At 67.7% G+C, this 115,343-nt stretch carries 94 protein-coding genes and 3 tRNA genes (2 of these 97 cut by a window edge); 58 read left to right on the top strand and 39 right to left on the bottom strand.

The window, feature by feature from the left end; genetic code table 11:
- The 11 genes from nuoI to TMO_RS09855 all read left to right on the top strand — a co-directional run.
- Positions 1 to 288 carry the 3' portion of an NADH-quinone oxidoreductase subunit NuoI gene (nuoI, locus tag TMO_RS09905; RefSeq protein WP_014745486.1) on the top strand. It extends 201 nt beyond the left edge of the window, so 288 of the gene's 489 nt are visible here — the last part of the coding sequence; its start codon lies beyond the left edge, outside the window; it ends in the stop codon at positions 286 to 288.
- Positions 289 to 395: 107 nt separating this feature from the next.
- Positions 396 to 1,010, top strand: coding sequence for an NADH-quinone oxidoreductase subunit J (locus TMO_RS09900; RefSeq protein WP_014745485.1), 615 nt, complete (start codon positions 396 to 398; stop codon positions 1,008 to 1,010).
- The gene (gene nuoK, locus TMO_RS09895; RefSeq protein ID WP_014745484.1) at positions 1,010 to 1,318 is read left to right on the top strand and encodes an NADH-quinone oxidoreductase subunit NuoK; all 309 of its coding nucleotides are present in this window, start codon (positions 1,010 to 1,012) and stop codon (positions 1,316 to 1,318) included. The genes TMO_RS09900 and nuoK overlap by 1 nt, the downstream gene beginning before the upstream one ends.
- Before the next feature lie 7 nt (positions 1,319 to 1,325).
- The gene (gene nuoL, locus TMO_RS09890) at positions 1,326 to 3,257 is read left to right on the top strand and encodes an NADH-quinone oxidoreductase subunit L (RefSeq protein ID WP_014745483.1); all 1,932 of its coding nucleotides are present in this window, start codon (positions 1,326 to 1,328) and stop codon (positions 3,255 to 3,257) included.
- Positions 3,257 to 4,780, top strand: a complete 1,524-nt coding sequence (locus TMO_RS09885) for an NADH-quinone oxidoreductase subunit M (protein ID WP_014745482.1) — start codon at positions 3,257 to 3,259, stop codon at positions 4,778 to 4,780. Before nuoL ends, TMO_RS09885 begins: the two co-directional genes overlap by 1 nt.
- Positions 4,781 to 4,801: 21 nt before the next feature.
- Positions 4,802 to 6,247: an NADH-quinone oxidoreductase subunit NuoN gene (gene nuoN, locus TMO_RS09880; RefSeq protein WP_014745481.1), complete on the top strand. Its 1,446-nt coding sequence runs from the start codon at positions 4,802 to 4,804 to the stop codon at positions 6,245 to 6,247.
- Positions 6,244 to 7,056, top strand: coding sequence for a biotin--[acetyl-CoA-carboxylase] ligase (locus TMO_RS09875; protein ID WP_014745480.1), 813 nt, complete (start codon positions 6,244 to 6,246; stop codon positions 7,054 to 7,056). Before nuoN ends, TMO_RS09875 begins: the two co-directional genes overlap by 4 nt.
- 28 nt (positions 7,057 to 7,084) lie before the next feature.
- Positions 7,085 to 7,864 carry a type III pantothenate kinase gene (locus TMO_RS09870; RefSeq protein ID WP_014745479.1) on the top strand — a complete coding sequence of 260 codons (780 nt, stop codon included), beginning with the start codon at positions 7,085 to 7,087 and terminating at the stop codon, positions 7,862 to 7,864.
- Positions 7,861 to 9,561: a ribonuclease J gene (locus TMO_RS09865; protein ID WP_051045357.1), complete on the top strand. Its 1,701-nt coding sequence runs from the start codon at positions 7,861 to 7,863 to the stop codon at positions 9,559 to 9,561. Before TMO_RS09870 ends, TMO_RS09865 begins: the two co-directional genes overlap by 4 nt.
- A gap of 164 nt (positions 9,562 to 9,725) precedes the next feature.
- Entirely contained in the window at positions 9,726 to 10,130 is a 405-nt protein-coding gene (gene mce / locus TMO_RS09860; protein WP_014745477.1) for a methylmalonyl-CoA epimerase, read from the top strand.
- 104 nt (positions 10,131 to 10,234) lie between these two features.
- Positions 10,235 to 10,474 carry a DUF1467 family protein gene (locus TMO_RS09855; RefSeq protein ID WP_014745476.1) on the top strand — a complete coding sequence of 80 codons (240 nt, stop codon included), beginning with the start codon at positions 10,235 to 10,237 and terminating at the stop codon, positions 10,472 to 10,474.
- Between the two features lie 6 nt (positions 10,475 to 10,480).
- Here TMO_RS09855 and TMO_RS09850 read toward each other — a convergent pair whose 3' ends face one another.
- Entirely contained in the window at positions 10,481 to 11,140 is a 660-nt protein-coding gene (locus TMO_RS09850; RefSeq protein WP_014745475.1) for a LysE family translocator, read from the bottom strand.
- A gap of 71 nt (positions 11,141 to 11,211) precedes the next feature.
- Positions 11,212 to 12,093: a LysR substrate-binding domain-containing protein gene (locus TMO_RS09845; protein ID WP_014745474.1), complete on the bottom strand. Its 882-nt coding sequence runs from the start codon at positions 12,091 to 12,093 to the stop codon at positions 11,212 to 11,214.
- A 118-nt stretch (positions 12,094 to 12,211) separates the two neighbouring features.
- Here TMO_RS09845 and TMO_RS09840 point away from each other — a divergent pair, with 118 nt between their 5' ends.
- Complete coding sequence (locus TMO_RS09840; protein ID WP_014745473.1) at positions 12,212 to 13,225, top strand: zinc-dependent alcohol dehydrogenase family protein; 1,014 nt, start codon at positions 12,212 to 12,214, stop codon at positions 13,223 to 13,225.
- A gap of 27 nt (positions 13,226 to 13,252) precedes the next feature.
- On the opposite strand, the gene TMO_RS09835 is transcribed toward TMO_RS09840, so the two are convergent.
- Positions 13,253 to 14,440, bottom strand: coding sequence for an MFS transporter (locus tag TMO_RS09835; RefSeq protein ID WP_014745472.1), 1,188 nt, complete (start codon positions 14,438 to 14,440; stop codon positions 13,253 to 13,255).
- Positions 14,441 to 14,594: 154 nt separating this feature from the next.
- Between TMO_RS09835 and TMO_RS09830 the strand changes: the two genes are divergently transcribed.
- A complete protein-coding gene (locus tag TMO_RS09830; protein ID WP_014745471.1) occupies positions 14,595 to 15,383 on the top strand; it encodes an AraC family transcriptional regulator in 789 nt (262 codons plus the stop codon).
- 556 nt (positions 15,384 to 15,939) lie between these two features.
- Here the strand turns inward: TMO_RS09830 and TMO_RS09825 are convergent.
- On the bottom strand, positions 15,940 to 17,232 hold the full coding sequence (locus TMO_RS09825; protein WP_014745470.1) for an NCS2 family permease: 1,293 nt from the start codon (positions 17,230 to 17,232) through the stop codon (positions 15,940 to 15,942).
- A gap of 295 nt (positions 17,233 to 17,527) precedes the next feature.
- Here TMO_RS09825 and TMO_RS09820 point away from each other — a divergent pair, with 295 nt between their 5' ends.
- Entirely contained in the window at positions 17,528 to 17,893 is a 366-nt protein-coding gene (locus TMO_RS09820; protein WP_051045356.1) for a hypothetical protein, read from the top strand.
- A 13-nt stretch (positions 17,894 to 17,906) separates the two neighbouring features.
- Here the strand turns inward: TMO_RS09820 and TMO_RS29350 are convergent, their stop codons facing one another.
- The gene (locus TMO_RS29350) at positions 17,907 to 18,878 is read right to left on the bottom strand and encodes a protein-L-isoaspartate O-methyltransferase family protein (protein ID WP_228382311.1); all 972 of its coding nucleotides are present in this window, start codon (positions 18,876 to 18,878) and stop codon (positions 17,907 to 17,909) included.
- Here TMO_RS29350 and TMO_RS32150 point away from each other — a divergent pair.
- The 7 genes from TMO_RS32150 (at position 18,807) to TMO_RS09785 (ending at position 25,282) form a co-directional block, all read left to right on the top strand.
- The gene (locus TMO_RS32150; RefSeq protein WP_228382333.1) at positions 18,807 to 19,232 is read left to right on the top strand and encodes a hypothetical protein; all 426 of its coding nucleotides are present in this window, start codon (positions 18,807 to 18,809) and stop codon (positions 19,230 to 19,232) included. The genes TMO_RS29350 and TMO_RS32150 overlap by 72 nt on opposite strands.
- Before the next feature lie 94 nt (positions 19,233 to 19,326).
- The gene (locus tag TMO_RS09810) at positions 19,327 to 20,574 is read left to right on the top strand and encodes a lipoprotein-releasing ABC transporter permease subunit (protein ID WP_014745467.1); all 1,248 of its coding nucleotides are present in this window, start codon (positions 19,327 to 19,329) and stop codon (positions 20,572 to 20,574) included.
- Positions 20,567 to 21,250, top strand: a complete 684-nt coding sequence (locus tag TMO_RS09805) for an ABC transporter ATP-binding protein (RefSeq protein WP_014745466.1) — start codon at positions 20,567 to 20,569, stop codon at positions 21,248 to 21,250. The genes TMO_RS09810 and TMO_RS09805 overlap by 8 nt, the downstream gene beginning before the upstream one ends.
- 47 nt (positions 21,251 to 21,297) lie before the next feature.
- Positions 21,298 to 21,927: a gamma carbonic anhydrase family protein gene (locus TMO_RS09800; RefSeq protein WP_014745465.1), complete on the top strand. Its 630-nt coding sequence runs from the start codon at positions 21,298 to 21,300 to the stop codon at positions 21,925 to 21,927.
- Positions 21,928 to 22,064: 137 nt separating this feature from the next.
- On the top strand, positions 22,065 to 23,114 hold the full coding sequence (locus TMO_RS09795; RefSeq protein ID WP_014745464.1) for a YeiH family protein: 1,050 nt from the start codon (positions 22,065 to 22,067) through the stop codon (positions 23,112 to 23,114).
- Between the two features lie 66 nt (positions 23,115 to 23,180).
- Complete coding sequence (locus tag TMO_RS09790) at positions 23,181 to 24,407, top strand: multidrug effflux MFS transporter (protein WP_014745463.1); 1,227 nt, start codon at positions 23,181 to 23,183, stop codon at positions 24,405 to 24,407.
- Positions 24,404 to 25,282: a LysR family transcriptional regulator gene (locus TMO_RS09785; RefSeq protein WP_014745462.1), complete on the top strand. Its 879-nt coding sequence runs from the start codon at positions 24,404 to 24,406 to the stop codon at positions 25,280 to 25,282. Before TMO_RS09790 ends, TMO_RS09785 begins: the two co-directional genes overlap by 4 nt.
- A gap of 59 nt (positions 25,283 to 25,341) precedes the next feature.
- Here TMO_RS09785 and TMO_RS09780 read toward each other — a convergent pair whose 3' ends face one another.
- Positions 25,342 to 27,144, bottom strand: a complete 1,803-nt coding sequence (locus TMO_RS09780) for a PHA/PHB synthase family protein (protein ID WP_014745461.1) — start codon at positions 27,142 to 27,144, stop codon at positions 25,342 to 25,344.
- A 60-nt stretch (positions 27,145 to 27,204) separates the two neighbouring features.
- Between TMO_RS09780 and TMO_RS29345 the strand changes: the two genes are divergently transcribed.
- The 5 genes from TMO_RS29345 (at position 27,205) to recJ (ending at position 33,676) form a co-directional block, all read left to right on the top strand.
- Positions 27,205 to 27,870, top strand: a complete 666-nt coding sequence (locus tag TMO_RS29345) for a hypothetical protein (RefSeq protein ID WP_145978107.1) — start codon at positions 27,205 to 27,207, stop codon at positions 27,868 to 27,870.
- 172 nt (positions 27,871 to 28,042) lie between these two features.
- Entirely contained in the window at positions 28,043 to 29,269 is a 1,227-nt protein-coding gene (locus tag TMO_RS09775) for an LL-diaminopimelate aminotransferase (protein WP_014745460.1), read from the top strand.
- Positions 29,266 to 30,594, top strand: coding sequence for a homoserine dehydrogenase (locus TMO_RS09770; protein WP_014745459.1), 1,329 nt, complete (start codon positions 29,266 to 29,268; stop codon positions 30,592 to 30,594). Before TMO_RS09775 ends, TMO_RS09770 begins: the two co-directional genes overlap by 4 nt.
- Positions 30,595 to 30,855: 261 nt before the next feature.
- On the top strand, positions 30,856 to 31,833 hold the full coding sequence (gene glpX, locus TMO_RS09765; RefSeq protein WP_014745458.1) for a class II fructose-bisphosphatase: 978 nt from the start codon (positions 30,856 to 30,858) through the stop codon (positions 31,831 to 31,833).
- Positions 31,834 to 31,885: 52 nt separating this feature from the next.
- Positions 31,886 to 33,676, top strand: a complete 1,791-nt coding sequence (gene recJ / locus TMO_RS09760; RefSeq protein ID WP_014745457.1) for a single-stranded-DNA-specific exonuclease RecJ — start codon at positions 31,886 to 31,888, stop codon at positions 33,674 to 33,676.
- Positions 33,677 to 33,706: 30 nt separating this feature from the next.
- Here recJ and TMO_RS09755 read toward each other — a convergent pair whose 3' ends face one another.
- The 3 genes from TMO_RS09755 to TMO_RS09745 are packed head-to-tail and all read right to left on the bottom strand — an operon-like array spanning position 33,707 to position 36,434.
- Complete coding sequence (locus TMO_RS09755; protein ID WP_014745456.1) at positions 33,707 to 34,495, bottom strand: ABC transporter ATP-binding protein; 789 nt, start codon at positions 34,493 to 34,495, stop codon at positions 33,707 to 33,709.
- Positions 34,489 to 35,490 (bottom strand): FecCD family ABC transporter permease, encoded by a 1,002-nt coding sequence (locus TMO_RS09750; RefSeq protein WP_041605907.1) that lies wholly within the window; start codon positions 35,488 to 35,490, stop codon positions 34,489 to 34,491. The genes TMO_RS09755 and TMO_RS09750 overlap by 7 nt, the downstream gene beginning before the upstream one ends.
- Before the next feature lie 5 nt (positions 35,491 to 35,495).
- Positions 35,496 to 36,434, bottom strand: a complete 939-nt coding sequence (locus TMO_RS09745; protein WP_145978106.1) for an ABC transporter substrate-binding protein — start codon at positions 36,432 to 36,434, stop codon at positions 35,496 to 35,498.
- 206 nt (positions 36,435 to 36,640) lie between these two features.
- Here TMO_RS09745 and TMO_RS09740 point away from each other — a divergent pair.
- The 8 genes from TMO_RS09740 (at position 36,641) to TMO_RS29340 (ending at position 46,112) form a co-directional block, all read left to right on the top strand.
- Positions 36,641 to 36,715, top strand: a tRNA-Glu gene (locus TMO_RS09740).
- 335 nt (positions 36,716 to 37,050) lie between these two features.
- Positions 37,051 to 37,779: a hypothetical protein gene (locus TMO_RS09735; RefSeq protein ID WP_014745453.1), complete on the top strand. Its 729-nt coding sequence runs from the start codon at positions 37,051 to 37,053 to the stop codon at positions 37,777 to 37,779.
- 272 nt (positions 37,780 to 38,051) lie between these two features.
- Positions 38,052 to 38,423 (top strand): GNAT family N-acetyltransferase, encoded by a 372-nt coding sequence (locus TMO_RS09730; protein WP_014745452.1) that lies wholly within the window; start codon positions 38,052 to 38,054, stop codon positions 38,421 to 38,423.
- 138 nt (positions 38,424 to 38,561) lie between these two features.
- Positions 38,562 to 38,762: a SlyX family protein gene (locus tag TMO_RS09725; RefSeq protein ID WP_014745450.1), complete on the top strand. Its 201-nt coding sequence runs from the start codon at positions 38,562 to 38,564 to the stop codon at positions 38,760 to 38,762.
- Between the two features lie 428 nt (positions 38,763 to 39,190).
- Positions 39,191 to 41,122, top strand: coding sequence for a serine protein kinase (locus TMO_RS09720; protein ID WP_014745449.1), 1,932 nt, complete (start codon positions 39,191 to 39,193; stop codon positions 41,120 to 41,122).
- 97 nt (positions 41,123 to 41,219) lie between these two features.
- The gene (yhbH, locus tag TMO_RS09715) at positions 41,220 to 42,503 is read left to right on the top strand and encodes a sporulation protein YhbH (protein ID WP_014745448.1); all 1,284 of its coding nucleotides are present in this window, start codon (positions 41,220 to 41,222) and stop codon (positions 42,501 to 42,503) included.
- Positions 42,504 to 42,572: 69 nt separating this feature from the next.
- Positions 42,573 to 44,027 (top strand): SpoVR family protein, encoded by a 1,455-nt coding sequence (locus TMO_RS09710; RefSeq protein ID WP_014745447.1) that lies wholly within the window; start codon positions 42,573 to 42,575, stop codon positions 44,025 to 44,027.
- A 282-nt stretch (positions 44,028 to 44,309) separates the two neighbouring features.
- Entirely contained in the window at positions 44,310 to 46,112 is a 1,803-nt protein-coding gene (locus tag TMO_RS29340; RefSeq protein ID WP_014745446.1) for a PAS domain-containing hybrid sensor histidine kinase/response regulator, read from the top strand.
- An 18-nt stretch (positions 46,113 to 46,130) separates the two neighbouring features.
- Here TMO_RS29340 and TMO_RS09700 read toward each other — a convergent pair whose 3' ends face one another.
- The 4 genes from TMO_RS09700 to TMO_RS31645 all read right to left on the bottom strand — a co-directional run bounded on the left by TMO_RS09700 (position 46,131) and on the right by TMO_RS31645 (position 53,256).
- The gene (locus TMO_RS09700) at positions 46,131 to 46,718 is read right to left on the bottom strand and encodes a class I SAM-dependent methyltransferase (RefSeq protein ID WP_014745445.1); all 588 of its coding nucleotides are present in this window, start codon (positions 46,716 to 46,718) and stop codon (positions 46,131 to 46,133) included.
- A gap of 270 nt (positions 46,719 to 46,988) precedes the next feature.
- Positions 46,989 to 50,240 carry an error-prone DNA polymerase gene (locus tag TMO_RS09695; RefSeq protein WP_014745444.1) on the bottom strand — a complete coding sequence of 1,084 codons (3,252 nt, stop codon included), beginning with the start codon at positions 50,238 to 50,240 and terminating at the stop codon, positions 46,989 to 46,991.
- 53 nt (positions 50,241 to 50,293) lie between these two features.
- A complete protein-coding gene (locus TMO_RS09690; protein ID WP_014745443.1) occupies positions 50,294 to 52,027 on the bottom strand; it encodes a DNA polymerase Y family protein in 1,734 nt (577 codons plus the stop codon).
- Between the two features lie 74 nt (positions 52,028 to 52,101).
- Positions 52,102 to 53,256 carry an ImuA family protein gene (locus tag TMO_RS31645; RefSeq protein ID WP_014745442.1) on the bottom strand — a complete coding sequence of 385 codons (1,155 nt, stop codon included), beginning with the start codon at positions 53,254 to 53,256 and terminating at the stop codon, positions 52,102 to 52,104.
- 808 nt (positions 53,257 to 54,064) lie between these two features.
- Between TMO_RS31645 and TMO_RS09675 the strand changes: the two genes are divergently transcribed.
- Complete coding sequence (locus TMO_RS09675) at positions 54,065 to 56,191, top strand: elongation factor G (protein ID WP_014745441.1); 2,127 nt, start codon at positions 54,065 to 54,067, stop codon at positions 56,189 to 56,191.
- Positions 56,192 to 56,635: 444 nt separating this feature from the next.
- Complete coding sequence (locus tag TMO_RS29330; RefSeq protein WP_187297768.1) at positions 56,636 to 59,971, top strand: ATP-binding protein; 3,336 nt, start codon at positions 56,636 to 56,638, stop codon at positions 59,969 to 59,971.
- Between the two features lie 177 nt (positions 59,972 to 60,148).
- On the opposite strand, the gene TMO_RS09665 is transcribed toward TMO_RS29330, so the two are convergent.
- From TMO_RS09665 to TMO_RS09635, 7 genes are all read right to left on the bottom strand, one after another.
- Positions 60,149 to 60,901 carry a type II secretion system protein gene (locus TMO_RS09665; protein ID WP_228382310.1) on the bottom strand — a complete coding sequence of 251 codons (753 nt, stop codon included), beginning with the start codon at positions 60,899 to 60,901 and terminating at the stop codon, positions 60,149 to 60,151.
- Positions 60,901 to 62,673, bottom strand: coding sequence for a type II and III secretion system protein (locus TMO_RS09660; RefSeq protein WP_014745438.1), 1,773 nt, complete (start codon positions 62,671 to 62,673; stop codon positions 60,901 to 60,903). The genes TMO_RS09665 and TMO_RS09660 overlap by 1 nt, the downstream gene beginning before the upstream one ends.
- Positions 62,670 to 63,710 (bottom strand): hypothetical protein, encoded by a 1,041-nt coding sequence (locus TMO_RS09655; RefSeq protein WP_014745437.1) that lies wholly within the window; start codon positions 63,708 to 63,710, stop codon positions 62,670 to 62,672. The genes TMO_RS09660 and TMO_RS09655 overlap by 4 nt, the downstream gene beginning before the upstream one ends.
- Before the next feature lie 194 nt (positions 63,711 to 63,904).
- Positions 63,905 to 64,456, bottom strand: coding sequence for a hypothetical protein (locus TMO_RS09650; RefSeq protein ID WP_145978105.1), 552 nt, complete (start codon positions 64,454 to 64,456; stop codon positions 63,905 to 63,907).
- Between the two features lie 175 nt (positions 64,457 to 64,631).
- Complete coding sequence (locus tag TMO_RS09645; RefSeq protein ID WP_014745435.1) at positions 64,632 to 65,423, bottom strand: hypothetical protein; 792 nt, start codon at positions 65,421 to 65,423, stop codon at positions 64,632 to 64,634.
- Positions 65,420 to 66,715, bottom strand: a complete 1,296-nt coding sequence (locus tag TMO_RS09640; RefSeq protein ID WP_014745434.1) for a type II secretion system F family protein — start codon at positions 66,713 to 66,715, stop codon at positions 65,420 to 65,422. Before TMO_RS09640 ends, TMO_RS09645 begins: the two co-directional genes overlap by 4 nt.
- Positions 66,712 to 68,400, bottom strand: a complete 1,689-nt coding sequence (locus tag TMO_RS09635; RefSeq protein ID WP_014745433.1) for a GspE/PulE family protein — start codon at positions 68,398 to 68,400, stop codon at positions 66,712 to 66,714. Before TMO_RS09635 ends, TMO_RS09640 begins: the two co-directional genes overlap by 4 nt.
- Before the next feature lie 36 nt (positions 68,401 to 68,436).
- On the opposite strand from TMO_RS09635, the gene TMO_RS29325 reads away from it, so the two are divergent.
- Positions 68,437 to 69,222: a hypothetical protein gene (locus tag TMO_RS29325; protein WP_145978104.1), complete on the top strand. Its 786-nt coding sequence runs from the start codon at positions 68,437 to 68,439 to the stop codon at positions 69,220 to 69,222.
- On the opposite strand, the gene TMO_RS29320 is transcribed toward TMO_RS29325, so the two are convergent.
- A complete protein-coding gene (locus TMO_RS29320) occupies positions 69,223 to 71,814 on the bottom strand; it encodes a response regulator (protein WP_014745431.1) in 2,592 nt (863 codons plus the stop codon).
- Positions 71,815 to 72,121: 307 nt separating this feature from the next.
- Between TMO_RS29320 and TMO_RS09620 the strand changes: the two genes are divergently transcribed.
- Positions 72,122 to 72,415 (top strand): SCP2 sterol-binding domain-containing protein, encoded by a 294-nt coding sequence (locus TMO_RS09620; protein ID WP_014745430.1) that lies wholly within the window; start codon positions 72,122 to 72,124, stop codon positions 72,413 to 72,415.
- 232 nt (positions 72,416 to 72,647) lie between these two features.
- Here TMO_RS09620 and TMO_RS09615 read toward each other — a convergent pair whose 3' ends face one another.
- From TMO_RS09615 to TMO_RS09605, 3 genes are all read right to left on the bottom strand, one after another.
- Positions 72,648 to 74,282, bottom strand: coding sequence for a 3-(methylthio)propionyl-CoA ligase (locus TMO_RS09615; protein ID WP_014745429.1), 1,635 nt, complete (start codon positions 74,280 to 74,282; stop codon positions 72,648 to 72,650).
- A 396-nt stretch (positions 74,283 to 74,678) separates the two neighbouring features.
- A tRNA-Asn gene (locus tag TMO_RS09610) sits at positions 74,679 to 74,754 on the bottom strand.
- A gap of 164 nt (positions 74,755 to 74,918) precedes the next feature.
- A tRNA-Cys gene (locus TMO_RS09605) sits at positions 74,919 to 74,992 on the bottom strand.
- 350 nt (positions 74,993 to 75,342) lie between these two features.
- On the opposite strand from TMO_RS09605, the gene TMO_RS09600 reads away from it, so the two are divergent.
- The 5 genes from TMO_RS09600 (at position 75,343) to TMO_RS09580 (ending at position 82,025) form a co-directional block, all read left to right on the top strand.
- The gene (locus tag TMO_RS09600; protein ID WP_014745428.1) at positions 75,343 to 75,999 is read left to right on the top strand and encodes a protein-L-isoaspartate O-methyltransferase family protein; all 657 of its coding nucleotides are present in this window, start codon (positions 75,343 to 75,345) and stop codon (positions 75,997 to 75,999) included.
- 97 nt (positions 76,000 to 76,096) lie between these two features.
- Positions 76,097 to 77,443 carry a TolC family outer membrane protein gene (locus TMO_RS09595; protein ID WP_014745427.1) on the top strand — a complete coding sequence of 449 codons (1,347 nt, stop codon included), beginning with the start codon at positions 76,097 to 76,099 and terminating at the stop codon, positions 77,441 to 77,443.
- Positions 77,444 to 77,590: 147 nt separating this feature from the next.
- Complete coding sequence (locus tag TMO_RS32765) at positions 77,591 to 78,325, top strand: DUF2497 domain-containing protein (protein WP_041604897.1); 735 nt, start codon at positions 77,591 to 77,593, stop codon at positions 78,323 to 78,325.
- A 169-nt stretch (positions 78,326 to 78,494) separates the two neighbouring features.
- Entirely contained in the window at positions 78,495 to 81,164 is a 2,670-nt protein-coding gene (locus TMO_RS09585; protein WP_014745425.1) for a valine--tRNA ligase, read from the top strand.
- 96 nt (positions 81,165 to 81,260) lie between these two features.
- On the top strand, positions 81,261 to 82,025 hold the full coding sequence (locus TMO_RS09580) for a sulfite exporter TauE/SafE family protein (protein WP_014745424.1): 765 nt from the start codon (positions 81,261 to 81,263) through the stop codon (positions 82,023 to 82,025).
- Positions 82,026 to 82,035: 10 nt separating this feature from the next.
- On the opposite strand, the gene TMO_RS09575 is transcribed toward TMO_RS09580, so the two are convergent.
- From TMO_RS09575 to nadA, 6 genes are all read right to left on the bottom strand, one after another.
- Positions 82,036 to 83,082: an SMP-30/gluconolactonase/LRE family protein gene (locus TMO_RS09575; RefSeq protein ID WP_014745423.1), complete on the bottom strand. Its 1,047-nt coding sequence runs from the start codon at positions 83,080 to 83,082 to the stop codon at positions 82,036 to 82,038.
- 153 nt (positions 83,083 to 83,235) lie between these two features.
- The gene (locus TMO_RS32575) at positions 83,236 to 83,577 is read right to left on the bottom strand and encodes an HD-GYP domain-containing protein (protein ID WP_014745422.1); all 342 of its coding nucleotides are present in this window, start codon (positions 83,575 to 83,577) and stop codon (positions 83,236 to 83,238) included.
- The gene (locus TMO_RS32570; protein ID WP_014745421.1) at positions 83,574 to 84,338 is read right to left on the bottom strand and encodes a PAS domain-containing protein; all 765 of its coding nucleotides are present in this window, start codon (positions 84,336 to 84,338) and stop codon (positions 83,574 to 83,576) included. Before TMO_RS32570 ends, TMO_RS32575 begins: the two co-directional genes overlap by 4 nt.
- A 107-nt stretch (positions 84,339 to 84,445) precedes the next feature.
- Entirely contained in the window at positions 84,446 to 85,303 is an 858-nt protein-coding gene (nadC, locus tag TMO_RS09565) for a carboxylating nicotinate-nucleotide diphosphorylase (protein ID WP_014745420.1), read from the bottom strand.
- Positions 85,290 to 86,807, bottom strand: coding sequence for an L-aspartate oxidase (locus tag TMO_RS09560; RefSeq protein ID WP_014745419.1), 1,518 nt, complete (start codon positions 86,805 to 86,807; stop codon positions 85,290 to 85,292). Before TMO_RS09560 ends, nadC begins: the two co-directional genes overlap by 14 nt.
- Positions 86,808 to 86,812: 5 nt before the next feature.
- Positions 86,813 to 87,787, bottom strand: a complete 975-nt coding sequence (nadA, locus tag TMO_RS09555; RefSeq protein ID WP_014745418.1) for a quinolinate synthase NadA — start codon at positions 87,785 to 87,787, stop codon at positions 86,813 to 86,815.
- 212 nt (positions 87,788 to 87,999) lie between these two features.
- Here nadA and TMO_RS09550 point away from each other — a divergent pair, with 212 nt between their 5' ends.
- From TMO_RS09550 to alkB, 7 genes are all read left to right on the top strand, one after another.
- On the top strand, positions 88,000 to 90,417 hold the full coding sequence (locus TMO_RS09550) for a membrane-bound PQQ-dependent dehydrogenase, glucose/quinate/shikimate family (protein WP_014745417.1): 2,418 nt from the start codon (positions 88,000 to 88,002) through the stop codon (positions 90,415 to 90,417).
- Between the two features lie 11 nt (positions 90,418 to 90,428).
- Positions 90,429 to 91,391 (top strand): cation diffusion facilitator family transporter, encoded by a 963-nt coding sequence (locus TMO_RS09545; RefSeq protein WP_014745416.1) that lies wholly within the window; start codon positions 90,429 to 90,431, stop codon positions 91,389 to 91,391.
- A 32-nt stretch (positions 91,392 to 91,423) separates the two neighbouring features.
- Positions 91,424 to 92,653, top strand: a complete 1,230-nt coding sequence (locus TMO_RS09540; protein ID WP_014745415.1) for a putative DNA modification/repair radical SAM protein — start codon at positions 91,424 to 91,426, stop codon at positions 92,651 to 92,653.
- A 15-nt stretch (positions 92,654 to 92,668) separates the two neighbouring features.
- Positions 92,669 to 93,643 (top strand): TIGR03915 family putative DNA repair protein, encoded by a 975-nt coding sequence (locus TMO_RS09535; protein ID WP_014745414.1) that lies wholly within the window; start codon positions 92,669 to 92,671, stop codon positions 93,641 to 93,643.
- 2 nt (positions 93,644 to 93,645) lie between these two features.
- On the top strand, positions 93,646 to 95,067 hold the full coding sequence (pyk, locus tag TMO_RS09530; protein ID WP_041604894.1) for a pyruvate kinase: 1,422 nt from the start codon (positions 93,646 to 93,648) through the stop codon (positions 95,065 to 95,067).
- 90 nt (positions 95,068 to 95,157) lie between these two features.
- Entirely contained in the window at positions 95,158 to 95,871 is a 714-nt protein-coding gene (locus TMO_RS09525) for a 2OG-Fe(II) oxygenase (RefSeq protein WP_014745412.1), read from the top strand.
- A 17-nt stretch (positions 95,872 to 95,888) separates the two neighbouring features.
- Complete coding sequence (gene alkB / locus TMO_RS09520) at positions 95,889 to 96,539, top strand: DNA oxidative demethylase AlkB (protein WP_014745411.1); 651 nt, start codon at positions 95,889 to 95,891, stop codon at positions 96,537 to 96,539.
- Here the strand turns inward: alkB and TMO_RS09515 are convergent, their stop codons facing one another.
- Positions 96,540 to 96,833 carry a DUF2218 domain-containing protein gene (locus TMO_RS09515; RefSeq protein WP_014745410.1) on the bottom strand — a complete coding sequence of 98 codons (294 nt, stop codon included), beginning with the start codon at positions 96,831 to 96,833 and terminating at the stop codon, positions 96,540 to 96,542. It abuts the gene before it with no gap.
- Between the two features lie 31 nt (positions 96,834 to 96,864).
- Complete coding sequence (locus TMO_RS09510; RefSeq protein WP_014745409.1) at positions 96,865 to 99,000, bottom strand: TonB-dependent siderophore receptor; 2,136 nt, start codon at positions 98,998 to 99,000, stop codon at positions 96,865 to 96,867.
- 234 nt (positions 99,001 to 99,234) lie between these two features.
- Between TMO_RS09510 and TMO_RS09505 the strand changes: the two genes are divergently transcribed.
- Together TMO_RS09505 and TMO_RS09500 are read left to right on the top strand one after the other, a co-directional pair.
- Positions 99,235 to 100,134, top strand: coding sequence for a helix-turn-helix transcriptional regulator (locus tag TMO_RS09505; RefSeq protein WP_145978103.1), 900 nt, complete (start codon positions 99,235 to 99,237; stop codon positions 100,132 to 100,134).
- Positions 100,135 to 100,222: 88 nt separating this feature from the next.
- Complete coding sequence (locus TMO_RS09500) at positions 100,223 to 101,275, top strand: zinc-binding dehydrogenase (protein ID WP_014745407.1); 1,053 nt, start codon at positions 100,223 to 100,225, stop codon at positions 101,273 to 101,275.
- Between the two features lie 2 nt (positions 101,276 to 101,277).
- Here the strand turns inward: TMO_RS09500 and TMO_RS09495 are convergent, their stop codons facing one another.
- Both TMO_RS09495 and thpR read right to left on the bottom strand, forming a co-directional pair.
- The gene (locus tag TMO_RS09495) at positions 101,278 to 102,636 is read right to left on the bottom strand and encodes a hypothetical protein (RefSeq protein ID WP_041604893.1); all 1,359 of its coding nucleotides are present in this window, start codon (positions 102,634 to 102,636) and stop codon (positions 101,278 to 101,280) included.
- A gap of 114 nt (positions 102,637 to 102,750) precedes the next feature.
- The gene (thpR, locus tag TMO_RS09490) at positions 102,751 to 103,488 is read right to left on the bottom strand and encodes an RNA 2',3'-cyclic phosphodiesterase (RefSeq protein ID WP_014745405.1); all 738 of its coding nucleotides are present in this window, start codon (positions 103,486 to 103,488) and stop codon (positions 102,751 to 102,753) included.
- Positions 103,489 to 103,554: 66 nt separating this feature from the next.
- On the opposite strand from thpR, the gene TMO_RS30355 reads away from it, so the two are divergent.
- The 5 genes from TMO_RS30355 (at position 103,555) to TMO_RS09465 (ending at position 109,832) form a co-directional block, all read left to right on the top strand.
- Positions 103,555 to 104,874: a patatin-like phospholipase family protein gene (locus TMO_RS30355; RefSeq protein ID WP_145978102.1), complete on the top strand. Its 1,320-nt coding sequence runs from the start codon at positions 103,555 to 103,557 to the stop codon at positions 104,872 to 104,874.
- Positions 104,875 to 105,005: 131 nt separating this feature from the next.
- The gene (locus TMO_RS09480; protein WP_014745403.1) at positions 105,006 to 105,731 is read left to right on the top strand and encodes a tetratricopeptide repeat protein; all 726 of its coding nucleotides are present in this window, start codon (positions 105,006 to 105,008) and stop codon (positions 105,729 to 105,731) included.
- The gene (locus TMO_RS09475) at positions 105,728 to 107,104 is read left to right on the top strand and encodes a PQQ-binding-like beta-propeller repeat protein (RefSeq protein ID WP_014745402.1); all 1,377 of its coding nucleotides are present in this window, start codon (positions 105,728 to 105,730) and stop codon (positions 107,102 to 107,104) included. Before TMO_RS09480 ends, TMO_RS09475 begins: the two co-directional genes overlap by 4 nt.
- A 174-nt stretch (positions 107,105 to 107,278) precedes the next feature.
- Positions 107,279 to 108,838, top strand: coding sequence for a ribosome biogenesis GTPase Der (gene der, locus TMO_RS09470; protein WP_014745401.1), 1,560 nt, complete (start codon positions 107,279 to 107,281; stop codon positions 108,836 to 108,838).
- A gap of 4 nt (positions 108,839 to 108,842) precedes the next feature.
- A complete protein-coding gene (locus TMO_RS09465; protein WP_014745400.1) occupies positions 108,843 to 109,832 on the top strand; it encodes a threo-3-hydroxy-L-aspartate ammonia-lyase in 990 nt (329 codons plus the stop codon).
- A 260-nt stretch (positions 109,833 to 110,092) separates the two neighbouring features.
- Here the strand turns inward: TMO_RS09465 and TMO_RS09460 are convergent, their stop codons facing one another.
- Positions 110,093 to 110,548, bottom strand: coding sequence for a hypothetical protein (locus TMO_RS09460; protein WP_145978101.1), 456 nt, complete (start codon positions 110,546 to 110,548; stop codon positions 110,093 to 110,095).
- An 86-nt stretch (positions 110,549 to 110,634) separates the two neighbouring features.
- On the opposite strand from TMO_RS09460, the gene TMO_RS29305 reads away from it, so the two are divergent.
- The gene (locus TMO_RS29305; protein WP_014745398.1) at positions 110,635 to 111,303 is read left to right on the top strand and encodes a TetR family transcriptional regulator; all 669 of its coding nucleotides are present in this window, start codon (positions 110,635 to 110,637) and stop codon (positions 111,301 to 111,303) included.
- 69 nt (positions 111,304 to 111,372) lie between these two features.
- On the opposite strand, the gene TMO_RS09450 is transcribed toward TMO_RS29305, so the two are convergent.
- From TMO_RS09450 to radA, 4 genes are all read right to left on the bottom strand, one after another.
- Positions 111,373 to 112,197: an SDR family NAD(P)-dependent oxidoreductase gene (locus TMO_RS09450; RefSeq protein ID WP_014745397.1), complete on the bottom strand. Its 825-nt coding sequence runs from the start codon at positions 112,195 to 112,197 to the stop codon at positions 111,373 to 111,375.
- A 46-nt stretch (positions 112,198 to 112,243) separates the two neighbouring features.
- Positions 112,244 to 113,734 carry an amidophosphoribosyltransferase gene (purF, locus tag TMO_RS09445; protein ID WP_014745396.1) on the bottom strand — a complete coding sequence of 497 codons (1,491 nt, stop codon included), beginning with the start codon at positions 113,732 to 113,734 and terminating at the stop codon, positions 112,244 to 112,246.
- A 62-nt stretch (positions 113,735 to 113,796) separates the two neighbouring features.
- Complete coding sequence (locus tag TMO_RS09440) at positions 113,797 to 114,564, bottom strand: CvpA family protein (RefSeq protein WP_014745395.1); 768 nt, start codon at positions 114,562 to 114,564, stop codon at positions 113,797 to 113,799.
- 56 nt (positions 114,565 to 114,620) lie between these two features.
- Positions 114,621 to 115,343, bottom strand: the end of a protein-coding gene (radA, locus tag TMO_RS09435; RefSeq protein ID WP_014745394.1) for a DNA repair protein RadA. The gene runs 750 nt beyond the window's last position; 723 of the gene's 1,473 nt are visible here — the last part of the coding sequence; the start codon falls outside the window, past its right edge; it ends in the stop codon at positions 114,621 to 114,623.

Raw genomic sequence — 115,343 nt, 5'->3', positions numbered from 1 at the left:
CTGTGCGAGGCGATCTGCCCGGCTCTGGCCATCACGATCGAGGCGGAACCCCGCGCCGACGGCAGCCGGCGCACGACCCGCTACGACATCGACATGACCAAGTGCATCTATTGTGGCTTCTGCCAGGAGGCGTGCCCGGTGGATGCGATCGTCGAAGGTCCGAACTTCGAGTTCGCGACCGAGACGCGCGAGGAACTGTTCTACGACAAGGCCAGGCTCCTCGCGAACGGCGATCGGTGGGAACGGGAGATCGCGGCCAACCTGGCCGACGTTGCCCCCTACCGTTGACGGTAAGAGATCGCCGGCCCCGATGAGGGGCCGGCGGACGGTTTGAAGGGACCCGCCGCCGCAGCGGGTGCCATGCGACAAGAAACGAGATCGGACGAGGGCGGAGAATGGTTCTTCAGGCGCTGGCCTTCTACCTCTTCGCCGCGGTGACGGTGGCATCGGGCGTGATGGTGATCACCGCCCGAAACCCGGTTCACTCGGTGTTGTTCCTCATTCTGGCCTTCTTCAACTCGGCCGGCCTGTTCGTGCTGCTGGGTGCCGAATTCCTGGCGATGATCCTGGTCGTCGTCTATGTCGGCGCCGTGGCGGTGCTCTTCCTCTTCGTGGTGATGATGCTGGACATCAACTTCGTCCAGCTCCGCGAAGGCTTTCAGCGATATCTGCCGGTCGGCGCGCTGATCGGGCTGGTGCTGGCGGCGGAACTGGTGCTCATCGGCGGCAGCTACGGCCTCGCCGACGCGGCCCAGCCGCTCTTTGCCGCACCGGTGGGCGTGCCCGAGGGCGTCTCGAACGTCGAGGCGCTGGGGCAGCTCGTCTACACCAAGTACGTCTATCTCTTCCAGGCTGCCGGCCTCGTGCTGCTGGTCGCGATGATCGGTGCGATCGTCCTGACCCTGCGCACCCGTCCCGGCGTCGTCCGTCAGGACCCTGCCAAGCAGAGTGCGCGGACGATCGAGGAGTCGGTCGAGATCAAGAAGGTCCCAACGGGTAAGGGCATCTGATGAGCATCGGCGTCGAGCATTATCTGGTCCTGGCCGCGATCCTGTTCACCCTCGGGATCTTCGGGATCTTCCTGAACCGCAAGAACGTCATCACGATCCTGATGTCGATCGAACTGATGCTGCTTGCGGTCAACATCAACTTCGTCGCTTTCTCGACCCAGCTCCAGGATCTGGTGGGGCAGGTTTTCGCGATGTTCGTCCTTACCGTCGCTGCGGCCGAAGCAGCGATCGGCCTCGCCGTGCTCGTGGTCTACTTCCGGAACCGCGGCTCGATCGAGGTCGAGGACATCAACCTGATGAAGGGCTGAGGCCGCGATGTACGTCGCACTGATCCTGCTTCCGCTCGCGGCGGCGATCGTCGCCGGCTTCTTCGGCCGTGTGATCGGCGATCGGGGGTCGCAGCTCGTGACCACCGGCGCCGTCGGCCTGGCCGCGCTGCTCTCCGTCGTCGCCTTCTTCGATGTCGCCGTGGGCGGCAACGCGACCACCGTCAACCTCTTCACCTGGATCCGGTCGGGCGAACTCGCCTTCTCCTGGGCGCTCCGGATCGACTCGCTGACCGCCGTCATGCTGATCGTGGTCAACGGCGTCTCGTTCATGGTTCATATCTACTCGATCGGGTATATGAGCCATGATCCCCACAAGCCGCGCTTCATGGCCTATCTGTCGCTGTTCACCTTCGCGATGCTGACGCTGGTGACCGCCGACAACCTGGTCCAGATGTTCTTCGGCTGGGAAGGCGTAGGCCTGGCCTCGTATCTGCTGATCGGCTTCTGGTACAAGCGGCCGTCGGCGAACAAGGCGGCGATGAAGGCCTTCGTGGTCAACCGCGTCGGCGATTTCGGCTTCTCGCTGGGCATCTTCGCGCTGTTCTTCGTGACCGGCTCGGTCGGCTTCGATGCGATCTTCGCCGATCTCGGCACGGTGGCCGGCACCAGTATCGACTTCCTCGGCATGACCTTGCCCACGATCGAAGTCATCGCGGTGCTGCTGTTCATCGGCGCGATGGGCAAGTCGGCGCAGCTCGGCCTGCACACCTGGCTGCCAGATGCGATGGAAGGCCCGACCCCGGTCTCGGCCCTCATCCATGCCGCCACTATGGTGACCGCGGGCGTGTTCATGGTCGCGCGCCTGTCGCCGGTCTTCGAACTCACCAGCTTCACCAGCGACATGATCACGGTGATCGGCGCCTCGACCGCTTTCTTCGCGGCGACCGTCGGCCTCACCCAGACCGACATCAAGCGGGTCATCGCCTATTCGACCTGCTCGCAGCTCGGCTACATGTTCTTCGCGGCGGGTGTCGGGGCCTATCCGGCGGCGATCTTCCACCTGATGACCCATGCCTTCTTCAAGGCGCTGCTCTTCCTGGGGGCCGGTTCGGTCATCCATGCGATGTCCGATGAACAGGACATGCGCAAGATGGGCGGTATCTGGAAGCTCATCCCGGTCACCTACACCTTCATGTGGATCGGCTCTCTGGCGCTTGCCGGTCTGCCGCCCTTCGCCGGCTTCTTCTCGAAGGACATGATCCTCGAGACCGCCTATGCGGCCCATACCGGCGTCGGCGCCTATGCCTTCTGGCTCGGTATCGCCGCGGCGTTCATGACCGCCTTCTACAGCTGGCGCCTGCTGTTCATGACCTTTCATGGCAAGCCGCGTGCCGACAAGCACACCATGGATCATGTCCATGAAAGCCCGCTGGTCATGACCGCGCCGCTCTTCCCGCTGGCAGTGGGCGCGATCGTCGCCGGCTATATCGGCCTGCCGATGGTGGATCCGGAGCTGCACTTCTGGAATGGTGCCATCACCATGCTGGGTGAGCACAACATCCTGGAAGAGGCGCATCATGTGCCCGGCTGGGTGAAGCTGCTGCCGCTGGTGATGAGCGTGGGCGGTATTGCGCTGGCCTGGTTCCTCTACATCCGCCGGCCCGACCTGCCGGGCAAGATCGCCCGCGATTTCTCGGGTCTGCACAAGTTCCTGCTCAACAAGTGGTATTTCGACGAGCTCTACGATGCGATCTTCGTGCGCCCGTCGCTCTGGATCGGTCGTGTGCTCTGGCAGGCCGGTGATCGCAAGATCATCGACGGCCTCGGTCCCGACGGCATCGCCGCGGTGTCGGTCGATCTGGCACGGCGTGCCGGCCGCATGCAGTCCGGCTACGTCTACCACTACGCCTTTGCCATGCTCATCGGTCTCGCGCTGATCGTGTCCTACTTCTTCTTCGGTCTGGAGGCCGGCTGGTGATGACGGATTGGCCGCTTCTCTCAACGGTCGTCTTCCTGCCGCTGATCGGCGCAGGGTTCATCCTGCTGATCCGTGGTGACGAGGCGACCGTGGCCCGCAACGCCCGCAGCGTCGCGCTGTGGACGAGCGTCATCACTTTCCTGATCTCCCTGCTGCTGTGGACGGGCTTCGACAGCTCGACCGCCGCCTTCCAGTTCGTCGAGAAGGCGGAGTGGTTCCCGGGCTACGGGATCGACTACCATCTCGGCATCGACGGCATCTCGCTCTGGTTCGTCCTGCTCACCACCCTGCTGATCCCGATCTGCGTGCTGGCGAGCTGGGAGTCGATCACCAAGCGGGTGAAGGAATACATGATCGCGTTCCTGGCCATGGAAACGCTGATCATCGGCTCCTTCGTGGCGCTCGACTTCGTCCTCTTCTACTTCTTCTTCGAGGCGATGCTGATCCCGCTGTTCCTGATCATCGGCATCTGGGGCGGCAAACGACGGATCTACGCGTCCTTCAAGTTCTTCCTCTACACCATGCTCGGCTCGGTGCTGATGCTGGTGGCGCTGCTCTACATGTACTTCCAGGCCGGCACCACCGACATCCCGACCCTGATGGCGACCCCCTTCGGCCGCGAGGCGCAGATCTTCCTGTGGCTGGCGATGTTCGCCTCGTTCGCGGTGAAGATGCCGATGTGGCCGGTGCACACCTGGCTGCCCGACGCGCATGTCGAGGCGCCGACGGCCGGCTCGGTTCTGCTGGCGGGCATCCTGCTGAAGGTCGGTGGCTACGGCTTCCTGCGCTTCAGCCTGCCGATGCTGCCGGATGCGAGCCAGTACTTCGCGCCGCTGATCTTCGGCCTGTCGATGGTGGCGGTGGTCTACACCTCACTCGTGGCCCTGGTGCAGGGCGACATGAAAAAGCTGATCGCCTACAGCTCGGTCGCCCATATGGGCTTCGTGACCATCGGCATCTACACCTTCAACACCCAGGGCATCGAAGGCTCGATCATTCAGATGCTCAGCCACGGGCTCGTCTCCGGCGCGCTGTTCCTCTGCGTGGGCGTCGTCTACGACCGCATGCACACCCGCGATATCGACCGCTATGGCGGCCTGGTGAACCGGATGCCCGGCTACGCGCTGATCTTCCTGTTCTTCACCATGGCCTCGATCGGCCTGCCCGGCACCTCGGGGTTCGTGGGTGAGTTCCTGGTGCTGGTCGGCGCCTTCCAGGCCAACACCTGGGTCGCCTTCATCGCCGCCACCGGCGTGATCCTGGGCGCCTGCTACATGCTGTGGCTCTACCGTCGGGTGGTGTTCGGCGAGCTGGTCCGTGAGGATCTGAAGGGCATCCTCGACATGAACCGTCGTGAGGTCCTGGCCTTCGCGCCGCTGGTGGTGCTCACCCTCTGGATGGGCATCTATCCCGAGACCTTCCTCGAGCCGATCCGCGCCTCGGTCGCCAACCTGCTGACCCAGGTTCAGGTCGAGAAGGCCGCCATGGTGCTCGACACCGTGAACCAGCTCGCGCAGCGCTGACGAGAGGCATCGAGGCACAAGATGACGTCCTATCCTCTTCCCGATCTCGCCCCGGCGCTGCCCGAGCTCTGGCTCGCAGCGCTGGCCCTTGCCCTTGTCGTCGTCGGCGTCTTTGCGGGTAAGGACAAGGCCACCGGCCTGCTGTCCTGGCTGGCCGGCATCGGCTTCGCCATCGCCGCCGTGCTGATCGTGACCGGCCCCGAGGGGCGGGTCGTGACCTTCAACGGCATGTTCGTCACCGACAGCTTCGGCGCCTTCATGAAGGTGCTGGTGTTGATCGCGTCGATGTTCTCCCTCGTCATGGCCCGCGATTACCTCGCCCGCGAAGGCGTGGTGCGCTTCGAATATCCGCTGCTGATCGTGCTCGCCACGGTCGGCATGATGATGATGATCTCGTCGAACGACCTGATTGCGCTCTATATGGGCCTGGAGCTGCAGAGCCTGTCGCTCTACGTGCTCGCCGCCTTCAAGCGCGACAGCGTGCGGTCGACCGAGGCGGGTCTGAAGTACTTCGTCCTGGGGGCGCTGTCCTCGGGCATGCTGCTCTACGGGTGCAGCCTGGTCTACGGCTTCGCCGGCTCGACCAGCTTCGAGGCGCTCGCGCAGAGCCTGCAGGGTCAGCCCTCGCTCGGCGTTCTGGTCGGTCTGGTCTTCATCCTGGTCGGCCTGGCGTTCAAGATCTCGGCGGTGCCGTTCCACATGTGGACGCCCGACGTCTACGAAGGTGCGCCGACCAGCGTCTCGGCCTTCTTCGCCATGGCGCCCAAGATCGCAGCGATGGGCCTGCTGATCCGCGTGCTGGCCGAGCCCTTCGGTGGCCTCGTCCACAGCTGGCAGCAGATCACCTGGTTCATCTCGGTGGCCTCGATGGTTCTGGCGGCCTTCGCCGCGATCGGCCAGACCAACGTCAAGCGCCTGCTCGCCTACAGCTCGATCGGCCATGTCGGCTATGCCCTGGTCGGCCTCACCGCCGGTACGGCGGACGGCTTCCGCGGCGTGGCGGCCTATATGGCGATCTATCTGTTCATGACGCTCGGCACCTTCTCGATCGTGCTGGTCATGCGGCGCCAGGGCCGGATGGTCGAAGAGATCTCGGATCTCGCCGGCCTGTCGCGTTCGCGGCCCGTGCTCGCCTTCGTGATGGGGGCGATGATGTTCTCGCTCGCAGGTATTCCGCCGCTGGCAGGCTTCATCGGTAAGCTGTTCGTCTTCCGCGCCGCGGTCGATGCCGGGTTCATCGTTCTGGCGGTGATCGGTGTGGCGTCGAGCGTGGTCAGCGCCTTTTACTATCTGCGCGTCGTCAAGGTGATGTATTTCGACGAGCCGGCCGAGGCGCTGGATCGTGGTGTCAGCCCGGGTCTGACCGTGACGCTGGGGGTCAGCTTCGCCTTCACGATGCTGTACTTCATCTGGCCGGGCCTGCTGCTCGATTATGCCGGGCAGGCCGCAGCGGCGCTGATGCCGTGACCGCGGCCGCGGACGGCGCGCCGGAGCTGCCGCCGGCCTTCACGGTGGTGGCGCTGGAGGAGGTGGAAAGCACCAACCTCGAAGCGCGCCGCCTGGCCGAGGCCGGTGCGCCCGACGGCACCCTGGTCATCGCATCCCGGCAGACTGCGGGCCGCGGTCGCCAGGGCCGCCAATGGCTGTCGCCGGTCGGCAATCTCTATATGAGCCTTCTGCTGCGCCCGCAGGTTCCGATCGGACTTGCGGCGCAGCTTTCTCTCGTCTCAGGGCTGGCGATGGCCGACGCGGTTGCGGCAATCCTACCCGCGGGAAGTAGCGTACGGCCGGCGGTGAAATGGCCCAACGATCTGCTGCTGGCGGGCGAGGGGGACGTCGGTAAGCTGAGCGGCACGCTGCTGGAGAGTGGCGAGGATGCCCGCGGTCTCTATGTGATCGCGGGGATCGGCGCCAATGTCCGGGTGCATCCGGGGCCGACCGACGGGGTGTTTCCGCCGATCGTGCTGGCGGAACAGCCCGGCGCACACCATCTCATGGTTCGGGATCTGGTCGAGGCGTTCGGCCCTGCCTTCCTCAACCGCCGTTCGGCCTGGATGCGGGGCGGGCTGGCGGCCATCCGGGAAGACTGGTTGGCGGCAGCCTATGGTATCGGACAGACCGCGACCGTGCGCTATGGCGCGACGCCGGTGACCGGTCGGTTCGACAGCATCGATGATGACGGATCGCTGCTGCTCACACAGCCGGATGGCAGCGTCCGCCGGCTGGCGGCCGGCGAGGTGGTGTTTGCGAAACCGCCGGTAACGGGCGGCGCATGAACGAGATGAGACGGGAAGGAACACGCCCATGCTGCTCACCATCGATGTCGGCAACACCAATACGGTGTTTGCGGTTCATGACGGCGATGGCTGGCGCGGGCAATGGCGGGCGAGCACCGACGGCCGGCGCACGGCGGATGAATACGCCGTCTGGCTGCTGCAGCTGTTCGCGCTCGAGGGGCTGACCGTCGACGACGTCCATGCGGTGATCATTTCGTCGGTGGTGCCGCAGACCAAGTTTTCGCTTCGGCAGCTGTGCCTGAAGTATTTCCGCTCCGAGCCGATGATGATCGGCGATCCCGAGGTCAATCTCGGGCTTCGGATCGATATGGACCGCCCGCGTGAAGTGGGCGCCGACCGCCTGGTGAACGCCATCGCCGCCCACAAGATCTATGGCGGCGACCTGATCGTGATCGACTTCGGCACCGCGACCACCTTCGATGTGGTCGGCGCCGACGGCTCCTATCAGGGTGGCGTGATCGCACCGGGCATCAACCTGTCACTGGAGGCGCTGCACCGCGCCGCCGCGAAACTGCCGAGGATCGCCGTGGAACGCACGGAGAAGGTCATCGGCAAGGATACCGTGCCGGCAATGCAGGCCGGCGTCTTCTGGGGGTATGTCGGGCTGATCGAAGGTCTGGTGCGCCGGATCGTCGATGAATACGGCAAGCCGATGACGGTGATCGCCACCGGCGGACTCGCCCCCATCTTCTTCAACGCGACCGATGCGATCCAGCATGCCGACCCGGATATCACCCTGGTCGGCCTGCTGGAGATCCACCGGCTCAACATTTCCGAGAAGGCATGACACGACAGAAGGATGACGCGCTACCCCCGACCGTGAGGATCGAGCCGGGCGAGGAATTGCTGTTTCTGCCGCTGGGCGGGGCTAACGAGATCGGGATGAATCTCAATCTCTATGGCTGCCGCGGCAGTTGGGTTGTGGTCGATTTCGGCCTGGGCTTTGCCGATGACCGGCTGCCCGGTGTGGATGTCGTCCTGCCCGACATCGCATTCCTCGAAGCCCGGCGCGACGCGATCGCGGCAATCGTGCTGACCCACGCCCACGAGGACCATCTGGGCGCGGTTCCCTATCTCTGGCGGCGGCTGCGGCTGCCGATCTACGCCACGCCTTTTGCCGCCGCCGTGGTGCGCGCGAAGCTGAAGGAAAACGGCGTTTCTGAGCGCGAACTCGACATCACCGAAATTCCGCTCGGCGGCCGCCTGCAACTGGGGCCGTTCGACATGGAATTCGTGTCGCTGACCCATTCGATCCCCGAGCCGAATGCGATTGCGATCCGCACGCCCTTCGGCACGGTGATGCATACCGGCGACTGGAAGATCGACCCGGAACCCCTGGTCGGCGATGTGACCGACGAGGACCGGCTGCGTGAAATCGGCGAGGAAGGCGTCCTCGCCATGGTCTGCGACTCGACCAACGTATTCCGCGAAGCGGATGCAGGGTCGGAAGCCGATGTGCGCGCCAAGCTGGGCGATCTGGTCAAGGGGCGCAAGGGGCAGGTCTTCGTGGCCACCTTCGCGTCCAACATCGCCCGGGTCGAGACGGTGGTGAAGGCCGCGGCGGATGCCGGGCGTAAGGTGGTGGTTCTGGGCCGCGGCCTTGACCGGATGATCCGGGCGGCGACCGAGACCGGCTATCTGGATATCGCCGATCTTCTTGCCAGCGATCGCGAGGCAGACCGGCTGCCGGCCGAGCGTCTGCTCTATCTGGTGACGGGTTGCCAGGGGGAACCCAATGCGGCGCTTGCCCGCATCGCCCGGGGCGAGCATCCGGCGGCGGATCTGCGCGAGGGCGACACCGTTCTGCTGTCCTCGCGCCAGATCCCCGGCAATGAGCGCAAGATCGGCCGGTTGCTGAACCAGCTGGCCCGTCAGGGCGCCGAGGTGATCACCGAGCGTGATGCCGATATCCATGTCTCCGGCCATGGCGGCCGCGACGAGTTGGCCCGGATGTATCGCTGGGTGAAGCCGCGCATCGCCGTGCCGGTGCATGGCGAACCCCGCCATCTGATCGAGCATGTCGCGCTGGCCCGCAGCCTGCAGGTGCCCGAGGCGGTGACGGTGGAGAACGGTGCGCTGGTACGCCTGGCACCGGGGACGCCGGGGCGGATCGCGAAGATCGCCAGCGGCTATCTGATCGCCGACGGCACCGAGGTGTTGCCCGCCGATGGCGAGGTGATCCGCGCCCGCAAGCGCATGCTCTACGAGGGGGCCGCCTTCGCCACCGTGGTCGTCGACCAGTATGGCGAGTTGAAGGCGGATCCGCGGGTGGCGCTGCCGGGTGTATCCGACCCCGATGACGACGAGGACAGCCTGGCCGCCGATCTGGTCGAGGATCTGGCCGAGGCGATCGACGGGCTGGATGACGACGAGGTGCTGAAGGACGAGCGCATCCACGAGGTCGCCCGACTGGCCCTGCGTCGCCGGCTCAGGACCCGTCGTGGCAAGAAGCCCTTGATCGACGTGCATGTCGTGCGAATCTAGGTCATTATGTTGCGTTGCGGCCGGACAGGACGCAACGCAACAACGGCCTTCCGTCCGCCCCCGCGATATCCGCAGCCGGGGGCGGGCGAATACCGGGTGCAATCAATAGCAAGAACGGGTGCCGGCAAGCGGTTCCGGCCCCATCGTGAGGAGACACAGAGCCGATGATCGGACGCCTCAACCACGTGGCCATCGTCGTCCCCGATATCGAGGCGGCGGCGAACCTGTACCGGAACACTTTCGGCGCCACCGTTTCGGCCGCCAAGGATCAGCCGGCCCATGGCGTGACCACCGTCTTCGTGCGTCTCGACAACACCGCGATCGAACTGCTGCATCCGCTGGGCGAGGACAGCCCGGTGGCCAGGTTCCTGGAGCGCAACCCGTCCGGCGGCGTACACCATGTGTGCTACGAGGTCGAGGACATCTATGCCGCGCGCGACAAGCTGAAGGCCGACGGCATGCGGGTTCTGGGCGATGGCGAGCCGAAGATCGGCGCCCATGACAAGCCGATCCTGTTCCTGCACCCCAAGGACACCAACGGCACGCTGGTCGAGCTGGAGCAGGTCTGAGCGGTCGTCCGGTCAGATCCGGGTTTTGTGCGACGCCCGCCGGTCCGATGCGCCCGGCGGGCGTCGTGCATCATAATCCTTGCACATACGGGAGCCCTCGCCCGATGCAGAGCTGGTTCACCGCCGCCCTGGTCTATGTCATCGTCTGGTGGCTGTTGTTCTTCATGGTCCTGCCGATCGGCGTGCGCCACGACCGGAAGGATGAGCACGCCGAGGCATCGGGCGCACCGCGCAATCCGCGCATGTGGATCAAGGCGGGCGCCACCAGCCTGGTCGCCATTGCCGTCACCTATGGCATCGACCAGCTGATCCGGTCGGGCATGCTGGCCGGGCTGGTACAGTAGCCCGGCTCAGACGCTGCGCAGCAGCGCCAGCCGCAGCCCCAGCGCCATCAGTGCCCCGCCCGTCAGGCGGTCGATCCAGGGGCCAACCCTAAGCAGGCGGCGGCGGATGCCGGGGCTGCCGATGAAGCAGGCGACGCTGCCGAACCACAGAAGTTCCACCGCAACCATGGTCGCGCCATAGAGGATCTTCACCGGCTCGGGCGTTGCCGGGTCGATGATCTGGGTGAACAGCGCCAGAAAGAAGATCGAGACCTTGGGGTTGAGCAGATTGGTGGCGAGCCCGGCCATCATCGAGGCGCGGTAGCTGCGCGGCTCGACCGTGGTCTCGGCTGCCATGCCGGCGGCCACGATCGGCGAATGGCGCGAGAACAGGGCCTTGGCGCCGATCCAGATCAGGAAGGCGGCACCCGCCCAGCGCAGCACGTCATAGGCCCAGGGTGTGCTCGCGATCAGCACCGTGATGCCGACGAGGCCGAAGGTCGCGTGCACGGCATTGCCGCAGGCGAGGCCGGTTGCAACCGCAAAACCGTGGGCGCGGCCGCGGGTCAGCGTGGTGCGCATGGTGATGATCAGATTGGGCCCGGGCGACATCGCCCCCAGCATGCCGATGCCGAAAATCGCAGCCCAGGCCAGGAACAGGCCGTCGGGCAGGGTGTTGCTGACCATGGGAAGCGCTCATCCGTCGCGGAAATCGCCACACATGATCGGGCAGGGCGGGGGCCTGCGCAAGCCCCGGCCTAGGCCGCACATCGCCCGGGAAGCAGGGCGCGCAGCCGCTCGGCCACGAAGCCGGTGAAGGACTGGGCCAGAGCCGGCGGCGCCTTGGCCTCCCCGAAGACGGCGAGTTCCACCTCGCCCAGCGGCGGGAAGCCGTGTTCGTCGGTCAAGAGCCTGAGCCCGGCGGGCACGGTCGAGTCGCAGAGCACGCCGATGCCGAGGCCGGCCGTCACCGCGGCCGAGACGCCGGACACGCTTTCCGAGGTATAGACCACCCGCCAGCGCCGCAGCCGCTGGTCGAGGGCCTCGATCGCCCGGGCGCGAAAAATGCAAGGCGCGGGCAGGGTGCAGAGCGGCAGCGGTGCTTCGGCATCGATCCGGAAATCGGCGGCCGCCACCCAGCGCAGCGGCTCGGTCATCAGCACCCGGCCGCGGTCGACGCCGGCATCACGGTTGGCGATCACCAGATCCACCGTGCCCCGGTCCAGTGCCTCCATCAGGCTTGAGCCCATGGCGGCGCGAACCTCTACCCGCACCCGCGGATGGGCACGGGCGAAGGCCGAAAGCACCGCCGGCAGATGGCGGGGCACGAAGTATTCCGCAACCCCGATGCGCAGCTCCCCCTCCGCCTCGGGTTCCGAAAAGCGGCGCAGGGTTTCGTCGTGCAGCGCCAGCATGCGCCGGGCATAGCCCAGCAGCAATTCGCCATCGGCGGTCAGCGCCAGCGACCGGCTGGTGCGGGCAAAGACCCGCCGGCCCAGAATCTCTTCCAGCCGGCGGATCTTGACGCTGATCGCCGATTGCGTGCGGCCAAGCCGTTCACCAGCCGTGGTGAAACCGCCGGTCTCCGCCACCGCCAGAAAGCTGCGCAGCAGATCGACATCCAGATCGGGCTGGCTCATCACCCACCATCCATGAAGAAATGTGTTTCTTAGGATTGAGACTATTCATTTCCATCATGAATCGCGCCGCGCTTCAATGCGGTTCTACACAATGCCCCTCATTCCGGAGACCGACAGGATGACCACGATCCCGCGCGAAATGTCCGCCGCCGTGCTGCACGGCTTCGGCGATCCCGACAATCTGAAGCCCGGCCGGGTGCCGGTGCAGCCGCCGCGCCACGGCGAGGTGCTGGTGAAGATCCACGCCGCCAGCGTCAACCCGGTCGACTGGAAGATCCGCCGCAACGGTCCGCCGATGGCGCCGGCCCTGCCGGGCATCCAGGGCTGCGACATGGCCGGCGAAATCGTGGCGCTGGGTGAGGGCGTCACGGGCTTCGCGGTCGGTGACCGGGTGTTCGGTTCGCCGGGCGGTGTAAAGACCGTCGACGGCACCTATGCCGAATACATGCGTGCCGATGCCCGGCTGATCGCCCGCATGCCGGCCGGGTTGGGGTTCCGCGAGGCGGCCGCCCTGCCGCTGGTCTCCATCACCGCCTGGGAAGGGCTGATCGACCGGGCGCGGGTGCAGCCGGGCGAACGGGTGCTGATCCATGGCGGTGCCGGCGGTGTCGGGCATGTCGCGATCCAGATCGCCAAGGCGGCCGGCGCCCATGTCACCACCACGATCTCGTCGCCCGAGAAGGCCGCGATCGCCCGCGATCTGGGTGCCGACGAGACGGTGAACTATCGCGAGGAGAGCGTCGAGGCCTATGTCGGCCGGTTGACCGGCGGCCGCGGCTTCGACGTGGTCATGGATGCGACCGGGGGTAAGGATCTCGTGACGTCTTTCGCCGGTGCACGGATCAACGGCCGTGTGGTCACGATCGTGTCCCAGTTCCCGGCCGATCTGACCCTGATGCATCTGAAGGGGCTGGATCTGCATGTGGTGTTCATGATCATCCCCGTGCTGCACGATGTGGGGCGTGAACATCATGGCGAGATCATGCGCCGGATCGCGGCCCTGGTCGACAGCGGGCGGATGAGGCCGCTGCTCGATCCGGCGCGCTTCGATCTGGCCCATGCTGCCGATGCCCAGGCCCATCTGGAAGAAGGGCGGGCGACGGGCAAGGTGGTGATCGACGTGGCCGGCTGAGCCGCTGCACGGTCGACCGATGCGGGATCACTCGGCGGCGGCCATCGCCGGCTGCCGCCGGGGCCGGCCCGGGAAGACCAGGGCGCCGGCGAAGACCGCACCGCCGAAAGCGGCGAGCACCGGGAACAGCCCTGCAAAGCCCGAGCCGTGATCATGCATGAAGGCGACCAGCGGCACCGCGCAGGCGCTGGCCCCGAACGAGACCAGATAGCGCACGGCATAGGCCCGGGCCCGCCAGCGGTCGGCGGTATAATGGGCGACCATGCCGTCATTGATGGTCACCTGGCCAAAGATCGCGAACATCATCACCACCGCAAGCGGCAGCAGCACCCAGCCGCCGGTGGTGGCGGCCAGCAGCAGGCAGGGCGCCTGCAGGGCGGCGAGCGGCACGAAGACCGCCCGCAGGCTGTAGCGGTCGATCAGCCGGCCGACGATCAGCTGCGAGGTGGCGCCGAGCACGAATACCAGACAGGTAAGGGCACCCACGCCCAGCGGCGTGGAGACGAGATCGGCGAGCCGTTCGGTGAAGAGCTGCGGCATGACGATGGTGGTGGCGTTGAACACCAGCCCGCCGGCGATGGTGACCACGGCCAGAATGGCGAAGGCGCGGACCATCACACTGCGCGGAATCGGCCCGGCGGAGGCCTTGGTCTTGGGGGCCGGGGCCGGCCGGTCCGGCACCAGCAGCAGGAAGGCCACCCCCACCGCCATCACCAGAACGCCGGGAATGATGAACGCCGCACGCCACCCCAGATACTGGGTGATGCCGCCGGTGATCAGCGCCGCAAAGGCGACCCCCAGATTGCCGAACACGCCGTTGACGCCGATTTCATGGCCCAGCCGGTCGGCATGGGCGGTGAGCATCGCCGTGCCGACCGGGTGGTAGATGGCGGCGAACAGGCCAATCAGGGTCAACCCGGCGGCGATGCCCGTGGGGCCCGAGGCGAAGCCGGTCAGGATTGCCGCGGTCCCGATGCCGAAGAAGAACACCGCCATCATGTTGCGCCGGCTCCAGACATCGCCCAGCCAGCCGGCGGGGAGCGAGCCGGCGCCGAAGGCGATGAAGCCGCCGAGCGACAGGGTAAGCAGCTCGCCATAGGACATGTCGAAACTGGCGGTCATGCCGATCACCGCGGTCGGGAAGATCAGCATGAACATGTGGTCGACCACATGGGCGACGTTGATGAAACTGATGACGCGGCGGGCGTGGGTCATGGCGGCGGTCCGGCGGCGCGGGGTGGCAAGGGAGCAGGGATACCGGGCTTCCCGGCGATCTGGTTTCAGTCTAAGGTCGACCGATAGGCGATGTCTGGTCGAAGATCGTCGAGAATCGGACAGGACGCCATCGCCTGATAGGGAGGGCAGGGGCATGCGCAGCACCGACGCGGCCGACTATCAGCACGTCACCCGGCCGGTGGCGGCGATGGCCAAGGAACTGACGCCGGGCACGGTCATTCCGCCGCATATCCACCCGCGTGGCCAGCTGCTTCATGCTGCGGCCGGGGTTATGGAGATCACTGCGGCCGACGGCATCTGGCTGGTGCCGCCGATGCGCGGGCTGTGGGTCCCGCCCGGGGTGGAGCATTCGGTTCGGATGATCGGGCCGGTGTCGATGCGCACGGTCTATGTGGCGCCCGAGCCGGCGAAGCGGCTGCCCGCTGCCTGTACCGTGATCGAGGTCACGACCCTGCTGCGCGAGCTGATCCTGGCGGCCGTGGCCGAGCCCGTGGACTATGCAGATGGTAGTCGCGGCGAGGCGGTGGCGGCCCTGATTCTTCATGAATTGCAGGCGCCGCGCACCCTGCCGCTGCATCTGCCCTGGCCGCGCGATCCGCGGCTTCAACGCCTGTGCCGGCGGGTTCTGGACGATCCGGGGGAAGATGCGGGCTTTGAACGGCTGGCGGAAAGCGCCGGCGCCAGCACCCGGACGCTCGCCCGCGCCTTCGCGCGTGAGACCGGTATGGGCTTCCTGCGCTGGCGCCAGCAGGCACGGCTGGTCGAAGCGGTCTCGCTGCTGTCGCAGGGCATGCCGGTGGCCATGGTTGCAGCCCGTCTCGGCTATGACAGCCCGAGCGCGTTCACCGCCATGTTCCGGCGGATGCTGGGCACCACGCCCCAGCGATATGCGGCACGCGACAGCCGGTCCGAGGGCGACTGACGGGTGACCGCTCCTGCGCAAAAAAAAAGACCGTGCAAGCACGGCCTTGATCGAAGATTCCGCTTGGTGCTGATCACCACGTCCGATTCGACGGCAACCGATCGGCGTAGCTGATTGTTATCATTGTTGTTTTGTGGGCGGCCCGATCGTTGCTGCCGGGACGCCTGAACTCTTTACTCTCCTGGGATCGCCGTGGCTCCTGGCGCCGCGCATTCAACCCGGCGTGGTGGCATCGTGGCCACCGGATGCTCTTGCGGTCGATCCCTCCGGCTTGCGCCGGTTACACCCTCCCTAGACGTTGGGCCGGTTCTGTCTGCCGGTGCCCTTTACGTCGGCAAGGGGAGAGTACGCAGGAATGTGACGTCCGTCACCAGTTTTTTGCATGTGTGCGGTGCAAAAAACGCAAAAATCGTCAGGTCATTACAAAAACGGGGGAAATCGGGCAAGCTTCGAACCGTGCGGATCCGTGCGATGGTGCGGTGCACATTCGGGTTCCGACATATGAAAACGGCGACGCACCATGTGGAGCATCGCCGTTTTTAGTGTTATCAGAAGGTTATCCGATGAAGGCGAACTTCAGCACGAAGACCACGGCCAGCACCCAGACGGCGATCGAGACATCGCGGGCCCGGCCGGCCAGCAGCTTGATCGCGGCATAGGAGATGAAGCCGAGGGCGATGCCGTTGGCGATGGAGTAGGTGAGCGGCATGCTGATCGCCGCCAGCACACCCGGTGCCACCTCGGTCATGTCGTCCCAGTCGAGTTCGGCCAGGCCGCGCGCCATCAGCAGAGCCACGAAGAGCAGGGCGGGTGCGGTGGCATAGGCCGGCACCGAGCCCGCCAGCGGCGAGAAGAACAGGGCGACCAGGAACAGGATCGCGACCACCACCGCGGTCAGACCGCTGCGGCCGCCGGCATTGATGCCCGATGCGCTTTCGATATAGCTGGTGACGGTGGAGGTGCCGAAGACGGCGCCGACCATGGTGGCGCCGCTGTCGGCCAGCAGGGCCTTGCCGATGCGGGGCAGCTTGCCGTCCTTGTCGAGCAGGCCGCCGCGATGGGCGACACCGACCAGCGTGCCGGCGGTGTCGAACATGTCGACGAACAGGAAGGCGAAGATCACGCCGAACATACCGGCCTCGAAGGCCCCGGCGATGTCGAGTTCGAAGAAGGTGGGCGCGATCGACGGCGGCGCGCTGACGATGCCCTGCGCCTGGTTCAGGCCGAGCAGGATCGACAGGATGGTCACCAGCAGAATGCCGATGATGATGCTGCCGGTGATGTTGCGATAGTGCAGGGCGCAGATCACGAAGAAGCCGAGGGCTGCGAGCAGCACGGTGGGCTGGCCGATGTCACCCAGCGTCAGCAGGGTCGCCGGATGGTCGACGATGACCTTGGCGTTCTCGAGCGCGATGATCGCGAGGAACAGGCCGATACCTGCCGAGATCGACAGCTTCAGCGTCATCGGGATCGAGTTGATGATGTATTCCCGGACCTTGAGCAGGGCCAGGATGAAGAACACCGCGCCCGAGATGAACACCGCACCCAGGGCCTGGTTCCAGGTGTAGCCCATCTCCATCACGACCGTGAAGGTGAAGAAGGCGTTCAGACCCATGCCCGGTGCCAGAGCCACGGGATAGTTGGCATAAAGGCCCATGATCAGCGAGCCGACCGCCGCGGCCACGCAGGTGGCGACGAAAACCGAGCCCTGATCCATGCCGGTGTTGGCGAGGATCACCGGATTGACGAAGATGATATAGGCCATGGTCAGGAAGGTCGTCACGCCTGCGACGACTTCCCGGCGGACCGTGGTGCCGAGCTGATCGAGCTGGAAATAGGTTTTGAGCATTCCCGCAAGCTCCTGGACGGGTAAGGCAATGCCGATTGGGAAGACCGATCCGATGCTCCGGCGGCGGGGCTGCACACAAGCCGCACAGGGCCTGCGTCAGCGGCCCCGGGGGTCGCTTCGGTTTCTGTCGTTGTCGAGGGCGCCGCGACCGGAGGGACGTCACGGACCCGGTCGGCGGGCGACCGGACGTGCGGCGGGGATCGGCGCGATTGTCCTTCTCGGCTTATACACCGGCGCGGTGGCGGCTGGCGAGCATGCTACGGCACCGATCCGCATCGATGGCACGGGTCGTGGCGTGACCGTCACGGTCGACCGGGCCTTTTGCAACCGCCTGACCGTCCACAGGCCGGATGCCGACGTGACCTATCAGCCGGGCGTCGACGTCGATGGAAACCCCGTCGCACCTGCCGATCTGGACGGCGGCTACGGGGCGCGCGCGGCCGAACGCGCCCTCGGCCGCGGCATCACCATCGATCTGGGGCTGCCGCTCGAACGCTTCGGCTATTTCAAGGACCAGCCGCTGGGCGCGGCCGAGGTCGATCTCGGCCAGGTGACGATCGCGGCCGACGGCACGGTCACCTGGAATGGGGAGCGGCTGGACGATCCTGCCCAGAATGCGATTGCGGCGGCCTGCGCGCGGCTGGAGCGGGAGGGGCGATGAAAATGTCGGGTTACTACAGCCGTTCGGCGGGCGGGCGCAGCCACCACCAGAAATCGAGCGGGCCCCGGCGCTTGCGATAAGCGTGGTGTGAGACCGGAGACGTCCCTCGGGCGGCAGTGATGCCGAGGCCGAAAGCATAACCCGTCGGCCCGTCCTGTGCCGTCCATCGCGCCAGATGGTCGAAGAGCGCATCGCGTGTGCTCTCGTCGCCATAAGCGATCACCTGGCCTGCGCGCCAGAGGGTGGCGGATCCGGCGGACTTGTCCACCAGACCGAAACCATGCCTCTCCGGATCACCGAACAGGGATGGCGGCCCGTCACCCGGGCCGAGCCGCCAGGCGCGGAAGCGCGGCTCCAGCTTTGACATCCAGGCGGTAAAGGCGAGCGCCGGCGGCATCATTCGATCCGGTATCGGTTGGCCGAAGTCGAGCGATCGTGGCCGCCCGGTTTCGCCAAGCCGGGCGATGTCGGGGTCTGCGGTCAGGCGAGGCATGAGAAGATTTTCATCCGCGCCATCGCGACCGGTCAGCGGCACGAAACGGCAGAGGCGTGTCAGGCGCGACACCAGCGCCGGACCGCGCCGCTCCAAAACGTGAATCTCTTCTGACAAGCCTTTGTTACGAATTGGAAGAACGGCGAGCCCGTCTTCCGTGAGCAGGCTGAGAATCCTGGTCGGCAGCTGCCAGGCCGAGGCGGTCATGATGATGCGGTCGAAGGGGCCCGGGCCGGCGGCTGCGAGGCCGTCACCTGCGACGGCGATCGCATTGGTTGCTCCCGCCGCGGCAAGATTGCGGGCGGCCAGAGCCTGCAGAGCGGGGTTGATCTCCACGCCCACCACCGTTCCATCCGGCCCGGCGGCGTGCGCGAGGATCGCGAGCAGCCAGCCGGTGCCGCAGCCGATTTCCAGCACCCGATGACCGGGCCGGACGTCCAGCAACTCGGCCAGATGGAAAATGAAGCCCGGCTCGGAGCAGGAGGCAGGCAGGGAGATACCGTGCTCGTCGACGTAACAGAGCGGGCGGTCGTGATAGGCGCCCTCTGGAAAGCCGGCATCACCCGGGGCGCGTGCCGGCCCCTCAGGCTGATCCGCCGGGCGGTAGCGCGGCAGAAAGAGGTGGCGAGGATGGCGCCGGAACGCCTCGATCAGGGCCGGGCGCGGCGGTGCCGGCCGTCCGCGCACCGGCACATAGCTCTCTATTCTGTGCAGCAGCCCGTTCTGCAGGGCGTCAAGCCGAAGATCCTGTGGCATCGTCACCCGCTCCGCTCGCAGGGGATCCTGGAATCATGGACCGGTTTCCGGCCCCGATCCCGTGACGATGTCGTGATCCGCTCTGCATGACGGGGCATTTGGTTGCACCGTGGCCGGGCTGTGCCTAAAGTCGGCCCGCACGCATCCTTCCCATCCCCTCGATCCTCTGGCCAACGGAACCCGCATGTTCAGGACAGTCGAGCGTCTTCTCGCCTTCCGCTATCTCAGAGCCCGGCGGAAGGAAGGGTTCATCTCGGTCATCGCCGGCTTTTCGCTTCTGGGCATTGCGCTCGGCGTGGGCACGCTGATCGTGGTGCTGGCGGTGATGAAGGGCTTCCGCGACCAGCTGGTCGACCGGATCCTGGGCCTCAACGGTCATATGACCGTGTTCAGTGCCTCGGGGCGCGGCATCCAGGATTATGGCGGAATCGCTGCCGATCTGGAAAAGGCCCAGGTGGTCGTCCGCGCCCTGCCGATGGTCGAAGGCCAGGTGCTGGCGAGCGGGCCCGACGATGCCCGCGGCGCACTGGTGCGCGGCTTCACCCGCGAAAGCCTTGAGCGCAAGACCCTGATCGCGAACAACATCCGGGCCGGCAGCCTTGAGGATTTCCAGGGCAAGGGCGTGCTGATCGGCACCCGCATGGCCCAGCGCCTGGGGCTCCGGCTTGGCGACGAGCTGAACCTGATCTCGCCACGCACCGTGGCGACGCCGTTCGGCGGCATGCCCCGGCAGGTGAGTTTTCCGGTGGTCGGCCTCTTTGAAGTGGGCATGTTCGAATTCGACAGCTCGCTGGTCTTCATGCCCTTCGACACCGCTCAGGCCTTCTTCCAGACCGGGGATGCGGCGACCGCGATCGAGGTCGACGTCACCGACCCGCAGAACGTCAAGGCGATCCGGGGCGAGATCGGATCGATCATCGCCGACCGCGGCGTGGTGCTGACCGACTGGCAACAGACCAACTCGACCCTGGTCGGCGCGCTCGACGTCGAGCGCAATGTGATGTTCCTGATCCTGACCCTGATTATTCTGATCGCTGCCTTCAACATCATCTCGGGCATGGTGATGCTGGTGAAGGACAAGTCGCGGGACATCGCCATCCTGCGCACCATGGGGGCCACACGGGGCATGATCCTCAGGATCTTCATGATGACCGGCGCCTCGATCGGCATCGTCGGCACCTTCATCGGCTTCGTGCTGGGGCTTGCCTTCGCGACCAATATCGAAAGCATCCGCCAGGCGCTGCAGGCACTGACCGGCACGCAGCTGTTTTCGGCCGAGATCTACTTCCTGTCGAAACTGCCGGCGGATGTGGTCTGGTCGGATGTGGTGAGCGTGGTCGGCCTGTCGCTGGTGCTGTCTTTCCTGGCGACGCTTTATCCGGCGTGGCGCGCTGCCCGCCTCGATCCCGTGGAGGCGCTGCGCTATGAGTGAGCCCGTCCTGATCCTGGAACGCCTGGTCCGCCGTTTCGAACAGGGCGGCCAGGTGCTGGAGGTGCTGCGCGGCATCGATTTCCGCCTGCATCCGGGCGAGATGGTCGGTCTGATCGGCCCCTCGGGTGCCGGCAAGTCGACCCTGCTGCACGCCGCCGGCCTGCTGGAGCGGCCCGATGGCGGCCGGGTGGTGATCGACGGCACCGATGCCGGCCGTGCCGATGACGGCGTGCGCACCCGGCTGCGCCGCGCGACCATCGGCTTCGTCTATCAGTTCCATCATCTGCTGCCCGAGTTCTCGGCGATCGAGAATGTGATGATGCCGCAGCTGCTGGCGGGGCAGGGGCGGTCCAGGGCCCGTGCCCGCGCGGCTGAGCTGCTGGATCTGATGGGGCTGTCTGCCCGCGCCGATCATCGCCCGGCGCGGCTGTCGGGGGGCGAGCAGCAGCGGGTGGCGATCGCCCGCGCGCTGGCCAACCGGCCCCGCCTGCTGCTGGCCGACGAGCCGACCGGCAATCTGGATCCCGAAACGGCGGAACGGGTGTTCGGCCTGCTGGTTTCCGCTGCACGGGATCAGGGCGTGGCGGCGCTGATCGCCACCCACAATCCTGAACTCGCCGCCCGCATGGACCGTCGGGTGCGGCTGGATCAGGGGCGACTGGATCACGTCGCCTGAGGGTGATCCGCCAGCCTTTTTCAGAAGAAGAACAAGGGACTGACGTCATGTCTTCGACCGAACTCACCATCACCCCGCCGGCCGATCCGGTGCCGGCGGCGGAACTTGCCGCGCGCTTCCCCGGTGCGATCATCCTGCCCTTCGACGGCATCTGGCCCAAGATCGACGCCAGTTGTTACGTGGCGCCGGGTGCGGTGGTGGTGGGCCAGGTGGAGATCGGGCCCGAGAGCAGCATCTGGTATGGCTGCGTGCTGCGTGGCGATGTAAACCATATCCATATCGGCCGCGGCACCAATCTTCAGGACGGCACCATCGTCCATGTCAGCCGTCTGGCGCATCCGACGCTGATCGGCGACGACGTCACCATCGGCCATCGCGCGATGATCCATGCCTGCACCCTGATGAGCGGTGCCTTCGTAGGCATGAGCGCCACCGTGCTGGACGGTGCCGTAGTCGAAGGGGGCGCCATCGTCGGCGCGGGGGCGCTGGTCGGCAATGACAAGCGGGTCGTCACCGGCGAGCTTTGGGGCGGTGTACCGGCCAAGAAGCTGCGCGATCTGGGCGAGGAGGGCATGCCCCGGCTTGCGGCCACGGCCCGTCATTATTCGGGGCTTGCCGCGAGCCACCAGGAGATCGCCCGTGAGGTGCTGGGCGCCGCGGTGGTGCCGATATCCTGATCGTTCGCTAAAATCGATCAGAACAAGCTGTATAATTCATTGGAGCGAACGGTCGCCAACGGTCATCTTTCGGTCATGAACCACACCCCGGGAGGTGCAAAAATCACCCCCGGGCAGGACGGACCGGAGATCACGCCATGGCGAGCCTTCCCACCACTGAAACCGCAGGAGCCCTGCCACGGCTTGCGGCGAAACTGCCGGGGCTGGCGCTGGCCGGCGTGATCGGCGGCACGGCGATCCTGATGGTTCGCGCCTCGGGCATGCAGGCGGTGAGCCCGGTGCTGGTCGCGATCGGACTGGGGCTTGTCCTGCGCGCGGTGATCGGCCGGGCGCCTGCCGTGGCGGCCCCCGGTCTGGCGGTCGCCTCCAAGCCGCTGATGCGCCTTGGCGTGGCGCTGCTCGGGCTTCAGGTCACCGCCGGCGACATCCTGGGGCTTGGCCTCGACGGTATTCTGGCCGCGCTGGCGGCCCTGAGCGTGACGCTGTCGCTGGCCCGGCCGCTGGGCCGGCTGGTGGGCGTGGAGCCGCGACTGGCCACTGTGATCGGCGGCGGCACGGCGATCTGCGGTGCCTCGGCGGCGGCGGCCGTCGGCTCGGCCGTGCGGGCCCGCGATGACGAGATCGCCTATGCGGTGGGCGTGGTCACGCTGTTCGGGACGGCGGTGATGGCCCTCTGGCCGCTGCTCGGCACGGCGCTCGGCCTCGACGACCGCGCCTACGGCCTCTGGATCGGTGCCTCGGTGCACGAGGTGGCGCAGGTGGTGGCGGCCGGCTTCCAGCACGGCACGGCCGCCGGTGAAGTTTCGGTCATTGCCAAGCTCGCCCGTGTCGCCATGCTGGCCCCGGTGGTCGGCTTGCTGGTCTGGGCGGCAGACCGGGCCGCCCGCCGCGGTGACCACGCGATCGAGGATGCCGAGGCGGCCGCGGCCAAGGTGCCGGTTCCCTGGTTCGCGGTCGGCTTCGTGGCCCTTGCCGGGCTGAACAGCCTGGGCGTGGTGCCGGAAGAGGTCCGTCATGTGTCTGCGGCGGCGACCCCGATCATGCTGACGGTGGCGCTGGCGGCGATCGGCTTCGGCACCGATCTCGGCAAGGTGAAGGCCCGCGGCATCCGCCCGGTGATCCTGGGCCTGATGCTCACCCTGGTGGTCGGCGCCGTGCCGCTGGCCGTGGTCTCGGTGCTCGGCTGATCCGGCCGGCCATCCGACATGCCGAAGCCGTTGCCCCAGGAGGCGGCGTGGCGGCATGATGTCCGGATGACCCCAGCCGTGTCTCCCCCATCCGATCCGACGGCGGCGCCCCCACGGGCGCCGCTCTGGCTTTTGGCGCTGATCACCTTCAGCGGCACCCTCGCCATGCATATCTTCGTGCCAGCCCTCCCCGAGGCAGCGAAGGGACTTGATGCTGCAGCCGGCACGCTGCAACTGACGATCAGCCTGTACATCCTGGGGCTGGCGGTAGGCCAACTGTTTTATGGCCCGCTCTCGGACCGCTTCGGTCGCCGGCCGGTGCTGCTTGGCGGGCTCTGTCTCTATACGCTTTCGGGGATCGCAGCGGCGTTGGCGCCTGGCGCCGGCAGCCTGATCGCCGCCCGGCTGTTCCAGGCCTTCGGTGGCTGTGCGGGGCTCGTGCTGGGCCGTGCCATGGTCCGTGATACCTCGGCACCTGAGGACGCCGCCCGGCGACTTGCCCTCATGAACCTGATGGTAACGCTGGGGCCGGGCTTCGCGCCGCTGATCGGCGGCCTGCTGGTATCGGCCGCCGGCTGGCGATCGGTGCTCTATGCACTGGTCGTGATCGGGTTTGCCAATCTCGTCTGTGCCTGGCGACTGCTGCCCGAAACCGGCCGGCGGGCGGGGGCGGCCGCCGGAGGTTCGGTTCTCAGGCATTATCGCCGCCTCTTCGCCTCTCGGGCCTTCCTCGGCTACGCCATCGGCGGCGGCTGTGCCACCACGTCGATGTATGCATTCATTGCTGCGGCGCCCTTTATCATGACCGGCGAACTGCACCGGCCGCCACACGAGGTGGGAATCTATCTTGGCATTCTGATCTCGGGTGTCTGGCTTGGCAGCATGGCTGCCAGCCGACTGATCGGACGCGTGTCGATCGACCGGCTGATGGTGCGCGCCAATCTGTTGAGCGTGGCGGGCGCGCTGGTCTTTCTGGCGACGACGCTGTCGGGCATGATGAGCGTGACGGCGACGGTCGGGGCGATGTTCGTTTTTACCCTTGGGGTCGGCATGGCGGCACCGGCGGCATTGACCAAAGCAATCGGGGTCGATCCGAGGATCATCGGCTCGGCCTCCGGCCTCTACGGCTTCACCCAGATGGCGGTGGGGGCGCTCTGCACGTCTCTGGCCGGACTGGGCAGCCAGCCGGCACTTGCAGCGGCGCTGGTGCTGGCGGCAGCGGGGCTGGTCGGGCAGATCGCCTTCGCCATCGCACTTGGCCATGAACGCCGCCGGGCGGTGACGGCGCCATGACCCTCGAACAGCTTAGAATCTTCGTCGCGGTGGCCGAGCATGCCCATGTGACCCGGGCGGCGCGGGCGCTGAATCTGACCCAGTCGACGGTTTCGGCTGCAATTGCGGCGCTGGAGGCCCGTCACGGGGTGGCGTTGTTCCACCGGGTCGGGCGCGGCATCGAACTGGCGGAGACCGGCCGGATCTTCCTGGAAGAGGCCCGTGCAGTGCTTGCCCGGGCCGCGGCTGCCGAACAGGCCCTGGCCGATCTTGCCGGCAATCCGCGTGGCCGGCTGCGCATTCACGCCAGCCAGACGGTCGCCAATTACTGGCTGCCTGCGCGGCTGATCGGCTTCATGGCCGATTTCCCGGCGGTCGCCGTCGAGATCGCAATCGGTAACACTGCCGAGGTCGCGGCAGCGGTCAGGGCCGGAACCGCCGATCTGGGCTTCGTCGAGGGGCCGGTCGAGGATCCGTCGCTGTCGGAACGGCTTCTGCCCGGCGACCGGCTGATGCTGGTGGTGGGGGCAGGCCATCCCTGGGCGGCGCTGCCGCGTGTGGCCCCCGGCCAGTTGGCGGAAACCCCCTGGGTGCTGCGCGAACGGGGGTCCGGCACACGCGCCGAGTTCGAGGTGGCACTCGCCGGCCTGGGCGTGGATCCCGACACCCTGAATGTGGTGCTGGAGCTGCCCTCGAACGAATCGGTGCGGGCGGCGGTGGAGGCCGGGGCGGGGGCGACCGCGCTCTCCGCTCTGGTGGTCGCGGGCGGGCTGGCGCTCGGCAGCCTGCGCAGCCCCGTGCTCGACCTGCCGCAGCGGGCATTTCACCTGCTGTTGCATCGCGAGCGCTATCTGGGGCGGGCGGCCAGGGCCTTTCTGGAGACCGTCACCGCCTGAAACGGAACCGGCGGTTCCTCCTGGGGAGAAACCGCCGGGATCTTCGTCAGAGGCTCGGGTCAGTCACGCATCTTCACATAGCTGCCGGGGGCATCTTCGATCACTCCCAGAACCTCGCCCGGGGTGCGGGCCGGCACTTGCGCGCCGCCCAGGCGCTTGATCCATTTCGCCCAGTCGACCCACCACGAGCCGGCATGTTTCTCGGCGCCGGCGAACCAGGCCTCCGGATCGGCAGGCAGATCCTTGTTGGTCCAGTAGTTGTACTTGTTGGCCGCCGGCGGGTTGATCACGCCGGCGATATGGCCCGAGGCGCCCAGCACGAAGCGGGTGTTGCCCGAATAGAGCTGGGTGGCGCGATAGGTCGATTTCCACGGCGCGATATGGTCCTGCTGCGCCGACAGGATGTAGACCGGGATGTCGATCTGTCTGAGGTCGATGGGCACGCCGCGCATGGTGATGCCGCCCGGCTCCACCAGCTTGTTCTCGCGGTACATATGCCGCAGATAGAAGCTGTGCATCGCCGCCGGCATGCGGGTGGCGTCGCTGTTCCAGTAGAGCAGATCGAAGGGGAAGGGATCCTTGCCCAGCAGGTAGTTGTTGACCACGAAGCTCCAGATCAGGTCGTTGGACCGGAGCATGTTGAACGCGGTCGCCATCTTCCGGCCTTCGAGATAACCCTTCTTCGACATGACCTTTTCCAGGTTGCCGATCTGGGCCTCGTCGACGAAGACCTTGATGTCGCCGGCGTCACGGAAGTCGGTGAGGGTGGTGAAGAAGGTGGCGCTCTTGACCCGCTTGTCGCCCTGCGCCTTCAGATAGGACAGCGTGGTGGCGAGCAGCGTGCCGCCGATGCAGTAGCCGATGACGTTGACCTCGGCCACGCCGCTTTCTTCGGTCACCTTGTCGAGAGCGGTGATCAGACCTTCCACCATATAGTCTTCGAAGGTCTTCTTCGCCATCTCCTCGTCCGGGTTCACCCACGAGACCACGAAGACGGTGTGGCCCTGTTCGACCGCAAAGCGGATGAACGAGTTCTTGGGCTGAAGGTCGAGGATGTAGAACTTGTTGATCCATGGCGGCACGATCAGCAGCGGCCGCTTGTGCACGGTCTCGGTGGTGGGCGTGTACTGCAGGATCTGCATCAGCCCGTTCTGGAACACCACCTTGCCCGGTGCGGTCGCGACGTTGCGGCCCAGCTCGAAAGCCTTCTCGTCGGTCATGGAGATGCGCAGCTCGCCGCCGCCCTTCTCCATGTCGCGGATCATGTTGTTGAGGCCGCGGACCAGATTCTCGCCCTTGCTCTCGATCGTCGCCCGCAGCACTTCGGGGTTGGTGGTGACGAAATTCGACGGCGCCATCGCATCGACGAACTGACGGGTGTAGAAGTCGATCTTGCGGGCTTCGTCGGGGTCCATGCCCTGGACACCGTGCACGGTGTTCAGAATCCAGCGGGCGGTGAGCAGGTAGGACTGCTTGATGAAGTCGAAGAGCTGGTTCTCGCTCCAGTCCTTGTCCTTGAACCGCTTGTCGGACGGCTCGGGCGCAATGACCGGCTTCGCCTCGCCGCCGGCCATGCGGCTGGCGGTGGATTGCCAGAGATTGAGATAATCCTGCCAGAGCGCAGCCTGGGCCTCGACCAGACGGGCCGGGTTCTCCATCATGCGCTCGGTGAGATGGGTGAAAGCGGTGGTGAGGTTCAGGGGATCGGCGGGAGCGGACGTGTCCAGGCCTTCGTTCCGCGACAGAAAATCGCGGATGATCTGCTGGCTGCGCTCGGCAACCTCGCGCATGTTGCGTGCGAAGGCGTCGGCGTCGTCACGGCTGCCGGTGCTGCTTCCCCGGTCGGCTCCTTGCTCGGCCATCCTTACGTCCCTTATAGTTGCGCCGCCACAGTCGGCGATCGGTGGTACTGCGAGGTCGAGGTGAAGGCCATGATACGGGTGCAGGCGGCGGGGCTCAACGCTGCCTCGGTGGGGATGCGACGGAATTTCGCGGGACGCGCGGGCGGCGGCATGGCCGTGGCCGTCGTGTTCGCGCTCGCCCTCGGCGCCTGTGCCGAAGGGCCCGGCGCCGGCACCGATCCCGATATCCGGGCTGCCCGCGCGGAATTTGCGGCGGCGCCGTTCCCGACCCTGAATTCGGTGCCGGCCAAGGCACCGCCGGTGACCCCGCTTGCCGAACGGACCGAAATCCGCCAGGACCTGGCGAGTGACCAGGCCCGTGCCGGCCAGGCGATCGCCGAGGCTGCCGCCGCCGCTGCTGCGGTGGCGAACCGCCCCGAGGCGCCGCGGCCCGGGCTTTCGGTGGGCCGGATCGGTTTCGCCCCTGGTAGCGCCGCGATCGATGATGCCGCGGCGGCCGAACTGCGCGCCGCCTGGCGCATCGCCGCAGCCCGGGACGAAAGCCTGGCGCTCGTCGCCGGAACCGATCAGGGAACGGCGCTGGCCACCGCGCGGCTGGAGGCCGCATCCCGTCGTCTCGCCGAGATGGGGGCGCCCGCCACCCGGATCGCGCGGATCCAGGCGCCGGCAGGCTCGATGGCCCCGGATTTTGAAATTTTCATCGCACCCACCGGGGGCATCCGCTAAAAAGCGAAAATTTTCCCCTGTAGCGGACGACGGGCGCCGTGCGGGGGCGGCGCCCCGGCGCCGACGCATCCCGCGCCCGGAGACGTTCGAACCTCCCTTGCGGGCGACGGAAGTTCCGCCACCTGCTTCACCTGGTCTCCAAGCTGCGAGACGATCGACGGGAAGTGGTCCCATGGCAGACGAATTCGCGCGGATCCGGCGGCTGCCGCCGTATGTCTTCGCCGAAGTCAACCAGATGAAGGCCCGGCTGCGCGCAGCCGGCCGTGACATCATCGATCTCGGCATGGGCAATCCCGACACCCCGACGCCGGCCCATATCGTCGACAAGCTGGTCGAGGCAGTGCGCGATCCGAAGACGCATCGCTATTCCCAGTCGCGCGGCATTCCGGGCCTCCGCCGGGCGGCGTCGAGCTATTACCGCCGCCGCTTCGGGGTGGAGATCGACCCCGAGACCGAGGTGGTGGTGACCATCGGCTCGAAAGAGGGGCTCGCCAATCTCGCCTCGGCGATCACCACGCCGGGCGACGTGATCCTGGTCCCCAATCCGAGCTATCCGATCCATCCCTACGGCTTCGTGATCGCCGGCGCCAATATCCGCCATGTGCCCCATGGCCCCGGCTATGATTTCCTGGCCGAGCTGGAATATGCCGTGCGCCACACCTCGCCCAAGCCGGTGGCCATGGTGCTGAACTATCCGGGCAACCCGACCTCCGAGGTGATCGACGTCGCCCAGTATGAAAAGCTGGTCGCCTTCGCCCGCCGCCACGAGATGTACATCCTTTCGGACCTCGCCTATGCCGAGGTCTATTTCGACGGCGTGCCGCCGCCCTCGATCCTGTCGGTGCCGGGCGCGCGCGATCTGGCGGTGGAGTTCACCAGCCTCAGCAAGACCTACAACATGGCCGGCTGGCGCGTGGGCTTTGCCGCCGGCAACCGGCGTCTCATCCAGGCGCTGGCCAAGATCAAGTCCTATCTCGACTATGGCCAGTTCACCCCGGTTCAGGTGGCGGGTGCCGCGGCGCTGAACGGTCCGCAGGACTGCGTCGAGGAGATGCGGACGCTCTATCGCGAGCGTCGCGACGTGCTGGTCGAAGGCCTGCACGGCATCGGCTGGCCGGTGCCGACGCCGAAGGCTTCGATGTTCTGCTGGGCGCCGATCCCCGACGAGTTCAAGCATCTGGGCTCGCTCGAATTCTCCAAGCTGCTGCTCGCCCGCGCCGATGTCGCGGTGTCTCCGGGCATCGGCTTCGGTGAATATGGCGACGGCTATGTCCGCATCGCCATGGTCGAGAACAAGCACCGCATCCGTCAGGCGGTGCGCAACATCAAGCGGTTCTTCAAGGAATACCGTGAAGAACAGGCCCTGAAACCTGCCGAAGCACTCGAGGAAGTCCGATGAACGCCAGTCCCCTCTCCGCCGCCTCCGGGCATGCCGTGCCGCTCCGCGTGGGTGTGGCCGGCCTGGGTACCGTGGGCGTCGGGGTCATCGAGATCCTGCGCAACCAGGCGGCGCTGATCGCCGCCCGTGCCGGACGGCCGATCGAGGTGACCGCGGTCTCGGCGCGTGATCGCAGCCGGGATCGCGGCGTCGATCTGGCAGGCCTGGGCTGGGAAGATGACGCCGTGGCACTGGCCCGGCGCGATGACGTCGATGTGGTCGTCGAACTGATCGGCGGCGCAGAGGGGACGGCGCTGGATCTTGCCCGTGCCGCTTTCTCAGGCGGCAAGTCCTTCGTGACCGCCAACAAGGCCATGATCGCAGCCCATGGCCCCGAGCTTGCGGCAGCCGCCGAGGAAAGCGGTCTGGCGCTGGCCTTCGAGGCGGCGGTCGCCGGCGGTATTCCGATCCTGAAGGCACTGCGCGAAGGTCTGGCCGGCAATGCGGTCGGCCGGGTCTACGGCATCCTGAACGGCACCTGCAACTACATCCTGACCGAGATGCGGACCACCGGTCGCGACTTCTCGGACGTGCTGGCCCAGGCCCAGGCGCTGGGCTATGCCGAGGCCGATCCGACCTTCGACGTCGACGGCATCGACACCGCCCACAAGCTGGCGATCCTGGCGGCGCTGGCCTTCGGTGGCCGGCCCGATATCGATGCGATCCATGTCGAGGGCATCCGCCACGTCACCATCGACGACATCCGCTTTGCCGAGGAGCTGGGCTTCCGGATCAAGCTGCTGGGGGTGGCGCGGATGACCGGGCAGGGGCTTGAACAGCGGGTGCATCCCTGCATGGTGCCGCTGTCGGCGCCGATCGCCCATGTCGAAGGCGTGTTCAACGCCGTGGTCGCCGAAGGCGATGCCGTGGGCGGCACGATGTTCCAGGGTCGCGGTGCCGGCCGCGGCCCCACGGCCTCGGCGGTGGTGGCCGATCTGATCGACATTGCCCGCGGCCATGCAGGCCCAGCCTTCTCGGTGCCGGCCCTGGCGCTGGGTGCGCCGGCCGCGGCGCCGATCGATGCCCATGTCGGTGCCTTCTATATCCGTCTGATGGTGCTGGATCAGCCGGGGGTTCTGGCCGATGTGGCACGTGCCTTCGCCACCGAGCAGGTCTCGCTCGAAAGCCTGATCCAGCGCGGGCGCAGCGAGGTGGAGGCGGTGCCGGTGGTGCTGACCACCCATGCCACCTCCGAGGCGGCGCTGCGCCGGGCGCTCGACACCATCGCCGCCCTGCCGGCGGTGATCGAGCCGCCGCGGATGATCCGGATCGAAAACAGCCTCTGATCCAGGCGACGAGCGAGGAAACGGGTGGGACAGGCTGCATGTCCCGCCCGTTTTCCATCTTCGGGGTGTCCATCCCCCGATTCAGCCTCTGGCGCCGGAGGCGCTTCGGGCTTAGGGTATCGCCGGAGTGGGATGACATCCGTCGTCGGCGCGACCCGGCCGCAATCTGGCTGTCCGGAACCTTGATGATTCCGGGCGGTCGTTGCGTTATTTTCCCCCGCGGGTTTCAGACCGACGCTGAACGGCTACAAGACGAGAGCGATGATCACTTACAGCATGGATCGCAACCTGGCCCTCGAGGCCGTGCGTGTCACCGAATTCGCCGCGCTGGCCTGCGCCAAGATGATCGGCAAGGGTGACGAGAAGGCCGCCGATCAGGCCGCCGTGGACGCGATGCGCCGCGCGCTCAACAGCCTCGAAATCGATGGCACGGTTGTGATCGGTGAGGGCGAGCGCGACGAAGCCCCGATGCTGTACATCGGCGAGAAGGTCGGCACCGGCAAGGGGCCCAAGGTCGATATCGCCCTTGACCCGCTGGAAGGCACCACCATCTGCGCCACCGGCGGCCCCAACGCACTTGCGGTTCTGGCCATGGCCGAAGAGGGCAAGTTCCTGAACGCGCCCGACGTCTATATGGACAAGATCGCCGTCGGCGGCGGCCTGCCCGAGGGTGTGGTGAGCCTCGAGAACACGGTCGAAGAGAATCTGAAGAGCCTGGCCAAGGCCAAGGGCGTCGAGATTTCCGACCTGACCGCCTGCATCCTCAACCGTCCGCGCCATGCCGAACTGATTGCCAAGGTTCGCGAAGCGGGTGTGCGCATCCAGCTGATCGGCGATGGTGACGTGGCCGGCGTGATCGCGACCGCGCGTCCCGATACCGGCATCGACATCTATATGGGTTCGGGCGGTGCGCCGGAAGGCGTGCTGGCGGCGGCGGCGCTGCGCGCCATCGGCGGCCAGATGCAGGGCAAGCTGCTGTTCCGCAATGACGACGAGCGCGGCCGTGCCCATCGCCTGGGCATCACCGACCTCAACCGGATCTACAACCTGCTGGATCTGGCCTCGGGCGATGTGATCTTCTCGGCCACCGGTGTCACCGACGGCTCGATGCTGCGCGGCGTGCATCGCGTGGGCGTGAACCACTGGTCGACCCAGAGCCTGATCATGCGGTCCAAGACCGGCACCGTCCGGGTGATCTCGGCCGAGCATAATTTCGGCCGCAAGACCGCCTTCGACTGATCCGGCCGCTCTCTCCGAGCGACCCTCCTTCTCCGGAGTATCGAACCTGCCCATGGACGTTCTGCTCCGTGATGCCGCGGTTCTCGGCGTCGAACGCTCGCTTGGCGGACGACGTTGGGAAACGCGGCTCGCCGATCAGCGCCTGGGATTGGCCCTTGCCCAGCGCCTGGGCCTGCCCGAGATCGTCGGGCGGGTCCTGGCGGGGCGCGGGGTCGGCCTGGACGATGCCGACGATTTCCTGAACCCCAGCCTGCGTGTCGCACTGCCCGATCCGTCGCATCTGCGCGATATGGACCGGGCCGTCGATCGTCTGGCTGCGGCGATCGCCGCGCGTGAGCCGATCGCGGTCTTCGGCGATTACGATGTCGACGGCGCCACCTCCACCGCACTCGTCACCCGGTTTCTGCGCGGGATCGGCGTGCCGGTGGTGGTCTATATTCCCGACCGGATGACCGAGGGCTATGGCCCCAACGCCGCGGCCATGACCGCGCTCGCCGCCCGTGGCGTGCGGGTGGTGGTGACGGTCGACTGCGGCACCACGGCATTCGCCGCCCTCGAGGCCGCACGGGCCGCCCATCTCGATGTGGTGGTCGTCGATCATCATATCGGCGAGCCGGAACTGCCAGCGGCCCTCGCCGTGGTCAATCCCAACCGTTTCGACGAAACCAGCCCCCATGGCCAGATGGCCGCGGTGGGCGTCGCCTTTCTGCTGCTGGTGGGGCTCAACCGGGCCCTGCGTGACGGCGGCGTGTATGACAGACTGGGCGTCAAGCCGCCCGATCTGATGGGACTGCTGGATCTCGTGGCGCTGGGCACCGTCTGCGACGTCGTGCCGCTGACCGGTGTCAACCGGGCCTTCGTCGCTCAGGGCATCAAGGTCTTGGCCCGGCGCCGCAACACCGGGCTGGCGCGACTGGCCGACATCGCCCGTCTGGACGAGGCACCCGAAGCCTATCATCTGGGCTATGTGCTGGGGCCCCGGATCAATGCCGGCGGCCGTGTCGGTCAGGCCGATCTGGGCGCGCGCCTTCTCGGCACCGACGATCCCGACGAGGCTACCGGCATCGCCATGGAACTCGACCGGCTGAACACCGAACGCCGCGAGATCGAGGCGGCGGTCGAGGCCGAAGCGCTCGAGGCCGCCGAACGCCAGGCCGATGCACCCTTCATCCTGGTCGCGGGCGACGGCTGGCATCCGGGCGTGATCGGCATCGTCGCGGGGCGGATCAAGGAACGCTTCCATCGCCCGGTCTTCGTGGTCGCGGTCGATAGCACCACCGGCATCGGCAAGGGCTCCGGCCGATCTGTACCCGGCGTTGATCTGGGGTCCGCCGTGACGGCCGCGCGTCAGGCCGGGCTGCTGGTCAATGGCGGCGGCCATGCCATGGCGGCCGGGCTGACGGTCGAGGTGGCGCAGCTGGTCGATCTGCATGCCTTCCTGGCCGAACGCATCGTCGCCCAGACCGGCGGCGAGCCGCCGGCCCCGCGGCTGGGCCTGGATGGCGTGCTGGCGGTCGGCGGGGCCACCACCGATCTGGTCTCGGTGCTGGAGCGTATCGGCCCATTCGGGACCGGCAATGCCCAGCCGCGCTTCGCGTTGTCGGGCGTGCGGATCCTGAAGGCGGATGTCGTCGGCCAGGGGCATATCCGGGTGATCATGGGCGCCGAGGATGGCTCGCGGCTGAAGGGCATGGCCTTCCGTGCGGCCGACAATGCCATCGGCAGCGCGCTGCTTCAGGCGCGCGGTATGCCTTTGCATGTGGCGGGCGGCCTCAGGCGCGATCGCTGGCAGGGCCGCGACGACGTTCAGATGTTCATCGACGACGTGGCGGCCGCCCGCTGACGCCGCCGGCCTGTTGCGGCGTTCTGGCCGTCAGAGGCGGGCGGTCGGCAGCGGCACCCGCCGGCCGTCGATCTCCACCCGCGTGACCGAAACGCCATAGGCGCGGGCGAGGGCGGCATCGTCGAGCGCCGTCTCGGGCGGGCCATCGGCCAGGACCCGCCCCTCGCCCAGCAGGATCGCCCGGTCGGCGAAGCGGGCGGCAAGCGCCAGATCGTGCAGAACCACCACCACGACCCGTCCCTGGGCCGCGAGCTCCCGCAGCAGCGCCATGACCTCCAGCTGATGGGCCGGGTCGAGCCCGGCCAGCGGCTCGTCGGCAAGGATGACCCGCGGCTCGCCGGCGAGCACGCGGGCGAGATGGGCGCGCATCCGCTCTCCGCCCGACAGATGATCGATCCGCCGGTCGCGAAAGCCGGTCATGCCGGTGCGGGCGAGCGCGGCTTCGACCGCCGCTGCGTCGGCGCGCGGATCCAGGCTGCCGAAGGCGCCGCGATGGGGCAGGCGGCCGAGCCGGGCGAGGGCTGCGACGCTCAGCGGCCAATGGCATTCCGGCTGCTGTTCCAGATAGCCCATCACCCGCGCCCGGGCACGGTCGCCCAGACGGGCGAGGGGTTCGTCGTCCAGCCGGACCTCGCCCGTGGCCGGCGCAAGCAGCCCGGCCAGGATCGCGAGCAGGGTCGATTTGCCGGCCCCGTTCGGACCGACCAGGGCGATGAGGCCGCCGGCCGGCAAAGTGAGGGTAACCCGGTCCAGAATGGTCCGATCGCCCAGCACGGCGCGGACATCCGCAAGGTCGAGGGTCGGCATGGCACTCACCATGAGCCACGCTCCACCCGTGCCCGGGTCAGCAGGATGTGCAGGAAGACCGGTGCGCCGATCAGCGCGGTGGCGACGCCGACGCGGATTTCGGTGCCGTCGCCGATCAGCCGGCCGGCAAGATCGGCCAGCGGCAGCAGGACCGCGCCGCCCGCCATGCTTGCCGGCACCAGCCGGCCGGGGCGATGGCCGACGAAGGGCCTGAGGGCATGGGGCACGATCAGTCCGACGAAGCCGATGCCGCCGGCAACGGCGGTGGCCGATCCGACCCCGATCGCGGTCGCCGCCACCACCTGCAGGCGCAGCCGGCCAAGGCGCACGCCCATCGAACGGGCGGTGCGCTCTCCCAGCCCCAGGGCATCGAGCCCGGCGCCGCAGCCGGTGAGCAGCAGCAGAGAGACGGCCGCGAAGGGTGCGAGCAGTCCGGCATCGGCAAGCGTGCGATCGGCAACCGATCCGATCAGCCAGTCGACCATTTCCAGCGTCGCATAGGGGCTGGGGGCGAAAGTGAGGGCAAGCGAGACGAAGGCGGTGGCGAGGGCGCCGACGCCCACGCCCGCCAGGATCAGCGACAGCCCGCCGCCGCGGCCGAGCGCCAGCACCAGTGCCAGGCCGATGGCGGCGCCGGCAAGACCGGCTGCAGCCGGTGCCGGGCCGTCAAGGACGCCGGCATGGCCGAAATAGATCGCGGTCACGGCGCCCAGCGCCGCGGTCGACGAGGCGCCGAGGGTGGAGGGCTCTGCCAGCGGGTTGCGGGTCAGGCCCTGAAGTGCGGCCCCGCAGGCGCCCAGCACCGCGCCGATCATCATCGCGATCAGGGTGCGCGGCAGGCGCAGCTCCAGCATCACGATTTCGGAGGCGGTGGAGGGGGCATCGACGCCGAGCAGCACCCGCGGATCGGGGGCGATCCAACCCGACGGGCCATAACCGAGCGAGACCCAGCCCACGATCAGGGGCAGGACAATCAGCAGGATCCAGGTCACCCGGCGGATCGCCATGTCGCTCACGAGGCGTCTCCTTCGGGTGCGCCGCCGGCTTCCGGTGTAATTGGTGGTTTTGCCGACAGCCGCTCGGCTACGGGCAGCAGGGCTTCGGCGATGTCGAGGGCGTCGGGCAGCCCGCAGACCAGAAGATTGCCGGGCACGCGGATCATTTCGGGCGCCGTCTCGCCCAATGCCGCCAGACGGGCGAGGGCGGGGTGGCGGGGCAGGCGGTGGACCAGGGCCGGTGCGGCCCCGGGCATGCTCTCGATCAGGATCGCCTCGGGCCGGGCGCGGATCGCGGCTTCCAGCTCCACCCGCCAGTCACCACCACGGCGGGCACGCCCGGCCGGGTCGAACCGATGCTCAAGAATGTTGTCGAAACCGCCCATCACCAGCATGGCATGGGCAAGCCCGCCGGGACCCACCATGCTGCCATCCGCGCGCAGCATCAGCGCGCGGGGACGGCGGGGCAGCGTGGCTGCCCGTGCGGTCAGCATGGCGGCGCGCGCTTCCAGCCGGGCGACTTCTGCATCTGCACGGCTGCGGGCCTCGGGGCCCAGCAGGTCGCCGGCGCGCAGCAGGCCGTCTCGGATCATGTCGACGCTGGCGGCGGGGCGGAAGCGTTCGACCCGTGTCCCCAGCCGCTCCAGGGCGGCTGCTGCTGCCGTGGCGCCGAACCGGCCGGCCAGAACCAGATCGGGCTCCAGGGCATGCACCGTCTCGGCCGAGGCGGCCACCTGGGGAACGGTCGCCGCACGTGCGGCCTCGACCGACAGCTTCGGATCGCGCGACAGCGGGCCGACCCCGGCGATCTGGCCGGGGTCGGCCAGACGCAGCAGCAGCTGATCGGTGCAGAGATTGATCGACACCACCCGCATCGGCCCCTCCGCCGCATCCGCGGATGCGGTGAGCACCAGGAGCGCCAGCACGGCACCGGTCATGGCTCGGCGAAGGAACAAGGTCGGGCGCTGATCCGCTGGGGTGGAAGGTCGCGAATGGTGGCGCAAGCCCCGCCTGAGTGCAAGCCGGAGAGCGGCCGCGTACCCGCCTTGCGATCTCTCTTCGTAAAATGCTTGACGCAGCGCCCGACGCCGAATATGTGTACGCCCCGTGGACGGCAGCGGCGCCCTGAGGCACCGCAGACCGGCCACGAAGGCAAGGCTCAGCCCCTATCGTCTAGAGGTTAGGACACCGCTCTTTCAAGGCGGAGACACGGGTTCAATTCCCGTTGGGGGTGCCACTTTCCTGCATTCTGATGAATGTGTTTCCGTAGGTCGGTCCGGGTTCGGGCCGGCTTTTTTTGCGTTTTGCCTCATGGGGTCTCACGGCCGGGATCCGGACGTTGTCGCCTGCGGGCACCCGCTCATCCGCTCCTGATCACCGCACTTGCCCCGACCTCGCCACTTGACCCGCCGGGCCCGACGCGGTCTTAGTATGGCCCGAGCGCGGGAGCGTGGCCGAAAGACGCCGCGCCTGGCGCCGCGGTCGGTACCGGCCGGTGGCGATCGCGGTGAGGAACTGCGACGGCTGCCGGTCTGACACCCATAGCGGACGCTGACGAGGAACGAAGACGGCATGTCACTGGGGCTGAACGCCGGCCGCCGCCGCGAAAAGCGGCGCCGGCGGATGATGATGCTGAAATGGCTGGCGGGGCTGGCGATCATTGCCGGTGCGGGCGCCTATGCCTATCGCACCGGCGCGATGCTGGCCGAAGGCGAGGTCCGGCGACTGGAACAGTCCGTCGCCGACCTGAATGTCAGGCTTTCGGAACTGGGCGCCGAGAATGCCCGCCTGCGCGAAGCGCGTGAAAGCGCGTTGATCGAGGTGGAACAGTGGCGCCAGCGCTATCAGAAGGATGTCCCGACGGGGCAGCTGGCCGAGATCCTGACCCGCGCGCAGAGCCGGATGGCCGACGGGGTGAAGCCCGAGCGGCTGAATTTCGTGATCGGCGCGGTCAGCAACGAGCGGCGCTGCGAGGGGGGGCCGGTCACCAAGCGCTTCATTCTGCCGACTCCGCTGTCGACCGGTAGCAATGATGCGGTGACCTTCGCCGATGGGCTGATCACCGTCACCGGCCGGGGCGAGACCTCGGTCAACGACAAGGGCGATCGCGAGGCCTGGTTCGATCCGTCGCAGCCGGTGACGCTGCGCTTCATCGAGATCGGCGGTCGGGCGACCGAGGCGACCGGCACCCTGCCGTTGCAGCACAGCATGGTGATCGGTGACCGCGAATACCGCTTTGCGATCCGGGCCAGCAATCGCAGCTTCGTCGAGGTGTCGTCCGACGTCTGCGCCTATCCCTGAGCGGGTCCGTTCACCTCTGCGGTACCGTCATCGAACGATCATCCGGCGGTCATGGCCGCGACATGCGCCCGGGGCATGCTCTGCCCCGGCTTCCGCGGCGACCAGATGGTCGGGCGGAAGCGGCGATTGCATTCACGGAAAGGCCGACCTTCGCCCCGGGCTCGCCCCGGGCTTTTTTTTTACGTCGGCGCCGGGGTCCGGGCCCTTGCTCCGGATCAGGGGACATGCCAACGTCCAAACCTTGAAATCCGACCAGCTCCGGAGATGAGAGGATGATCCGCGCGGGTTGGCGGCCGCTCACGGCTGCAGATCTCGACCGTTTGAACGAGATTGCCGATGCGGTGCATCTCGATTTCCCGGAACGTGCAGAGGTTCCGGCCGAGCGGCTGCGCCTGTTTCCGGCCGGCTGCTTCGCCGCGATCGCCGATGACCGGATGGTCGGTTATGCGGTGACCCATCCCTGGATCGACCGCCGGCCGCCGGCATTGGACAGCCTGCTGGGCGCGATCCCCGGCGACGCCGACTGCCTGTATATTCACGACGTGGCCCTGCTGCCCGCGGCGCGGGGGCGGGGCTCGCCCGACAGCTTGTGGGGATGCTGGACCGGCTGGCCCGCGATTATGGCTTGCCGCGTCTGGCATTGACGGCCGTCGGCGGGTCGGCACCCGGATGGGCCGCGATGGGTTTCAGGGCGCGTGATGTGGCGCCGGGCTCGGCGCTTGCCGTGAAGCTCGCCAGCTATGAAGCCGATGCCCGCTATATGACCCGGGAGCCGGACACCCATGGATGACCGCCTGATCGCCATCGAAGAACGCATGGCCCATCTGGAGCGCATGCTGGACGAGGCTTCGGCCGAGATCCTGCGCCAGGACCGGCTGATCGACGGGCTGGTCCGGCGGATCCAGCGGCTTGAAGCCCGGCTTGCAGACGTCGCGGCTGGTATGGATGACGGGCCCGAGCCGGGCGCACCCTTCATGCCCTGATGCATACCCGGATCCACAAGTCGATCGGGGGCGGGCAAATTTTTGTCGGGTCATCGGGGCGCGGCGGAATGCCGCAGTGCGGCCGGATTTCCGTGGCCTGCGCGGGGGCGGAGCCGGCCGGCGGTGTGGCCGCAGGGCGATTTCTTCTTGAAGCCTGCGTGTCCGGGCAACAAGTGATTCATATCGGAGCCTGAATGAACCCGCATCGCTCCGGTCCGGATGGCGTACGGCAGGGCCGTTCGGGAACCGATCGCGGCTCTGAACCGCGACATGCGCGATAGACCTTCACGTCTGCCGTCGTTCGGCGATCAGGGTGACCCTTATCCGGCCGCATGGGCCGGTCGATCCGACGTCGGCGGACGCGAACCGGACGCAAGGGCTCTGGCTGGCCCCCGCGGCAATCGCTTCAACGGACGGGAAGGGCGATCATGGAGCAGCCCAAAACCTCTTTCGCCAGTCTGATCGAGAAGGACCGCGAGGAACGCACCTCGCAGGACTGGTCCGGCACTTTTCTGGAATATCTGGAAAAGGTCCGGGACAATCCCGAGATCACCAAACTGGCGCATGCCCGCATTTACGACATGATCATGAAAAAGGGCGTGGATCTGGTCGGCGGTGCCGACGACCCGCGCCTGCAGCGCCTGTTCGGAGACGAGCCGGTGAAGACCTATCGGTTCTTCTCCGACGAGTTCTTCGGCATGGAACGCACCATCCAGCAGTTCGTGCGCTATTTCCATTCCGCCGCCCTGCAGGGCGAGGAAAGCCGGCAGGTGCTCTATCTGATGGGCCCGGTCGGCTCGGGGAAAAGTTCGCTGGTCGAACGGCTGGAACGCGGGCTGGAGGAAGCCCCGCCCATCTACGCCATCGACGGCTGCCCGATCCGCGAGGAGCCGTTGCATCTGATTCCCCGCCATCTGCGCCGGGAATTCGAGAAGATGCTCAACGTCCGCATCGACGGCGATCTCTGCCCGATCTGCCGCTGGCGGCTGAAGGAGGAGTTCAACGGCCGGTATGAAGAGATGCCGGTCAGGACCGTTTCGATTTCCAAGCGCGCCCGGCGCGGCATCGCGGTCGTACCGCCGGTCGATCCCAACAACCAGGACACGTCGGTCCTGATCGGGTCTGAAGACATCTCGAAACTCGATCGCTTCTCCGAGGGAGATCCGCGGGTTCTGGACCTGAACGGCGCCTTCGACGCCGGCAATCGCGGCATCGTCGAGTTCATCGAGGTCTTCAAGAACGAGACCGAATATCTCCACGCCATCCTGACCGCGACCCAGGAGAAATTCGTGCCCGCCCCCGGGCGGCACGGCACGGTTTATGTCGATGAATGCATCGTCGCCCACTCGAACGAGGCCGAGTGGCAGAAGTTCAAATCCGACCACACCAACGAGGCGATCCTGGATCGTATCGTGATGATCCGGGTGCCCTACAATCTCAGGCTCTCGGAAGAGGTGAAGATCTATTCGAAGATCCTGGGCAAATCGGGCTATCGCCATCACATCGCGCCGCACACGCTGGAAGTGGCGGCCATGTTCGCGATCCTGTCGCGGCTGGCGCCGACGCCCAAATGCGATCTGATGACCAAGCTCAGGCTTTATAACGGCGAGGAGGTGGTCGAGAAGGGCCGGGCGAAGAAGATCGATGTCGACGAACTGCGCGACGAGGCGATTTCCGAAGGCATGAGCGGCATTTCCACCCGTTTCATCGTCAAGGCGGTGGACAATGCCCTTGCCGACAGCCCCGACGGCATCACGCCGATCCATATCCGCGAGGCGCTGATCGCCATGGTCAAAGGGAGTGAAATGCCCGACGACCGGCGCAAGCATTATCTGGAGCTGCTGCAGGACACCATCCACAAGGCCTATCTGGAGATCCTGGAGAAGGAGATCACCCGCGCCTTTGTGTATGCCTATGAGGAACAGGCCGAGACCCTGTTCCAGAATTACCTCGATCATGCCGAAGCCTATATCAACCGCACCAAGGTCAAGGACCGCAACACGCGGGAGGAGTTGCAGCCCGACGAGGCTTTCCTGAAATCGATCGAAGAGCAGATCGCGATCATCGGCACCGCGGCCGAAGGCTTCCGGCAGGAGGTCATCGCCTATCTCTGGGCAGCCACCCGCCGCGGCGAGAAGGTGCATTATTCGTCCTATGAGCCGCTCAAGGATGCGATCGAGCGCAAGCTGACCAATTCCGTGCGCGACATCAGCCGCATCATCACCAAGGCCCGGACCCGCGACGAGGATCAGCGGGAGAAGTACGACCAGCTGGTCAAGAACCTGCTGGGCAATGGCTACAACAGCTATTCGGCCGACGTGGTGCTGAAATACGCCGCCAACAATCTCTGGAAGGATTGAGGCGGGCGGCGGTCCGATCCAGCAGATCGCGATCGGCCGGCGGGCCCGTTCCGGGCCTCGCCGGCCGATCGCGGCAGCAGAGGGATGGCAGAGCTGCATGGCGACGATTTTCCGGGACTATGCCCAGAGCGAAGGCCTGCGCAGTGATCGCAGCGCCGGTGACCGCCAGCGGCATCGTGACAAGGTCCGCCGGGCGATCCGCGACAACATCGCCGATCTGGTCGCTGAGGAGGCGATCATCGGCCAGTCGCGGGAGAAGACGATCAAGGTGCCGATCCGCGGCATCAAGGAATACCGCTTCATCTTCGGTGACAACCAGGGCGGCGTCGGCCAGGGCGATGGCGATACCGCCGAAGGCCAGGTGGTCGGCAAGGCAGGCGACGGTCAGGGCAAGCCCGGCCAGGGCCCAGCCGGCGACCAGGCCGGCCGCGACGTCTACGAGACCGAGATCACGCTCGACGAGCTGATCCAGATCATGTTCGAGGATCTGGAACTGCCCGACATGGAGCGGCGCAAGCTGCGCGAGGTGATTTCGGAGCGCACCCACCGCCGCAAGGGCTATCGCAAGAGCGGCATCCGCGTTCACATGTCGAAACGGCGGACGGCCATCGCCCGCGTCCGCCGGCGGATGGCGACCGGCATGCCGCCCGTTTCGGATCCTGATCTCGATGCAGCCGAGGATATCGAAGACGAACTGCCAGAGGATGAGATGGCGGATGAAGACGGTGGAACCGTCGCCGGTACCCGCTTCCGCTTCCGCAAGGACGATCTGCGCTATCACCGTATCCGCCCGCAGGTGGAACCCGAAAGCAATGCCGTGGTGATCTGCATCATGGATACCTCGGGCTCCATGGATACGATGAAGAAGTATCTGGCACGGAGCTTCTTTTTCATGCTCTATCAGTTCGTGCGCACCAAATACGACACGGTCGAAATCGTGTTCGTTGCTCATGATGCGGTGGCGCGCGAGGTGAACGAGCATGATTTCTTCCATCGTGGCGAAAGTGGCGGTACGCTGATTTCCAGTGGCTACGAAAAGGCCCTGGAGATCATTCGCGAGCGCTATCATCCGTCGCTGTGGAACATCTATTCCTTCCATTGTTCGGATGGCGACAACTTCCCGTCGGACAATGACCGGACGGTCGCGGCCGCGAACGAGCTGTGCGAGGTGTCGAACCTGTTCGGCTATGGCGAGATCAAACCCAATGCCTGGCGGTTTCGCGATGCCACGATGCTGGATGTCTTCCGCCGCGTGACTGCGCCGAATTTCCACATGCTGTCGATCGAGCGGAAGGAGGATGTCTGGCCGGCCTTCCGGGCCTTCCTGACCAAGGAGAAACGCCCGGAGGAGGCACCGGCCGAGGCGGCCGCGGGCGCCTGACGGCGCATCCGCCATGCCTCGCCCCGTTATTCCCCGTCTCGTCGGACATGACCGGGAGGGCCTGCCCCCATGGGCATGAGCTGGACCATGCGCGATCTGGAAGAATGGGATGCGCGCATCCGCGACAAGGTCGCGGAATATGAACTCGATTGCTATGACCAGGAATTCGAGATCTGTGACCGTGACCAGATGATCGGCTTCATGGCCTATCACGGCATGCCGTCGCACTATCCACACTGGTCGTTCGGCAAATCCTATGAACGCCAGCGCACGCTCAACGACCTGGGCGTGGCCGGCCTGCCCTATGAAATGGTGATCAACAGCAGCCCGAGCATCGCCTATCTGATGCGCGACAACTCGCTGTGCCTGCAGATCCTGACCATGGCCCATGTCTATGGCCATAACGATTTCTTCAAAAACAATTTTTACTTTGCCCGCGGCACCCGCGCCGAACTGATCCTGGGCCAGGTGAAGATGCATGCCGATCGGGTGCGCAGCTATGTCGAGGACCCCTCGATCGGGCTGGAGGCGGTGGAGAAGATTCTGGATGCCGCCCATGCGCTGTCGTTCAACATCGGCCGCAACCCGGCCGTGCCGCGGCTGTCGCCGGCCGAACAGCGCGCCCGGGCGCTGGACCGGGCGACGGGTACGCCCGACCCCTATGCTGCGATCCATGCCCGCAAACGTCTGGACGAGGCGGCGACAAACGCTGATCTGGAACGGCTGCCGCTGGATCCGGACCCCGACCTGCTGCTGTTCATTCGCGACCACGGCGCCTATCTGGCCGACTGGCAGCGCGATCTGATCGGTATCGTGGACGAGGAAGCGCGCTACTTTCTGCCCCAGATGGAAACCAAGATCATGAACGAGGGCTGGGCCAGCTTCTGGCACCGCGCGATCATGAACACGTTGGGGCTGCCGCCCGACATCCACATGGAATTCCTGGTCCGCCACAATCAGGTGGTGCGGCGCATCCCGGGCGACGTGAACCCCTATTGCCTGGGGCTCGCGATCTGGGACAGGCTGGTGGCCGAGGAAGAGGGGCCCTGGGATCCGCGGCGCGCCCTGCCGGCAGCGCCTGCGGCCGCCACCCGGCAGAAGCTGTTCCAGATCCGCGAAAGCGAGCGGGATGCCAGCTTCCTGCGGCGCTTCCTGGACGAGGAGCTGATGCGCGATCAGGACCTGTTCGCCTATGAACCGCGCGGCAATGATCTGGTGGTGGCGAAAGTGTCGAATGAAAGCGGCTGGCGCGAGGTGCGCGACCGGCTGATCCGCCAGACCGGCACCAATGCCATGCCGATGATCCGGGTGCTCGACGGCGATTACGGCCGCAGCCGCGGGCTGCTGCTGGAACACGTCCATGACGGCCGGGATCTGCAGCTGGGTTATGCGGAGAAGACCCTGGATCACGTCTACACACTTTGGGGTCGAGAGGTGCACCTCAAGACAACGGTGAATCGCGAGACGGTGATTCTAAGTCGCGGAAGCGACGGGTTCCGCACGAGGGTGGTTCGCGACGAGTGACCTTATGTTGACAAGCTGCATCATTGGTGGTTGAGTCCATCGTCGACTTCGCTCCGACAGCGAACAAGAACACCGGGAAAGCGATCAGGACGGGCCCGATGGTGTCTTCATCACCATGGGGCCCGATACCGTGGTCGAAGCGGCGTAACCGTCTCCGGCGATGGCCGGAGGGGGTGGCGGGTCAAGAGGTTCGACGACGTGGCCTGGGGAGGCGTGCAGTTTTCGCGCGAGCCGTCAGAGACCGGCATGCCCGCCGATGCGGGGCAGCCGGAGGGGGCATCTGTGTCTCCGGTTCTGCCTGCAGCGCCGGTTTTGACCTTGCCGGCCACCGCCTGTGCCGGGCTTGAGCCCGCACTCATCGCCGCGGCCCTGTTGTTTGCGGGCGTCGGCATCTGCGCAGGTCTTCATCTGAGCGGTATCGTGCAGCTGCCCGGGGCGGCCCTTGGCGGCGGCCTTCTGTTGCTTGCGGTCGCCGGTGCACTGGTCGCGGGCGGGCTGTGGTGGCGCTCCAGGCGGATCTCGTCGTCGCCGCGCCATCTGATCGACGGAACCGGGCTTCTCTGGGACCGGACGAATGACGGCGTGGTCCTGTTCGATGCCGCGGCGCGGGTGATCGGATGGAATGGCGGCGCCGCCCGGATGACCGGGCTGGATGCCGGCCGGGTGGGGGGCTACACCATCCATCATGTTCTGGCGGGCGAGGATCTGCCGCGGCGGCTGGAGGCGATCCGGGATCAGGTGATGGAGACCGGCAGCTGGCGCGGTGCCCTTGATTTCCGCCGTCCCGACGGTGCGATCGGGCGGTGCGAGACCCTCGTCATGCGCCTCGCCTCGCCCCAGAGCGGCGGCGCCGTATCGATGATCGCGATTGCGCGCGACGTTACCGACCAGACCGAGGCGGAGCGGGCGGCCGATCTGAGGGACCGGCGGCTGAAGGCCCTGATCGAGAACGTGCTGGACGTGGTTCTGGTGCTGGAGCGCGACGGCAGCGTCGCCTTTGCGAGCCCCAGCACGCGGCGGGTTCTGGGGCGGGCACCGGGAGAGGTGGCGGGGACCGCCTTTGCAGCACTGCTCCATCCCGAAGATCGCAGCCGCGTCGCCGAAGTCTATCGCGCGGCTCTTGCAGACCCTGGTGTGACCGCCGTGCTGGAATTCCGCCTCCGGCATTCGCTGGGGCACTGGGTGACGGTGGAGGCGATCGGCCGCAGCCGGATCGAAGACCCGGCGGTGGGCGGTGTGGTGGTCAATCTGCGGGATGTGACCGGCCGCAAGCGGGTGGAAGTGGCGCTCAGGGCCGCCAAGGAACAGGCTGAGTCGGCCAACCGGATCAAGTCGCAGTTCCTGGCCAATATCAGCCACGAGCTGCGCACCCCGCTGAATGCGGTGATCGGGTTTTCAGAAGTCCTGACGGCGGGTTATGCCGGAGATCTCAGCGCCAAGCAGAGGGAATATGTCGAGGATATCCGGGTATCGGGCCAGCACCTGCTGTCGCTGATCAACGATATTCTGGATCTGTCCAAGGCCGAGGCCGGCAAGCTGGAACTGGTCGAGGAACAGGTGGTGGTCGACGCGCTGATCGGCCAGGCGGTCGGCATGCTGCGGGAACGGGCCGAGGTGGCAGGCATCAGCGTGTGTTCCGAGGTTTCGCCGGGCCTGCCCGTCCTTTCCGGCGACGGCCGCAAGATCAAGCAGATCGTGCTCAACCTTCTGTCCAATGCGATCAAGTTCACGCCTGCCGGTGGACGGGTCACGATAACGGCCGGCCGCGTCAGCGATGGCGGGTTGCGCATCGTGGTGGCGGATACCGGGATCGGCATGTCCCGCGACGAGCTGGAGGTGGCGCTGGAGGCCTTCGGTCAGGTCGACAGCAAGCTGAACCGGCGGTTCGACGGCACGGGGCTTGGCCTGCCGCTGGCCCGGATGCTGGCCGAACTCCATGGCGGCTCGCTGACACTCGACAGCGAAAAGAATATCGGCACCACGGCGACACTGCTGCTGCCGGCCGCGCGGTTGGGCGGTGCCGTCGGGATGGGAGCCGCTGCCGGCGGCTGCCCGCCGGATCGTGCAGCGGCGGGACCGTCTTGATATCGGCCGCGTCCGGCGTCAGCCGGTCAGCAGATCCGGATGGCGGCGATAGGTCCAGACCGAGGCCGGCCAGAGATTGAACGGTACGAAACGCGTGCGGCGGCCGTCTACCCGGGTCCGGTCGAAGGGCACCGGGCTGTCATACCAGTAGGTGAACTGAACGAAGCGGCCGGCGGCCGGTCGGGCGAGGTCGAGGGCGTCTTCCAGCAGCCGTGTCCGCAGGGCATCGGGCCGGCCACGGAGCGGCAGACCCGAGACCACGCCTGCAATCTGCGGTTCGGCACCACCGCCGATTTCGGTGGTGATCAGCCGGCGCATGTCGAAGGCCGAGCCGTTGAGCACGGTGGCCTGCGGAAACATGCGGCGGACATGGTCGGCAAAGCTGGGGTTGAGTTCGATCAGGATCAGGCGATCTTCCGGAATGCCGCGGTCGAGCAGCGCCCGGGTCACGACGCCCGTGCCGGGGCCCAGTTCGACCACCGGCCCGTCGGCCGCGGGGTCGATCTCGGCGGCCATGGCGGCGGCGAGGGCGCGGCTCGAAGGTTGCTGGGCTCCCGTGCGGAGAGGGGCGCGTAGGAATTCACGCAGAAAGAGGCTGTCGGCCATATATCGCCATCCGTTCATGCGCGCGCGCCCCGCGGCTGGAACGGCCCGACCGGGGCGGGTGCTGGTTCATCTGAAACGTCATCTTCCTTTATAGGAAGCCGACGGATGCACCCGGGTGATAAGGCGAGGACAACTGCATGGCCTTGTTGGGACATGCGGTGCCGTGCACGGAAGAAGCACATCCGCCTTCATCATAGACATGAAGCTGATCTGCGATCCATGGTTGATGAGATCATGGTGCCGGCCCGCCCCGTCCCCTGCGATCGGGGGTCAGTGAAAATCGCGCGATCGCAGGCGGATCTGGCCAGCGGGCGGGGTCGTCGTCGGCGCGGTCGCGTCCAGCCGGATGCCAAGGGCCGCCAGATGTTCGGCCGCGGCCCGGTCGTCGGCACGTCCGACCGCGGCGGTCAGCATCGGCTCGGCATCGGCCAGGGTTTCGACCAGCAGATGGATGATCTGCCCCGATCGCTCCAGCCGGCCGCGCGCGGTGAGCACCCGACCGGTATGAACCAGAACGCGATGGCGATCACGAATCTCGGGCCGGACGATCAGATTGGCATAGCCGGTTTCATCTTCCAGCGTGATGAACACGATGCCCTTGGCGGTGCCCGGTCGCTGGCGGGTGGTGACCAGCCCGGTCACCGACGTGCGCCGCCCGCTGGTGATGCCGCCGAGCGCCGAAACCGGCACCACGCCGCGCCGGTCCAGCTCGGCGCGGATCAGGGTGATCGGATGGCGGCGAAGGGTGAGGCCGGTCGAGGCATAATCCTCGACCATCGCCCGTGCCGCCGGGGTCGCCGGCAGAGGGGCCGGCGCCTCTGCGGGTCTGCCGCCATCATCCAGCCCGGCGAACAGCGGCAGGGCTGCTCCGGCCTCCATCCGGCTCAGCGCCCAGAGCGCCCGGCGCCGATCCAGCCCCATGCCACGGAAACCGTCGGCTTCGGCGATGCGCATCAGGGCCGCCGGTGCCACCCCCGCCAGCCGGGTGATGGCGGCCGGGCTGTCATAGCCGCCGGGCGGTCGCCGCTCGGCGATCCGCCGCCCATCCGCTTCCGCGAGCCCCTTCACCAGGCGAAAGCCCAGGCGCAGCGCCGGCAGACCTGCCGCACCGGTGGCGGCGGTGGTCGGTTCCAGCGTGCAATCCCAATCGCTGCGGGCGATGTCGACCGCCCGGATCTCCACCCCATGGGCTGCGGCATCGCGCACCAGCTGGGCCGGTGCATAGAAACCCATGGGCTGGCTGTTGAGCAGCCCGCAGGTAAAGGCCGCCGGGTGATGGCATTTCATCCAGGCTGAGACATAGACGATCAGGGCAAAACTGGCGGCATGGCTTTCCGGAAAACCGTACTCGCCGAAGCCTTCGATCTGGCGGAAGCAGCGTTCGGCAAAGTCGCGGTCATAGCCGCGGGCGACCATCCCTGAGACCAGCTTGTCGTGGAAACGGTTCACTGATCCGGTGCGGCGGAAGGCGGCCATGGCCCGGCGCAGTTCGTCGGCTTCTTCGCCGGTGAAGCCGCCGGCGACCATGGCGATGCGCATCGCCTGTTCCTGGAACAGCGGCACGCCCATGGTCCGCTGCAGCACCGCCTTCAGCTCGTCCGACGGATAATCCACCGGCTCCAGCCCGTCGCGCCGGCGCAGATAGGGGTGAACCATGTCGCCCTGAATGGGCCCCGGCCGGACGATCGCCACCTCGATCACCAGGTCGTAATAGGTCCGCGGCTTCAGGCGCGGCAGCATGTTGAGCTGGGCCCGGCTTTCCACCTGGAACACCCCCACCGCATCGGCCCGGCAGAGCATGTCATAGACCGCCGGATCCTCGGGCGGGAGGGTGGCCATGGTCCAGCTCTGGCCGGTGGTCTGCCGGATCAGCTCGAAACCCTTGCGCACCGCGGTCAGCATGCCCAGCGCCAGCACATCGATCTTCAGGATGCCGAGCGCATCCAGATCGTCCTTGTCCCATTCGACGAAGGTGCGGTCGGGCATGGCGGCATTGCCGATCGGCACCGTCTCTTCCAGCGGTCGGCGGGTGAGTACGAAGCCGCCGACATGCTGCGACAGATGGCGCGGAAAGCCGAGCAGGCTGCGGGCAAGCGCGATGGTCGCCCGGATCCGCGGCGCATCGGGATCGATTCCGGCAGCCCGCAGGGCCTCGCGGTCGAGCGGCTCGTCGGAATGACCCCAGATCTGACCCGAAAGCCGGCCGGCGGTATCCTCGTCCAGCCCCATGGCGCGGGCGACCTCGCGCAGCGCACTTTTCGGCCGGTAGCTGATGACGGTGGCGGCAAGTGCGGCATGGTCGCGGCCGTATTTTTCATAGAGATGCTGGATCACCTCTTCCCGGCGTTCATGCTCGAAATCGACGTCGATATCGGGTGGCTCGTCACGGGCATCGCTGATGAAACGCTCGAACAGCAGGTCGACCCGGGTGGGGTCGACGGCGGTGATGCCGAGCAGGAAGCAGACCACGGAATTCGCTGCCGATCCGCGCCCCTGGGCCAGAATGCCGCGATCGCGTGCGAAGCGCACGATCTCGTCCACCGTCAGGAAATAGGGCGCATAGCCCTTGCGGCCGATCAGCCCGAGTTCGGTTTCGACCCGTTTCCGGATCCCGGCCGAGGCCCCCTCGGGATAGCGCCAGGCGAGCCCTTCCCGCGTCCGGCGCTCCAGGGTCTGCTGGGGTGTTTCGCCGGGCAGGCCGGTCTCCATCGGATATTCATAGGAGAGTTCGTCGAGCCGGAAGTTCAGCCGGTCGGACATCCGGCGGGCAGCTGCAAGGGCGTCAGGATAGCGGGCGAAGCGGCGGGCAATCTCAGGCGGTGGCTTCAGATGCCGTTCGGCATTCCGGGCGAGCCGCCGGCCGGCCCGGTCGATGGTCACATGCTCGCGGATGCAGGTCATCACATCGGCGAGCATCCGCCGCTCCGGTACATGCATGCGCACGTCGCCGGTGGCGATCATGTCGATGCCGAGCCGGCCGGCCAGCGCATCGACCCGGGCGATGCGGGCGTCGTCATCGCCGGCAAGCAGATGGCGCGCCGCCAGATGCACCGCATCGGGGAAGGCGGCCGCCAGCCGGCTGGCGGCTGCGGCATGGGCATCCCAGTCGGAGTGGGGGCCGGTTGCAGGACACGACATCGGCGGCAGCAGGATGATCTCGTGATCCTCCGCCATGGCAAGAATATCGGCCAGGGTCAGCCGGCAGGCACCCTTGGGCGCCCGACGCTTGCCCAGGGTCAGCAGGCGGCAGAGCCTGCCATAGGCTTCCCGGTTGCGCGGATAGAGCAGCATCGGCGGCGCATCTTCGGGATCGAGCCTGGCGCCGACATGCAGGGCAAGGCCCAGCTTACGGGCCGAGACATGGGCCCGGACCACGCCGGCCAGGCTGGACCGGTCGGCGATCGCAACCCGGTCATAGCCGAAGGCGGCAGCGGTCGCGACCAGTTCCTCGGGATGCGACGCCCCGCGCAGAAAGCTGAAACAGCTGGTGATCTCGAACTCGACATGGGGGACGGGCTGCATCGGTGCGGAACCTGTGGCGATAGCTGAGGGTCCAGGGACAATGGTCTGGAAAATCAGGCAAAGATGCCGTGAACGAACCAGTCGTCTGCGGCTGCTACGTCATCGGCGGCCCCGCCCCCGTCGAGCACCAGCCCGGCCGATCCGCGGCTGCGGAACACCCAGAGTCTGAGCCCGTCCTCGGTTTCGACCCGGTAATAGTCGCGGGCCTCGGCCGGGGCGCCGGGACTTTCCCACCAGGGGCCGGTCAGCCGTTCGGGGCCATCGGCCAGATGCACCCGATGCAGCCGGCCGCGCCAGCGCAGCCGGGCCGGGGGATCATCGGGCAGGGCCGCCACCACCAGGGCCGGCTCGGGCCGGGCGAGCAGCCGCGCCGGCCGGGGTGCCGTTACCCGATGGGGGCCGTCGTCAATCCTGGCAGCCCGCTGCGGGGCGATGGCAGCGGGGATCAGCTTGATGGCCGTCTCGGGCATCACCCCGGCTTCGATCCTGACCGCCCGGACCCGGCCATTGCCGAGCCGGGCATCGATCCGGTCGATCAGGGCGGCGACGGCAGCGCCGCCGGTACCGGCTGAAAGCGGGGCCTGGCCAAGCCCCGGCAGCGATCGGTCCAGATCGGCGAGCGGCTGGACCACGGGCGCCGCCAGAACCATGACCTCGATCCCGAGGCCGGGATCGATCCGGTCCAGCCGTTCGGCCAGCAGCCGCATCATGTGCCGTGGCTCCCGGCTGGCGAGCGCCAGGCCCAGCTCGGCGCGATGCAGACGGCCATCGACCAGATGGACCGACAGCGCCAGCCGCCGGGCACCGAGGCCGGCGGCGCCCAGATCGGCCACCAGATCATCGACCAGGGCGGCGGTGGCGGCAGCGATATCCTCGGCCCGTCCGATCGGCTCCGCCCAGCTGATCCGCACCTCGACCGGCGCCGACGGCCGGCGGGGATGCAGGGGATCCGGCGCCCGGTCGTACAGCCGGTCGAGCAGGTCGAGCAGCCCCGACCCGAAGCGTTCGGCAACCGAACTGCGGGGCAGCGCATCCAGGGCATCGACCCGCCGGATGCCGAGCCGCGCCAGACCTTCCGCAACCCGCCGCAATCTTTCTCGATCGAGACTGATCATCTCCGGCGGCAGGGGGCCGACCAGCCGGGCGAGGGCGGCCCGGGTCTCGTCGGGACCGGCCCGGTCATGTGCCACCACCACGGTGGCATCTGCCGGGGGATGGGCCTGTGCGTGGGCATGTGTGTAGGCCTGGGCCCGGGCGAGGGCAGAGGCGGCGAGCGGTGTGGGGGCGATCGCCGCGGTCAGGCTGAAGCCGCGCCCGCGGATCAGGGCACCGGCCCGGGCGATCAGACCGGCCTCTCCCCGGAAGAGATGCGCAACCCCGGTGATGTCGAGAAGCAGCCCCTGATCGCCGTCGAGGCCGACTGCGGGCGAAAAGCGGTCGGCAAGATCGGCAAGCCAGGCCAGGGCGCGGCGGTCGCCCCGCGGGTCTGCCGGGGCGAGCAGGATGTCGCCGGCGGTCCGTGCCCGGGCTTCGGCCAGCGTCATGCCCGTCCGGACCCCGGCGGCCCGGGCGGCAGGGTTGGGGATGGTGATCATCGGCCCGCGCGGGCCCGGGGCATGGCAGGCGGCTGGGCCGTGGCGCCAGTGCCGGGCCGCATCGGCATCGCCGCTCGCCTGCGCGATCAGGATCTGGCGGTCGACGGCGAGCAATGGCAGATGCAGAGCCAGAATGCGCCGGCCGGAGCCGGTGCCGGCAGGGCGTGCGGGATCGGCGTGAGGGCTGGACATGAGAGATACTGAACCCCGGGGCAAGGCGGGACAGCGGCCCCGTGCCGGCGCGGGCGTCCGGTTCCGGGGGCGGGTCAGCCGGCGGTGAGCGGCCGGTTGCCCAGGCTGCGGGTGAGGGTACGGCCGAACCAGCCGCCGGTCCCGGTCTGGCGGGTCGGCAGGCCGTGTACGACCTGGCGTGCCGCCACGGCACCCGGGCCGTGGATCACGTCCAGCATGCCCGCACCGGTCGTACCGTCCCGGTTCGCCTCCGGCCCCTCGGCCGCCCAGGCGACGGTGAAGCGGGCGGGCAGGGCGCCGCGCGCACGGAGCAGGTCCAGCCGCCAGTGCAGCCGGCCGATCGGGCGGGCGGCATAGCCTGCCGCGGCCGGCCATTGCGCGGCTGTGCCGGGGGCCGTGGTCACCGCCCAGCGACTGGCGGCGGAACTGGCCGGCAGACGGTCGAGCAACAGGGCGGGATCGGCATCATGGGCGGCGGTGGCGGCAAGGATCCCGGCGGCGACCGGGCGGAGCATCAGGGCCGGCGCTCCGCCTTCGGCGGCGGCGAATTGCAGGCGCCGGGTGGCGAGCGGGTCGGCATCGGCGACCTCTCCCACCACGGCGGCGACCGCGCCGCTGCGCACCGCCTCTTCCATCACCCAGAGCCGTTCGGCACTACGCCGGGCCGGCACCACCAGCAGCCGGGAGGGATCGAGCCCGAAACCCGCCAGCCCCGGCGCATAAGGGGGCGGCCAGCCGCCGACCCAGAGAACCGGGCCGCTGCGCAGGCGCGCTGCCGCCGCGGCCCAGCTGGCGGCAAGCCCCAGCCCGGCACCATGGGCGGCACCGGCCGAAGGATGATCCCCCGCTTCCGCGGTCACGATTTCATGCAGCCGGGCCAGGCTGAGCCCGCCTTCGCCCAGGCGGGCATCGATGGCGGCATGACCGGTGCCGATCACGGCGCCCGCCTGGCCACGGTCATCTCCGGTGGCGGCATTGCCGCGGGTCTCGATCCGGGCGATCACCGCCCGCAGCTGCTCGACCCGATCGGGCACCTGGGCTGCGGCAAGACCGGCTGCCGCCGTGTCGTCGAGCTGATCGTCGCTGGCCTGAGGGTCGGGGTCGACCGCGGCCCGTGCGGTTGCTGCGGCAGCGGCCGCGAGCAGGCGCGAAGGCCTGACCCGGATGGCGGGATCGCGCTGGGTGAGGGGGAAAGGGGGGGCGAGACGGGTCGCGGATCCGAAAGCCATGCCATCCTCCGTCGTTGGGCCGCCTTCCGGCACTGGCCACGGGGTGGAAGGAACACCGGCAGAACCGGCCGGTGACGAAAGGAGCGGTGGTGTCGAAATGAGAGCAGGGCAGGTGGTCCCGGCGACCATCAGGTGCAGCTCCGCCATGGCCAGGCTGTGCGGCCGGCCGGGCTGCACGGCTATGGAAGAGGCGGTGCCGACGACCCGGTCATCGGCCGCGGCCGGTGTGCGCGGACGGCGGGGGCCATCCCTGAAGATGCGGACCACCCGGCCTGGTGCCGGCGCGATGGTCGTCGGCCTGATCGGTATCATCGCTGCCTTCCTGCAAGAGAGGCCGGCCTGCAAGAGGGGCCGGTGATGCAGGCCTGGCCTGTGCGGGCCGGGCTTGCGGGGCCGTTTCAGCGGACCGGGGGGCGTCCGTTTGTTCTCTTTTTGTTCTAGTCCGGCTCGCAGGTGGAGTCAAGCGGGGGGCAGACATCCCGTGGCTGCGGCCGATGGCTGCGACAGATCGGCATCGGATAACGGTTTCGCTTGCCTCGACCGGCCGGCCGCGCGAGCATCGGGGGGTAACGAGGCCGTCATATCACCGGATGGTGATACGGAACGGCCCGCGATCTGACGGGGCCGCCTTCGCTGCGGGCATCCTGCATCGCCGCCGACGGTTCCGCTGCCAAGGAAGGGACGGATCGTCCGATCCGCTCCGACGCGCGGCGCGCCTCTTCTGTGCCGACTTGTCCTGCTGCCGCCCGCGCCCGTGACACCCGACATCGGACGATCTCCATCCATTCCGGATGCTGGGGAGGATGCCATGTCCACCAACACGGCAGAGGGCAGGCCCGCGGGGGCCATGCCCGACAGAGTTCCGGCGGCGCCACGGTGCGCCGTCCTTATCGGACCTTATGGAACCGGTAAGACCAGCCTGCTCGAGGCCATGCTGTGGATCTCGGGCACCACCGGCCGGCTGGGCCGTGTGGCCGACGGCACTGCGCGGGGCGATGCCTGGCCCGAAGCACGCGGCCAGATCTCGGGCGGGCTGACCCTCAACACCGCCCGCATCGACTATCTTGGCGAGCGCTGGACGATGCTCGACTGCCCCGGCGCCGCCGATTGCCGCCAGGACATGCGCGATTGTCTGACCGTCGCCGATGTGGCGGTGGTGGTCTGCGACCCCGATCCCGCCCGGGTCGAGGCGCTGGCGCCGATCTTCACCCTGCTTGAGGAAATGCGCGTTCCCCACATGGTGTTCATCAATAAGGTGGACACTTTGAGCGTGCGCGTCGCCACCATCCTCGACGCCCTTCAATCCGCCAGCCGCCGGCCACTGGTGCTGCGCGAAGTGCCGATCCGAGAACGCGGCGCCTCGGGCGAGGAGCGGGTGGTCGGCCATGTCGACCTGGCCAGTGAACGCGCCTATCGATATCGCCCCGGATCGGCATCGGAGGTGGTACGGCTGCCCGCCTCGCTCAGCGCCCGCGAGCAGGAAGCCCGCCAGGTGATGCTCGAAACGCTGGCCGATTTCGACGATGTCCTGTTGGAACAGCTGCTCGAGGAAAACCATCCCGACCGCAAGACCATCTATCGCGACCTCGGCCGGGAATTCGGCCGCGAGACCATTGTGCCGGTGTTCTTCGGCAATGCGCTTGAAGGCTTCGGGGTCCGGCGGCTGATGAAGGCGCTGCGCCACGAGACGCCGGATGTCGCCGTCACCGCCTGCCGCGAAGGCGTGCTCGACCCGGTCGATGCCGGAGACGAGGGGGAAGATGCGGTCCTGCGCGGTCACGACGACGGCCGGATGCGGGCCCGGCTGTTCAAGGTGCTGCATCTGCCGCATCTGGGCCGGGTCGGGATCGCGCGGCTGTGGTCGGGGCGGCTGGCCGAAGGGGATGACTTCGCCGGTCAGCGTCTGGGCCAGATCGGCATGTTCGACGGCCCGGCCATGATCCGGCGAACCGATGCGGCGGTTGCGGGCGAGGTGGTGGTGCTGCCCCGGCTTGAAAACGTGCCGGTCGGCGTGACGGTCGATGCCAAAGGTGTGATCGCCGAGGGAGGAGCATCGGTGCCGATGCCGGTGGCCGGCCTGGTTCTGGCGGCGACCAGGGCTGCCGACGAGGCCAAGCTGGGGGCCGCCCTGGCGCGGCTGGTGGAAGAGGATCCGTCCTATCGGATCGATGCGCGTCCCGACATGTCCGAAACGGTGCTGATCGGCCAGGGGGCCCGTCATCTGGCCCTGGCGGTGGAGCGGTTGAAGCTGCGCTTCGGCATCGAGGTGGAGACCCGGCCACCCCGTATCGCCTTCCGCGAGGCGCCGCGCCGGCCGGCGGCTGCCCGGGCGCGGCACAAGCGCCAGAGCGGCGGCCATGGCCAGTTCGCCGATGTGTCCCTGGAACTCACGCCCCTTGGCCGCGGCGAAGGTTTCCGGTTCGAGGACCGGACCGTCGGCGGCTCCGTGCCGCGCAATTTCGTGCCCGCCGTGGAGGCGGGCGTGCGCGACGCGATGGTCAGCGGGCCGCTTGGCTTCCCGGTGGTCGATCTGGCGGTTTCTCTGACCGATGGCCTGCATCACGCGGTCGACAGTTCCGACATGGCCTTCAGGACCGCGGCCCGCATGGCGATGACCGAGGCCCTGGGCGAGGCGGATCCGGTACTGCTGGAACCGGTGAGGCCGGTGCGGATGACGGCACCGGGCAGTGCCACCGCCCGCATGCATGCCGCCATTCAGTCGGCCCGCGGTCAGATCCTGGGCCTGGAAGCGGTGGCCCAGCCCGTGGGTTGGGACCGGCTGGAAGCGATGGTGCCCGATGCCGAACTGCCCCGGCTGATCGACGATCTGGCGGCTGCGACACAAGGTCTGGCGGTGATCGAGGCCGGTGAGGCCGTGCTCCAGGAGGTACCGGGCAAGCTGGGGGAGAAGCTGGCCAGAACCCACGCTGCCTGATCGCCCGATCCGCCCGATCGTTGGCCATCATCCGTCATCGCCCGGCCTCTGACGGGGGCCGGGCGATGATGCATGTCGGACGTGGTCTGGAAAAATGCCACGATGCCAGCCTCTGCCTTGCGTCCGTCAGGGGGGCCTGCAACACTTCCCGGGCTGGATGGGGGAGCACGGTCGTGCGGGAGATCACGACCGGCGGGCGAGGACGGCAGGGGCACTGTGGCCCCGATCGCGCCAGCGGCCTCGATCGCCCAGTGGCTTCGATCGCAAGAGGGCATCGCGCAGGTGCGCATCGGCTGGCATCGGGACAAGACTCCATCCGCACAGACAGTGGCGGCCGGAAACGCAGATCATGATGACGGCGGAGCCTCGGCATCGCTGCCGCATTCTGCTGTCAATACGTCCGATGTCAGCTTTGGCCGGCTGATCCGGCCGATCCTGGGGGTGATGACCATCGGTCTGGTTCTTGTGGGCGCGATCGTCGTGACCGCAGCCGGCGTGCAGGACCAGACGGCACTGAACCAGCAGCAGCGCCTGATCCGCGATCTGCTGAACGCCCGCATGTCGACCCTGGAACGGACCGTGGTCGACTACGCCTGGTGGGACGAGGCCGTCGCCGCAACGAGCCCTCCGTTTGACGACGCCTGGCTCGACGATAATTTCGGGGCCTATCTGCGCCGCACCTTTGCCGTCGACGGCAGTCTGGTGATGGGAACCTCCGGACCACCGGTCTATCTTTCTGCCGGCGAAGGATTCTCTGCAGACGAGATCGATACCCTTCCGTCGATGCTGGCACCCCTGGTCGAAACCGCTCTGGCGACAGGCGGGCAGGAGCCGCGGTCTGTGAAACGGACGATCAGGATCGACGGCAGCATCGTTTTTGCGGTGGCCGCCCGCATCGCGCCTTTCGCAACCGAGGGCACGGTTCAGCCAACCGAGGAGCCCGGTCACGCGCTGGTCATCTTTCAGCGTCTGGATCGCAATTTTCTGGGGCATGACATAATCGGGGGGCTGCCTGACGTGACCCTGGCCCTGACGATGCCGCAGGGGGATGCCGCCCTGGCACTGGATGGTCCGGATGGTACCCCCGTCGCCTGGGTCACCTGGAGGCCCGATCAACCCGGTCGGGCGCTTCTGGAGAGCACATTGCCGCTGGTCGTCATCGCGCTTCTGCTGATGTCGGCACTGGTCTGGAGTGCGGCCGCCCGGGCGCGTCTGGCCGTGGGGAGCCTGACGCATAATGCGCGGTTGCTTGCGGACCGCAACCGCCGGCTCAGCGAGCAGGAACAGCGCTTTCGTGATGTCGCCGGCATCGCCAGCGACTGGATCTGGGAAACCGATGCCGACGGCCGGTTCATCTACGTTTCCCGCCGGATCGTGGATCGACTGGGAATTCCGGCCGACCGGCTGATCGGCACCCGCCGCGCCGAATTGCCGGCCATGGCCTGGCGGCGCGCCGAAGAGCGGCGCTGGCGACGGCACCTGGACGAGATGGCGGCCGGTGTCGCCTTCGATGGCCTGCGCTATGAATTGCTGGATGCCCACGGGCGTCGCCGGGTGATCGAAGAAGCGGGGCGGCCGATCCTGGACGCGCGCGGTCGGGTAATCGGCCATCGCGGTGTCTCGACCGACATCACCGATCGCATGGAGGCGGAAGCCCGAGCCTGGGCTGCACATCGCCTGATGCTGGATGCCCTGGACAGCACGCGCGAGGGCATCGCGATCTATGATCGCGACCTCAGGCTGGTGATCGTGAACCGTCGCATGGTTGATCTGTTTCAGGTGGTCGCGGACCTGCTGGTGCCCGGCACCCTGCTCGAGGATCTGGTGCGCGCCGCGGTCGATCGGGGCGCCTATGCTGGCGACAGGCTGTTTTCGGTCGAGGCGGCGATGCGCCGTTACGGCGACATCGTCCATCATCGCAGCGATGCGCTGATCGATGCCCACATGGCCGATGGCCGATTGCTGGAGTTGAGCGAGCGCGCCACGGCCGATGGTGGGCTGGTGGTCGTCGCCCGCGATGCGACCGATATCCGCCGGCGTGAACGCGCCCTGGCTGAAAGCGAGGAGCGGTTCAGGGCAATTGCCGAGGCGGCGCCGCTGCCGATGCTGATCGTGATGCAGGACGGCCGGCGTCTGCTTTTCGCCAATCGGGCCGCGGTAGATGCCTTCGGGCTGGACGATCTGGTCGGCGGCCAGACCGAAGGCGGGCTGATCTTCGACCGGCTGTTCGCAGATCCGGCGGCGGCGGCGCTGATCATGGCCGAATTGACCGGCCGGGCCGCGGCGGATCGGATCGAAGCGCCGATGATCCGGGCCGGTGATCGTGCCTTCTGGGGGCTGCTCAGCGCCTGTGCCCTGCGCTATGGCGGTGCAGCATCCCTGCTGGTGGTGGTGCACGATATCACCGATCGGCGCATGGCCGAGGATGCGCTGCGCAGTCGCGAGACCCGCCTGCGCCGCCAGAACGGGGCCATTGCCGCGATCGCCCATGGCGGCGGCCTGTTTACCGGCGACCCCGCCAGCGTTATCCGGGTGGTGAGCGAAACGGCGGCGGAGATCATCGATGTCGGCCGGGTTTCCGTCTGGCTGGCGGATACGATGCAGACCCGGGCGGGTACGCACGCTCCGGATCCGACCGATTTCATGTGCATCGATCATTTCGATGCGCGTGCCGGCAGTCATCTGCCGACCGATGGACGGCATATCTCGGTGGCCGGAATGCCGCGCTATTTTGAGGCATTGCTGCCTGAACGCGCGCTGGTGGTGGGGGATGCCCGTTTCCATCCGGCCATGACCGAGGTGATGACACTGCCGCGCTATGGCGACAACCTGGGCGCCCTGATGGATGCCACCGTCCGGGTCGACGGCCGGGTGGTCGGTATCCTGTGCTGCGAGCATTTCGGCTCGCCCCGGCATTGGGCTCAGGACGAGGTCAATTTCGTGGGCTCCCTGGCCGATCTGATCGCGCTTGCCCTGGTGGGCGCAGAACGCAGGCGCGCCGAGACGGCCTTGCTGGAGGCCAAGGAGACGGCCGAGCTGGCCAACCGTGCAAAAAGCGAGTTCCTGGCCAATATGAGCCATGAGCTGCGCACCCCGCTGAATGCGGTGATCGGCTTTTCCGAAATGATCGCGCTTGAGGCGCTGGGCCCGGTCGGCAACCCCCGCTACCTGGAATACGCCCACGATATCACCGAGAGTGGCGGCCATTTGTTGGCGGTGATCAGCGATATCCTCGACATGTCGAAGATCGAAGCCGGCCGCCTGGATCTCGACGAGCGGCCGGTCGATCTGCGGGCCATGGCATCGCGTGCCCGGGGGATGGTTCAGGCGCGTGCCGATGCCGGCGGCATCACCCTGGAGACCGAGCTGCCGCCCGGCCTGCCGCCGATTCTGGTCGATGAGCGGCGCATGAAGCAGGTGCTGCTCAATCTTCTCTCCAATGCGGTCAAGTTCACCGAGCCGGGGGGCCGGGTGACCTTGGCGGCAGTGCCGGGCAGGGATGGCGGCATGGACATCATCGTGACCGACACCGGCATCGGCATCGCCCCCGAGGATCTGCCCAAGGTTTTGACCCCGTTCGGTCAGATCGAGAGTGCCTTGAGCCGTCGTTTTGAAGGCACCGGGCTCGGCCTCCCCCTGTCCAAGGCGATCGTCGAGTTGCATGGCGGCCGGCTGCTGCTCGACAGCCAGCCGGGCCTGGGAACCACCGTTACAGTTCATCTGCCCGCGACACGGCTCGCGGGACATGGAGAGCTTTGGGTGGCGGGATCGCCGGGCTGACATCCCGGACCGGGGTGACCATGCGCGGAACCAGATCCCGCAGGACAGGTGGCCCCGGCTCTGGCGGCAGCGGATCTCCCGGGGGTGGTGGCGGCAGGGCCAGAGCCGAGAGGGCCGTACCCAATACCGCCACACGCGCCAATGCTGCCACCGGCGGACAGAACCGGACCGACCTCACTACATCAGCACCTGAATGAGGCAGGTATCGGTTGCGGCCAGATTGTACATATTGCTGCCGGTCACCTGACAGGCGGCCGTGCTGGTGACCACAGATCCGGTGGCCGGCAGCCCGTCATCCAGTTCCATGTCCAGCCGGCGCGCCTGATCGACGGTCAGCAGGGGCGTTGAATTACCTGTGGTTGAACCGGTGGTCATGCTGCCGATCCTGAGCCACACCCCGCTCGTTGCCCCGACCGTCGCCGACACCAGCTGATACTGCCCACCCAGCGGCGTGGACGGCGCCGACGTGCCGGCCGGCGGCATCTTAAGATTGGTCAGGAACTGGGCGGCGGTCAGATGGCGCCAGGCATTCAGGCTTTCCTGACTGGCACCGTCGCCCGAAAGTATGCCATTGCCGTCGCCGGCTGTGACGCCGCTCGCAAGCGCTGCCGCATCGGTGTAGTCGCCGGGCAGAGCGCCATAGCGTTCCTGGAATTGACCGAATGCGGTGCGGATGGCGCCGACCTCCGACACGAAGGCCTGGGCACGGCTGTTGCCGACCATCCCCTGGGCCTGCAGAACGGTGCCGACCAGCAGGGCGATGACGACAAGCGCAATGGCCACCTCCACCAGGGTGAAGCCGCGATCGTCTTCGGTTATGTCGGGCCCGGCGGCCGGATGTCTCGGGCCAGAATGTCTCGGGCCAGAATGTGTCGGGCCATAATGTTTCGGGTCGGGATGGCTGGCTGCGGAACGGGTTCGGATGCTCATCATTGTGGCTCGCTTTCGCTTTCTGGGACGGGACGGCCGGGTGTCGCCGCCGGTGCAGACGGCGGTGTGACTGCAGGGGAGGAGGAAGGCGCGGGGAAGGGCAGGGGCCGCGGATCGGTGGTGAAGCCGCGATACAGGTCGATATCGGCCGGGGCGATGGTGCCGCCGGTGTCGTCGGGCAGGATCGTGGCGCGCAGGAAGACCACCAGTTCCACCGTATGGCTGGCATCGGTGTCGGCGCGAAACAGCCGCCCCACCCAGGGCAGATCCTTCAGCACCGGGGCGCCGCTTTCGTCGAAGCGCGCGCGCTCTTCCATCAGCCCGCCCATGATCATGATCTCGCCCGACCGGATGCGCAGGACCGAGTCCAGCTCGCGGACCTCCACCACCGGCACCAGGCTTTCCACCTGGTTCTGAGAGGCGATGGCGACGCCCGGATCGGCGACCTCCCGGGCGATGCGGGTGATGGTCGGCCGGACGGTCATGACCACCGAGCGCTCGTCGGCCGCGATTGCCGGCTGCACGCTCAGCACCAGCCCGATGGGCACGGTGTTCAGCTTCGAATTGACCGTCAGGGTCACGTCGCCAGTGTCGTCATCGGTCTCTCGCTCGACATCCAGCGTGAAGTAGACCGCGTTCTCGGCGACTTTGAGCAGCGCCGTCTGGTTGTTGAGCACGGTGAGGCGCGGGCTGGAGAGCGTGCGCACCGCACCAAAGCGCGCCGCCAGCCCCACCAGGGCGTCGATGTCGGATCCGCTCACCCGGATGCCCAGGACATCGTCGACCCCGTTTGCGATCCGCGCGGCCGGTGCGCCGAACCGGCCGGCGATGGTGACGTCTCCCGACAGGATCGCGGACCAATCGATTCCGGCCTCGTAGCCCTCGTCGAGTGCGACCTCCACGACACGGGCCTCGATCAGAACCTGTCGTCCGGTGGTCCGACGCAGGCCGGCAATCACCCGGCGGACGACGTCCTGGGCATGGCGATCGCCATAGACGGCGATCACGCCGGTGCGTGGGTTCACGCTCAAACGGGGCCGGCGGTCATCCGCCGGATCGGCGATCTGGGCGGCATCATCGCCGGGGATACCAAGGGCGGCCGCCAATGTGCGTATGGCATCGTTCCAGAAGGCGCCGTCCGTGTGATTGCGGATGGCGATCGACGAGCCGTTGCGGTCGGCCGTGCCGCCACTGCCGGTGCCGACGGTGTCGAGTTCCGACGAGGCTGCGACACCGCCATCCACCCGGCGCACCATATCCGGCTGATCGATGCGGTAGATGCGGACCACCGGCCGGTCGCGTTCGACCAGAAGCACTCCGCCCTCGATCCGGTAGACGAAGTTCACCTGACGGCCGATCGCCGTCAGTGCGCTGCCGAGAGGCACGCCCGAGAGGCTGACCCGGACCATGCCGGCAAGGGTCGGATCGATCACCACACCCACACCCGCCTGATGGGCCAGATCTTCCACGACCTCGGCGATCGGGATCTGGCCGGCGACCCGGATGTCGACCGGGCGGGACAGGATGGCCCGGGCTTCCGGACCGGGCGCGGGATCGTCCAGCTCACCATCCCCTTCCAGCGGTGGCAGTTGTGGCGGTACCGGCGGCGGAGCCGGCCTTGTATCCGGCGACGGTGTCGCTGCAGGCGTGCCTCCGATCGCCCGATAGTCGCGGCGCTCCAGACCCAGCGCCCGGTCGCGCGGATCGGCGGTGCCGCAGGCGGTGAGAGCGAGAAGAACGAGGACGATCAGGAAGGGCCGGATGGCGGTCATGGACAGACCTCGTCGGGCAGGATGCCGTCGATGCCGAGACAGATCTCCCGCCCCAGGGCGAGAGAGACCGTGCTCCTGCCTTCCGCCAGGCGGATGCTGACGGTGTCCCGGCCAACCGCTTCGACGACGGGCTCGCCGGGACGGGCCGGCTCCGCCATTTCAATCCGCCGGCCGTTGATCCAGACCCGCCAGTCCGATCCCGGTCCACGTGCAATGCCGTCAAGCTTGATCCGGCGTGCGACCGCAGGCGGCTCAGCCGCGGTCGGTCGGTCCGGGCTGCTCAGGCGGCGGCGGTGCTCCGACGGCTCCAGGGCAAGGGCGACAACGGTTCCAGGCGGGTCCGGCGGGATGGCGGGCGCCGCAAGGTTGTGGCGGGTAAGGAGAGGGGTCAGTGGGTCCATGGCCTGGCCGTCGGGCAGGGGTGGCAGGCTGCCCGGATCGATGGTGGTGAAACGCAACACCGCCTGGGCATCCGCCCGGCCTTCATCCGGGCGATCGGCCAGATCCAGACGGTCGATCACGGCGCGGCCCGGCAGTGCGGCCCGCATGGCCGCAAGCCCGGCACGGATTTCGGCATCCGACGGCGCGGTCAGTTCGGCGATGACCAGAACCGGCCTGAGCCGGGGCAGAGCCTCCGCCGCGGGCGGATGCGGCAGCCGACGATCTGCCGGCCGTGGTGCGACCGCCTCCGCCGGGGCGTCGCTGAGCGACAGGCGGACGGTTCCGATGCCGGCCGCCATGGCCAGATCATGCAGCTGCCGGAGCAACGGGCCCGGCGCCGGCGGTGTGAAGAGTGGCCGCGGATCCGAGACAAGCCGCGCCACTCCCTGATCCAGCCGCCAGGCCGCGGCTTCGGCCTGCCGGAAACGCCCCCGTGCCGCCTCGGCGGTCCGGGCCAGATCTTCGGCATGCGCCCGTACCCGTTCCACCTCCAGTGCCATCGTCAGATCTGCGGCGATCACGGCCAGGCAGCCCAGGGCCAGAGCCGCCAGCCGGGGCACGCGCACGGCCAGGCGGCCAGCGGGATCTTTGTCCATGGCCGCGGGCTCGCGCCGGGCGGCATGCCGTCGGAAGCGTCGGGCGGAAAGCCGCGGCCTGCAGGCCGTACCTGATCTGCCGGCATCGGCCGGAAGGGGGGTCAGGATCAGCTGGCCGCGGAACGGGCCGCCTTCGGGGGCCGTGTTCCCGGCAGGGTCCGTGTCGCCGCCACTGAGTGCCGGAGCCTGGCGGGTCAGGGGCGGGCGGCCGCCCGGGGCGGGGGCGGGTCGGCAATCGTGGTCATGCCCAGCCCGGCGGTCGCGACGGTTTCGGCAAAACGCTGTCGCAGGGCATCGGCCGCCGCGGCATCGCTGCGGGCGATCTCGATCTCGAGCGTCAGCCGGCCGGCCTCCGGGCCGGTCCCGTCGCGTCGATGATCCAGCCCCGTGATGGCCAAGCCTTCAGGCCTCAGCACCGCCAGGCGGTCGAGCACGCAGAGCAGGTCCACCGGCGCCGCCTGTTCCATGGCGACAAGTCCACCCAGGGCAGAGGCAACGCGCATGCCCGCGGCCAGACGGCCGGGATCGGTGCCGCCGGCCGCTGCCGCGCGCAGATCGAGTCCCGTGGCGAGCATAAGGTTGCGCTGGGCGGCAACCATCGCCTCGTCCACCAGACCGGCGGCCTGCAGGCCGGGCAGGATCAGGGCGGCAAACAGCAGGCCAGCGGCCGCCAGCCCGGCCAGATTCCGGCTGCGGATCGGCTGATCACGCCAGGGCCGGGCAGCGACCGTGCCGGAGGCAGACATCGGCCCGAAGGTCCGGATGCGCAACGGTGGGGCCTCGTCAAGCAGGGCTGCGAGGGCCAGACGGGTGAGCGGCCCCGGCTGACGACCTCTGTCCGGGCTGGTGGGGCCGGACATCGCGGCGACTGGCATGGCGACGACCGGCGGCCGATGATGGCGCAGCTCTGTCTCCTCCCCGTCAGGGGAGGGGGTGGATCAGTGGTCCATGGTCGTCGATCAGCAGCGTGATCAGATCGGGAGTGGTGTGATGCCGATGCAGGTGGCGACGGACTGCCCGGCTCCCGTCCAGGGCGGCTTCGACGGGGGTGAGGCCCGAAAGCGGGCGGCGGCTGGAGAAGACCGGCAAACCGGCTTCGCAAAGGATCTGATCGATTGCATCGCCGGACGGCTGATCGGACGGCACCGGTACGTGCAGGGCCAGCCACTGCGCATGGTGACTTTTTGCCAGGGCCATTGCGGCTGTCAGCACCGGGGGCAGCGGCCGAAGATGCAGCCCGGCAATTGCCGCCGACCTGGTGCAGGCCTCAACTTCTGCCGAGGCAGGGACGAAGGCGAGTGCCAGCCTGTCCGGCCGTCGGGACGGATCGATTCCCAAAGCGCCACGGCCCATACCGCCACCGCCCGCTCCGCCGTCGGGCGGCAGGGGCCGGATGGCGACGAAGCCGCGATCAAGGCCGAGTTCGCCTGCAGCGGCGATGACGCGGCGGGCTTCGATCTGCCGGCGAATCCGCTGCCCCAGCCGGGGCAGGGCAATGGTTGCGACCCGTGGCCGGTCGTCTTCAACGATCAACGGCAGCGTACGACGCAGCCCCTCGCGGCGCCCCGTTGCGGCCAGGGCGCGCCAGGCGGCCGGCGTTTCCGGGCCCGGGCGGAGGGTGATATCGTTGGCGCCCCGTGTTGCCACCCAGAGCCGGCGGTCACGATCGAGCAGCAGAACCCGGCGGGGCGGAGAGGACGTGCGCAGTCTCATCCACCGACCTCGGCCAGCCCGGAATACAGCGCACCCAGCACCAGCCGGCCGATGCCGGCGACGACCAGTGCCAGAAACATGACCAGGGCAGGCTCCAGGAGGGCAGTCAGCCGATCGACCGAGCGTTCGATGCTGCGGTCCAGGGCGCGGGACGCGCTGCGGGCGGCGTCGGGCAGCCGACCGGCTGCCGCACCCGCAACCAGCGGTGCCTGGGCGACGGCGGGCCAGGGTTCGAGCAGGGTGAAGGCCTCTGCCGGCGGAACCCCACGAATGATCAGGCGGCGGACATTGCCGAGCTGCCGGGCAAGTTCGGCATCTGCGGCGCCGATCGCCGCCAGGTCCAGCGCCTCTGTGACCGGTGCCCCGGCCTCGGCGGCCAGGATCAGGGCGCGCAGGCTGCGTGCCGCCGCCAGTTGATGGCGCAGCCGGACGATCGGTGTCCAGCGGTCCAGCAGCCGGGCAACGGCCGGATGCCGGCGGGCGATCAGCAGCCCGGCTACCAGTGCTGCCGGCAGGCCGATGATGACCCCGATGGCCAGAGCTGGAGCGGCGCCGATTGCGATTGCCAATTGCAGCGTCGGGTCGTCGCCTGCAACACCGAGTTCGGCCATCAGCCCGGCAAGTTCAGGCAGCGCACCGCCGATGAGGGCGACGAGAGAGGCGAAGGTGGTGACGGCCAGCACGATCGGATAACGCAGCGCCCGGGCGATCCGGGCATGGATGGCGGCTTCGGTCTCGTGATGATGGGCAAGATCGTCGATCGCCGGCGCCAGCCGTCCGGTGCGCGCGGCGACCGCAAAGACCGCCGCAGCCACGGGCCCGAGATCCCGTCCGGCTTCGGTCGCCGCCTCGGCCGGGCTCTGCCCGGCGCGGATGGCTGCAGCCATACCGGCGAAGCCTTTTGCAGCTGCGCGGGAAATACCGCCCTGCGCCGCGGCATCCAGCGCTGCCGGCAGATCGCGCGCGGCTGCCAGATGCAGGCCCGCCGCAGACCAGGCTTCGGCGAGTGCTGCATGACGTTCGGCCGGGCCCGCCACCAGGCTGCCGGAACGGGTAAGCCCTTGCCACAACCGGGACAGACCCTCCCGAACGGGACGGATCGAGAGCGGATCGAGCCCGCGCGCCTCCAGCTGACCGAGGGCCGCGTCGACATCACCGGCCAGAATGCGGCCATGGAACAGGTTGCCATCGGCGTCGACCGCGCGGAACCGCCAGCGCCGCAAGACGGCATCCGGCGTGTCTGCCGTCGGCAGTCGCATCATGGGCCGGGCGGGATCGGAACGATTGATCATGGCCGGTCCAGCGGTCCCACCACCGCCTCGATTTCGTCGCGGGTGCTGAGGCCGCGCCGCTCGACCTCTCGGGCATCGGCCAGCAGGCTGTGATGACCGCATCGGCTGAGATGTGCGGCCAGGTGCGGGCGTGCGGCATCCCCGGCAAGCAGATCGTCGAAGGCGTCGTCGGGGATCAGCAGTTCGGCGATCGGTATCCGGCCACGAAAGCCGGTGAAGCCGCAGGCCGGACAGCCGCGGCCGGCGATGCCCGGCCCGGGCGCGCAGTCCGGGCACAGCCGTCGCACCAGCCGCTGGACCAGGATGGCCGCCAGAACACCCGCCAGGCGACGCGGTGCAAGTCCCAGATCGCGCAGCCGGTCGATGGTGCCCAGGGCATCGCCCGCATGCAGTGTGGTGTACACCCGGTGGCCGGTGACGGCGGCACGATAGGCCATGGCGGCGGTGGTCTCGTCGCGCATTTCACCGATCAGCAGCACGTCGGGATCCTGGCGCATCAGCGAGCGGATGCCGTCGGCGAAGCTCAACTCCGGCAGACGCGACAGGTCGGTCTGGCGAATGCCGTCCAGCGGATATTCCACCGGATCCTCCAGCGTGGCGACCGCAAGGCGTCGGCGGTCTATCAGGCCGGTCAAGGCGCGCAGGGTCGTGCTCTTGCCGCTGCCGGTGGGGCCCGCGACCACCACGATCCCGTCGGGCCGGCGGGCGATATGGCGCAGCCCCTCGACGATGCGCGACGTCAGACCCAGACCGTCGAGCTGGCGCAACCGGCGGTCGGCATCCAGCAGCCTGAGAACCACGGCCTCGCCGTGAACGGTGGGATGGGTCGCGATGCGGATTTCCACCGCCAGGCCGTCGATTTTTCTGGTGATCCGCCCGTCCTGCGGGCGAAGGGTGACGACGGCATCCAGCCCCGCCAACACCTTGAAACGGGTGACGAGCCCTGAGGCGATGGCGGCATCCAGCAGGCGGAACGGGGTCAGCACGCCATCGATTCGCAGGCGAATGCCCAGATGTCCCGGCGCCGGATCGAGATGCAGATCGGACGCGCCGGCCCGGACGGCGGCGGCGATCAGCATGTCGGCGAGACGTGTCACCGCGCTTTCTTCGGCATCGGCGGGCGGCCGGTCGCGGAACGGGTCTTCGGGCATGTGCTCGGCCGCGATCGTCAGGCCGGGAGCGGTGCCGCTGCCGGCCGCTGCTGCGATCATGGCGTCGATCATCGGATCATTGCGATGCAACCGGCCGATCAGCCGGGCGAAGGCGGTTCGCCCGATGACCATGCGCCGCAGCTGCCCCGCATGGCCCAGCCGGCGGCGGATGGTTTCCGCAGCCGTGAGATCGTCTGGATCAATCATTGCGAGAAGCAGCTCGCCCCGTTCGACACCCAACGGAACGGCACCGGCGGTGACCAGCGCCTCAGCTGACAGCCCGGCTGAATCCGACGGAACCGGATGGCCCGGCCAGGCGGCCAGGCCCGACTCCGCAGCCAGTACCGAGACGAGATCGGCCTCGTCGACCAGCCCCATATGTTCGATCGCACGCAGCAGCGATCCGCCAGGAAGCCGCTCCGCCTCGCGCCGGACCAGCCGGGCGGCATCTGCGGTCAGCAGGCCACGCGCCATCAGCGCATCGGCCAGATCTCGTCCCCCAGTCTCCGATTTGCTACCGTTGATCATGTTCATAATAAAAATCCACTACCTATAGAATTAAACCAAAAGATGTGGATCAAGATCGTTCAAGATGCATTATTTCTAAGTACATCTCGTTTAAAGATTGCATACGCAAGGGGTCACGATTTGTCGAGTCTGAATCGCCTGAGACGCGTGAATACCGAAGACGGTTTCGTCCTGGTAGAAATTGCTGTTGCCGTATTCGTGCTGGCTCTGCTACTTGGCAGCGTTCTGCCGCTCCTGCGTGCGGAGACCGTCTCGGCACGAGGGGCCGCGACCGATCGACGGATGGCGGCGGTCATGGCCGTTCTGGCGGCCGAACTGGCCCGAAGCGGGCATTTGCCATGCCCTGCAAGCGATACGGACGGGGTTGCGGACATCGTCTGCAGCGGCGCCGCAACCGGTCGGGTTCCGGCCGCGAGCCTCGGGTTGCCGGCGGCAGCCGTCCAGGACGGCTGGTCGCGGCCCTTCACCTATGCCGTGGATGCCCGCGCGACGCAGACTGCGGATCTGACGGACTGGTGCGGCCAGGCCGACGGCTTCGATGCGCTGACGCTGGACGGGGCCACCCCACACCATCCCCTGGTGCTGCTTGTGGCCCACGGGCCGGGCGGCGGCGCCTGGCTGACCGGAGGCGGGCGGGCACCAGGTGCCGCGTCGGACGCCGAGATGGAAAATGCCGACGACGATGCGATTTTCGCAACCGTCCCGATTGTCGCCTCAGGACCCGACAGGTTCGACGATCGTATTCTGGCCTATGCGGAACCGGCATTCACAAGCATGCATGGCATCCATTGCCCGGTTGCGGCCGTCGGGTCGGGGCAGGGGGAATGATCAGCCGGCCGCCACGGTTTCCCGTGCGGCCGTGACCTCGGCTTCCAGCCGGGATGCCGCGGTCGTATCCGGGGCGCCCACCTCCAGTGACGCACAGGCGGCGGCCAGACGGTGATAGCCGTAATTGGCCGCCAGCCCCTTCAGGGCATGGAGGGCACTGCGCCATGCATCCGCATCTCCTGCCGTGGCGGCTGCGGCGATCTGTTCATGGGTGTTGACCGCACTTTCGGCGAACATGCCGTAGAGGGCGCGGGTGCGTTCGGTGCCGAGGGCCTTTTCAATCTCATCACGCCGTACCGGGTCGAGCACCGGGGCCGTCCTGTCGGCGCCGCCGGATGGCTCGCTTTCCGTAACCGGCCCGGAGGGCGGCCGGCCGTCATCGAGCAGGCCTGTCAGGGTGTCGCGCAGTTCGCCCCAGTTCACCGGCTTTGCCACGAAGGCGTCGATCCCTGCGTCCAGATAACGTGAGCGGTTTTCCGGCATGGCGTCGGCCGACAAGGCCAGGATCGGGACCTTGCCATCCCTTCCCGGGCGCGCGCGGATCCGACGGGTGGCCGTGACGCCATCCATCCGTGGCATCTGCATGTCCATGACAATGGTATCGAAGGCGGCTTTGGCCGACATCTCGACGGCAGCCACACCGTCTTCTGCGACAGCCACGTCGAAGCCCATGCGCCGCAGAGCCTCGGTCAGGAGTTCCCGATTGACGGGATTGTCCTCGGCGATCAGGAGCCTGCGGCCTTTGAAAGCGGGGACGGCCACCAATGTGCCGGCAGTCTCGCTGTCCTTTGGCCGGGACGGGGGACGGGAGCCGGCTTTCCGTGTGGCTGCATCTCCGCTCCCGGCCCGACAGGGCAGCGTGATCGTGAAGACCGACCCGACGCCGGGCAGGCTGTCGACGGTGAGCTCACCGCCCATTGCCGCGGTCAGCCGGCGCGAGATGGCAAGGCCCAGGCCGGTGCCCGGCGTGGGCGCCGAATCGCTTGGGGCAGTGGTGGCGCCAGAGCGATCCGCCGCCTGAACAAAGGGCTGGAAGATTGCATCCAACGCGTCCGCGGCGATGCCGATGCCGGTGTCGGCGACGGCGATGGACAGAAAGGAAGGATGATCTCCCTCACCCTTGCCGTCGACGCGGATCTCGACGAAGCCGTTCTCGGTGAACTTGATGGCATTGCCGACCAGATTCATCAGCACCTGCCGCAGGCGCATAGGATCAGCCAGCACCGTTTCAGGAACGCCCGGACCGCGGCGGATCGACAGATTGATACCTTTTTGCGACGCCCGGCCTTCGAACAGCCCGACGACATCGTCCAGCAGCCGACCGATGGCGACCGGTTCCTCGTGCAGGACCAGGCGCCCTGCCTCCACCTTCGAGAGGTCCAGGATATCGTTGAGCAGCGTCATCAGCCCTTCGGCCGACCGGCGCATCGCTGTCATCCACCGCCGCTGCCGGCCATCCAGATCGGTGCCGGCCAGCAGGTCGAGCATGCCCAGCACCCCGGTCATCGGCGTGCGCAGTTCGTGGCTCATATTGGCCAGGAACATTGATTTGGCGGCGTTGGCGCGTTCGGCCGAGGCACGCGCGGTCCGCAGATCCTCCTCGATGCGATGCAGGCCGGTGCCGTCGATCGCCAGCACATCGGCGATCAGCCGGCCATCGGCCGAGGGGCGCGGTGTGGTCGCATAGAGCAGCACCCAGCGCGTTACCCCGTCGCGGCCGGGCAATGGCAGGCCGAAACCGGGCGGGGTCTCGCCGCGAATGGCGGCCTTGATGGCCGGCAGCAGGCGCTGGCCGTCGCGGAGGGCCATTTCATCCAGCCGGCGCGGATCAGAACGGATCAGCTCGGGGGAGAGGCCGCCGGTCAGATTGCGGATGCCGGCGCCCGCGTAAAGGACCGCAATGTCACCATCCGGATCCAGGCGGATCTGCAGGATTGCGCCCGGCACGTTGTCGGCGATGGCCTGAAAGCGCCGTCGTTCCGACGTCAGGGCGCGTTCGGCGGTCAGGCGCCGGCGTTCAACCGTCAAAAGCCCGCCCAGAACCACGGTAGCCACGATCCCGCTGAGGACGAGAAGGGGACCGAACTGTCTCAGCAGGAGACCGTCGTGGATCAGGCCATGCATGGCTGCGATCAATACCATCGCCGGCACGCCCACCACGGCACCGGCAACGAACAGATCAATCATCCGGATGCCGGTCTTGCGCCGCAAGGCCCACCAGCCCATCGACATCAGGCTGACCACCACCAGCGACAGGGCCGTGGGGATCGCGATCGGCCCGCCCTGCAGCAGCCGTGAGGTGACCGTCGTGGCCCCAACCACCAGCGTTGCCACCGGGCCGCCGAACGGCGCGGACAGCAGAACCAGCACGGCCCTGCCGTCGAAAGCGATATTGGGGGCGATCTCTACAGGGATTGCCATCGAGATCAGCGCAGAGCCGGCAAAGATCAGGCCGACCACGATGCCGCGCGTCAGCCGGCTCAGTTGCAGGCGGCTTTGCCCGAAAGCGCCGAAAGCGAGGGCGGCAAGCGCGATCACCCCCAGATTCTGCGTCAAGGGCAGGAGCAGCGGGCTCCAATGCTGCATGAACATGTGACGGGTCGTCCCTGGATGGCGTCCATGGCGTGCCGCTCCCCGTCGCCGGTCGTGCCGCCTGTCGAGGACCTCATTTTACACCGAGCTGATATGCCGCGGTACTTGCAACGACGTATTTTCTCTTGGGGTCTCATGGTTGAATTATGTGGCGTGTCGTGATCCGAAGATGATTGTCATACGTCTGGAACCGCGGCGGCCGGACAGGCATTCTGGCAGCGAGGCGCTCTTGACGTCGTTAAGCCTAACGTTTACGTTAACGTCAATCAGGGACCGGTCCAAGCCGGCCTGTATGGGGAGGTGAAGCATGGGCATCGACGATCTGGTCCGGCGCATGCAGGAGAAGGCTGCCAAGGGCAGCGCACTCGGGTCGACCGTGAAGTTCGAGCTGGAGGACGGCACGATCTTCATCGACGGCCGGTCGGCCCCGGCCGAGGTCTCGGCCGCGGATCGTGACGCTGACTGCACCATCCGCTGTTCGTCTGAAACCCTGGACCGGCTGATGACCGGCGATCTGTCGGCAACCATGGCCTTCATGACCGGCAAGCTGAAGGTCGAGGGCGACATGACGGTTGCTATGAAGCTGTCGTCCATTCTCTGAAGATACGGCTGGCTGCGGGGCTCGTCCGACGCTCGCGGCCGGTGATCCTATGCTTCCGTCTGCCGACACTGGTTGTGTCAGGCAGATCCCCCCGGAAGCAGGCGAGGGGATGCAGACCTTGTGGCTGCATCCCCTTTTTCGTGACCGCGCCTGATGAGCGGTGGATTCAAATGAAAAGGGCGAAACCCGTCTGGATTCCGCCCTTTTCATGTATGCGCCAAAGGCTGCCGGATCAGCCGGCCTGCTTCATCAGCCAGTCGCCATAGGCTTCGCGCAGCTTCAGCTTCAGCAGCTTGCCGGTGGCGGTATGGGGCAGCTCCTCGACGAAAATCACATCGTCGGGCAGCCACCACTTCACGACCTTGGTCTCGAGGTAGTCGAGCATGCCCTGCTTGTCGAGCGTCGCACCTTCGCGCCGGATCACCAGCAGCAGCGGACGTTCCTGCCACTTCGGATGGGCAACGCCGATGACCGCCGCTTCCTTGACGTCGGGATGGCCGACCGCCGCGTTTTCGAGGTCGATGGAGCTGATCCACTCACCGCCCGATTTGATGACGTCCTTGGCGCGGTCGACGATCTGGGCGTAGCCGTCCTGATCGACCGTCGCGATGTCGCCGGTGTCGAACCAGCCGTCCTCGTCGAGGATGTTCTCGTCATCGCGACGGAAATAGGACTTCAGCACCCAGGGACCGCGGACCTTCAGATGGCCGAAGGCGACACCGTCATTGGGCAGCTCGTTGCCCTCGTCGTCGGTGATCCGCATTTCGACGCCATAGGCCGGCTTGCCGATCTTGGTCTGCAGCTTGTACTTGGCCTCCTGGTCCAGCGACAGGTGCTTGGCCTTGAAGGTGCAGGCGGTGCCGATCGGGCTGAGTTCGGTCATGCCCCAAGCGTGCAGCAGGAAGGTACCGTGCTTCTCCTGGAACTTGCGGATCATCGATTCAGGGGCGGCAGACCCGCCGACCACGGCGATGCGCACGCCTTCCATGCGCCGGCCGATCTCGTCCAGATGGTTGAGCAGGGCGAGCCACACGGTCGGCACGCCGGCCAGCACCGTCGGGCGCTCCATCTCGATCAGTTCGGCCAGGCCGGGACCGTCCAGCCGCGGCCCGGGGAAGATCAGCTTCGCACCGACCATCGGGCAGGCATAGGGCAGGCCCCAGGCATTGACATGGAACATCGGCACCACCGGCAGCACGGCATCGGTTGCCGAGATGCCGAGCGTGTCGGTCATGCACACGCCATAAGAGTGCAGAACGTTCGAGCGATGCGAATAGAGCACACCCTTGGGGTTGCCCGTGGTGCCCGAGGTGTAGCACAGCGACGAGGCGGTGTTTTCATCGAAGCTGGGGAAGTCGTAGCTGTCGGACTGATCCGCAATCAGCTCTTCGTAGCAGATCGCGTTGGGGATCGAGGTCTCGGGCATGTTGGCCCGGTCGGTCATGATGACCACGGCCTCGACCGTCGGGATCTTGCCGATCAGTTTCTCGATGATCGGGACGAAGGTCAGGTCGACCAGGATGACCCGGTCCTCGGCATGGTTGACGATGTACTCGATCTGCTCGAGGAACAGGCGCGGGTTGATCGTGTGCAGGATCGCTCCCATGCCCGAGACCGCAAAATAGGCCTCGAAATGGCGATAGCCGTTCCAGGCCAGGGTGCCGACGCGGTCGCCCATGGCGATGCCGAAGCGCGAGGCGAGCGCATTGGCAAGCTGCTGCACACGCTTATAGGCATCCGCATAGGTGTAGCGGTGGATGGGGCCTTCGCAGGTCCGTGACACGATCTCCACGTCGCCGTGAAACCTGGCGGCGTTCCTGATCAGCGGTGCGATCAGAAGCTGCGTGTCCATCATCTGGCCGCGCATGGATCCTCCCTTGGGATATGCAGTGGCGCCGCTCCGTCTTCCGGAGCCGCGTCGGCCGGCCGCGCCTGAACGGCCGTGTCCTGGAATGTCCGTCGCAACCCATGCCGCACGATACTGCTCCCCCAAGCGGCTCGCCGGTCGTTGTACGGGTTGCCGGCGGGGGCCAGACTACCGCGTCGGTACCGCTTTGTGAACTGGCTTGCACCCTGGCAAAGCCCGCAGAAAACCGCCATTTGCGCGCTTCCCGCATCAGGTTCCGAAGGAGCGAAGATCTTCGCGTGTGCCGTGGGGTGATCCGTCCGGTGACCCGGGCATGGCCTCGTCAACGCAAGAGGCTGAGCGGTGTGCCGGAGACAAGAAAAAGCCCTGCAGGCGAACCTGCAGGGCGTTTTCAATTGGCTCCCCGAGCCGGACTCGAACCAGCGACCCGGTGGTTAACAGCCACCTGCTCTACCGACTGAGCTATCGGGGATCAGTGCGTCCGGGGCCTTCGGTGGGGCGTCCCGTCCGTGTCGTCTGTGGGCCGGGCTTTTATCATCGCTCTGCCGGCCTGTCCAGCTTTATTTTCGGTCGCTTCCAAAGCCTGCTCGGAAGTCTCCGGTATGCCGGCATCCTGCCGGGGCAGGATGGAAGAGCTGGAGGCCGGGGGCGGGATCGAACCGCCGATCGGGGATTTGCAGTCCCCTGCATTACCACTTTGCTACCCGGCCACCGGGTCTTCACTGCTGGCCGCCGTTCCGATCCGTGATCTGTCGATCCATGATCATTCAGGCAGCGATGTCTTCAAGCCGTGTCGCCGACTTGCGTCGATGACCGTCCCGTGACGGATCGCGTTTATAGAGAGGTCGGCAGGTGCGGTCAACCCCGCAATCGCAGCCACACCGATGATCCGTCGCGACGCCCAGTCTATCGGCTTGGGCGGCCCCCGTCACGGCCCGTCTGCATCTGCGGTGGACGGCGTGATTGTCATCCCCTGCGGCCCCCGGTATAAGTTGCGGCGATGCGTCACCCGATGCCGCGTCGTCGTCTGACCGACCGGAAGCAGCCGAGAGCCCATAGCATGCACGACTACAGCGATGCCCGCCGCAACATGGTGCTGAGCCAGCTCCTCACCAACAAGGTCACCGACGAACGTGTGATCGAAGCCATGGGCGCGGTTCCGCGCGAGCGCTTCGTCCCCGCGAGCCATCGGGCCGTGGCCTATGTCGATGAGGATGTGGCGGTCGGCCATGGCCGTTTCCTCATGGAGCCGATGCTCTTCGCGCGGCTGCTTCAGGCCGCCGACGTGAAGTCGAACGAGGCGGTGCTCGACGTCGCCTGCGCCACCGGCTATTCGACCGCGGTTCTCGCCCGCCTCGCCTCGGCGGTGGTGGCGCTGGAGGATCAGCCCGAACTTGCCGAACAGGCGAGTGAACTGCTCGATCAGCTGGGGGTCAGCAATGCTGCCGTGGTGTCGGGCCCGGTGGTCGACGGCTATGCCGCCCAGGCGCCTTACGACGTGATCGTCGTCGAAGGCGCCCTGGAGGTGGAGCCCAAGGCCCTGCTGGATCAGCTGGCCGATGGTGGCCGCCTGGTCGCGGTGATGAACGACGACGGCCGCGTCGGCCGCGCGACGATCTTCACCAATTATGCCGGGGCGATCGCCCGCCGGACCCTGTTCGATGCCTCGACGCCGCACATCGCCGCCTTCCGCAAGAAGGTCGGCTTCGTTTTCTGACGACGGGACCATCGCGCATCCCGGGTGACGGGACCCGGAATGCGCGACTGCCGGGCGGGGAGGCCCGGTCGACATCCACGGATGGGGAGACGGGACGGTGAGACGATCGGTACTCGCGGCGGTGCTCGCCGCCGGCACCATGCTGGCGACGCCCTTCGTCGCTTCGGCTGAATCGCTTCAGGATGCGCTGGTCTCGGCCTATGCCGGCAATCCGCGCATCGATGCGATCCGTGCCCAGCTGCGCGCCGTCGACGAGAACATCCCCACGGCTCTGGCGGGACGCAGGCCGCAGGCGCAGATCCAGGCGAGTGCCGGTCGTGCCGGAACCTCCGTCCAGAACAGCAAGACATACGGCACCGATCCGCGCTCGGTCACCCTGCAGATCACCCAGCCGGTCTGGACCGGTGGACGGGTGGATGCACAGCTGGGCCAGGCCGAGGCTCAGGTGCTCGCCACCCGCGAGCAGGTGCGGGCGATCGAGCAGGACGTCCTGCGCGAGGCGGCGTCGACCTATGGCGACGTGTTCCGTGACCGTGCCGTGGTCAATCTCAACGAGAACAATGTCCGCGTGCTGGAGCGTCAGCTGCAGGCGACGCGCGACCGGTTCGAGGTGGGCGAGGTGACCCGGACCGACGTCGCCCAGGCTGAAGCCCGGCTGGCCAGTGCCCGGGCCGATCTGACCGCAGCCCAGGGCGCATTGGCGAGTTCCGAGGCGACCTATCTTCGCGTCGTCGGCCGCACGCCCGAGACGCTGGAGCCGCCGCGTCCCTTTCCGGATCTGCCCGTCACTCGCGCCGACGCCATCGGCCGCGCCCGTGACGACAACCCCTCGGTGCGGGCCGCCCGCTACACCGTCGATGTCGCCGAGCAGCAGGTGAATTCGGCCGAAGCGACCCGCATGCCTCAGGTCTCGGTGGTCGGCAGCCATCAGCGCGAGCGCGACAGCTCTTATGCGCTCGACCGGACGGAAGACAGCCGGATCGTCGCCCAGGTCACCGTGCCGCTCTATCAGGGCGGCGGCGAGTTCGCCGGCATCCGTCAGGCCAAGGAAACCCGGGCCCAGCGGCGCGGCGAGCTGATGACCGCCGAGCGTCAGGCCGTGGAGGGTGCCACCGCCGCCTGGGAGCAGCTGCGGTCCGCCCAGGCCTCGATCGCCTCGCTGGACGCCGCCGTGCGTGCGGCAGAGATCGCACTGGAAGGCGTGCGGGAAGAGGCTGCCGTCGGCGCCCGCACCACGCTCGACGTGCTCGATGCCGAGCAGGAACTCTTTATCGCCCGGGTCAATCTGGTTCGGGCGCAGCGCAATGTCATCGTCGCCGGTTTCGAACTGGCGGCGGCGTTGGGCGCGCTCGACATCCAGGCGATTTCCGCCGACGTACCCACCTACGACCCCCAGGACAACTACCGCAAGGTACGTGATGCCTGGTGGGGGACGGGTGACTGACCGGAGGGGCGCCCTCTCCGACCCACCCCGGATGCCGGACCGACCGGCCCCGCCCGCAGCGGGGCCGGTTCGTCGTTGCTGGCATTCATCGGCCGACTGCCTTAGAGTGGCGGCAACCGGACACGCGCGAGGAGCCCCAAGGGGCCGATGACCGACAGGACTCAAAACCAGGAACCGTCGATGGAGGAAATTCTCGCCTCCATCCGGCGCATCATCGCCGAAGAGGACGGTGAAGAGGGTGGTGCCGCGGCACCGGCTGCGGCCGGTGGTACGCAGCCGCCGCGGGACGATCGTGAGGATGTGCTCGACCTGATCGATGTGGTCGAGCCCGATCCCTTCGACGATCCGGCGCCGGAGCCCGAACCCGATCCGCGCGGCGGCAACGATTTCGACGATGACGATTTCGGCCCCGGCCCAAGCTTTGCGGCGTCTGCCGACGACGATCTGTTCGACGACGAGCCCGCCAGGCCCGAGGCACCTGCGGCCGATCCCTGGGATGCGCTTCAGGACGACGAGGATGACGACTTCGCCTCGGAACCGGAGCCGGACCCCGAGCCGGAACCCGAACCTGCGCCGCCGCCCCGCCCGGAGCCGGCACCGGCCCCGCGGCCTGCCACAGCCGATGGCGACGGGCTGATGTCGCAGGCGGCAAGTGCGGCGACGGTCGCGGCCTTCGCGACGCTCGGCCAGGCCCTGACCGGCGGCGGGCCGACCGAGGGGCGGCCCCAGGCGGCCTTTGGCGGCCGGACGCTGGAAGAGCTGGTTGCCGACATCCTGCGCCCCCTGCTCAAGGACTGGCTGGACCAGAACCTGCCGCCGATGGTGGAACGTCTGGTACGTGAGGAAATCCAGCGGCTCGCGGAACGCTCGCTGCGTTCGTGAACCGCAGGCTGTCCGGCGGGCGTGCCCGCGGGCACGCCCTGATCACGCCGGACGGGGACGAAAGGCCGGATCATCCGGCCGACGCCGCGCCCGGCCCTGCACAGATCGGCGGCCGGTGAGCCTGTTCGGGCCCGACCGACCGCCCCAGAAGACAGCGGAACGGAACGGCATGCTGGACAAGACCTTCAGGCCTCAGGAGGCCGAGGCGCCGATTTACGAAGGCTGGCGCAAGAGCGGAGCCTTCCGCGCGGATGTGCGCTCGGGGGCGGACCCGTACACGATCATGATGCCGCCGCCGAACGTCACCGGCAGCCTGCATATCGGCCACGCGCTGACCTTTACCATCCAGGATGCGCTGATCCGCTATCGGCGCATGACCGGGCGCGACACGCTGTGGCAGCCCGGTACCGACCATGCCGGCATCGCGACCCAGATGGTCGTGGAGCGCCAGCTGGCCGAGCAGGGCATCACCCGCAACGACGTCGGCCGCGACGGGCTGATCGACCGGATCTGGACCTGGAAGGAACAGTCGGGCGGCCGCATCCTCGATCAGCTGACCAGGCTGGGGGCTTCGGCCGACTGGCCGCGGGAACGCTTCACCATGGATCCGGCCTTCTCCGCTGCGGTGCGCAAGGTGTTCGTCACCCTGTACAAGCAGGGGCTGATCTACCGCGACAAGCGGTTGGTCAACTGGGACCCGAAGCTCAAGACCGCGATCTCGGATCTGGAGGTCGAGCCGAAGGAAGTGAAGGGCCATTACTGGCACCTGCGCTATCCGCTGGCCGACGGCTCGGGCCGCCATATCGTGGTGGCGACGACGCGTCCCGAGACCATGCTGGGTGATACCGCCGTTGCGGTGCATCCCGATGACGAGCGCTATGCCGACCTGGTCGGCAAGGAAATCCTGCTGCCGCTGACCGGCCGGCGGATCCCGATCGTGGCGGATGCCTATTCCGACCCCGAGAAGGGGTCGGGCGCGGTCAAGATCACGCCGGCGCACGACTTCAACGACTTCGAGGTCGGCCGCCGGCACGGTCTGGACATGATCAACGTGCTCGACGCCGATGCCCGCATCGTCGACGAGCCGGTGATCCCGGCCGCCTATCGCGGTCTCGACCGGTTCAAGGCCCGCGAGCGGATCGTCGCCGATCTGGAGGCGGCGGGGCTGCTGGAGGGGATCGAACCGGTCACCCATACCGTTCCCTATGGCGACCGTTCGGGCGTGGTCATCGAACCCTGGTTGACCGATCAGTGGTATGTCGATGCGCCCAAGCTCGCCATCCCGGCGGTCGAGGCGGTGGAGACCGGCAAGACCGTCTTCGTGCCGAAGCAGTGGGAAAACACCTATTTCGAATGGATGCGCAACATCCAGCCCTGGTGCGTGTCGCGCCAGATCTGGTGGGGCCATCGCGTGCCGGCCTGGTACGGGCCGGACGGTACGGTGTTCGTCGAGGAAACCGAGACCGAGGCCAAGGCCGCCGCGGCGGCCCATTACGGCGAAACCGTCGACCTCACCCAGGACAGCGATGTGCTCGACACCTGGTTCAGCTCGGCGCTCTGGCCTTTCGGCACCCTCGGCTGGCCCGAACAGACCGCGGAACTTGCCCGTTACTATCCGGGCGACGTGCTGGTCACCGGCTTCGACATCATCTTCTTCTGGGTCGCCCGGATGATGATGATGGGCCTGCACTTCATGGGCGACGTGCCGTTCCGCACCGTCTACATCCACGCCCTGGTCCGCGACGAAAAGGGCCAGAAGATGTCGAAGTCGAAGGGGAACGTCATCGATCCCATCGACCTGATCGACAAATACGGCGCGGATGCGGTGCGTTTCACCCTGCTGGCGCTGGCGGCCCAGGGCCGCGACGTCAAGCTGGCCGAAGCGCGGGTTGCGGGTTATCGCAACTTCTCGACCAAGCTCTGGAATGCGGCACGCTTCGCCGAGATGAACGGCGCGGAGAGCGTCGAGGGCTTCGACCCGACATCGGTCAGCCATGTGCTGAACCGCTGGATCGTGGGCGAGGCGGCCCGGGCGACCCGGGCCGTCACCGAGGCGATGGAAGCCTTCCGCTTCAACGAGGCGGCCCAGGCCGCCTATCGCTTCACCTGGGATATCGTCTGCGACTGGTATCTGGAGCTGGCGAAGCCGATCCTGCAGGGCGGCGAGACCGCGGCTCTGGCCGAAACCCGGGCGACGCTCGCCTGGGTGCTGGATCAGATCCTGCTGCTGCTCCATCCCATGATGCCGTTCATGACCGAGCAGCTCTGGGAAACCCGTCCCGGCAGCCGCGCGCCTGCGCAGGCGATTACCGGTGCCTGGCCGGTGCTCGATCCCGCGACGCTCGCCGATCCGGCGGCCGATGCCGAGATCGGCTGGCTGATCGAGGCGGTCTCTGCCGTGCGCAGCGTGCGCTCGGAGTTGAACGTGCCGCCGGCCGCCAAGGTGCCGGTGCTGTTCCGTGACGCGTCCGAGGCGACCCGCAGCCGTGCGGCGACCCATGGCGATGCGCTGGCCCGTCTGGCCCGGGCCGAGCGGATCGAGTTCGTCGACGGCGAAGTGGCGGGCACGGTCGAGACGATCGTGAACGGCGAGGTGGTGCTGCTGCCGATCGCCGACGTCATCGACGCCGCCGTGGAGATCAAGCGTCTGGAAGGCGAGATCACCAAGCTCGACCGCGACATCGCCGGCATCGATAAGCGGCTCGACAACCCGGCCTTCGTCGCCAAGGCGCCGGAAGAGGTGGTGGAGGAGAATCGCGAGCGGCGTGCCCAGGCGGTTGCCGATCGTGAGGCTCTGTCCAAGGCGCTGGCGCGCGTCCAGGCGATGCGCAGGGACTGATTCGCCGAACGCAACCGGACGGCCGCATCCTTTCCGGATGCGGCCGTCCGTTTTGCGTTAAACATATGATGACCTGAAGTCTCGGACCCCCGCCTGATGTTTGTCGTCCATGATCTGCCCGGGCTGGCGCTGCTGATCGGCGCAGCCTTTGTCGCCGGCGTGCTGAACGCGCTGGCCGGCGGCGGCAGCTTTCTGACCCTGCCGGCCCTGATCCAGGCCGGCGTTCCACCGGTCATGGCCAATGCCACGGGCACGGTGGCCTTGCTGCCCGGTTATGTCGGCAGCTGCTGGGGCTATCGCGCCGAGATGGGCCCGGCCTTTCACGGCCGCCGGCCCTGGCCACTGCTGATCGCCGCACTGGCGGGCGGCCTGCTGGGGGCCGGGCTGCTGGTGGTGACGCCGGACGATGTGTTCCGCGGGCTGGTGCCCTGGCTTCTGGCGGCAGCCACCCTGCTGTTTGCCGCCGGCGACCGCATCGCCCGCGCACTCACCCGCATGGGGGCCGGCGGCCCGGCACAGATGGTGGCCGGGCTGTTTCTGGTCTCGGTCTATGGCGGCTATTTCAACGGCGGGGTGGGTATTCTGCTGCTGGCGCTGTTCACCGTCATGGGCATTGCCGATCTCAACGCCGCCAATGCGCTCAAGAACCTGATGTCGGTGGTGCTGACGACGATTGCGGTGGCGGCCTATGCCGCGGCCGGCGTCGTCGCCTGGCAGCCGGCTCTGGTGATGGCGGTGGCGGCGGTTGCAGGCGGGATGGCCGGTGCGCGGCTGGGCCGCCGCATCCCGCGGCCCTGGCTGAAGGCGGTGATCATCACCATCGGTGTCGCGATGACCATCGCCTTCTTCCGGGCCGGCTGACGGGCTGCCGTCAGCGCGGCTCGTTCCAGTGGATCATCGGCAGCCCGGCTACGGGCGCGCGGAAGAAGGGAATGGTGGTGCCGCGCAGGCTGCCCAGATAGACGGTCTGCAGGTCGGGGCCCCCGAAGGTGACGCTCGCCATCCAGGGGGCAATGGTCCCTTGGGCCTGCATCATGTCGTCGATGGTGATCGTGCCCGCATCGAATTTGGCCATATAGGCGCGGGAGATCTCGGGATCGCCGTCGTCCAGCAACACCCGCAGCTCACCCTCTGGCGTGATCGCGACCAGACGGTCGACCATGATCAGCGTGCACCACAGATTGCCGAAGGCATCAAAGGCGATGCCGTCGGGGCAGCCGCCCAGATGGGTGGGGCCGAAGATCTCGCGATCGGTCAGCCGCACCCCGGCCGGATCCTCGACCATCCGCATCCGGGTGATGTGCGGACCGGTGGTCTCGACGATGTAGAGCCAGTCTTCGTTTGCGTCGAAGCGGATCTCGTTGGTGAAGGCGAACCCCTCTGCCACCACCCGCAGCCCGTTCTGGTCGACCACCGCGATATAGCCGTCGCGGACGCGCCGGGCGGCCGCCTCGGTCCAGGGATTGACCCGGGTGGAGACCGTCAGCCAGATCCGGTCGCGACTGTCGCGCAGAACGAAATTCACCTTGCCGATCGGCTGGCCGTCGATCGTGTCGTAAAGCGTGCGGACCTCGCCGTCGCGGGTCATGACTTCGAGAAGATCGGTGCCGAAATTCGAGATCAGGATGTCGCCATTGCGGGCGAAGGCGAGCCCGTTGGGCAGGGTACCCTGGGTGAATTTGGCCTCGAGCGCGCCGGCCGTGGCCTGATCGGCGGTGGCGAAGCGGGCATCGGCGCGTTGGGCGATGAAATGCTGACGGCCGTCGGCGGCGATGCGGGTGACGCCCCCGCGGGCATCGGCCGCCCAGAGCGTGCCGTCACGTTCGGCCAGGATGCATTCCGGACGCTGCAGATCGCGGCCGATCGTGCCGATCCGGTCGCGATCGACGGTGAAGCCGTCCAGCGGATTGCGGGACATGAGCGGCATCTCCTTCCCTGAAGCCATCAGCCGGTTCAGGGAGTGGCCTTCTGCGGACCATGCACTACCCGATACCGGGCCGGCGGGATGCCGGCCCATGATGGGACAGTGTTCCGCCGCAATCTGCAAGACTGAACCGCCTCTCTGCTCACCTCAGAGAGCCCGGGGCGCCCGATGCAGGTGCCAGCTTTCCGGAAGTGTGAAGCCAGGCAGGTCGCCGCGGATCAGAGACAGGGCGACGGCCGCCACTTCCTGATCATAGGCCTTGCCGCCATGGCGGGAGAGTTCCTCGGTCACCGCCGCAAGGTCCAGATGGCGTCGATAGGGACGGTCGGTCAGCATGGCGTCGATGACATCCGCCACCATGACGATCCTCACCGGCAGGGCGATCTGTCGGTCGGTCAGCCCGCGCGGATAGCCGCTGCCGTCCAGCCTTTCATGGTGATCGGTTACGATGCTCCGGACGATTTCAGGCAGATCGATCCCGTCCATCATCTCGATGCCGATGCGGGCAGTGGGCGCGGATCAGGGCGTATTCCTCCTGCCGCAACCGCCCGGGCTTGACGAGCAGTTCGGTGGGCACCCCCCAGCTTGCCGACATCATGGAGCACGGCACCGAGCCGGATCATCTCGCGGGTTTCGTCGTCCAGATCGAAGGCGGCGGCGATCGCTTCCGACAGCTCCGCGACCTGGCGCTGATGGCCGGCGGTATAGGGATCCCGCGTCTCCACGGCCGTGGCGAGCGCGTCGACGGCGGTCTTCAGCGTCCGGGTCAGGCGCCGGCGCAGCGCTTCCTGTTCCACGACCAGGGCATGGGCGCGTTCGCTCAGCTGATGGACCACCGTGATGTCGTTGCCGGTGCCGATGACCCGCCGGACCATGCCGTCCGGGCCGCTGAGTGGGATCAGGGTGGTGCGCCACCACCGACGGCCCGCCGGCAGTTCAAGGCACTCCTCATAGGTCAGCGGCACCCGTTCGGTCACGCAGGTCGCATATTTGCGGCAGACCTGGACAGCGACGTCGTCGGGCAGGAACTCGTCCATCCGCAGCCCCGCCTTCTCGCGGAAGCTCAGGCCCGTGGCAGTTGCATGTGCCGCGTTGTTCGCGCGGAAGATGAAGCCGTCCCCGGCAGGATCGACCACGAAGGCCGGCGCGGCGATCAGATCCAGGAACATCGCCAGGTCACTACCCGTCGCATTCAGCAGCAATGTCGCGATGCGGCTGGAAGAGCCGCCGGCCTCGCCGTCTTCAGTCACGTGTCGCCCGTCCCGCAGAGTATGAAGCGATCCAGACTATCACCCTCCAATCCTGAAAGAAGGTTTAAAGCGGTGGATCAGATGCGCGTATCAGGCGTGCTATACCTTCATGGCATGTCGAGGCCGAGATCCAGGATCGGCGCGCTATGGGTGAGCCAGCCGGCCGAGATCAGATCGACGCCACTGGCTGCGACGGCGCCGACCGTCTCGCGGGTGATCCGGCCCGAGGCTTCGGTGATCGCACGCCCGCCGATGCGGGCCACGGCCTCGGCAAGCTCTGCCGGTGTCATGTTGTCGAGCAGGATCGCATCGGCACCCGCTTCCAGAACCTCGTCCAGCTGATCCAGGCGGTCGATTTCGACCTCGATCTTCACCAGATGGCCGACATGGGCGCGGGCGCGACGGATGGCGATGCCGGCACCGCCTGCGACCGCGATATGGTTGTCCTTGATCAGCACCGCGTCATCCAGGCCGAAGCGATGATTGGCACCGCCGCCGGCACGCACGGCATATTTCTCGAGCAAGCGGAGGCCGGGCGTCGTCTTGCGGGTGCAGGTGATCCGGGCCTGATGGGGGGCTGCGGCGGCGACCAGACCGGCGGTGGCGGTGGCGATGCCGGCCAGCCGGCAGGCGAGGTTAAGCGCCACCCGCTCCGCCCCCAGCACCGAGCGGGCAGGCCCCTCGATCGTCATGACCACGTCGCCGGGGACCACTGCGGCGCCGTCGGGGATGATGATCCGCGTCTCCACCCCGGGATCGAGCAGACGGAAGGCGAGGGCGGCGACGGTGCCACCCGCCATCACCCCCGGCTGACGTGCGGCCATCACCGCCGCCATGCGGGCCCCCGCGGGGATCACGGCGGCCGAGGTGATGTCGCCGGCACGGCCCAGATCCTCGATCAGAGCCGCGCGCAGGATCGGCTCCACCAGGATGTCCGGAAGATGAGAGAGATCAGGCAGGGACATGGCTGCGCTCCCGGAGGGCGAGGGGGGTGGTGTCGGCGCGCTGATGGGCACCGATGCTGTCGGGGCGGTCACGGGCGGCTTCCGCGATCAGACGGCAGACCAGGGCGCGATCGGCAATCGCCGCCGGCAGCTGCGGGTCGGCCTCGATGGCGGCTGCAAGACCGATCAGTTGGTCGAGGCCTGCGGCGTCGCGCAGCACGCCGGCTTGACGGGACATTGCGGCACGCAGGCGCCCGATCGCGACCGCGCCCTCGCCGGTTCCGGCCCGCCCGGTGCGGAGGGCCTGCCGGATGACCGGAGCGCGGGCATCGGGGGAGGTGGAAAGAATGTCGCGAGCCACCCAGCCACCGCAGACCAGGGCTTCGAGCAACGAGTTCGACGCCAGACGGTTGGCGCCGTGCAGCCCTGTCGCGGCCACTTCGCCCGCGGCCCAGAGGCCGGGAATGCCGGTGCGGCCGGCGAGATCCACGGCGATACCGCCCATATGGTAGTGTGCAGCCGGCGCAACCGGGATCGGCTGCGATGCGGGATCGATCCCTGCCGTCCTGCAGGCCGCGGCGGCGGTCGGGAAACGCTCGGCAAAGCCGGGGCCGATCGCGGCGCGGGCATCCAGGAATACCCGATCGCCCGCGTCGATGGTGGCGGCGACCTGCCGGGCGACGACATCGCGGGGGGCGAGGTCGCCACCGGAGATGCCGGCCATGACCGGTCGTCCGGCGCCGTCGATCAGCACCGCCCCGGCGCCGCGGATCGCTTCCGAGGCGAGTGGCATCGGATCGCCGCCGAGATCCATGGCGGTCGGGTGGAACTGCACGAATTCGAGGTCGCGAAGCCGGGCGCCGATCCGTGCGGCGAGGGCGAGGCCGCGGCCAGTGGCGCCGGGCGGATTGGTGCTGTGGGCGTAGAGCCCGCCGATGCCGCCGGTGGCGAGCACGACGGCCGGGGTACGGATCATCAGCCGGCGGCCGGTCAGGTCGACGATGATGCCGGCGATCCGGCCCCGGGCATCGGTCAGCAGGGCTGTTGCCTCGGCATTGTCGAGCCGGCGGATGTGGGGTGCGGCGGCCGCCCGGGCGGTGAGGGCGGCAAGGATCGCCCGCCCGGTCGCATCGCCCCCGGCGTGAAGAATCCGCGCGCGGCCGTGGGCGGCTTCGAGACCGCGGGCCGGACGGCCATCGGTACCGCGGTCGAAGGTCACACCCGCGCTTTGCAGCCAGTCGATGCAGCCGGGTCCGGCCGCCGTCACCAGGGCGGCGACCAGGGGATCGACCAGACCTGCGCCGGCGGCCGCGGTATCGGCGGCATGAAAGGCCGGGCTGTCGTCCGGTCCGGTGGCGGCGGCTATGCCGCCCTGGGCCCAGCCGGTGGCTGCAGGCCCATGCGCCAGAACCACCACCTGGCAGGGGGCGAGATTGAGCGCCGTGGCGAGACCGGCGGCACCGGCGCCGACCACGACCACCCCGGTCGTCAGTGTTTCGATCGGTGGGTCGAGAGGCGTGAACATGGCCGTCACCGGATGCTGAGCATGCGTTCCACCGCCCGGCGCGCATCCCGGGCGATATCGGCGGGCACCGTGACCTCGTGGCTCATGGTTTCCAGCGCGCGCCGGATGCCGGGAAGGGTGATGCGCTTCATATGCGGGCACATGTTGCACGGCTTCACGAATGAGATGTCGGGGAAGCCGGCGGCGACATTGTCGCTCATCGAGCATTCGGTGATCAGGGCGACGCGCGGCGGGCGCCGGCGGTCAACGAAGTCGATCATCTCGGCGGTCGAGCCGGCGAAATCCGCTTCAGCGACCACCTCGGGCGGGCATTCGGGATGGGCGACCACGGTGACGCCGGCATGTTCCGCGCGCATCCGGCGGATGTCCTCAGGGGTGAAGCGCTCATGAACCTCGCAGGCGCCATCCCAGGTGATGATCCTGACCCGGGTCCGCGCCGCGATGTTTCGCGCCAGATAGCCGTCGGGGATCATGATCACCTCGGACACGCCCAGGCTTTCGACCACTTTCAGCGCGTTGCCCGAAGTGCAGCAGATATCGGAGGCCGCCTTCACCTCGGCGGAGGTGTTCACATAGGTCACCACCGGCACGCCCGGGTGCCGGGCCCTGAGTGCCGCCACATCGGCGGCGGTGATCGAGTCGGCCAGAGAGCAGCCGGCCATGTCGTCGGGAATCAGCACCCGGCGGTCCGGATTAAGGATCTTGGCGGTCTCGGCCATGAAGTGAACCCCGGCGAGCACGATGACCGCGGCATCGGTCGCCACCGCCTCACGCGCCAGGGCCAGGCTGTCGCCGACGATATCGGCGACGCCGTGAAAGATCTCGGGCGTTTGATAGTTGTGGGCCAGAATCACGGCATCACGCTCGCGCTTGAGCCTGCGGATCTGCGCCACCTCTTCGGCATGCACGGCCCATTCGATCTCGGGCATCAGATGGCGGAGCGGGGCCGGCATCGGCACGGCGGGCTGAAAGGCGGTCATCGGCTCGATCTCCCGAAGCATCCCCGGGGAAGGCATTAATGCTCAAGTTGAGCATTTCCAGGGGGTGAAAAATCCCGGCACGGCCGGGCGATCAAATATAGTCAGAGTGAGCATAAGATAGTCAAGCTTTTCGGGAACGTCCGGCGTCATCCCGGCGTTGCCGAAATGCGTACGCAGGGTGCGCGTACCAAGCATCACGGGAGAGCAGAGACATGTCCGACGAAACCGTTCCCGTCCCCGAACGGAGGCGTCGTCCCTGGGCGCTGTGGATTCTGGCCGCCGTCCTGGTGCTGATCGGCCTGGTGCTCGCTATCGGCGGCGGCTGGCTGCTGGCGCTCGGCGGCTCGGCCTACTACCTGCCGGCGGGGCTTGGACTGATCATTTCCGGCGGGCTTATGGCCATGCGACGCTGGTCCGGCTTCTGGGTCTATGCGGCGGTCTTCGTCGCCACACTGCTCTGGGCCTTCTGGGAAGTCGGGATGGACGGATGGGCGCTGGTGCCGCGGCTGGTCGGGCCGCTGGTGCTGCTGCTGATCGCCGTGGCCCTGACGCCGATGCTGCGTCCGGTCCGTCTGCATGCAAGCGGGGCGGTGGCCGGTGTGGTGGTGCTGATCGTCGCGGCGGTTCTGGTCGGTGTCGTCGTCGTCCAGAATGCGCCGGAACGTCAGCTGGCCAATCTGCCGCCCCCGGGCCGGATGGAAATGACCGATCCCTCTCTGCGGGATACCGGGGCCGACTGGCCGGCCTATGGCGGCACCTATGCCGCCCGTCGCTGGTCGCCGCTGGACCAGATCACACCTGCCAATGTCGACGGGCTGGAACGGGCCTGGGTCTACCACACCCGCGATCTGCCGAGCGAGGCGGCCGAGGGGTCCTATGGTGCCGAGACCACCCCGCTCAAGATTGGCGACACGCTCTATCTCTGTTCCGCCAAGAACATCCTGATCGCGCTCGACGCCGAAAGCGGCGAGGAGCGCTGGCGCCACGACCCGGGTGTCGAGGATCGTTTCATCCCCTATACGGCGGCCTGCCGCGGGGTGAGCTATTTCGAAGCACCGGACGTGCCGGCTGCGGAAATCTGTGCGACCCGGATCATCGAGGGCACGCTCGACGGCCGAATTCTGGCCGTGGACGCCCGCACCGGCGCGCCCTGTACCGGCTTTGGCGAGAACGGCGCCGTCGACATCAAGCAGGGCATGGGCCCGGTGGTGCCGGGCATGGTGTCGATCACCTCGCCGCCGGTGATCGTGCAGGGGGTGATCGTGACCGGCCATCAGGTGCTGGATGGTCAGAAGCGCAGCGCCCCTTCGGGCGTGATCCAGGCCTATGACGCCGTCACCGGCGAGCTGCGCTGGGCCTGGGACATGGTCCGCCCTGATATCACCGGCCTGCCGCCCGAGGGCGAAACCTATACCCGCGGCACCCCCAATATGTGGACCACGGCATCCGGCGACGAAGAGCTGGGTCTGGTCTATCTGCCGATGGGCAATTCGGCGGTCGATTATTGGAGCAGTGACCGGTCTGAGGCGGAGAACCGCTATGCCACTTCTCTGGTCGCGATCGACGTGAACACGGGCCGGCCCGTCTGGTCGTTCCAGACCGTGCACAAGGATGTCTGGGATTACGACCTGGGCTCACAGGCGACCCTGGTTGATTTCCCGACCGGAGAGGGGGCGGTGCCGGCGCTGATCCTGCCCAGCAAGCAGGGCGACATGTATGTGCTCGACCGCCGGACCGGCCGGCCGATCACCGGTGTCGAGGAAAGGCCGGTGCCGCAGGGTGGTGTCGAGCCCGACGAGCGGTCGGCCACCCAGCCCTTCTCGCTCTACCATACGCTGCGCCGCGAGGATCTGACCGAGGCGAAGATGTGGGGGATGTCGCCGATCGATCAGATGATCTGCCGCATTCAGTATCGACAGGCGAGCTATAAGGGCTTCTACACCCCGCCGACCACCGACACTCATTGGGTGGAGTATCCGGGCTATAACGGCGGCTCCGATTGGGGCGGCATCGCCGTCGATCCCAGCCGCGGCGTGATCATAGCCAATTACAACGACATGCCGAACCACAACCGCCTGGTTCCGCGCGAGGAAGCCGAGCGGCTGGGCTGGGCGCCGCGAAGCGAGGAACGCGGGGAATTCGGCGGCCAGGAAGGGGCCGGCGACCCGCAGGCCGGCACGCCCTATGCCATCAACGTCAATGCCGGCTGGCGTCTGCCGGTCACCCTGCTGCTCTGCAAGGAGCCGCCCTATGGCGGCATCCGGGCGATCGACATGGAAACCGGCGAGACCCTGTGGGACCGGCCCTTCGGCGAGGCCCGCACCAACGGCCCCTTCGGCATCCCCTCGATGTTGCCGGTCGATATCGGCACGCCCAATAACGGCGGAGCGGTGGTGACCGCGGGCGGCCTGGTCTTCATCGCCGCCGCCACCGACAACCTGATCCGGGCCATCGACATCGAGACCGGCGAGACGGTCTGGTCCGACGTGCTGCCGGCCGGCGGCCAGGCGACGCCGATGACCTACGAGATCGATGGCCGCCAGTATCTGGTGATCATGGCCGGCGGGCATCACTTCATGGAAACGCCGATCGGCGATGAACTGATCGCCTATGCGCTGCCCCAGGGCTGAGAGGATTGCCAATGACGGCGAGCGCCGGCACGAAACGAACGATCTATGCGGCACTCGCCGGCAATCTGGCGATCGCGGTGACGAAATTCGCCGCCGCAGTTTACACCGGCAGCTCGGCCATGCTGAGCGAGGGGGTGCATTCGCTGGTCGATACCTGCAACGAACTGCTCCTCCTCCTCGGCCTTAGCCGTTCATCCCGGCCGCCGGACGAGATCCACCCGCTGGGCTATGGCCGCGAGCTCTATTTCTGGAGCTTCGTGGTCGCCTTGCTGGTCTTCGCCCTGGGGGCGGGGGTGTCGCTTTACGAAGGCATCCGCCATGTGCTGGCGCCGGAGCCGGCCGACAACCTGACCGTCAGCTATGTGGTGCTGGGGCTGGCCTTCCTGTTCGAAGGCTGGTCCTGGCGGGTCGCGCTGCTGGAGTTCCGGGCGCGGAAGGGCGATCTCGGTTGGCTGACCGCCATCCGGCGCAGCAAGGATCCGACGGTCTTCACCGTGCTCCTGGAAGACAGCGCCGCCCTGCTCGGCATCGTCATCGCAGCCGCGGGCATTCTCGCCGCCGATCTGCTCGACATGCCGGAGCTGGATGGCGCCGCCTCCATCGGCATTGGTCTGGTTCTGGCGGCAACCGCCGTCTTCCTGGCGCGCGAGAGCATGGGGCTGCTGATCGGCGAGCGGGCGGCGCCGGCATTGCAGGCTGCCATCATCGAACGCGCGCATGCCGATCCGGTGATCCGGGCGGTGAACGGCGTGGTCACCGTCCATCTGGCGCCGGAACAGGTGGTGGTGGCGCTGAGCGCAGAATTCGAAGACACGACCACCACCACCGCCATTGAGGCCTGTATCGAACGTCTGGAAGCGGCGCTCACCGCAGACCATCCGCAGGTTGTGGCCCTCTATGTGAAGCCGCAGACGCCCGAGGCCTGGCGGCAGCAGGTGGTGCGGCGCAGCGGAGAGGCAGAGGCGGGGCCTTGACCGGCCGCCTTCAGAACATATAGTGAACATCCATGAAGATGTCGCTGAAAGACCGTCTGGCCATCCTGTCCGACGCCGCCAAATACGATGCCTCCTGCGCATCGAGTGGCGGTGGCCGGCGCGATTCGGCGGCGACCGGCGGGCTCGGCTCCACCACCGGCATGGGCATCTGCCACGCCTATGCGCCGGACGGGCGCTGCATCTCTCTGCTCAAGATCCTGCTGACCAATTTCTGCATCTACGACTGCGCCTATTGCATCAACCGGTCCTCCAGCAATGTCGCCCGGGCGCGGTTCACGCCGGAAGAGGTGGTCTGGCTGACGCTCGAATTCTATCGACGCAACTACATCGAAGGGCTGTTCCTGTCGTCGGGCATCATCCGCTCCCCCGATCACACGATGGCCGAACTGGTGCGGGTGGCGCGCGAGCTGAGGCTCACCCACGGCTTTCGTGGCTATATCCATCTGAAGACCATCCCCGATGCCGCGCCGGAGCTGATCGCGGAGGCCGGGCTGTTCGCCGACCGGCTGTCGATCAATGTCGAACTGCCGACCGAACGGGCTCTCGCCGAGCTTGCCCCCGAGAAGCGGCCGCAGGAGATCCGGAGAGCCATGGGCGGCATCCGCGCACGGATCGAAGAGAGCGCCGAGCCAACCCTGCGCACCCGGAAGCGGCACCGCTTCGCGCCGGCCGGACAGTCGACCCAGATGATCGTCGGCGCCTGCGAGACCAGCGACGCCGGGATCCTGGCCACGGCCGGCGGGCTCTATGAGGCCTATGGGCTGCGGCGGGTCTACTACTCGGCCTTCAGCCCTATTCCAGAAGCTTCGCGCCGGCTGCCGCCGGTTCGCCCGCCGCTGGAACGCGAGCATCGGCTCTATCAGGCGGACTGGCTGTTCCGCTTCTATGGCTTCGCGCCGGGTGAGATCACCGCCGGCCGGCCGGACGGCATGCTCGATCTGGAAATCGATCCCAAACTCGCCTGGGCGTTGGTGAACCGCCAGCTCTTCCCCGTCGATGTTAACGGGGCGCCGCGGGAGATGCTGCTCAGGGTGCCGGGGTTCGGGGTGAAGACCGTCACGGCGATCCTGTCGGCAAGGCGGTATCGTCGGCTGGGGCTTGATGATCTGGGGCGGCTGCGCGTGTCGCTGCCCAAGGTGAAGCCCTTCATCACCGCCCGGGGCTGGACGCCGCTCAGGCTGATCGATCGCGAGGATCTGCGGGCGCTGGTGGCGCCGCCGGCACAGCTGGCACTGTTCTGAACCGGGAGGAGCCGCATGCGGGCCGCGTTGACCGGACGGGGAGATTTCGAGGAATGGCGGCGGGCGGCGCGCGCCCTGCTGATGGCCGGGGTGCCGCCCGAAAGGGTGGCCTGGGAACCGGCGGACGGGGGGCAATTGTTCGATCCGCCGCCGCCCCTTCCCGATCCGGCCCCCGGCGCCGAGGCACCGGGCGTGCCGGCGGCTTTTCTCGACCTTGCCCGGTCGGTGATCTGCCATGCCGATCCGGTCCGGTTCGGACTGCTCTACCGTCTGCTCTGGCGTCTGGTCCAGGACCGGCAGCTGCTTGGGCAGCGCACCGATCCGGATGTCGTCGCAGCGACGCGGCTGGAGAAGGCGGTGCGGCGCGATGCCCATAAGATGACCGCTTTCGTGCGCTTCCGCGAGGCGGGGCCGCCGGGCCCGACCGGCCGGCGGCGTTTCGTCGCCTGGTTCGAGCCCGATCACTACGTCGTTGCCCGCACCGCCCCCTTCTTCCGGGGCCGCTTCGCCGATATGGACTGGATGATCCTGACACCGCGCGGCAGTGCCGCTTTCGACGGCACCACGTTGACGGTCTCGACCGAACCCGCCACGCGCCCGGATCTGGCCGACGAAACCGAGGCGTTGTGGCTGACCTATTACGCCGGCATCTTCAATCCGGCTCGGTTGAAACCCAGGGCGATGCGCGCGGAAATGCCGGTGAAGTACTGGGCGAACCTGCCCGAAGCCGCCCTGATCCCGGAGCTGATCGCCGGGGCGGAGGCCCGGGTGCGGGGCATGGCCGAAACGGCCGGGCGCCCGGCGCCGGCCTTTCATCACCGTCTGGCGGCACGGCGGGTGAAGACGGGCGCGCGCGACGGCCCCTCACCGGGAGACTTGTCACCGGGAGACTTGCAACCGGGATCGGCGCAGCCCATGCTTGCCGATCCCATGGTCGCCCCCGGCGGCCCCAGTCATGACGAGGGAGGCGGCCCCAGGGGCCGTTCGTGATCATGCGCCGCAAGCGTCGCGCCAAGATCGTCGCAACCGTCGGACCCGCGAGTGCGGACCCGGCCATGCTCGAGGCGCTGTTTCGCGCCGGGGTGGATACCTTCCGGCTGAATTTCAGCCATGGCAGCCATGACGACCATGCCCGGGTCCATGCCGCCATCCGGGCGCTGGAAGACAAGCATCACCGGCCGATCGGCATTCTGCAGGATCTTCAGGGCCCCAAGATCCGGGTCGGCACCATCCGTGACGGCCGGATCGAGGTCACGCCCGGTCAGGCGCTGCGCTTCGTGCTGAACGGCAGCGAGGGCGGACCGGAGGCGATCCCCTTGCCGCATCCCGAGATCTTTGCGGCGGTGTTGCCCGGCCATCATCTGCTGATCGATGACGGCCGGGTCCGGCTGCGGGTTACCGGCCTCGGCGACGACCATATCGATGCCGAGGTGGAGATCGGCGGCGTCATCTCCAACCGCAAGGGCGTGAACCTGCCCGGCACGGTGCTCGACATGTCGCCGCTGACCCCCAAGGACCGCGCGGATCTGGCCTTCGGGCTGGAGCTGGGGGTCGACTGGGTGGCGCTCTCTTTCGTGCAGCGGCCGGGTGATCTGCTGGAGGCGCGCGGGCTGATCGGCGATCGGGCAGGGCTCGTCGCCAAGGTCGAAAAGCCCTCGGCGCTGGACCATGTCGACGAGATCGTCGCACTCGCAGATGCGGTGATGGTCGCCCGGGGCGATCTGGGCGTGGAGATCCCGCCCGAGGACGTGCCCGGCCGGCAGAAAGAGCTGGTGCGTGCCTGCCGCTTCGCCGCCAAGCCGGTGATCGTGGCGACGCAGATGCTCGATTCGATGGTCGCGGCCCCGACGCCGACACGCGCCGAAGCCTCCGACGTCGCGACGGCGATCTATGACGGGGCGGATGCGGTGATGCTCTCGGCCGAATCGGCCGCCGGTCAATATCCGGTGGAAGCGGTGGAGATGATGGACCGGATCATCCGCCGTACCGAGCAGCACAAATTCTACCGCAGCATCGTCGATGCCTCGGGCCCGCGTGAGGAAACCAGCGCGCCGCATGCGGTGGCCGCTGCCGCCGCCGACCTCGCCGTGGCACTCGGTGCTCCGGCGCTGGTGGCCTTCACCTCCAGCGGCACGACCGCAGCCCGCATCGCTCGCCGTCGCCCCGCCGCGCAGATCCTGGCGACGACCCCGAACCTGCCTGTCTCGCGGCGGCTTTGCCTGCTCTGGGGCGCGCACAGCGTGCTCTCGGAAGAAATCCATTCCTATGAGGAGATGGTGGAGAAGGCGACCCGCACGGTGATGGAGCAGGAACTGGCCGGGCCCGCCGATCCGGTGGTGGTGGTGGCCGGCATCCCCTTCGGGCAGGCGGGGTCGACCAACAACATCCGGGTGGTCCGCGCCGACGGAAACTGACTTCTCTGTCCGGCCGCGAGGTGCGGGAGACGGGACGGAACCGCATGATCCGGTTCCGTCTTTCCCATCTGATCCGACCGAGAGGCCCCCATGCAGCAACACCCGATCGCCCGGCTGAACACCACCGACTGGAGCGCCGTCGCCGGCGATCTGGATGCAGGCGGCCGGGCAGTGCTGCCAGGCTTGTTCGATGAACGGAGCTGCGCGGCGCTTGCGGGGCTCTACGAGCGGGAGGAGGGTTTCCGGTCGGAGGTGATCATGGCCCGGCATGGCTTCGGGCAGGGCCGCTACAAGTACTTCGCGCATCCGCTGCCCGAACTGGTCTTGGCCATCAGGGAGGTGGCCTGGCCGTATCTGGTGCCGATCGCTCATGGCTGGCATCAGCGGATGGGCCTGGATGTCCGGTTCCCCGACACGCATCGCGACTTCATCGCCCGCTGCCACGCCGCCGGCCAGAGGCGGCCCACGCCGCTGCTGCTCGACTACGGCCCCGGGGACTATAACTGCCTGCACCAGGATCTCTATGGCGCGCATGTCTTCCCGCTGCAGATCGCGGTGCTGCTTTCGGCGCCCGGCCGTGACTTTACCGGGGGCGAATTCGTGCTGACCGAGCAGCGCCCGCGCATGCAGTCGCGGCCCGATGTCGTGCCGCTGGGGCAAGGGGATGCCGTGATCTTTGCGGTCAATCAGCGGCCGGTCAGGGGATCGCGCGGCGACTATCGCGTCACCATGCGCCACGGGGTGGCACGGGTGCGGAGCGGCCGGCGGCGGACGCTCGGCATCATCTTCCATGACGCCGCCTGACGGAGAGGAACGGCCTCATGCCCGCCAACGGCCTGCTCTTCGACGATCTGCCGCGGCGGAGCGCGCCCGGTGCGCATCTGCTCGATGGTTTCGCGCTGCCGGTTGCGGCCGGCCTGCTGCAGGCGGTTCAGGCCGTCACCGCCGCGGCGCCTTTCCGGCATCTGATAACGCCGGGCGGGCGCCGCATGTCGGTGGCCATGACCAATTGCGGCCGGCTCGGCTGGGTGTCGGACCGGCGCGGCTATCGCTACGATCCGATCGACCCCGAGAGTGGCCGCCCCTGGCCGGAGATGCCGGCGCTCTTCGGGGACCTTGCCGATCGGGCCGCAACGGCGGCCGGTTTCCCCGGCTTCCGGCCCGATGCCTGTCTGATCAATCTCTACACCCCTGGCGCACGGCTGGGCATGCATCAGGATCGTGACGAGGGCGATCTCACCCAGCCGATCGTCTCGGTCTCGCTCGGCCTGCCGGCGGTGTTCCAGTTCGGCGGGCCGTCGCGCAGGGATCCGGTCACCAATATCGACCTGGTCCATGGCGATGTCGTGGTCTGGGGCGGCGCCTGGCGGCTTGCCCATCACGGGGTGAAAGAGCTGCGCGACGGATCCCACCCGGCGACCGGGCAGCGGCGGATCAACATCACCTTCCGCTGCGCCGGAGGCGGGCGCTGATCAGTCGGGCAGCGGCTGCCAGATGATCTCGGGCTTGTCGCGGAAGGCGAAGCGGGCGAGGTGGATGGCGATCACGTCCTGGGTGCGGGCAAGGTCGGCGGGGTTGCCTGCCGTGCAGGTCACCTGCAGATGGTCCGGGGTTGCGGCCATCCGGGCGACCGCCCCCCAGGGGAAATCGGCACGGGCGGTGTCGCCGGTGACCTCTGCCGGCACCTTGTGTCGGAAATGCCGGCAGAGCAGGGTCATGTAGCGCTGGCCGAGTTGGGTGACCACGCGGGCTTCGGAACGGGGCATGCGACGGCGTCCTCGGAGCTTTCTCATTCGTTCAGAAGCTGGCCTTGAGCGACAGCAGCACGTTGCGTGGCGCGCCGTAATAGTTGAACAACCCCGCACCGCCGACCCGGTCGTAATAGACTTCGTCGAAGACGTTGTTGACCGAGAGCGTGACGTCATAGCCGGGCGCGAAGCCCCAGCCGGCCTGAAGGTCGGTCACGACATAGCCGTCTTCTTCGATCTTGAGATTGCCGGCGACATTGTAGAACGAGCTGAGCCAGCGCACGCCGCCGCCCAGATGCACGCCAGCCATCGGCCCGTCCTGGAAGGTGTAGCGGGTGAAGGCCGAGACCACATGCTTCGGCGTATAGGTGCTGTAAGTACCGCCGGACGCGGTGGTGGCGTTCTTGAGGTATTCGGTGCGGGTATAGGTATAGCCGGCCTCGACTTCCCAGCCCGGCAGGATGGTGCCGGCGATCTCGGCCTCGACGCCGCGGGATTCGACCTCTGCGCCCTCGGCATAGTAGGTGGTCCCGCTCACCGCGACCGCCCGGTCCTTGTCGCGCATCCGGAAGACGTCGAAGGTGCCGAGCAGTCCGCTGTCGCCAAGCTTCGCCTTCACGCCCAGTTCGTACTGCTCTCCGGTGCGCGGGTTGAGTGCTTCCAGGGCGGCATTGGTGCCGGTCTGCTGCTGAAAGATGCCGGAATAGTTGGCGTAGAGCGCGATGTCGGGCGTCAGGTCGTAGACGATGCCGACATCGGGAATGAACTCTGCACTGTCTTTGACGCTCGACACCGATCCGGTGTTGCGGTTGGTCACCCGGGTCTCGGCCCAGGCCAGGCGGCCGCCCAGAAGCACGGTCCAGTCTTCGACCGGGCGGATGGTGGCCTGGGCGTAGATGCCGAACTGTTCGGGTTCGGTGCGGGTACGCTGGCTGATGGCGATGTCCGGCTCGGCGATGTCGGATGACGGGTTGTAGACGTTCACCGTGCCCAGGCCGCGGGCGGTACCGGCATCCAGGGACTGGACGTACCGCCGCCAGTCCGCCCCGATCAGCAGTTCATGACGCTGCCCGAAGGCTTCGATCGGCTTCAGATAATTGGCATCCAGCGCATAGGCGCGCTCTTCATAGTGGCGCTGAATGGCGATGAGGTCGGTGGTGCCGATGGCCGGATCCACTGCGGTGGAACCATAGGCATATTTCAGATCGACACTGCGATCGGCCACCCGGCCGCCGAACTGCAGCCGGCTGTCGTCACCGAAGCGATGGGTGAGGCTGGCCGAGGCTTCATTGGAGCTGTTCTCGAACCGGTTCCAGTCGGCGCCCACGAAGGTCGAGCGGCTGAGGCCCAGCGACTGGCCGGTGGTCGAGACCGGCAGGCCGCTGAACGGGGTCGCCTCGCGTTCCTGCCGCCAGGCGCCGAGCGAGAGCAGGGTATCCTCACCCAGATCGGCATCGATCGCGGCATAGCCGACGCCGACCTGGTTTTCGGTCACGTCGGTGAAGCTCTCCCGGTCCTGATAGGCGCCGACCACCCGGCCACGGATCGAGCCGTCGGCGGAAAGCGGGCCGGAGACGTCGGCGACCCCGCGGTAATTGTTCCACGACCCCGCCTCCAGCGTGCCCCGGGCCTGGAAGATCTCGGTCGGCCGCTTGCGGACCAGATTGACGATGCCGCCGGGCTCGCCCGTGCCGCCGAACAGCACCGAGGGCCCGCGCAGCAGCTCGACGCGATCGAAGATCGCAAGGTCGGGCTGGGTGCCGTAGATGCTGGAGATCGGTGCCGGCAGGCCGTCGACCAGGGCGTTGTCGATTTCGTAGCCACGCACGAAGATGCTCGACCGGCCGGGATCGTTGGTCAGTGCCAGAAAGCCGGGCGTGCGCCGCGCGACGTCTTCAAGCTGGGTCATGTTCTGGTCGTCCATTCGCGCGCGGGTGGCGACGCTGACCGAACGGGGCACTTCGCGAATGTCGCGCACCTGCTTGCCGCCCACGGCGACACGATCGGAGCCATAGCTGGTGCTGCCCTCGGTCCGGCCGGGATCCGACGGGAAGCTCCGCTCGTCCTCCACCTCCAGCGACGGCAGGCTCTGCGCATCCTCGGCGCGGGCCTGACTGACCATCAATGCCCCCGTGGCGACGGTGGCGAGCAGGGGCAAAACGAGGAACGGGCAGGGCTGGCGCATGGGTCACAGGTCTCCGGCGGAAGGGCTTGCTTTGCCCCAATTGCGAATGAGTTTCAATTACGATCTTGCGCCGGTATGCGCCACGGTCATGGCTTGTGCAGCCGCGGCGAAATCTTGTGCGGCCGTGTCAGGGGGGAAGGGCCCCCGCAGGGGCTTGCACGAGCGGCCGGCATATATGAGAATAAGTCGCAATCGCGTATCTGAAGGAGACGATGCCATGTCGCCGGGGAGGGGGTGGAGCCAGCAGCTTTGGCCGGCGGCGGCCTGACCGTCGCCCATCCGCGGCCGGGGTTGATGGTGCACACGACCGATGGGATCGAGCGGGATGACCGCGTCCATGACCGGCTGATCGTGCCCTCGCTCACCGCGGTGATCGTGCTCGACGGGCTGGTCGAGGCGAGTTTCGGCGGCCGTCGCCAGATCTGCGTCGCCACCCCCGATGCCCCGGCGGCCTTTGCCGTGGCCCTGGCCGAGCCCGAGCTGCTGCGCCGCCAGTTCCACACCGGCGCCCATGTCCGCAAGGTGACCCTTCGCCTGGAACGGCCCTGGCTGGAAGCCGCGGGCGTCGAGCCCGGGACGGCGGCCGGACGGTTCTGCGGCCGGCATCTGGCCGCGGTGTCGTGGCGGCCATCGGCCCGGCTTGCGGCGCTGGCGGCGGCCCTGATCGCGCCCGAGCCGATGACGGTACCGGTGGCGCGGCTGGTTGCCGAGGCCCATACCATCGAGACGGCGGCCGGCATTCTTGCTGCCGTGGCCGGCGAAGATGCCACAGCGGAAGAAAGCGGGCTCAAGCCGGCCGATCTGCAACGCGCAGGCCGGCTGCGCGAGCGGCTGGAGATGCTGTCGATCGCGTCAGAACGCGACGGCAGCGCCCCGACCCTCGCCGAGATCGCGGCGGAGTGCGGCGTGAGCGTCAGCACCATGCAGCGCCTGTTCCGCGCCGCCTATGGCACCTCCATCGCCGGCTGGCTGCGCGGCCGCCGGCTGGACCATGCCCATGCCGATATCGCCGCCGGCCGGTGCAGCATCGCCGAAGCCGCTTTCCATGCCGGCTATGGCGATGTCGCCAACTTCACCACGGCCTTCCGTCGCCGTTTCGGGGTGACGCCGGGGCGGCTTGCCCGGCAGGCGTAACGCGCGACATGGGCTTGACGCGGGCGCGCGGCGGGCGTGCTATGGGGCGGTTCCGTGACAGACGCCCGTCCCTGAAGGTGCGCATCCGATGACGACCCCGCCGACCCCGCTTTCCCCCGGCAGCCCGACCACCCATCTGCCCGATCGGGCGACGGTGATGCATGTCACCCATCCGGGCGGCCCCGATGTGCTGGCGCCGGCGACCGTGCCGCTGAAGCGGCCGGGACCGGGCGAGGTGCTGATGGCGACGCGGGCGATCGGCGTCAATCATCTGGATCTCTATTACCGCGACGGCACCCTGCCGCTCGAAGGCGGCGGGGTCGACATACCCGGCCTTGCTTCAGTGGGCGAGGTGCTGGCGATCGGGCCAGGCGTCGATCGTTTCGCACCCGGCGATCGCATCGCCCATGCCGGGCCGCCGCTCGGCGCCTATGCAACCCATCGGGTGCTGCCGGTGGGGCGGGTGGTGCGCTTCCCGCACATGATCCCCTGGGAGGTGGGGGCCGCGGCGCTCTTTCCCGGCATTGCCGTGCATATGATGATCTACGGCCTCGGCCTCAGGCTCGACGGGCGCGTCGTGCTGGTGCGTGGCGCCGGCGGCGGGGTCGGGCTCATCCTGGTGCGCTGGGCGGCCGCTATGGGCGCGCGGGTGATTGCGAGTGTGGCCACGCGCGCCAAGGCCGAAGCGGTGCAGGAAGCCGGCGCCGAACGGGTGGTGGTGGGTACGGGGGCCACCGCGCTGGCCGATGCCGGCCGGGCCGCCGCCGAACTGACCGGCGGGGCAGGTGTGCATATCGTCTTCGACGGGCTGGGCGGGCCGGATTTCGCGAAGCTGGCGGCGCTGGTGCGGCCCTTCGGCCGGATCGTCAGCTTCGGCCAGGTGGCAGGGCCGATCCCGCCGGTCGATGTCGGCGTGCTGGGGCCGATGCGGGCGCTCGGGCTCGACCGGCCCGGAGTCTTCGCTTATATCGCCGATCGCGAACGGCTGCGCGAGGCGACGTCTGCGCTGTTCACCGCTTTGGTCGAGGGGCTGCTGTCGCCCACCGTCGCCGGGGTCTTGCCGCTCTCACGCGCAGGCGATGCCCATGCGCGGCTGGAGGCGCGCACCGTCACCGGTTCTCTGGTGCTGATTCCCGACTGACCTCAGGCGGGGGTATCTGCCTCGGTCACCGGATCGTCGGGCCACAGCATCTGTGGCTGAGGCTGAGGGCTGTCATAGGTGGTGGTGCGGCCCGGGGCACGGCGAATGCGCTCGTTCTGAAGGCCCAGAAAGACCGGGGCGGCATTCAGCCGGTGCAGGGTGCATTTGGCATTGAAGAAGCCGCAGGGCCGGCCGTCCGGCCGGTCGATCTCGTAGCGCTTGATGGTGAAGACGCCTTCGATCAGCCGGTCACCGGTGAGGTAAGTCACCAGGCGGTTGAGCGCGGCCCCGCCCATGCGTTCGCCCTCGATCCGGTCGAGCAGGCTTTGGGCGTGGGTGATGAAGCGGGGCGTATCGACCATGCGGTAGATCTTGCCCTGACGCACCGGCCCTTCGACCAGCGGCGCCTGAAAATCGCCGATCAGCAGCTGATCGTCGGTCGCGACCGCCAGCATCTGGCGCAGCTGGCGTACCGCTTCGCCCATGACCACCGGCTGGGTGCCGGGACGGTCGTTCTCGGGCGGAAAGACTTCCAGCTGACTGCCGACATGGAAGGCGGCGGCAAGCCCGCTGCCCAGCTGGTCCGGCTCACCATCCTCCCCGACCGGCTCGCGCTCGGCACGCTGGGTGTCTGCGGCCTTTTCCGTCTTGTCCGACGTTTCGGTCCCTGTCTTCGCGTCTGCTTCGGCCATGCGGTCCAGCGTGGCATCGGCCAGCACCAGCATCATCAGAGCGAAAAGGGTGATGTCCGGCTTGTGGCCCTGCTGTCGGCTCCACAGCAGCAGGGTGTCGCCGCTCTGCAGGCTGGCGAGATCGATCTCCAGGCCCGATCGCGTCAGCAGCTGCCGGGCCCGGACCACACGGCCCCAAAGGGCGGCGGCAGCCTGTGCCGCCTGCATGGGATCGAGCTTCGACAGGCCGCGGATTTCGAAACCGGCGATGCCGCGGTACTGGATTTCGGTGCAGCCATAGCGCCGGACGGCGGCTTCGACCGCTGCGTCCGGCAGATCCGTGCCCGGCGTGAACGGCAGCTCGATCGCGATCGGCCTGAGCCCCAGAAGCTGCAGGGCCCGGCGCATGCGCGCATAGCTGAACTTCCGCGAGCCGACCAGCAGGAAGGGATCGCGGGCGACGGCCTCGTGCATATGGGTGGTGGAGACCATCAACAGTTCCAGCCGGGTGCCATAGGCATTCCAGGCCAGAATCTGCATCCGCCCCTGTCGTGACTTTTCGGCCAGCCGCCGGTCCAGATCGGCCAGGTGCTGGCGCATCAGACGCCGCGCGTCGAGGCCCCCGCCCGTGGCCGTATCGGCCGTGCGTCCATCGGTGCCGGTGGGTCCGTTCGCCACAGCTTGCGCCATCTCGTCTCGATCCGGGAGCAGGTTTGCCGAAGGCCAGCCGAAAGGCGGCCTTCGGCGAAGACTAGCCGGGGGATGGTATCCAAGTGGTTAAGACGGTCACCGTTCCGAAACAGGTCACCGCCTGCGTGTCCGCCATCCTGCATTCGGCCAGATGTCCGCATCCCGCCACGGAGACGGCGGACCGCCCCAGCTGGTGCGGCCGCGGCCGCGCTCGTCGAAGGTCGGCAGCACCTCGCCGTCGACGGCTGCGAGGACCGGCGGTTCGGCTTCTTCATCCAGGCCGTCTTCGTCGAATGTCTCACCATAGGTCGGGGCGGGCAGGGCACCGAAGGCGCCGAGACTGGTATAGACCGGCCCCTCATGGCCGAGGCGGCTTTCGTAAAGATGCATGGTATCGACGGTGAAATCCGGGGTGGTGAAACCTGCATGGGCTGCCAGATAGCGGTCGAGCCGATCATCCGGTGATTGCTTCAGTCTTGCAACCGTAACGTGGGGCGTGAAGCGGCGGCGCTCCCGCGGCAGGCCCGCACCATCGATCGCGGCGTCGACCCGGCGTTGCAGATCGGCAAGCGGGGCGCCGCCTTCGACGCCGGCCCAAAGCGTGCCGGGGCGCCGGCTGGGGCCGAACAGACCAAGCCCCTTGAGCGACAGGGTCAGCGGCACGACATCAATCATGTCGAGCGCGTCGATGGCATCGGCAACCGACGGCCCCTCAACTTCGCCGATGAAGCGCAATGTGAGGTGGAGATTGGCGGGCGCCGTCCATCTGGCGCCGACAAGGCCGCCGCGCAGGCCGGCGAGCTGGTCCCGTACCGCGGTCGGGAGAGGAAGAGCGACGAACAGCCTGTGCATGGGCATTTCCTTTCGCTCGCGCAGCCGGCCCGGGCGACCGGTCCTGACATCAAGGACGAGCATTACATGACGAGACCCGCCGCGCCAACCCGAAGCGACACCAGGATTGAAACATCTGCCGCGACGCAGCATCCGCGAAGCGGCGACCCGGCCCGCGCCCCCGATGCGCCCCCGGCACCCGATCCGGTTCCGGCGTCGGATCCGGCGCGACCGCATCGCCGGCGGCGTCGACGGGGCGATGCCGCTGCGCGTCGCGGAGAGGGGCCGGCCGCGGCGCCTCGGCCGCCGGTGCTGGGTGTGGCGCTGGGATCGGGATCGGCACGCGGCTGGGCCCATATCGGGGTGCTGAACGCGCTTGCCGCCGAAGGGGTGGTGCCGCAGGTCATCGCAGGCGCAAGTGCCGGCGCGGTGGTGGGTGCCTTCCATGCCGCCGGCCGGCTTGCGGAATTCGAGGCCTGGGTCCGGGATCTCACCCGGCTCAAGGTCGTCCGGCTGGGCGATTTCAGGATGGGGTCCGGCGGTCTGGTCGGCGGCGACCGGCTGACCGCGATGCTGCGGGAGGCCTTCGGCGAGACCCGGATCGAGGATCTTCCGGTGGCGTTCGGCGCGATCGCCACCGATCTCGCCAGCGGCCAGGAGGTCTGGCTCACCGATGGCGATCTGGTCGACGCGCTGCGGGCCTCGATGAGCATCCCGGGCATCTTCGCCCCGGTGCGGGCGGGTGGGCGGCTGCTGGTCGATGGCGGCCTGGTCAATCCGGTGCCGGTGTCGCTCTGCCGGCATCTGGGGGCCGAGGCGGTGATCGCGGTGACCCTCCATGGCGATCTTGCAGGCTACAGGCGCCGGCTCAGGATCGATGCGGCGGCGATACCCGCACCAGGTGTCGCCTCGCCCCAGGCGGCGGATGCCGTGCCCCGGCCGGTCGATCCCGAACCCGGCCCCACCAGCCGTGGTCATCCCGCCCCCCACGCCCATGGCCTTGCCCGCAGCGCCCAGACGGCCGCGGCGGCAGGGACCGTCGATCGGCGCGGGGCCCGTCGTCTGCTGGGGATCGGCGGCCGGCTGATGGGCCTCACCGGACGCAGCGTCGATCCCGAGCGTCGGGCGGCAGCGGTTGCCGCACGCGTCGGCGGCATCGGCATCGGCGAGGTCATGATGCACTCGATCGGCATCATGCAGGACCGGATCGCACGCAGTCGCATGGCCGGCGACCCGCCGGATCTGGTGCTTGCCCCCTGGGTGGGCCACATTCGCTGGATGGAGTTCGACCAGGGGGCCCAGGCGATCCGTGAAGGGGCGGCATCGGTGGTGCGGGCACGGGCGGCGCTGCATGATCTGCATCTCGTCCCCGAGGCGCCACCGGCCCCCGGAGACCTGCCGGGGTGATGCTGACCCCGCGGCTTCGGGGGATTTGCCATGAAGATGCCGAACGACTATGGTAACGGCCGTCCACCGGGCGGACGTGGCGCTGCCCGTGTACCCGGACAAGTGTGGCGTCTGAAGGAGGTTCCCGGGGCGTGTCGGAACAGTTCATCCGCGAGATCGAAGAGGATCTGCGTCGCGACAAGGCCCTGAAGCTGTGGAAACGCTTCGGACCCTGGATCATCGGCGCCGCGGTGCTGGTGGTGGTGGGCGTGGCCGCCGATGTCGCCTGGCGCGCCTGGGAAGAAAACCGCCGCAACGAACAGGCCTCCGCCTATGCCGCGGCTGAGGCGCTTGCCGCTTCGGGCAAGCCGGATCAGGCCGCGTCGGCGTTCGAGGCGCTGGCCGCCGATGCCGAAAGCGGCTATGCCGGTCTCGCCCTGATGCGCGCTGCCGAAGCCAGGCTCACTGCCGGGGATCGCGACGGTGCCCAGGCCGGGTTCGAGGCCGTGGCCGCCCGTGGCGACCTGGATCCCGCTCTCAAGGCGACCGCGACGCTCAAGGCTGCATCGCTGGCCATCCGCACCGAAACGCCCGATCAGATCCGCGCCCGCGTCTCGGGCCTGATCGACGGCGAGGAGAACTGGCGGCCGCTCGCCGAAGAACTGGTGGCACTCGCCGCCTTCAAGGCCGGCGACACCCAGCGGGCGGGCGAGATCTTTGCGCGCCTGGCCGACGACGCCGATGCGCCGCAGGATCTCCGCGGCCGTGCCGCCTCTTACGCCCGCGTGCTCGGAGCCCCCATCGCTTCTGAGGCCGCAGCCGAGGCTGCCCCCGCCGATGCCGCATCGACCGACGCAGATCAGGAGCCTGCGAAATGACCAGTCTTCGCCCCGGACGGCAGGTGGATGCCGTCCGTCGCCCGTCGCGGCCGGTGCGCGCAGCGGGTGTTGCGGTGTTGACCGCGATGCTGCTGTCGGGTTGCGGCAGCTGGTGGGGATCGGATGACAAGCCGGCGCTGCCGGGCGAGCGAATCGCCGTGATGCCGGAAAAGGCCGACATCCGGATCGATCCGGCGGTTGCGTCCGAAGCGATCACTGTACCGCCGGCCTGGCAGAACGGCGAATGGCCGCAGACCAGCGGCTACGGCAACCACGCCATGCATGCGCTGGCCGGCCCGGAAACCCCGGTCGAGGCCTGGCGCGGGGATGCCGGCGTGGGCTCTGGCGGGGCCAAGCGCCTGATGGCCCAGCCGGTGATGGCCGATGGTCGGATCTATGTGCTCGACGCCGATTCGAATGTCGTGGCACTCGATGCCTCGACCGGACGCGGGGTCTGGTCGGTGGAGCTTGCGCCCGACAGCGATCTGCTGGAGGGCGCCTATGGCGGCGGTCTGGCGATCGCCGACGGGCGGATCTACGCCGCGACCGGCTTTGGTGACGTGGTGGCGCTCAACCCCGCCGACGGTGTCGAGCTGTGGCGGACGTCGATGCATACCCCATTCCGTGCGCCGCCGGCGGCGGGTGAGGGCCGCGTCTTCGTGCAGAGCTTCGACAATCAGTTGATCGCCCTTGCCGGCGACAGCGGCCGCGAGCTGTGGCGCCATGGCGGCGTGCCGGCGACCCAGATGATCCTGGGCGGGGCGGCCCCCGGCGTTCTGGGCAATCTGGTGGTTGCGGCCTATTCCAGTGGCGATCTGGTGGCGCTGCGCGGTGACAGCGGCCGGGTCGGTTGGGCGGAGACACTCGCGGGCTTCGCCGCGGCCGGATCGTCGCTGAGCGCGCTGACCGATATTCTGTCGGACCCGGTGATCGATCGCGACATGGTCTTCGCGGGCACCGTCGGTGGCAGGATCGCGGCCTTCGACGTTCGCTCGGGCCTGCGGGTCTGGGAGCAGCCTTTCAAGGTGAATCAGACCCCCTGGGTGGCCGACACCACCGTCTATGTGGTGGTGGACTCGACCCGCCTGGTGGCGATGCGCCGCAGTGACGGCCGGGTGCGCTGGGTGGTCGATCTGCCGGCCTTCGAGGACCCTGAGGATCGCGAGGATCCGATCCGCTGGACCGGTCCGGTGCTGGCCGGTGGCCGTCTTTATCTGGCATCCAGTGCCGGCAGCCTGATGGCACTGAACCCGACCGACGGCAGCAAGACCAGCGAAACCGATGTCGGCGGGGCGGTGAACATTTCGCCCATCGTTGCCGACGGCAAGCTCTATGTGCTGCGCGACGATGCGACGCTGATCGCTTATCGTTGACGTGGGGCCCGCGCATCGTCATTGATGCGCATGAACCGATGCAGGGCGCCGACCCCGCAGGCACACGGCCTGCGGGGTCGCGTCCGCTTGGCAGCTTCATCCTGTGGAGCCGGCGGTCGTGACGACCGTGGCGGCTTCGCGACCACCTCATGTCCATTCCGGAGGTCCGCGTCCATGCTGACCGTGGCGCTGGTCGGCCGGCCGAATGTCGGCAAGTCGACCCTGTTCAATCGTCTGGTCGGGCGGCGCATCGCCATCGTCGACGACACGCCGGGTGTCACCCGCGACCGCCGCATGGGTGAGGCGCGGCTCGGCAATCTGCGCTTCAACGTCGTCGACACGGCCGGTCTCGAAGAGATCGAGGATCCGTCGGATCTGAACGCCCGCATGCAGGCCCAGACCCGAACGGCGATCGATGATGCAGATCTGGTGCTGTTCATGATCGACGGCCGCGCCGGCATCACACCTTCCGACGAGCATTTTGCCGATCTGCTGCGGCGGGTGGAGACCCCCGTCGTGGTGGTGGTGAACAAATGCGAGGGCCGGGCCGGCGATATGGGCCTCGCCGAGGCCTGGGGCCTGGGGCTGGGAGAGCCGATGCCGCTGTCCGCGGCGCATGGCGACCACACCTCGGACCTTTATGACGTGCTGTCGGCCCATGGTGCAGCCCATGCCGAGGCGCTGGAGGACGCAGCTGCCGCTGAAGCCGAGGCTGCGGCCGCCCGTCGTCGCGCGGCGGCCCGCGCCGGTGCCGAGGGTGCCGAGGCGGAGGAACTGGCCGAGCACGGCCCCCGCGAAGTCGGCCTCGATGATTTCGACGATGACGGCTCCGATGTCGATATCGACGAGGATGCGGACGAAGAGACCCTGGCCGCGGCCGAAGAACGGGCCATGGCCGAGATCGGCCGCCAGAAGGCGCTGCAGATCGCCATCGTCGGCCGGCCGAATGCCGGCAAGTCGACCCTGATGAACCATCTGCTGGGCGAGGACCGGGTGCTGACCGGCCCCGAGGCCGGTATCACGCGCGATGCCATTGCGGTCGACTGGCTGCATGCCGGCCGCCGTATCCGGCTCATCGACACTGCCGGCATGCGCCGGAAGGCGCGGATCGATGACCGGATCGAGAAGATGTCGGTCGACGAGACCCTGCGCGCGATCCGCTTCGCCCATGTCGTGGTGCTGATGATCGACGCCGAACGCGGGCTCGAGAAGCAGGACATGACCATTGCCCGGCTGATCGTCGACGAGGGCCGTGCACTGGTGCTGGCGGTCAACAAGTGGGACACCGTCACCGACGCCGATGCCTTCATGACCGAACTGCGCCGGCGGATGAGCCATGTGATGCCGCAGGTCAAGGGCGTACCGGTGGTGACGATCTCGGCGCTGGCCGGTCACAACACCGATCGGCTGATCGATGCCTGTTTCGACATCTACCGGATCTGGAATCGCCGGGTGTCGACCGGCCGGCTGAACCGCTGGCTGGAACGCATGACCGAGAATTATCCGCCGCCGATGGCCAACGGCCGGCGCCTGCGGTTGCGCTATATCACCCAGATCAAGACCCGTCCGCCCGGCTTCGCGATCTTCGTGAGCCAGCCGAAGGAACTGCCGGACAGCTATGTCCGCTATGTGGTGAACGGTCTGCGCGACAGTTTCGACCTGCCGGGTGTGCCGGTGCGCGTGGTGCTACGCACCAGCGAAAACCCCTTCGCCGACCGCAAGAAGAAGAGGTGACGACATGACCGGTCTCGCCATCGGTATCGAGGATGTCCGGGCTGCGGCAGCGCGGCTGGAGGGAGTTGCCCACCGCACGCCGGTGCTGACTTCTGCGACCGCCGATGCGATGACCGGCGCACGCCTGTTCTTCAAGCCCGAGAACCTGCAGCGGATGGGGGCCTTCAAATTCCGCGGTGCTTATAATGCACTTGCGAAACTGAAGGCAGAGCCCCGCCCCCCGCGGGGCGTCGTCGCTTTCTCGTCGGGCAACCATGCCCAGGCGGTGGCGCTGGCGGGGCGCCTTCTCGGGCTGGAGACGGTCATCGTCATGCCGTCCGACGCACCGCTGATCAAGCGTCAGGCGACGGAAGGCTATGGCGGTGAGGTGGTGGCCTATGACCGCTACACCCAGGACCGCGAGGCCATCGGGCGCGAGATCGCCGAAGAGCGCGGCCTGGTGCTGATCCCGCCCTTCGATCATGCCGATGTCATGGCCGGGCAGGGAACCGCCGCACTGGAGCTGTTGCAGGATGTGATGGCGATGCCCGATGCAGGCGGGCTGGACTTGCTGTTCGTCTGTGTGGGCGGTGGCGGGCTGATTTCGGGCTCCGCGGTTGCGGCAGCCGCCCTGCAGCCGGGCTGCCGGGTGATCGGGGTGGAACCTGCCGCCGGAGACGATGTCCGCCGCAGCCTCGCAGCCGAAGAGATCGTCTCCATCCCCACGCCACAGACCATTGCCGACGGTGCCCAGACCGCAGCCCCCGGCCGGCTGACCTTCCCGGTGATCCGGGCGCTGGTCGATCAGGTGATCACGGTCGAGGATGCCGCCCTGGTCGAGGCGATGCGCTTCTTTGCCGGGCGGATGAAGCTGGTGGTGGAACCCACCGGCTGCCTTGCCGCCGCGGGCGCATTTTCCCGCGCCATCGACATTCACGGACAACGCGTCGGCGTGATCCTGTCGGGCGGAAATGTCGATCTGGGGCGTTTTGCCGAGCTGATCGGGCAGGGCTGACCGGCTTCGGCGGCGTCTGCAGTCTTTCCCATATTATGCAATAATGTTGTTCTGGCAGCGGATGCCCGCGCTATTACACTACTTTCACGTGCTTTTCGTGCGGGCGATCGCCGTGAACGGGCAGGAATAAGCGTCGAACGCACCCATTATCATGGTCTTCGCGCGCAGATCCCGTCGGATTCACATAACATATACGCCGCGATTGTCGCAGGGCGGGGGCGCCGCCTGCGTTCGCCGGTATCGTGTGGGCAGAAGGCCGGTCAGCTCCACCCCTGATCGCGATCATTGGGTCGGATCAGGATCGTGACGGTCTCTGACGCCTGTTCGATATCGAGAAAGCGGAATGCCGACGACCGGTCCTCGGATTCGGGCGGCAGGTCGTTGATCACTCGCAGCAGTTCCTCCGGAAGGGAGCCAAGCCGCCCGCCAACCGATGTGTCCCCCGCTTCGGCCGCCGACAGCAAACTGGCGGCGAGTTCCAGAAGTTCCCGCGTGTTCAGTCGCGTCGGTCGCACCTGCCCGGCCTGCGTTCGGCCGTGCGCGTCCTGTTCGGGCATTGCCTGTCGTCCAAATTCTGCGCCGTGGCGGCAAAAACCCTCATCAGCGCAGCCCGAAAGCTGTACCTGAACGCTGGGGTATGCGCCGGCATCGGGGAGGGAGAGGATGTCCGCCGGCTCTGCGGAATTGCGCCACCTGCCGTAGATCGACGGCAGCACCACCCGTCGTCTGAAACCTTAGATGTCCATCCCAGGACATGTCAACAGGTGTTTGCATAACTTGAAGTTGATTTGATGAAGAAGTGATGTCAGATAAAGAGAGCAGGCCCCGCAACAGCGAGGCGACCAAAGCGGCGATCCTCGATGCGGCGCGCCACGCCTTTGCCGCGAACAGCTATGACACGGTCGGCCTGAGGGAAATCGCCCGGGCGGCGGACGTCAATGTTTCGCTGGTCATCCGCTATTACGGATCAAAGGAACGCTTGTTCGCGGTATGCCTGGGCGACGCGGCCTTCGATGCCCTGCTGCGCGACGTCCCGCGCGAGAGGCTGGCACGGGTTCTGACCCGCCTGACCGTGATGGCCGGCCGGCCCGGCGTGCTATCGGCTGCGCTGACGGAAGAACATGGGCGCGAGGCGGTCGATCACGAGATCGATGCTGCCGTTCTGGCTGCCTGCGAGCGGGTCAGCCGGATCCTGATGAGCTCCATCAACAGCCGGGCGGCCATGCCGCTGATCCGTGAACGGCTGGAGGCGGATGTTCTGGACCATCTGGTGGAGCGGATCGGCGGCACCCATGCTCGGGAGAAGGCGCGGCTGGCACTGGCACTGATGGTTGGCGTGGCGCTGGTACACGGCGTGCTGGATGACGGCAGCCCGACCTCGGGGGCAGCCCATGGCGACGGCAAACCGCCTCAGCTTCGCCTGACCGAAGATCTGATGCGCGCGATCATCGAACAGCTTCCCGGCGCCTGACGGTTGACCACGAAAAAGGGGCGCCGTCAGGCGCCCCGGAAGTTCCGTCGGTCTGGTGCAGTGCGCCGGTCAGTGGCAGCCGCAACCGGGACCATGATCATGGCCATGATGGTCGTGACCATGATGGTCGGGGCCATGAGCCGGTGCCTGAGGCGCGGTCTGGGCCACGAAGATCTCGCCATTGGCGGTCAGGCCGGGCAGGGCCAGATCGACGAACAGCTCGGCGATCGCCTCTGGCGGGGTCTGGAGGTCCTTTTCCTCCCCCGGATAGGCGGTGGCGCGCATACGGGTACGCAGGGCCCCCGGGTCGACCAGATTGGCGCGGATGCGGCTGTTCTCGATCTCCATCGCCCAGGTCTTGACCATGGCCTCGAGCGCGGCCTTGGAGGTGGCATAGGCACCCCAATAGCCGCGGATCCGGCGGGCGGCGCGCGAGGTGACGAAGATCGCGCGGCCGGCCGTCGACAGCTTCAGCAGCGGCTCGCAGTTCCGGATCAGCCGCTGATTGGCTGAGACGTTGACGGTCATCACCCGATCCCAGTCGCGCGGCTTCTGCTGCGACATGGGCGAGATGTTGCCGAGCAGCCCGGCATTGGCGACCAGGATGTCGAGCCGGCCGAAACGTTCGTAGATCTGCTGGCCCAGGCTGTCGAGCTTGTCGAGATCGGCCAGATCATGCGGCACCAGGGTCGCAGTGCCGCCCACGGCCTTCACCCGGTCGTCGGTCTCTTCCAATCCGCCGACGGTACGGGCAAGCAGGATGACATGGGCACCGGCCATGGCATAGCGTTCCGCAACCGCTGCACCCAGACCGCGCGACGCACCGGTGATCAGGGCGATCCGGCCCTTGAGCGGGCGATCGGTGGGGGCGGCGGGCTGGATGTCTTCGGTCATCGGTCGCGCTCCGGAAGCTCTGGGGGGCGGCAGCTGCGGTGTCGGCTCAGGCGAAGTCGCTGCGCAGGCGGAACTTGGCGTCGCTGCCGTCCACCTGGCCGTCGGTCAGCGGCAGGGCATAGTCGCCGGTGAAGCAGGCATCGCAATACTGCGGCTGAACCGGATTGCGGCCCTCTTCACCCATGGCACGGTACAGCCCGTCCATCGAGATGAAGGCCAGGCTGTCGGCATTGATGAACCGGGCCATTTCTTCGATGTCCATGCGCGCCGCCAGCAGCTTTTCGCGGCTCGGCGTGTCGACGCCATAGAAGCATGGATGGGTGGTGGGCGGCGAGGCGATCCGCATATGAACCTCGGCCGCACCGGCCTCGCGCACCATGTTCACGATCTTGGTCGATGTGGTGCCGCGCACGATGCTGTCGTCGACCAGCACGACCCGCTTGCCCTTGATCATCGGCACATTGGCGTTGTGTTTCAGCTTCACGCCCAGATGCCGGATCTGATCGGTCGGCTCGATGAAGGTCCGGCCGACATAGTGGTTGCGGATGATGCCGTAATCGAAGGGAATGCCGCTCTGCTCCGAGAAGCCCAGCGCCGCCGGCACGCCGCTGTCCGGCACCGGCACGACCACGTCGGCCTCGACGATGCTTTCCAGGGCCAGCTCACGACCGATGCGCTTGCGCGCCTCGTAGACACTGACATTTTCCAGCACGCTGTCGGGGCGGGCAAAATAGATGTGCTCGAAGATGCAGAACCGGCTGGCGGTCTTCGGGAACGGCTTGATCGAGCGCAGGCCGCTCTGCTCGATGACCACGATCTCACCCGGCTCAACGTCGCGGACGAATTCGGCACCGATGATGTCGAGTGCGCAGGTCTCGGAGGCCAGCATCATGGCGCCGTCGAGCTTGCCGATGACCAGCGGGCGCACCCCCCAGGGGTCGCGCACGCCGATCAGCTTGTCGCGGGTCAGGGCCACGATCGAATAGGCGCCGTGAACCTGGCGCAACGCGTCGATCAGCTTGTCCACCACATCGGTATAGAGGCTGATCGCGATCAGATGCACGATCACCTCGCTGTCCGAGGTGGACTGGAAAATGCACCCGCGCTGGACCAGCTGGCTACGCAGGGTCAGCGCATTGGTCAGGTTGCCGTTATGGGCAATCGCAAGGCCGCCGAAGGCGAAATCGGCATAGAGCGGCTGGATGTTGCGCAGGCCCGCACCGCCGGTCGTGGCGTAGCGGACATGGCCGATGCCCATAGTGCCGGCCATCTGCGCCATCAGCCGTTCATCGGCGAAAGCGTCGCCGACAAGGCCGACCGCACGGTGGGGGTGGAACTGGTCGCCGTCGTAACTGACGATGCCGCAGGCCTCCTGGCCGCGGTGCTGCAGGGCATGCAGGCCGAGGGCCACGTGACGGGCAGCCTCCTGATGGCCGTGAATGCCGAAGATTCCGCATTCCTCTCGCAGATGATCCTCATCTGCATGGACCAGGTCCCGGCCGTCGGGCCCGGATCGGAAGGGATGGGTGATGATCATCGCCTCGCACCGATTTCGACGACCGTCTTGGGACTTGCGGTCGCTCCGTCAGCCGGATGCGGTCAGTTGCCCTGGCCTTGCGTACCCTGGCCGCCCGCAGGTGCGGGCTCGATCGCATCGAGCAGGCGGTTCATATCATGTCTCTGCCCTTCGCCGTAACCGATTTCACCGCCGGAGGGGGTTGCACCTGTCACATTGCCCGAGGGGTTGTTCTGCGCAGGAGCCGTTCCAGGCGCAGTGTCGCGCGGCATGCCGGGCATCGCACCGCCCAGCGTGCCGCGCACCGCATCGCCTGCGGCGCCGGCCGCAGCGCCCGCCGCCTGGTCTGCGCGCTCCAGGAACTGGCTGCGCATGCGCTCGGGCACCAGTTCCTGAATGATCCGCGCCGCTTCGACCACCGCGGGACGGGTTTCCGATTTCCGAACCCATTCGGGCTCGCCATTCGGGCCCCAGACCCAGAGCAGGCCCAGATAGATGGCTGCCATCACCGCCAGGCCGCGGGCGACACCGAAACCGGCGCCGAGCAGGCGGTCGAGGAAGGTGAAGGGGCTGCCCGAGACCACGTCGCCGATGGCACGGGTGATCACCGACAGGATCAGCAGCGAGACCAGAAAGATGACCGCGATGGTGGCGATGTCGCCGGCGGTCTCGCTGGCGATGAAGTCATCGGCAAGCGGGCGCAGCGGATCGAAGAGATAGGCCGTGATCAGCGCGGCGCCGACCCAGGCGACGATCGACAGCACCTCGCGTACGAAGCCGCGGATCAATGCCACCAGGGTCGAAAGTGCGACGATGGCGAGCACAACCACGTCGGCGAGCGTCAGGGACATCCGGGTCTTCCTTCAACAGGGGCGGACGGCGGGGAGGGCAGGGAGGCCCGCTTCCGTCAGTCGATCGTTCCGCGCGGCTGGCCGCGCCGGCCGGGCCGGGCAGCGCCGTCCCGGTCGCCGGCCTGATCGCCGGCAGGTTTGGGGGCGTATTCGCCATTCGGCCCCACGAAGAGTTCCACCAGTTCGGCCAGGCGCTTCAGCGGCCGGATCTCGACCGGCATCTGCCGGCCGGCGCCGGCCTTGGGAACGAAGGCGCGGGTAAAGCCCAGCTTGGCGGCTTCCTTGAGCCGCGCCTCCATCTGCGAAACCGCACGCACCTCGCCCGACAGCCCCACTTCGCCCAGCACCACCGTTTCCTTGGGCAGGGCCCGGTCGGTGAGCGACGAAAGCAGCGCTGCTGCAACTGCGAGATCGGCTGCCGGTTCAAGGATGCGCAACCCGCCTGCAACGTTCAAGTAGACGTCGTTCGACCCGAGCGAAAGGCCGCACCGCGCATCGAGCACGGCGAGGATCATGGCCAGACGTCCGCCATCCCAGCCGACCACGGTACGGCGCGGCGTGCCGAGCGCCGAGGCGGCCACCAGAGCCTGGATCTCGACCAGCACCGGGCGGGTGCCTTCCAGCCCCGCGAAGACGGCGCTGCCCGAGACCTTCTCATCGCGATCACCCAGGAAGATGGCCGAGGGGTTCTCCACCTCCATCAGGCCGAGATCGGTCATCGAGAACACGCCGATCTCGTCGGTGGCGCCGAACCGGTTCTTGACGGCGCGCAGGATGCG

The organism is Tistrella mobilis KA081020-065 (assembly GCF_000264455.2).
GTDB classification, from domain to species: Bacteria; Pseudomonadota; Alphaproteobacteria; order Tistrellales; family Tistrellaceae; genus Tistrella; species Tistrella mobilis.
Note: the sequence above shows the minus strand (reverse complement) of the source record. Positions and strands in the feature narration are given on the sequence as shown.

What these genes read in the sequence shown, in the direction of transcription:
- TMO_RS09720 (WP_014745449.1), top strand. Translation starts at nt 39,191, where the DNA reads ATGGAGCAGCCCAAAACCTCTTTCGCCAGTCTGATCGAGAAGGACCGC.
- TMO_RS09475 (WP_014745402.1), top strand. Translation starts at nt 105,728, where the DNA reads ATGACCAGTCTTCGCCCCGGACGGCAGGTGGATGCCGTCCGTCGCCCG.
- TMO_RS09840 (WP_014745473.1), top strand. Translation starts at nt 12,212, where the DNA reads ATGACCACGATCCCGCGCGAAATGTCCGCCGCCGTGCTGCACGGCTTC.
- der (WP_014745401.1), top strand. Translation starts at nt 107,279, where the DNA reads ATGCTGACCGTGGCGCTGGTCGGCCGGCCGAATGTCGGCAAGTCGACC.
- TMO_RS09785 (WP_014745462.1), top strand. Translation starts at nt 24,404, where the DNA reads ATGACCCTCGAACAGCTTAGAATCTTCGTCGCGGTGGCCGAGCATGCC.
- TMO_RS09615 (WP_014745429.1), bottom strand. Translation starts at nt 74,282, where the DNA reads ATGCGCGGCCAGATGATGGACACGCAGCTTCTGATCGCACCGCTGATC.
- TMO_RS09855 (WP_014745476.1), top strand. Translation starts at nt 10,235, where the DNA reads ATGCAGAGCTGGTTCACCGCCGCCCTGGTCTATGTCATCGTCTGGTGG.
- recJ (WP_014745457.1), top strand. Translation starts at nt 31,886, where the DNA reads ATGGACGTTCTGCTCCGTGATGCCGCGGTTCTCGGCGTCGAACGCTCG.
- TMO_RS09900 (WP_014745485.1), top strand. Translation starts at nt 396, where the DNA reads ATGGTTCTTCAGGCGCTGGCCTTCTACCTCTTCGCCGCGGTGACGGTG.
- TMO_RS31645 (WP_014745442.1), bottom strand. Translation starts at nt 53,256, where the DNA reads ATGGCTTTCGGATCCGCGACCCGTCTCGCCCCCCCTTTCCCCCTCACC.
- TMO_RS30355 (WP_145978102.1), top strand. Translation starts at nt 103,555, where the DNA reads ATGACGAGACCCGCCGCGCCAACCCGAAGCGACACCAGGATTGAAACA.
- TMO_RS09645 (WP_014745435.1), bottom strand. Translation starts at nt 65,423, where the DNA reads ATGAGACTGCGCACGTCCTCTCCGCCCCGCCGGGTTCTGCTGCTCGAT.
- TMO_RS09750 (WP_041605907.1), bottom strand. Translation starts at nt 35,490, where the DNA reads ATGGCGATCCGCCGGGTGACCTGGATCCTGCTGATTGTCCTGCCCCTG.
- nadA (WP_014745418.1), bottom strand. Translation starts at nt 87,787, where the DNA reads ATGACCGCCTTTCAGCCCGCCGTGCCGATGCCGGCCCCGCTCCGCCAT.
- TMO_RS09665 (WP_228382310.1), bottom strand. Translation starts at nt 60,901, where the DNA reads ATGAGCATCCGAACCCGTTCCGCAGCCAGCCATCCCGACCCGAAACAT.
- TMO_RS09830 (WP_014745471.1), top strand. Translation starts at nt 14,595, where the DNA reads ATGCGCAGCACCGACGCGGCCGACTATCAGCACGTCACCCGGCCGGTG.
- TMO_RS09850 (WP_014745475.1), bottom strand. Translation starts at nt 11,140, where the DNA reads ATGGTCAGCAACACCCTGCCCGACGGCCTGTTCCTGGCCTGGGCTGCG.
- TMO_RS09510 (WP_014745409.1), bottom strand. Translation starts at nt 99,000, where the DNA reads ATGCGCCAGCCCTGCCCGTTCCTCGTTTTGCCCCTGCTCGCCACCGTC.
- TMO_RS09545 (WP_014745416.1), top strand. Translation starts at nt 90,429, where the DNA reads ATGACGGCGAGCGCCGGCACGAAACGAACGATCTATGCGGCACTCGCC.
- TMO_RS09515 (WP_014745410.1), bottom strand. Translation starts at nt 96,833, where the DNA reads ATGCCCCGTTCCGAAGCCCGCGTGGTCACCCAACTCGGCCAGCGCTAC.
- TMO_RS09660 (WP_014745438.1), bottom strand. Translation starts at nt 62,673, where the DNA reads ATGACCGCCATCCGGCCCTTCCTGATCGTCCTCGTTCTTCTCGCTCTC.
- TMO_RS09585 (WP_014745425.1), top strand. Translation starts at nt 78,495, where the DNA reads ATGCTGGACAAGACCTTCAGGCCTCAGGAGGCCGAGGCGCCGATTTAC.
- TMO_RS09825 (WP_014745470.1), bottom strand. Translation starts at nt 17,232, where the DNA reads ATGCTCAAAACCTATTTCCAGCTCGATCAGCTCGGCACCACGGTCCGC.
- TMO_RS09845 (WP_014745474.1), bottom strand. Translation starts at nt 12,093, where the DNA reads ATGAGCCAGCCCGATCTGGATGTCGATCTGCTGCGCAGCTTTCTGGCG.
- yhbH (WP_014745448.1), top strand. Translation starts at nt 41,220, where the DNA reads ATGGCGACGATTTTCCGGGACTATGCCCAGAGCGAAGGCCTGCGCAGT.
- mce (WP_014745477.1), top strand. Translation starts at nt 9,726, where the DNA reads ATGATCGGACGCCTCAACCACGTGGCCATCGTCGTCCCCGATATCGAG.
- purF (WP_014745396.1), bottom strand. Translation starts at nt 113,734, where the DNA reads ATGATCATCACCCATCCCTTCCGATCCGGGCCCGACGGCCGGGACCTG.
- nuoK (WP_014745484.1), top strand. Translation starts at nt 1,010, where the DNA reads ATGAGCATCGGCGTCGAGCATTATCTGGTCCTGGCCGCGATCCTGTTC.
- TMO_RS09885 (WP_014745482.1), top strand. Translation starts at nt 3,257, where the DNA reads ATGACGGATTGGCCGCTTCTCTCAACGGTCGTCTTCCTGCCGCTGATC.
- TMO_RS09710 (WP_014745447.1), top strand. Translation starts at nt 42,573, where the DNA reads ATGGGCATGAGCTGGACCATGCGCGATCTGGAAGAATGGGATGCGCGC.
- TMO_RS32765 (WP_041604897.1), top strand. Translation starts at nt 77,591, where the DNA reads ATGACCGACAGGACTCAAAACCAGGAACCGTCGATGGAGGAAATTCTC.
- TMO_RS09725 (WP_014745450.1), top strand. Translation starts at nt 38,562, where the DNA reads ATGGATGACCGCCTGATCGCCATCGAAGAACGCATGGCCCATCTGGAG.
- TMO_RS29320 (WP_014745431.1), bottom strand. Translation starts at nt 71,814, where the DNA reads ATGTTCATGCAGCATTGGAGCCCGCTGCTCCTGCCCTTGACGCAGAAT.
- TMO_RS09810 (WP_014745467.1), top strand. Translation starts at nt 19,327, where the DNA reads ATGTTCAGGACAGTCGAGCGTCTTCTCGCCTTCCGCTATCTCAGAGCC.
- TMO_RS09770 (WP_014745459.1), top strand. Translation starts at nt 29,266, where the DNA reads ATGAACGCCAGTCCCCTCTCCGCCGCCTCCGGGCATGCCGTGCCGCTC.
- TMO_RS09495 (WP_041604893.1), bottom strand. Translation starts at nt 102,636, where the DNA reads ATGGCGCAAGCTGTGGCGAACGGACCCACCGGCACCGATGGACGCACG.
- TMO_RS09465 (WP_014745400.1), top strand. Translation starts at nt 108,843, where the DNA reads ATGACCGGTCTCGCCATCGGTATCGAGGATGTCCGGGCTGCGGCAGCG.
- TMO_RS09790 (WP_014745463.1), top strand. Translation starts at nt 23,181, where the DNA reads ATGACCCCAGCCGTGTCTCCCCCATCCGATCCGACGGCGGCGCCCCCA.
- TMO_RS09575 (WP_014745423.1), bottom strand. Translation starts at nt 83,082, where the DNA reads ATGTCCCGCAATCCGCTGGACGGCTTCACCGTCGATCGCGACCGGATC.
- TMO_RS09700 (WP_014745445.1), bottom strand. Translation starts at nt 46,718, where the DNA reads ATGGCCGACAGCCTCTTTCTGCGTGAATTCCTACGCGCCCCTCTCCGC.
- TMO_RS09640 (WP_014745434.1), bottom strand. Translation starts at nt 66,715, where the DNA reads ATGATCAATCGTTCCGATCCCGCCCGGCCCATGATGCGACTGCCGACG.
- nadC (WP_014745420.1), bottom strand. Translation starts at nt 85,303, where the DNA reads ATGTCCCTGCCTGATCTCTCTCATCTTCCGGACATCCTGGTGGAGCCG.
- TMO_RS09775 (WP_014745460.1), top strand. Translation starts at nt 28,043, where the DNA reads ATGGCAGACGAATTCGCGCGGATCCGGCGGCTGCCGCCGTATGTCTTC.
- TMO_RS09755 (WP_014745456.1), bottom strand. Translation starts at nt 34,495, where the DNA reads ATGGTGAGTGCCATGCCGACCCTCGACCTTGCGGATGTCCGCGCCGTG.
- TMO_RS09655 (WP_014745437.1), bottom strand. Translation starts at nt 63,710, where the DNA reads ATGGACAAAGATCCCGCTGGCCGCCTGGCCGTGCGCGTGCCCCGGCTG.
- TMO_RS09780 (WP_014745461.1), bottom strand. Translation starts at nt 27,144, where the DNA reads ATGGCCGAGCAAGGAGCCGACCGGGGAAGCAGCACCGGCAGCCGTGAC.
- pyk (WP_041604894.1), top strand. Translation starts at nt 93,646, where the DNA reads ATGCGCCGCAAGCGTCGCGCCAAGATCGTCGCAACCGTCGGACCCGCG.
- nuoL (WP_014745483.1), top strand. Translation starts at nt 1,326, where the DNA reads ATGTACGTCGCACTGATCCTGCTTCCGCTCGCGGCGGCGATCGTCGCC.
- TMO_RS09795 (WP_014745464.1), top strand. Translation starts at nt 22,065, where the DNA reads ATGGCGAGCCTTCCCACCACTGAAACCGCAGGAGCCCTGCCACGGCTT.
- TMO_RS29305 (WP_014745398.1), top strand. Translation starts at nt 110,635, where the DNA reads ATGTCAGATAAAGAGAGCAGGCCCCGCAACAGCGAGGCGACCAAAGCG.
- TMO_RS09730 (WP_014745452.1), top strand. Translation starts at nt 38,052, where the DNA reads ATGATCCGCGCGGGTTGGCGGCCGCTCACGGCTGCAGATCTCGACCGT.
- alkB (WP_014745411.1), top strand. Translation starts at nt 95,889, where the DNA reads ATGCCCGCCAACGGCCTGCTCTTCGACGATCTGCCGCGGCGGAGCGCG.
- TMO_RS09735 (WP_014745453.1), top strand. Translation starts at nt 37,051, where the DNA reads ATGTCACTGGGGCTGAACGCCGGCCGCCGCCGCGAAAAGCGGCGCCGG.
- TMO_RS09620 (WP_014745430.1), top strand. Translation starts at nt 72,122, where the DNA reads ATGGGCATCGACGATCTGGTCCGGCGCATGCAGGAGAAGGCTGCCAAG.
- thpR (WP_014745405.1), bottom strand. Translation starts at nt 103,488, where the DNA reads ATGCACAGGCTGTTCGTCGCTCTTCCTCTCCCGACCGCGGTACGGGAC.
- TMO_RS09580 (WP_014745424.1), top strand. Translation starts at nt 81,261, where the DNA reads ATGTTTGTCGTCCATGATCTGCCCGGGCTGGCGCTGCTGATCGGCGCA.
- TMO_RS32575 (WP_014745422.1), bottom strand. Translation starts at nt 83,577, where the DNA reads ATGATGGACGGGATCGATCTGCCTGAAATCGTCCGGAGCATCGTAACC.
- TMO_RS09560 (WP_014745419.1), bottom strand. Translation starts at nt 86,807, where the DNA reads ATGTTCACGCCTCTCGACCCACCGATCGAAACACTGACGACCGGGGTG.
- glpX (WP_014745458.1), top strand. Translation starts at nt 30,856, where the DNA reads ATGATCACTTACAGCATGGATCGCAACCTGGCCCTCGAGGCCGTGCGT.
- TMO_RS09440 (WP_014745395.1), bottom strand. Translation starts at nt 114,564, where the DNA reads ATGTCCCTGACGCTCGCCGACGTGGTTGTGCTCGCCATCGTCGCACTT.
- TMO_RS09865 (WP_051045357.1), top strand. Translation starts at nt 7,861, where the DNA reads ATGACACGACAGAAGGATGACGCGCTACCCCCGACCGTGAGGATCGAG.
- TMO_RS32150 (WP_228382333.1), top strand. Translation starts at nt 18,807, where the DNA reads ATGACCGGGCCGGACGTCCAGCAACTCGGCCAGATGGAAAATGAAGCC.
- TMO_RS09500 (WP_014745407.1), top strand. Translation starts at nt 100,223, where the DNA reads ATGACGACCCCGCCGACCCCGCTTTCCCCCGGCAGCCCGACCACCCAT.
- TMO_RS09690 (WP_014745443.1), bottom strand. Translation starts at nt 52,027, where the DNA reads ATGTCCAGCCCTCACGCCGATCCCGCACGCCCTGCCGGCACCGGCTCC.
- TMO_RS09805 (WP_014745466.1), top strand. Translation starts at nt 20,567, where the DNA reads ATGAGTGAGCCCGTCCTGATCCTGGAACGCCTGGTCCGCCGTTTCGAA.
- TMO_RS09635 (WP_014745433.1), bottom strand. Translation starts at nt 68,400, where the DNA reads ATGAACATGATCAACGGTAGCAAATCGGAGACTGGGGGACGAGATCTG.
- TMO_RS09695 (WP_014745444.1), bottom strand. Translation starts at nt 50,240, where the DNA reads ATGCAGCCCGTCCCCCATGTCGAGTTCGAGATCACCAGCTGTTTCAGC.
- TMO_RS09870 (WP_014745479.1), top strand. Translation starts at nt 7,085, where the DNA reads ATGCTGCTCACCATCGATGTCGGCAACACCAATACGGTGTTTGCGGTT.
- TMO_RS09600 (WP_014745428.1), top strand. Translation starts at nt 75,343, where the DNA reads ATGCACGACTACAGCGATGCCCGCCGCAACATGGTGCTGAGCCAGCTC.
- TMO_RS09450 (WP_014745397.1), bottom strand. Translation starts at nt 112,197, where the DNA reads ATGACCGAAGACATCCAGCCCGCCGCCCCCACCGATCGCCCGCTCAAG.
- TMO_RS09540 (WP_014745415.1), top strand. Translation starts at nt 91,424, where the DNA reads ATGAAGATGTCGCTGAAAGACCGTCTGGCCATCCTGTCCGACGCCGCC.
- TMO_RS09550 (WP_014745417.1), top strand. Translation starts at nt 88,000, where the DNA reads ATGTCCGACGAAACCGTTCCCGTCCCCGAACGGAGGCGTCGTCCCTGG.
- TMO_RS09835 (WP_014745472.1), bottom strand. Translation starts at nt 14,440, where the DNA reads ATGACCCACGCCCGCCGCGTCATCAGTTTCATCAACGTCGCCCATGTG.
- TMO_RS29330 (WP_187297768.1), top strand. Translation starts at nt 56,636, where the DNA reads ATGACCATCGGTCTGGTTCTTGTGGGCGCGATCGTCGTGACCGCAGCC.
- TMO_RS09525 (WP_014745412.1), top strand. Translation starts at nt 95,158, where the DNA reads ATGCAGCAACACCCGATCGCCCGGCTGAACACCACCGACTGGAGCGCC.
- TMO_RS09535 (WP_014745414.1), top strand. Translation starts at nt 92,669, where the DNA reads ATGCGGGCCGCGTTGACCGGACGGGGAGATTTCGAGGAATGGCGGCGG.
- TMO_RS09675 (WP_014745441.1), top strand. Translation starts at nt 54,065, where the DNA reads ATGTCCACCAACACGGCAGAGGGCAGGCCCGCGGGGGCCATGCCCGAC.
- nuoN (WP_014745481.1), top strand. Translation starts at nt 4,802, where the DNA reads ATGACGTCCTATCCTCTTCCCGATCTCGCCCCGGCGCTGCCCGAGCTC.
- TMO_RS29325 (WP_145978104.1), top strand. Translation starts at nt 68,437, where the DNA reads ATGTGGATCAAGATCGTTCAAGATGCATTATTTCTAAGTACATCTCGT.
- TMO_RS09650 (WP_145978105.1), bottom strand. Translation starts at nt 64,456, where the DNA reads ATGTCTGCCTCCGGCACGGTCGCTGCCCGGCCCTGGCGTGATCAGCCG.
- TMO_RS09800 (WP_014745465.1), top strand. Translation starts at nt 21,298, where the DNA reads ATGTCTTCGACCGAACTCACCATCACCCCGCCGGCCGATCCGGTGCCG.